Below are 114572 nucleotides of genomic sequence, written 5' to 3'. Positions count from 1 at the left end.
CGTCACGGTCGTCGCGGGCAGCACGGTGTTCTGGGCGGTGCGCAGGCGGCGCACCGACGACGTCTCCCCCGCGAACACGGTCGTCTGACGTGGGTGCCGGACACGCGCACAAGCTCTACCGGCACGGGCACTCGCCCGTGCACGCCCTGCCGCCGCACACCAAGCTCGCCGCCACCTTCCTGTTCGTGGTGGTCGTGGTGTCGACCCCGCGCGAGGCGATGTGGGCGTTCGCCGGGTACGCCGTGCTGCTCGCCGCCGTCGCACACCACGCCCGCGTGCCCGCCCGTTTCCTGCTCGGACGGCTGCTGATCGAGGTGCCCTTCGTCGCGTTCGCGGTGCTCATGCCGTTCGTCGCGGAGGGCGAACGGGTGCACGTGCTGGGACTCTCGCTCAGCGTGAACGGACTGTGGGGCGCCTGGAACGTGCTCGCCAAGGGCACCCTCGGCGTCGCCGCCTCCGTGCTGCTCGCCGCCACCACCGAACTGCGCGAACTGCTGCTCGGGCTCCAGCGGCTGAGGCTGCCGCCGCTGCTCGTGCAGATCGCGTCCTTCATGATCCGCTACGGCGACGTCATCACCGACGAGATGCGCCGGATGCGGATCGCCCGTGAGTCGCGCGGCTTCGAGGCGAGGGGCGTGCGGCACTGGGGCGTGCTCGCCAAGTCCGCCGGCGCGCTGTTCATCCGCTCCTACGAGCGCGGGGAGCGCGTCCACCTGGCCATGGTGAGCCGGGGATACGCCGGCGCGATGCCGGTCATCGACGAGGTGACCGCGTCCCGCGCACAGTGGCGGCACGCCCTCACCCTCCCCTGCGCCGCCCTCGTCGTCTGTCTGCTGGGATGGGTACTGTGACTGCTTCTCTGGAGGTCTCCGGCCTCGCCTTCGCCTACCCGGACGGGCACCAGGCCCTGTTCGGCGTGGACTTCGCCCTCGCCCGCGGTGAACGGGTCGCGCTCCTCGGCCCGAACGGCGCCGGCAAGACCACGCTGGTGCTGCACCTCAACGGCATCCTCGGCGGCGGCACCGGCACGGTGACCGTGGCCGGGCTGCCCGTCGGCAAGCGGCACATGGCCGCGATCCGGCAGAAGGTCGGCATCGTCTTCCAGGACCCCGACGACCAGCTCTTCATGCCGACCGTGCGGGAGGACGTGGCGTTCGGGCCGGCCGCCGCCGGGGTGAAGGGGGCCGCGCTGGAGGAGCGGGTGCGCGCCGCGCTGGAACAGGTCGGCATGCAGGACTTCGCCGGCCGGCCCCCGCACCACCTGTCCTTCGGCCAGCGCCGCCGTGTCGCGGTGGCCACCGTGCTCGCCATGGAACCGGAGATCCTGGTCCTGGACGAGCCGTCCTCCAACCTCGACCCGGCCTCCCGCCGCGAACTCGCCGACATCCTGCGCGCCCTCGACGTCACGGTGCTGATGGTCACCCACGACCTGCCGTACGCGCTGGAGCTGTGCCCGCGCTCCCTGATCCTCAGCGACGGCGTGATCGTGGCGGACGGCCCGACCGGCGAGCTGCTCTCCGACGACACGCTGATGCGGGCGCACCGGCTTGAACTGCCGTTCGGTTTCGACCCGAGGTCCGTGACGACGGGCGCGTGACACCGGGCTGAGAGACACCTCACGCTCCAGCCCTGGGTCACCGAGGAATCGCAGGTCCGCAGCCGGTGTTGCACCCGCTGTCGCAGGCGATCGAAGGGACGGCGGGCGTGGACGTGCACGGCACTGTGGCCGAGGGCTTCGAGCCGGTCAGGGAGGCGTTCGCGGCGAACTTCGCGCAGCTCGGCGAGCGCGGCGCGGCCGTCACCGTCTACCGCGACGGACACCGGGCCGTCCACCTGTGGGCCGGCACCAGGGACATCGACGTGCCGGACGCCCCGGCCGGTGCGGCGCCGTGGGAGTCCGGGACCGCGCAGATCGTCCGCTCCGCCACCAAAGGCGTCGCCGCCGCCGCGCTGCTGCTCCTGCACCAGCGCGGCGAACTGGACCTGGACGCCCCGGTCGGCACGTACTGGCCGGAGTACAAGGCGGCCGGCAAGGAACACACGCGCGTCCGGCACCTGCTCGCGCACCGCGCGGGCGTGCCCGTGCTGGACCGCCCGCTGACCCCCGCCGAAGCCGCCGACCCCGGCGTCGGCGCCGCGGCCGTCGCCGCCCAGGCCCCGGTGTGGGAGCCGGGCACGGACCACGGCTACCACGCCCAGACCTATAGCTGGCTCGCCGGCGAACTGCTGCGCCGGGTCACCGGCCGCCCCGTGGGCGAGTGGATCGCCGACGAGATCGCCGGGCCCGTCGGCGCGGAGCTGTGGCTCGGCCTGCCGGAATCGGAGCACGCGCGCGTGGGCCGCGTCGGCCCGCTGGACGCGCCCGCGACCGCCGGCGGCCTCAGGACGCGTCCCAAGCGGGCGGTGGCCGAGGCCTACGCCGACCCCGGCTCCCTGACCCGCCGCGCGTTCGCCGCGATCACCCCGCTGCCCGACGAGAACGATCCCGCCTACCGCGCCGCCGCCCTGCCGGCCTCCAACGGCATCGCCACCGCCGACGGGCTGGCCCGGTTCTACGCCTCGCTGATCGGCGAGGTGGACGGCGGCACCCGCCTGTTCACGCCCGGGACGACGGAACTGGCCCGCACCGAGCAGTCGGCCGGAGCGGACCGGGTCCTGGTGGTGAACACCCGCTTCGGCCTCGGCTACATGCTGCACGGCGCCGCGTCCCCGCTGCTCTCCCCCGGCTCCTTCGGCCACCCGGGCCGGGGCGGCGCCCTCGCGTTCGCCGACCCGGACACCGGCATCGCCTTCGGCTACGTCACCAACGGCTTCCGCAAGAGCGTGACGGCGGACCCGAGGGCGCAGGCGCTGGTGAGGGCCGTACGCACGGCGCTGACCTGGTCCGCGGGGCCTGTCACACGTTGATCGGGTGCGAGATCCGCCCGGAGTCCTCGTCGATCTCCCCGTGCGCCTTGGCCAGCAACCGCATGGCCAGTTCGTTGAGCGCCCGGGCCCCGGCGACCTCCTCGCCGACCCGGGGCTGGTTGGCGTCCACGCGGTGCCGGCTGGCGCGGCCGTGCCCCCGTACCTCGCTGCCGTCGGGCAGGCGCACCATGGCCGCCGCGCGTGTGTGCTGATCGTCCTCCAGGAACTCCAGCTCGACGTGCCATCCCACAACGGTGTGCATCATGACGACCACCTCCGAGAACCACTCCTCCCAGGGTGCGCCACAGCACCCCGCCCCGTCATGTCGGCAGCGTCGTCAGGAAGCGCGCCCATGCGGAGGGCGTGATCTTCAACTGGGCGGTGCGGGGGGTCTTGGAGTCGCGGATGTGGACGGCGGTGGGGGTGGTGGCCACTTCGACGCAGTCGCCGGGTTCGTTGCTGCTGCTGTAGCTGCTCTTGAACCATTGGAGTTCCGGCGTGCTCATAGTCTCCCCAGCGCTTGCTCGATGAAGGCTTGCGACTCCCGCGGCGGAAGAGCCTGCGCCCGGATCATCCCATAGCGCGATTCGAGGATCCGTAGATCCCTGGGGCTCTCGACCGGACGTCCGTTGAAGGCGCCTTCGGATCGGCCGATCGCGGTGCCGTCGGAGAACTTCAGTACCTCGACGAGCCCGTGCATACCGGCATGCTCTTCCCTTTCGGTAGGCATGATCTGGAGCGATACCCTGCGCAACCGGCTGACCGCCAGCAGGTGTTCGAGCTGTCGGCGCAGCACCGCCTTCCCACCGATCGGCCGCTCCAGCGTGACCTGCTCCTGGATGAAGCTGAGCGAAGGGGCCGGTTCCCGGTCGAAGACGGACTGGCGTCCCACACGTCCGGCGATCTCCCGCTCGATGACGTCCTCGGACAGCGGTGGATGCCGTACCTCGTACAGCGCTCTCATGTACTCCGGCGTCTGCAGGAGACCGTGGATGTTGTGGGTGCTGTACAGCAGCATCTCCACCGCGCGGCCTTCCATGTGGGCCAGTTCCCGCACCTTCTTGGGATACCGCGCCTTGCGCATGTCCTCCGCGAACGCCCGCAGGTGTCCCTGCGCCCGCAGCACCTGGTCCGCCCGGTCCAGGAACTCCGGCCGGGGGATCCGCGTGCCGTTCTCCATCTTGCGGATCATGTCCTCGCCGTACCCCGTGACCTCGCCCAGGTCCGCGACCCGCATCCCCGCCGACTCCCGGCACACCTTCAGCAGGCGCCCCACCGCCTGCACCACGGGTTCGATCTCGTCCCCCGGTTCGACGTCCCAACCGGCTTCGTCCACATCCTCGTTCACGTCCCACGCACCTCCAGTCGCAGCCGTACCCGTACAACGCGAGGGGCAGCCGGGACAGCACGGGACAGAGGCGGGACAAGAGAGAGCCGGTGAGGGTGCGGCCCCGTCCCCACGGGCACCCTCACCGGCCGTTGGGCCGCGGTACGTCAGGCGCGTACCAGCTCCTTCTCCGCGTCGGGGTCGGCGGCGGTGCGCAGCCCCTCGCCCTCGACGTCGACGTTGGGCAGGGCGCGGTCCAGCCACTTCGGCAGCCACCAGGCCCGCCGGCCGAGGAGGGCCAGGACCGCCGGGACGATGGCCATGCGGACGATGAACGCGTCGAAGAAGACGGCGATCGCGAGTCCGAAGCCGATCATCTTGATCATCGACTCACTGGAGCCGATGAAGCCGGAGAAGACGGCGATCATGATGACGGCGGCGGCGGTCACGACGCGCGCGCCGTGCCGGAAGCCCGTCACCACGGCCTGGCCGGGGTTCTCGCCGTGGACGTAGGCCTCCCGCATGCGGGTCACGAGGAACACCTCGTAGTCCATCGCGAGGCCGAAGACGACACCCACCATGAAGATCGGCATCATCGACATGACCGGGCCGGTCTGCTCGACGTTCATCAGGCCGGACAGCCAGCCCCACTGGAAGACGGCGACGACGGCGCCGAGGGCGGCGAGCACCGACAGCAGGAAGCCGAGGGCCGCCTTAAGCGGGACCAGGACCGAGCGGAACACCACGATCAGCAGCAGGAAGGCCAGGCCGACGACCAGGGCGAGGTACGGCAGCAGGGCGTCGTTCAGCTTCTGGGAGACGTCGATGTTCATCGCGGTCGAACCGGTGACGAGGACCGTGGAGTCGGTGTCCCGCGCGATGTCCGTGCCCTTGTCCCGGATGGCGTGCACCAGGTCCTCGGTCGTCGCGGAGGACGGCTCGGACTTGGGTACGACCGTGATGGTCGCGGTGTCGCCCGCTTTGTTGGGCGCCGCCGGCGTGACCGTGACGACGTCCTTCAGGCCCTTGATCTCGTCGCCGACCTCGGTGAAGGCGGCCTTGGGGTCGGCGCTGCCCTTGGCGTCGACGACGACCATCAGGGGGCCGTTGAAGCCGGGGCCGAAGCCTTCGGAGAGCAGGTCGTAGGCGCGGCGCTGGGTGGTGGAGGTGGGCTGGGAGCCGTCGTCGGGCAGGCCCAGCTCCAGGGAGGCGGCGGGGAGCGCCGCCGCGCCGAGGCCGACCACGCCGAGCAGGAGGACGGCGACCGGCCGGCGGACGACGAAGCGGGCCCAGCGGGTGCCCATGTTGGGGCGGCCGGGGTTCTTCGGGGCCCTGCCGCCGCCGAGCAGCCTGCTCTTCTCACCGGTCGGCTTCACCCTGCGGCCGGCGTAGCCGAGCAGCGCGGGGATCAGCGTGAGGGCGATCAGGACGGCGATGGCGACGGTGCCCGCCGCGGCGACGCCCATCTTCGTCAGCATCGGGATGTTGACGACGGACAGGCCGACCAGGGCGATGAGGACGGTCAGGCCGGCGAAGACCACCGCGGAGCCCGCGGTGCCGACGGCGCGGCCGACGGCCTCCTCGCGTTCGCGGCCCTCGGCGAGTTCGGCACGGTAGCGGGAGACGATGAACAGGGCGTAGTCGATGCCGACGGCGAGGCCGATCATCGAGGCCAGGGTGGAGGTGGTGGAGCCCAGGTCCAGGGCGGAGGCGAGCGCGGTGATCGTGGAGACGCCGATGCCGACGCCGATGACCGCGGTCAGCAGGGGCAGTCCGGCGGCGAGCAGGGAGCCGAAGGTGATGACGAGGACGACGGCGGCGATCGCGATGCCGATGACCTCGCTGGAGCCGGTCTCGGGCGTCGCGTTCAGCGCGTCGCCGCCGACCTCGACGGTCAGCCCGGCGTCCCGCGCGTGCTGGGCGGCGGGCCTTCAGGGCGTCCCGGGAGGAGTCCTCAAGTTCCATGCCGGAGACCTTGTACTTCACCGAGGCGTAGGCGACGGTGCCGTCCTTGCTGACGGCGTGGCCGCGCGGTAGGGGTCGGCGACGGAGGCGACCTCGGAGCCGCTTCCCAGCTCCTTGACGGTCTTCTCGACGGCCGCCTTGTTGCCGGCGTCCGTCATCTTCCCGCCGTGGTCGGCCTTGAAGACGACCCGGGCGGTGGCACCGTCGGCACTCATGCCGGGGAAGCGCTGTTCCAGCAGGTCGAAGGCCTTCTGGGCCTCGGTGCCGGGGATGGAGAAGGATGTGTTGCCGGCCGCCGGCGCGGAGGCGGCGCCCACCCCCGCGAGGGTGAGCAGGGCGACCCATATGAGGGCGACGAAGTGGCGTCGCCGGAAGGCGAGCCGGCCGAGTTTGTAGAGGAACGTGGCCACGGAGGCGTACTCCCGGTCAGGTCGTGGATTGAGCTGGGCAGGGGTGATCAGCCCGACGACGTGAGCGGTGACGTCAGGTGGAGGCTGGTCTCAGGCTGGTTCGAGGGGAGTGTCAGTCGGTCTGCACGCCGAGGGCGGGGAGGACCACGGCGTCGATGTACGAGGTGAGGAAGGCCCGGGTGGGCGGCTGGTCGTCCAGCAGGGCCCGGGTGGCGAAGCCGCCGACCATCATGTGCAGCAGGAACTCGATCGCCGGGCAGTCCGGGCGGACCTCGCCCCGGTCGACCGCGCGTTGCAGCACCTGCCGGAACCCGCCCATCTCGGGGTCGACCATCTGGTCGCGGAAGGCCACGCGCAGATCGTCGTTGTGGTGCATCGCCATGGCGACGCCCCGCATCAGCGCGGAGTTCCGCTCCATGGTGCAGTCGTCCTCCAGCGACACGATGGCGTGCAGGTCACCGCGGAGGGAACCGGTGTCGATGTCCTCCGTGCGGACCCGCTTGCTGTGCCGCAGCGCCTTGACGACCAGTTGGGCCTTGCCGCCCCACTGGCGGTAGAGCGTGGCCTTGCTGGAGCGGGTGCGGGCGGCGACGGCGTCCATGGTGAGGGCGTCGTAGCCGACCTCCCGGAGCAGGTCGAGCACGGCCTCGTACAGCTCGGCCTCGCGCTCGGGGGTGATCCGGCTGCGACGCGCCGTCGAGACGGCTTCGGTCATGCCTGTCACCTTCCCCGCTCCCGGAACTTTCCTCGTCGTACTTCCAAGAAGATACCCCGGGCATCTGCGAAACGAAACGGTTTCGTACGTGTGCTGGGTCACGAAGGTGAAGACCCCGTAAGCGCCCGGACGCGCCGGCTCACGAGTTGCTGGTGCCCCGGGACCGGAAAAGCATGGGGAGGTGAGCTATCTGCGCTGCCCCCACCTCAGCGGCGACCTGCTGTGTTTCGTGGCCGAGGACGACCTCTGGCTGGCCCCCCTCGACGCCCCGGGCCGCGCCTGGCGGCTCACCGTGGACCGCACCAAGACCGGGCCCCCGCGCTTCTCACCCGACGGCCGGCACATCGCGTACACGTCCTGGCGCAGCCTCGCCCCCGAGATCCACCTCGTCGCCGTCGACGGCGGCCCCGCGCGGCAGCTCACGCACTGGGGCAGCGCCGACACCCAGGTCCGCGGCTGGACGCCCCCCGACCCGGACGGCACCACCGGCATTCTGGCCGTCGCCTCCCACGGCCAGCCCTTCTCGCACTTCACCTGGGCCTACAAGGTCCCCGCCGACGGCGACCCGGGCGGACGGCTGCCCTGGGGACCGGTCGCCGACATCCAGGCCGCCGACCTCGCCGGCGAGCACAGGACCCTGCTGCTCACCGGCACCCCGCCGCACGAACCGGCCTCGTGGAAGCGTTACCGCGGCGGCGCCACGGGCCGGCTGTGGCTGCACGGGCAGCGGCTCCTGCCGGACCTCGGCGGCCATCTGTCCTCCCCCGTGTTCGTCGCCGGCCGGATCGCCTTCCTCTCCGACCACGAGGGCGTCGGCAACCTCTACTCCTGCGCCCACGACGGCACCGACCTGCGCCGCCACACCGACCACGACACCTTCTACGCCCGGCACGCCGCCGGTGACGGCGACCGCGTGGTCTACCAGTGCGCGGGCGACCTGTGGCTGGTGGACGACTTCTCCCGCGACGGCGTGCCGCGCCGGCTCGACGTCCGGCTCGCCGGACCGCGCACCGGCCGCCGCCGCCACCAGGTACCGGCCGCGCAGGAGGTCGACGGCATCTCCGTGGACGAGACCGGCCGGGCCAGTGCCGTCGTCGTCCGCGGCAGCCTGTACTGGCTCACCCACCGCGACGGCCCCGCCCGCACCATCACCGACACGCCCGGCGTCCGGGTACGGCTCCCGGAGATGCTGGGCGCCACCGGGCAGGTCGCCTACGTCACCGACGCCGAGGGCGAGGACGCCGTCGAGATCGCCCACCTGCCCCGCGCCACCGGCGACCGCCCGCCCCGCCGGCTCGCCTCCGGCGCACTGGGCCGCGTCCGCGAACTGGTCTGCGACCCGCAGGGCGAACGGCTGGCCGTCGCCTCGCACGACGGACGGCTGCTGCTGATCGACGTGCCGGAGGAGGAAGCGGGAGAGGAAGAGGGCGGTTCGCCGGCCGGGCGGGTGACCGAGCTGGTGCGGTCCGGGAACGGGCCCGTCCGTGACCTCGCCTTCTCCCCCGACGGCTCCTGGCTCACCTGGTCCCACCCCGGCATCGGCCGCACCCTGCGCCAGATCAAACTGGCCCGGATCAAGGACCGGCTCATCGTGGACGTGACCAACGGCCGCTTCGAGGACGAGAACCCGGTGTTCACCCGCGACGGCCGCTACCTCGCCTTCCTCTCCTGGCGCGGCTTCGACCCGGTGTACGACGTCCACACCGGCGACCTGTCCTTCCCGCTCGGCTGCCGCCCGTACCTCGTCCCGCTCTCCTCGGCGACCCCCTCCCCCTTCGCCCTGAACCCCGAGGGCCGCCCCGCCGCCGGCGGACTCGACCCGCTGGTGGACGGCGAGGACACCGGCGAGGCCGGCACGGTGACGGTCGAGGTGGAGGGGCTGGAGAACAGGGTCACGCCGTTCCCGGTCATCGCATCCAAGTACTCCGCGCTGTACCCGGTCGCCGGCGGCGGCCTGGTCTGGCTGCGCTGGCCGATCTCCGGCGCGCTCGGCGAGACCTTCGCCAGCCCCGACGACACCACGGGCCGGCCGACCCTCGAACACTTCGGCATCGGCAAGGCCAAGAAGTCCGAACTCGTCGGCCACCTCGACTGGTTCGCCGTCAGCGGCGACGGCACCCGGCTGGTCGTCGTCGACGAGGGCGACCTGCGGGCCGTACCGTCGACCGAGACCGGCGACAACGACACGACCGTCTGGATCGACTCGCGCCGCATCCTGCACGAGGCCGACCCGGCCGCCGAGTGGCGCCAGGCCTACGAAGAGGCGGGACGCCTGATCCGCGCCTACTTCTGGGACCCGGGCATGTGCGGCATCGACTGGGAGGCGGTGCTCGACCAGTACCGTCCCCTGGTCGAACGGGTCGCCTCCCCCGACGAGTTCGCGGACCTGCTCCGCGAGGTCCTCGGCGAACTCGGCACCTCCCACGCCTACGTCACCGCCGCCCGCCGCAACGAGGGCCCGCCCCACTACCAGCGCCGGCAGGGCCTCCTCGGTGCCGACCTCGTCCGCCGCGACGGCCGCTGGCTGGTCGGACGCGTCCTGCCCGGCGACTCCTCCGATTCCAAGGCCCGCTCACCGCTGGCCGGCACGGGCATCCGCGAGGGCGCCGTCCTCACCCACGTCGACGGCCGCCCGGTCGACCCGGTCACCGGCCCCTACCCCCTGCTCGCCGGCTCCGGCGGTACGACCGTGGAGCTGACGTTCACCCCCGCCGCGGGCGAACCCGGCCGGGCCCGGCGGGTCGCCGTCGTCCCGCTCGTCGACGAACGCCCGCTGCGCTACCAGGACTGGGTGGCCAAACGCCGCCAGGTCGTCCGGGAGCTGAGCGACGGCAAGTGCGGCTACCTGCACATCCCCGACATGGGCGGCTCCGGCTGGGCCCAGTTCAACCGCGACCTGCGCATGGAGGTCTCCCGGCCCGCACTGATCGTGGACGTCCGCGGCAACGCGGGCGGGCACATCAGCGAACTCGTCATCGAGAAACTGACCCGTACGATCCTCGGCTGGGACCTGACCCGGGACGCGCAACCGGTGTCGTACACCTCCAACGCCCCCCGGGGCCCGGTGGTGGCCCTCGCCGACGAGGCGACCTCCTCCGACGGCGACATGATCACGGCGGCCTTCAAACTGCTCGGGCTCGGCCCGGTGGTCGGCCAGCGCACCTGGGGCGGAGTCGTCGGCATGACCGGCCGGCACCGGCTGGGCGACGGCACCGTCATCACCGTCCCGATGAACGCGGCCTGGTTCGACGCCTACGGCTGGTCCGTGGAGAACCACGGCGTCGCCCCGGACCTCGACATCACGCGCACCCCGCTGGACTGGGCGGAGGGCCGCCACGCCCAACTGGCCGACGCCGTCCGGCTGGCCCTGGACCTCCTGGCGGCCACCCCCGCGGCGACGCCACCGGGACACCGCGACGTCCCGGACCGGTCCCGGCCGAAACTGCCGCCGCGGAACGTCTCCTGACGGACCGTCCCCCGCACGCCGGCGCGGGGCACCCCTCACGAAGAAGGGCACCCCACGCCGGACCGGCCGGAGCCGAGCGCGTCGACTAGGCGTCGTAGTCCTGGTCGAAGCGGTCCTCCGCGTGCTTCTCCGTGTCCTCGACGTCACGGTGGCCCGGACGGCCCCGCTCGGGCTGCCGGCCCTGAGGCTGCCGGCCCTGGCGCTCCTGCTGGCCGCGCTGGCCGGCCCTCTCGCGGGCCTGGCCGGGCTTCTCCTCGGCCTGCTCGTGCTGCCGGCCCGACTTCTCCTGGAACTGGTCCTTCATACCCATGTGGGTTCACTCCCGTAAGTGGGTGGGGAATCGGCCCCTCGGTGGGGCCTCGACCAGATTCACACGGGCGAACACGGAGTGCATGTCGATCAGTTACGGTGCGTGGCCCTCGCCGTCTCGTCGGCCGCCCCACCTGCGCCGACCAGCCCGGAGCGCATGCCCTGGAGCCGGGGCGCGAACCGCTTCATCTCGCGCTGACCGACCGTCCCGATGAGCGCCGGGAGATACCCGCGCACGCCCTGCATGCCGCGCAGCCACCACTGCCCGTACACATGCGCCGAGCGCCGCTCGATCCCGGCGACCAGCCGGTCCACGGCCGGGCCCAGCGGGTACGTCTTGTTCGACGGCCACGGCAGCCGCTGCCGCAGCTCCCGCATGACGTCGTCCTGGTCGGCGCCGCGCACCATGTCGGTGTCGGTCCAGGACAGATAGGCGACCCCGACGCGCACGCCCCGGTAACCGACCTCGGCGCGCAGACTGTGCGCGTACGCCTCCACACCCGACTTGGACGCGCAGTACGCCGACATCATCGGCGCCGGCGTGATCGCGGCGAGCGAGGCGATCTGGAGCAGATAGCCGCGGCTCTCGGCCAGCACCGGCAGGAACGCCCGCGCGGTCACCGCCGAACCGATCAGGTTCACCTCGATCACCCGCCGCCATGCCTGCGGATCGGAGTCGGCGAAGGGACCGCCGGTCGCCACACCGGCGTTGGCGACCACGATGTCGACCTTCCCGAAGCGTTCCTTCACCTCCCGCGCGACCCGGCTCATCGCCTCGTGGTCGGTGACGTCGGCGTACCAGTGGGCGCTCTCGCTGTGCAGCCGCCCGGAGACCTCCTTGAGGACCTCCTCCTCCAGACCGACCAGCGCGACCTTCGCCCCGCGCGCGGACAGCTTGCGCGCCAGCAGCTCACCGACGCCGCGCGCCGCTCCCGTGACGACCGCGACCTGTCCTTCGAGGCTGACCCTGCTCATGCGCCCTCCTTGATCTGCTGCACGGGTACGACAGGGGAACCTGCCGGAGACTTCGGGGAGTCGACCCCGGTGACGTACGTGCCGACCAGTTCCCGGATGCGGCCGCTCACCGGCCCGGGCGCCTCGATCGGGGTCATGTGGCCTATGCCGGGCAGCTCGGTGAGCCCGACGCAGCACGGCAGCGCGGCGACCAGCGCACGGGCGTGCCGCGGGGGTGTGAGCCGGTCGGACGCGCCGTGCAGGACGGCGGTGGGCACGTGCAACTCCCGCACGCCGTGGTCGAGGTCGAGCGTGCCCAGCACCCCGGCCCAGGCGTGGCGCACGGAGCGCGGGCAGCCGTGCACGATGCGCGCGCACGCCTCCACCATGTGCCGGGCCGAACCGGCGCCCATCGTCCCGTACTTGAGGACGCGCAGGGCGACGGGCGTGACCGGTCCCAGGGGGGCGCGCGAGCCGAGGACGCGCCCGGTGATCCAGGTGCGCACACGTCCGGCGCGCATCGGCACCAGCCGCGACTCGGCGATCAGCCGCGAACTCCCCGTGCTGCACAGCAGGACGGCGGCGGCGTGTTCGCGCAGGCGGGGGCGCCCGGCGGCGGCCATGACCGTCATACCGCCCATGGAGTGGCCGACGACCAGCGCCTTCTCCCCGCGGGCGAGTGTCTGCGCGAGCACCGCTTCGAGGTCGTCCGCCAGCGCGTCGGTGGTGCAGGCGGGGCTCGCCGGACTGCGTCCGTGGCCCCTCTGGTCGTAGGCGATCACCCGGTGATCGGCCGCCAGATCCCGTATCTGGGCCGCCCAGAACGCCGTCGAGCAGGTCCAGCCGTGGGAGAGGACGACCGGGGGCGCGTCCCGCGGGCCGTGCACCTCGACGTGCAGCCGCGCGCCGTCGGCGGACGTGACGGTGAGGGTGCGGGAGGGGACGGGCGGGGCGTACGGACCGGAGGCCATGGAGGCGACCGGGGCGCGCCGGCTCATGCGGCGGCCCCGCTGCGCCGGGTCCCGTCGCCCTGCGCCGGCGCGGTGCGCCCGGCGGCGCGCACGACCTCGTACTCCGCGAGATCCACCCGCCGGGTCGCGCGCCGGAACTCGGTCGTCGTACCGGGCCAGATGGTCGTGTTGCGGCCACTCGCGTCCAGGTACCAGCTAGTGCAGCCGCCGGTGTTCCACACGGTCCGCTCCATGCGCTCCTGCACCCGGTGGTTCCAGGTCTCGACGGCGGCGGGCCGGGCGTCCAGGGCGGTGCCGTCGCCCAGGACGTCGAGCTGGCGCAGGTAGTCGGCCAGGTAGTTCAACTGGGACTCGATCATGAGGATCATGGAGGAGTTCCCGAGGCCGGTGTTGGGCCCGATGACCGTCATGAAGTTCGGGAACCCGGCCGCCGTGGCGCCGCGCAGCGCTCGCATGCCGTTCTTCCAGGACTCGGCGAGCGTCATGCCGTCGGCGCCGACCACCCGCTCGGCGATGGGCATGTCCGTGACGTGGAAGCCCGTACCGAAGATGATCGCGTCGACCTCGGCCTCGGTGCCGTCGGCCGCGACGACCGTCGATCCGCGGACCTCGCTGAGCCCGCTGGCGACGACATCCACATTGGGCCGGGCGAGCGCCGGGTAGTACGTGCTGGAGAGCAGGATGCGCTTGCAGCCGATGCGGTAGTCGGGGGTCAGCCTGGCGCGCAGGGCCGGGTCCTTGACGGCGCGGGCCATGTTGCGCTTGGCGAGCTGTTCGACGAGGCCGAGTTCGTCGGGGCGCTTGGTGAACGCCTGGACCTGCAGCTCGCGGATGCCCCACAACAGCCCGCGCCGGACCTGGGCGGTGACGGGCAGCCGCCGGTGCAGCCAGCGTTCGGCGCCGCTGATGGCCCGGTCGACGCGGGGCATCACCCACGGCGGGGTGCGCTGGAAGAGGGTGAGCCGGCCGGCCTGCGGCTGGATGGCGGGCACGATCTGGATGGCGGAGGCGCCGGTGCCGACCATGGCGACGTGCTTGCCGCGCAGGTCGTAGTCGTGGTCCCAGCGGGCGGAGTGGAACACCTTGCCGGGGAAGGACTCCAGGCCCGGGATCCGGGGGATCTTCGGGTCGGACAGGGGCCCGGTGGCGGAGACGACGACGTCGGCGGTCAGCGTGCCGCGCGTGGTCTCGACGGTCCACCGCAGCTTCTCGGTGTCCCAGGTCATCAGCTCGACCTCGGAGCCCAGGCGCAGGTGCGGGCGCAGTCCGAACAGATCGGTGACGTGCTCCAGGTAGGCGCGGATGTGCTGCTGCCCGGAGAAGGTGCGCGGCCAGTCGGGGTGCGGCGCGAAGGAGAAGGAGTACAGGTGGGAGGGCACGTCGCAGGCGCACCCGGGGTAACTGTTGTCCCGCCAGGTGCCACCGACGCTGTCGGCCCGCTCCAGGACGACGAAGTCGGTGATCCCTTCGCGGCGCAGCCGCACGGCGGCCCCGAGACCGCCGAAGCCGGACCCGATCACCACCACCCGTACATGCTCGTGCTCGGCCATCCCGAAGCCTCCACGCATCACCTAGGAACTCTGCCAGTGACCACTGGCGCAATGGGACTGTAGAGCAGCTCCGTACCGAGCGGTAGGGGGCGGGGGAAGGAAGTTACCGGCGGTACACCATAGGCTGCGGTCGTGGCACAGGACGCAGAGCACTTCGAGGCCCACCCCGGGGCGGCGCACCCGCCGGCGCCGCGCGAGTACCGCACGGAGGAACTGGCCCGGCTGGCCGGCATCACCGTGCGCACCCTGCGCTTCTACCGCGAGCGCAAACTGCTGCCGCCACCCCGCCGCGAGGGCCGCATCGCCTGGTACGACGACCACCACCTGGCCCGGCTGCGCACCGTCGCGGCCCTCCTGGAGCGCGGCCACACCCTGACCGGCATCGCCGAGCTGGCCGAGGCCTTCGACCACGGACGCGACGTCGCCGACCTGCTCGGCGTCGGCACCCCCAGCGAGGAGGAACCGGTCCGCCTCACCCCCGAGGAACTCGCCGCCCGCTTCGAGGGCGAGGTCACCCCCGACAACCTCGCCGCCGCCATGGAACTGGGCTACCTCGGCACCGACGGCGACGAGATCGTCCACATCAGCCGGCGCCTGCTCGACGTCTCCTCCGCCCTGGTCCGCGAGGGCATACCGCTCGCCGAGGTCCTGGCGGCCGGCGCCCGCGTCCGCGAACACGCCGACACCCTGGCCGCCCTCTTCACCGACCTGATCCTGCGCCACGCCCCCGAGGAAGACCTCCACCGCCTACGCCCCCTGGCCCGCAGCGTCGTGGAGGCGGAACTCTCCCTGGCCCTGGACCGCCGCATGGCCGAGCGCGGCCAGGAGCGCCCGTAGGCCCGCTACAGGTCGTACACGACGGTGACCGGAGCATGGTCGGACCACCGCTCGGCATGCGTGGCCGCGCGCTCGACGAGACCCTTGACCGCCCGGCCGGCGAGCCCGGGCGTGGCGACGTGGTAGTCGATCCTCCAGCCTGAATCGTTGTCGAAAGCCCGGCCCCGGTAGGACCACCACGTGTACGGGCCCTCGGTGTCCGGGTGGAGGGTGCGGACGACGTCGACGTAGCCGCCGTCCGCCGGGTCGAGGACCCGGCTCAGCCAGGCGCGCTCCTCGGGCAGGAAGCCGGAGTTCTTCGTGTTGCCGCGCCAGTTCTTCAGGTCGGCCTGCTGGTGGGCGATGTTCCAGTCGCCGCAGACCAGCACCTCGCGCCCGTCGGCGGCGGCCCGCTCGCGCAGGTCCTTCAGGTGGGCGAGGAACTCGTCCATGAAGCGGACCTTCTCGTCCTGCCGTTCGGTGCCGGCCTCGCCGGAGGGGAGGTAGAGGGAGGCGACGGTGACGCCGGGCAGGTCGGCCTCGACGTAGCGCCCGCTGCCGTCGAACTCGGCCGAGCCGAAGCCGACCCGGACCCGGTCGGGTTCACGGCGCGTGCAGAGGGAGACTCCCGCGCGGCCCTTCGCGGCGGCCGGGGCGTGGGTGACGTACCAGCCGTCGGGCCGGCGGACCTCCTCGGGCAACTGGTGCGGCTCGGCGCGGACCTCCTGGAGGCAGACGACGTCCGCCTCGGTCCCGGCGAGCCACTCCACGAAGCCCTTCTTCGCGGCGGCTCGCAGCCCGTTCACGTTCACGGAGGTCACATTCAGCACCCGGGCACCCTACCGGCACACTGGTCGGGGTCCGCACCCCCCGGACCCCTGCCGCCGACTGCACAGAATCCCGATACTCAGTATGAATATACGTCGCGTTCGGTTCGATCACCCCGACGCCACCAAGCTCAACGACGAGGTCCAGGCCGAGTACCACCTGCGCTACGGCGACGGAGGCGACGCCACGGCCCTCGACCCCGCCGACTTCCACCCGCCCCGGGGCCTGTACCTGATCGCGTACGACGAGCACGACCGCCCCGTGGCCACCGGCGGCTGGCGCAGCCAGGACCGCAACGAGGAGGGCAACGAGGACGGCGACGCCGAACTCAAGCGCATGTACGTCGTCGAGGAGATGCGCGGCCGGGGCCTGGCCCGCCGCATCCTCGCGGAGCTGGAGGAGGACGCCCGCGCGGCCGGCCGGCTCCGCATGGTCCTGGAGACGGGCACCAAGCAGCCCGAGGCGATCGCCCTGTACACCTCCAGCGGCTACGCGCCGTGCGTGAAGTTCGGCTACTACCGCCACTACGAGGACAGCCGCTGCTACGCCAAGCGGCTCTGAACCGCGCACGCCCCGGGCCCCGCACCGCTCCCCCGGCGGCGTGGGCCCGGCCTCGTGCCAGGCCCGGAAACGACGAAGATCCCGACCGATCGTGATGATCGGCGGGATCTTCGTCCACCGTCCCGAGCTGACTCGAGGACAGTTGTGCGTGGACCTGAGGGGATTCGAACCCCTGGCCCCCTCGATGCGAACGAGGTGCGCTACCGGACTGCGCCACAGGCCCTTGCAACGAGTGAAACTCTAGCATCCCGATCGCGGTGCCCGGAAATCCGCTCCCTGACTGGTCAGGGCGGGCCGGGCGGGGTGCGGGCGGCCCGGCTCACTCGTTGGCGGCGCGCGGGCGTCCGTCCTCGTCGCACTGGTCGAAGAGCGGGGTACGGCCGCGTTCACGTGCCCGGCGGGCGGAGGCCGCGCGGCGTGCGTCGCTGCGGCCGGCCGCCGGCTTCTCCCCGGACGCGGCGGCCGCCTCGTCCGCTTCGTCCTGCGGCGCGTGGCCCGCCTCGCGCTCCGGCGCGACCGAGCTGGACCGCGCCGAACTCCAGGTGTCGGGCGCCCCCAGATCCACGTCGGAGGTGGCGCGCGGAGCGACCGGCGCGGTGACGTACGTCGGCAGGGGCACCGGTACGGGGTCCCAGCTCTCCCCGTGCCCGGGCCTGCGCTGCCGCTCCCGCTGCTGGTCGACCCATTCGGCGTGGTCGGTCTGCTCGACGAGGGCACGGCGGTCCGCGGCGAGCGCGGAGAGGCCGGTGTCGGTCCCGCCGTCCGAACCCTGTTCCAACTGGTCAGCGCCGGGGCCCGCGTCGTGCGGGGCCCGGCGGCGCGGCTGGCGCTCCCGCAGGCGCTGGGCGGCGATCTCGGCACGCCGGCGGTCCATCTGGTAGGCGAACCGGCGGCGCTCCTGCGTGCGCAGGTAGGCGATGTAGCCGCTGAGCGTCGCGGCCGGCACGGCGGGCACCCACAGGAAGGCGAGCCCGCCGACGGCGGCGACGATCGCGCCGAGCGTGAAGGCGAGGAAGAGCATCACGGTGGTGCGCCGTCGGCGCGCGAGCACCTTGGAGCGCCGGGCGCGTGCCTCGGCCGCCTCCGTCGAGGGCTCGCGCCGCGCGGCCGGCTCCCGCTGGGCCGGGACCGTGACCCCGGGCGGGTGGCCGGATCCCGGCCCGGCCGCCGGCTCGGCGGCCCGGTCGCGTGCCGGTCCGGTGCCGCCGGGTGTCTCGGGCTCGGCGTCCGGGGTGGTCTGACGGCGGGTCGGAGGCATGGCGAAGGCCCGGACGTCCACCGAATCGGTGACCGCGTCCGGATCGCCGGCGTCCGGCTCCCCCTCCTGGGTGGAGCGCGCCAGCAGGTCCCTGGCGTACCGGCGCTCCATCCCCGCCCGTCCGGACAGCAGCCGGATGGCGGTGCTGAAGCGTTCCGTCGGACGGGCCTCGTTCAGCTCGTCCTGCCTACGGAGCCACATCGGCACCAAGTAGGCGGCCCAGGCCCCGACAATGACTGCGTAGATGAGGCCGCTGCTGCTCACGCCTCACACGGTAGAGGGGTTTGCGTGAGGCCATCCGCCAATTGGGCCGGTGTGTCGCACGATCCGGCTGATATTTCCAGCATTTTTTGGGACCGATGCGATCAGCGGACCGTCGCAGGCGCGAATTATGCGCCTCCGGAACGGTCGCCATCCGATCAATTTCGAACACATATTCAATTTCCCGGGCGTTCGGCCGGATTCCCCGGGGCGCCTGCCGGCCCCCCGGCGCGCCGGGCCTCGCGGGAGCGCGCCCGGTGCCAGCGCGCGAGCAGCCCGTCGGGCACCTCTTCCGCGGTGAGCGCGAAGACGAGGTGGTCGCGCCAGGCCCCGTCGATGTGCAGATAACGCGGCCGGATCCCCTCCTCGCGGAATCCGAGTTTTTCCACGACCCGGCGGCTCGGCCGGTTCTCGGGGCGAATGCAGACCTCGACGCGGTGCAGCCCGACGGTGCGGAAACAGTGGTCCACCACGAGCGCGACGGCCGTCGGCATCACCCCGCGTCCGGCCACGCCCGCGTCCACCCAGTAACCGACGTGTCCGGAACACATCGATCCCCAGGTGATCCCGGCGACCGTGAGCTGTCCGACCAGCCGCCCCTGGTACTCGATGACGAACGGCAGCATCCGGCCCGCGCCGGCCTCGGCCCGCAGATGCCGGACCATCTGGCGGTAGGTCGGCCGGTGCGCGACCGGCCCGCTCGGCGTGGGCGGCGGGATGGTCGCCTCCCAGGGGCGCAGCCAGTCACGGTTGCGCCGGTTCACCTCGCGCCAGACCCGCTGGTCGCGCAGCTTTATCGGCCGGAGGACGACCTCGCCGTCCGCCAGCACGACGGGCCAGGAGAGGCTGTTCAGCTCGCACCCCCACCGCTGCCGGGTCTGGGGTGGTCACCGCCGCGGAGCTGGTCGACGGCGTGGACGAGGAGGGGCTCCAGGACGGCGAGGCCGTCCCGCACCCCTCCGGTGGACCCGGGCAGGTTGACGATCAGCGTTCCGCCGGCCACGCCCGCCAGCCCCCGGGACAGCGCGGCGGTCGGCACCTTGTCCCGCCCGTACGCGCGGATGGCCTCGGCGATGCCCGGCACCTCGTGGTCGATGACCGCGCGGGTCGCCTCGGGGGTGCGGTCGGTGGGCGAGACGCCCGTGCCGCCGGTGGTGACGACCACGTCGTACGCGGCCTCCACGGCCTCCCGCAGCACCGCCTCGACCGGATCGCCGTCGGGCACCACCCGCGGCCCGTCCACGGCGAAGCCGAAGCCCTCGAGGCCGCGCACGACCAGCGGGCCGCCCCTGTCCTCGTAGACCCCGGCGGCGGCCCGGTTGGACGCGGTGACGACCAGCGCGGCGTACGGCGCCGACAGCGCACCGCCGGTCACGCCGTCACCCGTCATGCCACCGGCGGTCACGCCGCCGGTCATGCCCGGCTCCAGTCGCCCGACGCGCCGCCCGTCTTCTCCTCCACCCGTACGTCCGTGATGACCGCTCCCTTGTCGACCGCCTTGACCATGTCGATCACGGTGAGCGCGGCGACCGTCACCGCGGTGAGGGCCTCCATCTCGACGCCCGTCCGGTCCGTCGTCCTGACGGCGGCCCGGATCTCCACGGCGTCGTCCGCGACCGACAGATCCAGTCTCACACCGGACACCGACAACGGGTGGCACAGCGGGATGAGATCCGGGGTGCGCTTGGCACCCATGATCCCCGCGATGCGGGCGGTGGCGAGGGCGTCCCCCTTGGGCATCCCCTCACCGCGCAGCAGCTCGACCACGCGCGGTGAGACGAGGACCCGGCCGCTGGCGCGGGCGGTGCGCGCGGTCACGTCCTTCCCGGACACGTCGACCATGCGGGCCGCGCCCGCCTCGTCGATGTGCGTCAGTCGGTCCTGCACAGGGCGTCCGGGGGTCTCCCCCCGGGAAGGCACAGTCATGGTGTGGCGCTCCCGGTCCGGGCCCGGCGCGGTGCGGTGCGCGGGCCTGCTGTGCGCGACACGCTACCGCCAAGCCGGGGCGCGCAGCGGACGAGGATCGTCCTGTGGACGGGCACGCGCGCACGTCAGCCGAGGAGGACGACCTCCACCTCGGTGCCGGGCTCCACCGACTCCACGTCCTCGGGGACGACGATCAGCGCGTTGGCCCGCGCGAGCGCCGCGACGAGGTGGGAGCCCGCGCCGCCCACGGGGGTGACCTTCCCGTCGGCGTGGACGCCGCGCAGGAACTGGCGGCGCCCCCGGGGCGAGCGCAGCGCCTCGTCCGCCGTGAGCGCGGCCCGCGCGCGGGGCCGGTGGACGTCCGTCAGGCCCGACAGGGTGCGGATGGCGGGTCGGACGAACAGCTCGAAGGAGACGTACGACGACACCGGGTTGCCGGGCAGGGCCAGCAGCGGGATGTGGTCGGGGCCGATGGAGCCGAAGCCCTGGGGCTTGCCTGGCTGCATGGCGAGCCTGCGGAACTCGACGCCGCTGCCCGCCTCGTCCGCGTCACCGGCGTACGACAGCGCCTCCTTGACGACGTCGTACGCCCCGACGCTCACGCCGCCCGTGGTCACCAGCAGGTCCGCGCGGATGAGCTGATCCTCGATGGTGGAGCGGAGCGTCTCGGCGTCGTCGGCGACGGCACCGACCCGGTAGGCGATGGCGCCCGCGTCCCGCGCGGCGGCGGTGAGCGCGAAGCTGTTGGAGTCGTGGATCTGACCCGGGCCCAGTTCCTCACCGGGCTGCACGAGTTCGCTGCCGGTGGACAGGACGACCACGCGCGGGCGCGGACGCACCCGGACCGTGCCGCGGCCGATCGCGGCGAGCAGCGCGAGCTGCGGCGGGCCGAGGACCGTGCCGGCCTCCAGGGCCAGGTCGCCGGCCTTCACGTCGCTGCCCCTGGCGCGCACGTGCGCGCGTGCCGCGGCGGACCGGTACACGTGCACGTGCCCCTCGGCGCCCTGGGGAGCGAGGCTGCGCGACCGCATGCCGCTCACCGGGCCCTCGCCGAGCCCTCCGTCGGTCCACTCGACGGGGACGACGGTCTCGGCGCCGGGCGGCAGCGGCGCGCCGGTCATGATGCGCGCGGCCTGCCCGGGACCGACCCGGACCGGGTCGGCCGCGCCCGCCGCGACGTCCCCGACGACCTCCAGGACGGCCGGGAACTCCTCGCCGGCGCCCGCGATGTCCGCGACCCGCACCGCGTACCCGTCCATGGAGCTGTTGTCGAACGGCGGCAGGGACACCGGCACCATGACGTCCTCGACCAGGACGCAGCCCTGGGCGTCGAGCAGTTGCAGCTCGATGGGTTCCAGGGGGCGGACGGCCGAGAGGATGTCCTCCAGGTGCTCGTCCACCGACCACAGGTCGTCCGGGGCGGCGGGGCGGGTCGCGGCGCTGCTCAAGGCTGCTGCATCTCCTCGGCTACGTAACTGCGGAGCCAGGTCCGGAAGTCCGGGCCCAGGTCCTCACGTTCGCATGCGAGTCTGACAATGGCACGGAGGTAGTCGCCGCGGTCGCCGGTGTCATAGCGGCGGCCCTTGAAGACGACGCCGTGCACGGGGCCGCCGGCCTTCTCGTCCTGGGCGAGCTGCTGGAGGGCGTCGGTGAGCTGGATCTCGCCGCCGCGGCCCGGCTCGGTGGTGCGCAGTATGCCGAAGATGCGCGGGTCGAGGACGTAGCGGCCGATGACCGCGTAGTTCGAGGGGGCGTCCGCCGGGTCCGGCTTCTCGACCAGTCCGGTCACCTTGACCACGTCGCCGTCGGCGGTGGCCTCCACGGCCGCGCAGCCGTAGAGGTGCATCTGCTCGGGCGCGACCTCCATGAGGGCGATCACGCTGCCGCCGTGCCGCTCCTGGACCTCGATCATGCGCTGGAGCAGGGGGTCCCGCGGGTCGATGAGGTCGTCACCGAGGAGGACGGCGAACGGTTCGTGACCGACGTGCGGGGCGGCGCACAGCACGGCGTGACCGAGTCCCCGGGGGTCGCCCTGGCGCACGTAGTGCATGGTGGCCAGGTCGCTGGACTCCTGCACCTTCGCGAGCCGTTCGGCGTCGCCCTTCTTGCCGAGCGCCGACTCCAGCTCGTAGTTGCGGTCGAAGTGGTCCTCCAGGGGGCGCTTGTTGCGCCCGGTGACCATGAGGACGTCGTCGAGTCCCGCCGCCACGGCCTCCTCGACCACATACTGGATCGCCGGCTTGTCCACAACCGGCAGCATCTCCTTGGGAGTGGCTTTGGTCGCCGGCAGGAACCGGGTGCCGAGACCTGCCGCGGGGATGACAGCCTTGCTGATCCTGGGGTGGGACTGAGTCATGCCCGCAACCATATCCGGTGTCTTTGTGGGAGATCTGTGGCTCCGGTTGGTTGAGCCTTATATCGCCTGCATTAAGAGAAGGGTGCGAGAACGACCAGTGGAACTCGGCGGACGTACGGGCGAGCCTGACAAGGGCGGGTTGCGGCGGGAGATCCTCGCGGTGAGGAACGGGTTGACGGCGGATGACGTCCGGGAGGCGGGCCGCGCGCTGGCGGAACGCGCGCTGGAGCTGCCCGAGCTGGCCGACGCGCGCACGGTGGCGGCGTACGTCTCCGTGGGCGGCGAACCGGGCACGCTCGCGCTGGTGGACGCGCTGCGCGCCCGCGGGGTGCGGGTGCTGCTCCCCGTGCTGCTGCCCGACAACGATCTGGACTGGGGCGAGTACACCGGCCGGGACTCCCTCGCGCGGGTCCGGCACGGCGGGAGGATGACGCTGTCCGAGCCGTCCGGCGCGCGTCTCGGCCCGGACGCCGTGACGGGCGCGGACGTCGTCCTGCTGCCGGGGCTCGCGGTGGACGGGCGCGGGATGCGCCTGGGGCGCGGCGGAGGCTCGTACGACCGGGTGCTGGCCCGTCTCGAGCGGGCCGGCGCACGCCCCCGGCTGGTGGTGCTGCTGTACGACACGGAGGTCGTCGGGCGGGTCCCGGCCGAGGCGCACGACAAGCCGGTGCACGCGGCGGTGACGCCCCGCGGCGTGCACCGTTTCGCGCCCGGCTGACGGACCGGGCGTCCGCACGGCCGGTGTCCCTCGCGGTCCCCCGGGCTCCGCGGACGTCCCGCGGGTCCCCGGGCTTCGCGGACGGGAAAGGCCCTCCACGCGCGTGGAGGGCCTTTCCCGTGCTGTGCCGTCAGCGGCTCACGGCTTGAGGACGAGGGTGTCGCTCGTGCTCCTGCCGACCGCCTTGTCCGAGAACGACCAGGGCAGCAGCTCGCCCTTGGCCCACAGGCCCGTCTGGTCCGTGTAGTGCGCGCTGAAGGCGTGCCCGGAGGCACCCGCCAGGTTGATCCACTTGGACTTGTCGAGGTCGGCGAGGTTGACCACCATCCGCATGGACGGTACCCACACGACGTTGTAGCCGCCGGCGGCGTTCCAGCCGGACGCGTTCACCGCCGCCTCGCCGCCGCTGAGCTTCCAGGGGCCGCGGTTGAGGAGGTACTGCACGGCCTTGGGGCCCTCGGTGCCGAGCGTCTGGTTCTTCAGGAACAGGCGGTGCAGCCGGCCCCAGCTCCAGGTGTCGATGTCCTTGCCGAGCTTGGCGGTCAGCTCCCAGCGGGCGTCGATCATCGCGCGGGCGAAGAGCTGGTCGCGGTTGGCCGCACCGGGGCGGGTGCCCGACCTGGGCGTCTTCCACCAGTCGCTGTCCGGCTTGTCCATCAGGGTGCGCACGACCTCGAACCAGCGGTCGCCGCCGTCCGGCTGCGCCTGGTCGGCGTCGCGCTGGCCGCACTCGCGGACCTTGGTGTCGTCGTCGACCGGGCCGGTGCTGTCTATCTTGTCGACCCACAGGCACTGCCCCTTGACGCGCAGCTCCTTGGGGAGCTTGTTGCCGAAGGCGAGCTTGAGGATGTTGCGCCACACCGAGTTGAAGTAGGCGGCCGCGGCGGAGTCGGCGTCCTGGGTGTAGTCCCAGCCCTCCAGCAGCTTCTGCGCCTCGCGGACGTCCGGGTCGTCCAGGTCGAGCTTCAGCAGCTTGGGCACCAGGAGCTTGGCGATCTCGCTGCTGTTGTCCAACTGCATCTGCCGCATGTCCTCGGTGGAGATCTTGCCGCCGTCCTTGATCTTGGACTCGATCAGGTCGGTGATGCGCTGGCTGCGGGTGCCGTAACCCCAGTCGGCGGTGAGCGTGTACGGGTACGCGTCCTTGCCGACGGCGGCCTGGTTGGCGGTGACGATGTAGCCGCGCGCGGGGTCGTACTCGTAGGGCAGCTCGTCCTGCTTGATGAAGCCGGTCCAGCGGTACTTCGACTCCCAGCCGGGCGCCGGGATGGAGCCGTCGTCCGCGGCGGAGCGCGTGGGGATCTTGCCGGGCAGCGTGTAGCCGATGTGGTCGTCCGTGTCGGCGTAGACCAGGTTCTGCGAGGGCACGTCGAACAGGGCCGCCGCCGAGCGGAACTCGCTCCAGTCCGCCGCCCTGTCGAGGGCGAACACCGCGTCCATGGTGGTGCCCGCGTCGAGGGCGGTCCACCTCAGGGCGATGCCGTAACCGTCGCCGCGGTCGGGTGCGGCCGTGTTGACGGCGGCCTTCCTGCCGACCTGGACGAGTTCGTCGTCACGGTCGGACAGCAGCGGCATGCCGTCCTGGGTCTGCCGGACGACGATCGTCTTGGACTTGCCGCCGGCGACCTCGATGGTCTCGTCGCGGGTCTTGAAGGGCCGGACCTTGCCGTCGTACAGGTAACCGTTCGCGGTCACCTTCTCCAGGTACAGGTCGGTGACGTCGACGCCGGAGTTGGTCAGGCCCCAGGCGATCTTCGCGTTGTGACCGATGATCACACCGGGCATGCCGGCAAAGGTGTAGCCGGCGACGTCGTACTGGCACTTGCCCGACACGGTCCGGCAGTGCAGGCCCATCTGGTACCAGACGGACGGCAGGGACGCCGACAGGTGCGGGTCGTTGGCGAGGAGGGGCTTCTTGCTGACGGTGTACTTCCCGGCGACGACCCAGGAGTTCGAACCGATGCCCTGACCGTTCACGCCGACGGCCGCGGGGACGTCGTCCAGGACGTTGTAGAGGCCCCCTAGCTGGCTCGTGAGGCCCGAACCGCTCGCCCCCGTGATGGTGGAGCCGGTCGTGCCCGCCGTGCCCTGGGAGCCGCCCGCCGAGCCACCTGTGGTGCCGGCGGTGCCCGAGGTGCCTGCCGTACCGGTCGTGCCGGTGGTGCCCGTGGCGCCGCTCGTACCCGTGGTGCCGGTGGTACCGGTCGTCCCCGTCGTGCCGGGCGTCTGCGAGGTGCCCGTGGCGCCGCCCGGCTGGAAGCTCTTGTTCAGCTCGTCGTACTGGCCCTCCTGCACGATCGGCTTGTGGCGGCCGTAGGGGTACTGCGGGTACAGGTCCTGGATCTGCTGCGGGCCGAGACGGCTGGTCATCAGGGCGCGGTCGATCTCGTCCTGCATGTTGCCGCGCAGGTCCCAGGCCATCGCCTTCAGCCAGGCGACGGAGTCGACCGGGGTCCACTTCTCCGGCTTGTAGTCGTTGGTGAGACCCAGGGCCGCGTACTCCAGGGAGAGGTCCGCGCCGTCCTTGCCCTCGAGGTACGCGTTGACCCCCTCGGCGTACGCCCGGAGGTACTTCTTCGCGGCGGGCGACAGCTTGGTGTCGTACTCCCGCTGGGCGATCCGGTGCCAGCCGAGGGTGCGCAGGAACTCGTCGTTCTTGACCTGGCCCTTGCCGAACATCTCCGACAGGCGGCCGGAGGTCATGTGCCGGCGCACGTCCATCTCGTAGAACCGGTCCTGCGCCTGGACATAGCCCTGCGCCATGAACAGGTCCTCGTCGGAGGAGGCGTAGACCTGCGGGATGCCGTTGCCGTCCCGCCTGACGTCGACCGGGCCGGACAGGCCGTCGAGCTTGATCGAACCCGTGGTCTGCGGGAAGGAGGCGCGGACGGTGCTGATCGACCAGTACGCCCCGTAGGCGATGCCCCCGATGAGGGCCAGAACCAGCACGAGCACGACGAGTCGGGCTTTGCGCCCCTTCTTCCTGCCGGACTTGGCGGGCTTGTCACCCGTTGTGGCGGTGGTCTTGGGGGGCATCGCTGTCCTTGCTGTCCTAACGCGAGCGGCAGGTCGGGCTGTGACTTTGAATGAGCGCTGGAGCAACCATAGGCGCAGGGCCCTGCGCCGCTTGACGCGGAGTCGGGAACCGGCGCGCACGAGCGTTCGATCTTGCCCTGCGGAACGTCAAGAAAGCGTCAAGAGTTAGGTAAGGTAACGAAGTAACCGGCCATCTCGGAGGAGGAACGCCCGCTGACTGTCCACCACCTCAACCAGCTCCTGCTCGTCTGCTCCGTCGTCCTGCTGGTCGCCGTCGCGGCTGTCCGGATCTCTTCGCGCAGCGGGCTCCCCAGCCTGCTCGTCTACCTGGGCATCGGCGTCCTCATGGGCCAGGACGGCATCGGCGACATCCACTTCAACAGCGCCGAGGTGACCCAGGTCATGGGGTACGCGGCCCTGGTCGTGATCCTCGCCGAGGGTGGCCTCGGCACGAAGTGGAAGGAGGTCCGGCCGGTCCTGCCCTCCGCCTCCGTCCTGGCGACGGCCGGAGTCGCGGTCAGTGTGGGGGTCACCGCGGCGGGCGCGCACTACCTGATCGGGCTGGAGTGGCGGCAGGCGCTCATCATCGGAGCGGTGGTCTCGTCGACGGACGCGGCGGCGGTCTTCTCCGTACTGCGGCGCATCCCGCTCCCCGCGCGCGTGATGGGCACGCTGGAGGCGGAGTCCGGCTTCAACGACGCCCCGGTGGTCATCCTGGTCGTCGCCTTCTCCACCGCCGGCCCGGTCGACCACTGGTACGTGCTGCTGGGCGAGATAGCCCTGGAGCTGGCCATCGGCGCGGCCCTGGGGCTCGCGGTGGGCTGGTTCGGCTCCTGGGGGCTCAAGCACGTGGCCCTGCCCGCCTCCGGCCTCTACCCGATCGCCGTGCTGGCGATCGCCGTCACGGCGTACGCCGCCGGCGCCCTGGCACACGGCAGCGGCTTCCTCGCCGTCTACCTGGCCTCCATGGTGCTCGGCAACGCCAAACTCCCCCACTGGCCCGCCACGCGCGGCTTCGCCGAGGGGCTCGGCTGGATCGCCCAGATCGGCATGTTCGTCATGCTCGGCCTGCTGGTCACCCCGCACGAGCTGGGCGACGACGTCTGGCCCGCGCTGGTCATCGGGCTGATCCTGACCATGGTGGCCCGGCCGCTGAGCGTGGTGTCCAGCCTCGCCCCGTTCCGGGTGCCGTGGCAGGAGCAGGTCCTGATGTCGTGGGCCGGACTGCGGGGCGCCGTGCCCGTCATCCTGGCGACCATCCCCATGGTCAACGGCGTCACCGACAGCCACCGCATCTTCAACATCGTCTTCGTGCTGGTCGTCGTCTACACCCTCGTCCAGGGGCCGACCCTGCCGTGGCTGGCGCGCACCCTGCGTCTGGGCGAGCAGGGCGAGGCCTCCGACCTCGGCATCGAGTCGGCGCCCCTGGAGCGGCTGCGCGGGCACCTGCTGTCGGTCTCGATCCCCGAGGGCTCACGGATGCACGGCGTGGAGGTCAACGAGCTGCGGCTGCCGGCCGGTGCCGCCGTCACCCTCGTCGTGCGCGCGGACAAGTCGTTCGTGCCGCTGCCCACGACCGTGCTCAGACGGGGCGACGAGCTGCTGGTCGTCGCCACCGACCCGGTCCGCGACGCGGCGGAACGCCGGCTGCGCGCGGTCGCCCGCGGCGGCAAACTGGCGAGCTGGCTGGGCACCGGCGAGGCGGACGGCCGACGGTGAGCGTGCGGCCGGGCGGGAGGGGGCTTCTCGGGTGAGCACCGGGCGCGCGGGCGGGGGCACCCGTCGGTCGGGAAGCGTCACGACCGCGTTTCGTACGATTCACACCCGCGCCGATCACAGGCGGACACGCCCGACGGTGCTCATCTTCACAGGGGCGCAAAGCCTTGATCCCTGTACGATAAAGGCGCACTGATCGAACCAACTCTGCCTGATGCAGAGCTGGCGCGACCGTATGGCGGCCGGAAACGCCCTTTCGCAGAGGCCCCGGTATCTACCGCAGTTCCGCGCAAGAGGACAGCTCTCGGCGCCCCCGCACGGGCGCGCTACCAGGCGGAAGAAAGGCACGGGCCGTGGCGTCCACGGTCACCACCGAGCCGGCGGAGAACCCGCAGGCGTCGTCCCGCCCTGGATACGGACAGCTACTGCGCACCCGCGGCGCCTGGACGTTCCTGGTCCCCGGCTTCGCGGCGCGTCAGCCGTTCGCGATGCTCACCATCTCCATCGTGCTGCTGGTGCAGCACACCACCGGCTCGTACGGCGCCGCGGGTGCCGTCGCGGCCGCCACCGGTGTCTCCATGGCGCTGTTCGCGCCTTACAGCGGCCGTCTGGCGGACCGTTACGGACAGCGCGCCGTGCTGGTCCCCGGCGTCCTGGTGCACACGCTCGCCGGCCTGACACTGACGGCCCTCGCCCTCGGGCACGCGCCCCTGTGGGCCCTGTTCCTCGCGGCCGTCCCGACGGGCGCCTCGGTGCCGCAGGTCGGCCCGATGGTGCGGGCCCGCTGGGGCGTGAAGCTCCAGGGCTCGCCCCTGATGACCACCGCGGCGGCGTTCGAGTCGGTCACGGACGAGCTGACCTTCGTCTTCGGCCCCCTGCTGGCCACCGCCCTGTGCACGGCCGTGGCGCCGACGGCGGGCCTGGTCACGGAGGCCGCGCTGACCCTCGTCGGCGGCCTGCTGTTCGCCGCGCAGAAGAGCACGCAGCCCTCGGTGACCGGCGACGACGGGCACGCGCGCGTGCAGCACGTCTCCGCCCTGCGCATCCCCGGCGTGCGTGTGCTGGTCGTGACCTTCCTGGGGATCGGCTCGGTCTTCGGCGGCATGCAGGTGTCCCTGGCGGCGTTCACCGAGTCGATCGGCGAGCCCGGCCTGAACGGCGTCCTCTACGGCACCTTCGCCGCCGGGAACATGCTGTCCGGCATCGTCTGCGGCGCGATCGCCTGGAAGGTGGCGCCCCACAAGCGCCTGGTCGTCGGCTACGCGGCACTCGCGCTGGCCGCGTCCGCCCTGTGGACGGCGCACTCGGTGCTGCTGCTCGCCGCGCTCGGCCTGCTGGTCGGCATGTGCATCGCGCCCTCGCTGATCACGGGCTACACACTGGTGGAGGGCCTGGTCCCGGCCGGTGCCCGCACGGAGGCCTTCACCTGGCTGACCGGCGCCGTCGCGCTCGGCCAGGCCGCCGCCGTGACGGTCGCCGGACAGCTCGAGGACCGGCTGTGGGACGGCGCGGGATTCCTGGTGCCGATGGCCGGCACCGTGCTAGCGCTGATCACCCTGCTGGCGCTGCGCTCCCGGCTGGTCCCGCCGCCCCGCAACCGCACGGTCGCACGTGGCGTCGGTCACCGCGTGCCGGTCACGGTGGACTGATCCCCGGGAATACGTCACTATGGACCGTCGTTAGCACTCATTGAGTGAGAGTGCCAGGAGGAAGACAGTGCCGACCTACCAGTACCAGTGCACCGAGTGCGGCGAGGGCCTCGAGGCGGTGCAGAAGTTCACCGATGACGCCCTGACCGAGTGCCCCAACTGCCACGGCCGCCTGAAGAAGGTCTTCTCCGCGGTCGGCATCGTCTTCAAGGGCTCCGGCTTCTACCGCAACGACTCGCGGGGCTCCACGTCGAGCAGCGCGCCGGCGTCGAAGTCGTCGTCGGGCTCGTCGTCGTCCGACTCGAAGGCGGCCTCGTCGGCGACCCCGTCCTCGGGTTCGTCCTCCGCGGGTTCGTCCTCGACGGGCTCCGGCTCCTCCAGCAGCAGCTCCGCCGCCTGAGACCTCTCCCCGAAGACCCCGCCGTCCTACGACGGCGGGGTCTTCCGCGCTCTCCGGGACCTGCTCCCCCACGGATCCGCCGCCAGCTAGTGTGCTGGTCATGGCGAACGCAGAGATCGGTGTAATCGGCGGCTCGGGCTTCTACTCGTTCCTGGAGGACGTGACCGAGGTCCAGGTCGACACCCCCTACGGGGCGCCCAGCGACTCCCTCTTCCTCGGCGAGATCGCCGGCCGGCGGGTCGCCTTCCTGCCCCGGCACGGCCGGGGTCACCATCTGCCGCCGCACCGCATCAACTACCGCGCCAACCTGTGGGCCCTGCGCTCGGTGGGCGTCCGACAGGTTCTCGCCCCCTGCGCCGTGGGCGGCCTGCGTCCCGAGTACGGCCCCGGCACCCTGCTCGTCCCGGACCAGTTCGTGGACCGTACGAAGTCCAGGGCGCAGACGTACTTCGACGGGCTGCCGCTGCCCGACGGCACCGTGCCGAACGTCGTGCACGTGTCCATGGCCGACCCGTACTGCCCCACCGGGCGGGCGGCAGCGCTGAAGGCGGCGCGCGGACGGGACTGGGAACCGGTGGACGGCGGCACGCTGGTCGTGGTCGAGGGGCCGCGCTTCTCCACGCGTGCAGAATCGTTGTGGCACCAGGCACAGGGCTGGTCGGTGGTGGGTATGACGGGCCACCCCGAGGCGGCGCTCGCCCGGGAACTGGAGCTGTGCTACGCGTCGCTGACCCTGGTCACCGACCTCGACGCGGGCGCCGAGACCGGCGAGGGCGTCTCCCACGAGGAGGTGCTGCGGGTGTTCGCGGCCAACGTCGACCGGCTGCGCGGCGTCCTGTTCGACGCGGTGGCGGCGCTGCCGGACACCGGGGCGCGGGACTGCCTGTGCGGGAACGCGCTCGGCGGGATGGACCCGGGGTTCGAGCTGCCGTGACGCGCGGCGGGGGGCGTGGCGGCACTGGGCGGAGCGCGGGGGCGGCACTGGGCGGAGCGGTGGGGTGGCATCGGGTGGAGCGGTGGGGGCACCGTGCGGAACTGCCCGTTCGGGTGAGCGAGTTGTCCACAATCGGTCGGTGATCCACCGTGTCCGACGGGATCCGGTGTGAGGCCCCATGGTGGCAGGGCAAGCCGAATTCCTCGTCGCAGGCGGTGATCCCCATGCCTTCGCCCTCGTCCTCCCCCAGCCCGTACCCGCCCGTCCCGTACTCGCCCGTCCCGTCCTCGCGCTCCTCGCCTTCCCGCCCACCCGCTCGTGCCGCGCTGCCGGTTCCGCTGCGGCCCCCGCGCCCGCTGGGCACGGATGCTCCGGCGACCCACGAGGTGCCCGCGTTCGATCCGGTGCGCGTACGCGGCGGGCGCTATCAGTTGCAACGGCTCGTACGGCACCGCAGGCGGGCCGTCGTGGCCGGCCTCGCGGTGACCGCGGCGGCACTCGTGGCCGCCGGACCCCGGACGGGTCCGGAAGCGCACGGCGCCGACCCCGCCCGCGGGCACCGGCCGGCGGAGCCCGTACGACGGCACGCGACGGTGGACATGGTGACGGCACCGGTGCGGATCGCCGACGCCGCCACGGTGCGGCTCCTGCGGCCCGGTGACCGGGTCGACGTCATCGCCGCGGAGGACCCGGCGGCCGGGGGCGGCGCACGGGTGCTCGCGCGCGGTGTGCGGGTGACGAAGGTGCCGGAGCCGCTGGACGGTACGGCCGGGAGCGGGGCCCTGGTCGTGCTGGCGGCGCCGCGGGCCACGGCGGCACGGCTGGTAGGCGCGAGTGCGACGGCCCGCCTGGCGGTGACACTGTGCTGACCTCACTCGCCCGCGTGCTCGGCGGCCTCCTGTCGAGGGCATTGATCGGGCTGCGGAACTGGACACCATGGCCACACCGTGACGTAGGTTGCGGAGGGTTTTGTTCCACACCCTGTGCATGCGAGGAGAGTCCCCCAGGTGAGCGCGAAGAAGGAACCGAGCGTCTGGCACGGCTTCAAGGCCTTCCTGATGCGCGGCAACGTCGTCGATCTGGCCGTGGCGGTGGTGATCGGCGCGGCCTTCACGAACATCGTCAACGCGGTGGTGAAGGGAATCATCAACCCGCTGGTCGGAGCGATCGGCACCCAGAATCTCGACAACTACAGCTCGTGCCTGAAGGCCCCGTGCCAGGTGAGCGCGAACGGCACGGTCAAGAGCGGCGTACCGATCCTGTGGGGCTCCGTCCTCGGGGCCACGCTCACCTTCGTGACCACCGCCGCGGTGGTGTACTTCCTGATGGTGCTGCCCATGTCGAAGTACCTCGCGCGGCAGGCGGCCCGCAAGGAGGCACGGGAGGGCACGAAGGAGGTCGTGCAGGTGACCGAGGTGGAGGTGCTCAAGGAGATCCGCGACGCGCTGGTGGCGCAGCGCGGCCCCGACTACGAGCGCTAGAGGTCCTCCCGCGGACGGCTCAGAGGTGGTGGGGCGGCTTCTCGTCGAGGAAGCGCTTCAGGTCGGCGGCGCTGTCACGGTCCGTGCGCTCGCCCCACCCGCGGTCGGTGTCGTCCGACGACTGCTGCTCCAGCGGGTCGTCGAAGACCAGCGCGGGCTTCGGGTCACGCGGCACGGGTTCGGGGGCGGTGCTCATGCCACCAGGGTACGGCGCCCGCCGGAACGGCCTGGCGCACTGCTCCGGCCGTCACTCCCCGGCGGGGTGGGGCTGGGCCAGACTGGCGTGCATGACAGCTGACGCACTGACCGACGTCGCCGGACTGCGGGTGGGGCACGCGACCCGGAGCGGGGACGGCTGGCTCACCGGCACCACCGTCGTCCTCGCCCCCGTAGGCGGCGCCGTCGCCGCCGTGGACGTCCGCGGCGGCGGCCCCGGCACCAAGGAGACCGACGCGCTGGACCCGCGCAACGTGGTGCGGAAGGTCGACGCCCTCGTGCTGACCGGAGGCAGCGCCTACGGGCTCGACGCCGCCTCCGGGGTGATGGCCTGGCTGGAGGAACAGCGGCGCGGGGTGCCGGTGGGGACGGATCCGGCGCACGTCGTACCGGTGGTGCCCGCCGCGTGCGTCTTCGACCTGGGCCGCGGCGGGGACTTCCGGGCGCGTCCGGACGCGGCGACGGGGCGCGCCGCGGTGGAGGACGCCGCGGCCCGTCCCTCCGGCGCCCGGGTGCCGCAAGGGTGCGTGGGCGCGGGTACGGGCGCCGTCGCGGGGCGGCTCAAGGGCGGGGTGGGCACCGCGAGCACGGTGCTCGGCTCGGGCATCACCGTGGCGGCGCTGGTGGTCGCGAACGCGGCCGGATCGGTCGCGGACCCCGACACGGGCGCGCTGTACGGGGAGTTCTTCCAGGGACGGGTGACATATCCGGAGCGGCGCGTGCACGAGGCCGCGCGCCGGCGTCTCGACGAGGTCGCCGACCGGAACGCGCCGGCACCGCTCAACACGACGCTGGCGGTGGTCGCGACGGACGCGGACCTCTCCAAGGCGCAGGCGCAGAAGCTGGCGGGCACGGCGCACGACGGGATCGCGCGCGCGGTGCGGCCGGTGCACCTCCTGCACGACGGGGACACGGTGTTCGCGCTGGCGACCGGCGCCCGCGCGCTCGGGACGCATCCGCTGGCGCTCAACGACATCCTGGCCGCCGGCGCCGACCTGGTGACGCGCGCGATCGTGCGGGCGGTGCGCGCCGCCGGGTCGGTCGACGGGCCGGGAGGGGTGTGGCCGTCGTACGGGGAGCTGTACGGGCACAGGCAGGAGTAGGACTCGGGCGGTCACTGCGCGCTGTTCGCGGGACGCCCGTGCCGGGGCTGGCTGCTGGGCTGGGTTGGGCTGGTGGGACGGGGTGCGCCGCTCACGGCGTCGCTTTGTCGCGGTTCTGTCACGTGATGGCGTCAACGGGGGCCGGAGGGAACCCCGACCGGCGTCGGCTCCCTCTTTCTCCACGCACTGGAACGGACCACGCACATCACATGAACTGGAGCAGCCCGTGACAACGCCGGACATTGCAGCGCGGCGCGTACTCGGGGCCTGTGCCGCCCTGATGGTCGGCGCCCTCACCCTGACCGCCTGCGGTGGCGGCGCCGCCGACGGCAAGGACGACGGCAAGGGCGGCCAGGGCTCCCCCAAGACGTCGACGGCGGAGATAGCGATATCGGCCAAGGACGGTTCGACCGGCGCGTCCATCAACGCCACCGGGGTGAAGGTCAGCGGCGGCCGGCTGACCGACGTGAAGATGACCGTGGCCGGGTCGGCGCAGACCGTGCCGGGGGCGATATCGGCGGACGGCGGGAGGTGGAAGCCGAAGGAGCACCTGGAGCGCGGGACGAAGTACCGGATAGCCGCGACCGCGAAGGACGCCCAGGGGCGGACGGCGGCTGCCAACTCCATCTTCACCACGGTCACCTCGTCGAACAGCTTCATCGGCACCTACACGCCGGACAGCGGCACGACGGTCGGCGTGGGCATGCCGGTGTCGTTCACCTTCGACAAGGCGATCACCGACAAGAAGGCCGTGCAGTCGCACATCGCGGTGAACTCCAGCAGCGGCCAGCAGGTGGTCGGGCACTGGTTCGGGGACCGGCGCCTGGACTTCCGGCCGCAGGAGTACTGGAAGGCCGGGTCCAAGGTCACGATGAAGGTCGACCTGGACGGGGTCGAGGGCGCCAAGGGCGTCTACGGCGTGCAGAAGAAGAACGTCTCCTTCTCGGTCGGGCGGTCGCAGGTCTCCACCGTCGACGCCGGAACACAGACGATGACGGTGGTGCGGGACGGCAAGACCTTCCGGTCGGTGCCGATATCGGCGGGCAGCGCGCAGCACACGACGTACAACGGGCAGATGGTGGTCTCCGAGAAGTTCGTGCAGACCCGCATGAACGGCTCGACGGTCGGGTTCGGCGGGGAGTACGACATCGCGGACGTCCCGCACGCGATGCGGCTGACGTCGTCGGGGACGTTCATCCACGGCAACTACTGGTACGACAAGGGCAACCCGCCCTTCGGCCGGGAGGGCACCAGTCACGGCTGTGTCGGGCTCGCGGACGTGCAGGGGGCGCAGGGCGCCACGTCCGCCAAGTGGTTCTACGACAACACGCTCGTCGGGGATGTCGTGATCGTCAAGAACTCCCCCGATGCGACGGTCGCCCCCGACAACGGACTCAACGGCTGGAACATGTCCTGGAGCGCCTGGACCGCCGGAAGCGCCGTCTGACCGGCGGGTTTTGACGGTACGACGGGCCGTGCGGGAACATTTCGCGCGGCCCGCGCGTTTTCCCGGCGTACGTTTTCCCGGTTCCCGGGCATGATGTCCGACCGAGGGGCTACGGTATGCACCCACAAGGTGACATGCAGCAACGCCGGGAGATGCCTTGAGCGTTCCGTACGAGACCGCAGCGTACGAACCAGCCGAGTCGCCCGAGTCTCCTGAGGAGCATCTCGCGCGACTCCTCGGCCGTGCCCTGAACTCCTTCGAACTGCCTGACGAGGTGTTACGGCGACTGGACTGCGCGCTGGCGCACGACAGTTCGCTGCACTCCGCGTACCACAGCGCGGGGCTGCACCGGGAGACGTACCGGCACACCTGGCTGCTCGCCGACGGTGCGGCGGTGACGCTGTGGGAGCTGGTGCACAACCCCATGCCCGGCAGCGCCCCGGAGCACGAGGTGTACGCCGACGAGGAGGAGCTGCAGGCCGCCACGGCACGGCTCGGGATGCCGCCGGACACACGGGAGTTCGAGCTGCCCGCGCTGATGCGGCTGTGGGCGGTTCCCGAGCCCCGGCACACGTTCGCCTCCGGTGACTCGGCGGACCACGCGCGCCGGCTCCTGCGCCGCGCGGAGAACGCCGACCGGCCCGGCGCGGAGACGGCGGCGCTGCTGGCGACGGCGACCGCGCACGAGATCACCCAGGCTTTCGGACGGCCCGGCCGGGCCGGACGGGCGGGGCTGAACTACACGCTGTACGAGCACGCCTTCCTGCTGCCGGACGGCACCGAGATCTCCCTGTGGGAGGTCGAGCACACGGCGACCCCCGACGGGCGGCACATGTGCGAGGTGTACTTGTCGCAGGACGCGGCCCGCGAGGCCATGGAGAGGCGCGCGACGCGGCAGGGCTGACGGTGCCGGGAGGGGTGACGTTGCGGCAGGGGTGACGGGGACAGCTCCGGGGTCAGCCGTCGGCGAGCTGCCGTACGAGGCCGGCGAACGCGTCCTGTTCCGCGGGTGTCAGCTCGACGGACTCCAGCGGGGGGCCGACCCGGGTCTGGCGCGGCAGCGCCGGGAGCCTCGTGGCGCGGCGCCGGGCGGTGGCCCGGGGGCGGCGCAGCAGGCGGAGCAGACGCACCAGGACGACGGCCCAGGCGACGGCCGCCACCGCGAGGACGGCCTCGCCGATCAACTGGAGGGTCGGGGCGTGCTCAGGCATGCACCCCAGTACACACCACGGTCCGGGACTTCGGGCCCGGACCGTGACGTATCTCGCAGGTGCCGTGAACAACTCACAGCGAACTAAAGGGACAAGGCGCCGCACGGACCGGCGCGGCGGTCAGGCCGCTATCGGCTGCCTGGTTCCCTCCGGTGCGGTGGCCGGGTCCGGGGCGGGGTCGTCGGCCGGGGACCCGGGAGCCTGCTTGCGCATGCCCTTGAGGACGACCACCAAGGCGGTGGAGACGCAGACGCCGGCCGCGACGGCCACCAGGTACAGGAACGGGTTGCCGATCAGCGGGACCACGAAGATGCCGCCGTGCGGGGCGCGCAGAGTCGCGCCGAAGGCCATCGACAGGGCGCCGGTGAGCGCACCGCCCACCATGGCGGACGGGATGACCCGCAGCGGGTCGGCCGCCGCGAACGGGATCGCGCCCTCGGAGATGAACGACGCGCCCAGGACCCAGGCGGCCTTGCCGTTCTCGCGCTCGGTCCGGGTGAACAGCCTGCCGCGCACGGTGGTGGCCAGGGCCATCGCCAGCGGCGGGACCATGCCGGCCGCCATCACCGCGGCCATGATCTGCATGGCGGAGTCGCTGGGGTTGGCGACGGCGATACCGGCGGTGGCGAAGGTGTAGGCGACCTTGTTGACCGGGCCGCCCAGGTCGAAGCACATCATCAGGCCGAGCAGGGCGCCGAGCAGGACGGCGTTGGTGCCGGTGAGGCCGCTCAGCCAGTCGGTCAGACCCTTCTGGGCCGTCGCGATGGGCTTGCCGATCACGACGAACATCAGGAAGCCGACGATCGCCGTGGAGATCAGCGGGATCACCACCACCGGCATGATGCCGCGCATCGCCGCCGGTACGTCGAACCTCTGGATCGCCATCACCACGCCGCCGGCGAGGAGACCGGCCGCCAGGCCGCCCAGGAAACCGGCGTTGATGGTCGAGGCGATCATGCCGCCGACGAAGCCGGGGACCAATCCGGGGCGGTCCGCCATGCCGTAGGCGATGTAGCCGGCCAGGACGGGGACCAGGAAGCCGAAGGCCACGCCGCCGATCTGGAACAGCAGCGCGCCCCAGCTTTCCGCCTGGCTCCACAGGAAGTGGTCCATGACCGAGGGCGCGTTCTTGACGCCGTAGCCGCCGATCGCGAAGCCCAGCGCGATGAGGAGACCGCCCGCGGCGACGAACGGGACCATGTAGCTGACGCCGGACATCAGCCACTTGCGTAGCTTGGTGCCGTACCCCTCGGTGGAGTCGCCCGCGCGCTCGACCGGCGTGCCGGCCGACGCGTGCGCCGGGGCACTCGCCTCACCGCGCGCCGCCTTCTGGCGGGCCTCCGCGATGAGTTCGGCGGGACGGGTGATGCCCGCCTTCACACCCACGTCGACGGTCGGCTTGCCCGCGAAGCGGTCCTTGTCGCGCACGGGGACGTCGTGCGCGAAGATCACGCCGTCGGCCGCCGCGATCACCGCCGGGTCCAGCCGGGTGAAGCCGGCCGAGCCCTGCGTCTCGACCACCAGTTCCACACCGGCCGCACGGCCCGCGTTCTCCAGGGACTCGGCCGCCATGTAGGTGTGGGCGATGCCGGTGGGGCAGGAGGTGACGGCGACGATACGGAAGCGACGCTCGCCGGAGGCGGAGGCGGTTCCGGCTCCGGAGCCGGAACCGGTGGCGGCGGCTGTGGGCGGGTTGGCCGCCGTGCCGCTGCCCGCTGCGGCGCCGGCGGAGGCCGCCGCCGGCGCCGCAGCGGTGTCCATGAAGGTGCCTCCGGTGCCCTGAGCGGCGCCTTCCGCGCCCTCAGCGCCCGTCTCACCCTCGGGGGCCGCGTCACCGGGGGCTTCGTCACCGGCGCTCGCGGCGGCACCCTGCGCGCCCGGCTCCGCCGACGGCGCCTCGTCCCCGCGGATCAGCGCCGCGGCCGTCTCCGCGTCGTCCGCCGTCCGCAGGGCGGCGGTGAACTCGGCGTTCATGAGCTGGCGGGCGAGGGAGGAGAGGATCGTCAGGTGGGCGTCGTCGGCCCCGGCGGGTGCCGCGATCAGGAAGATCAGGTCGGCCGGGCCGTCCGCGGCACCGAAGTCGACGCCGGTGGCGCTGCGGCCGAAGGCGAGGGACGGCTCGGTGACGTGGGTGCTGCGGCAGTGCGGGATGCCGATGCCGCCGTCGAGGCCGGTCGGCATCTGGGCCTCGCGGGCGGCGACGTCGGCGAGGAAGCCCTCCAGGTCGGTCACCCGGCCCTGGGCCACCATGCGCTCGGCGAGGGCACGGGCCGCCGCTTCCTTGGTGTCGGCGGACAGGTCGAGATCGACCAGGTCCGCGGTGATCATGTCGCTCATCGCGGGCTCCTCTGCACGCGTACCGCCCGGAGGAACGGGTGGGCGGTGGTGGGGACGGGGGTGGTGTGGGGGGAGCGGGGCGGGGTGGTGCCGGGGAGGGGGGTCATGGCGCCGGCTCCGTCAGTTCACGGTCGAGGGGGATGTCGGCCGTGACCGTCACCGCCGTCGGGTCCAGGTCGGCGGGGCCCGGCATCACACTGCCGGGGAGCTGGACGGCGGCGGCGCCGTGGGCGACGGCGGAGGCCAGGGCGCCGGGGCCGGTGCCGCCGGCGATGAGGAAGCCGGCGAGGGAGGCGTCACCGGCGCCGACGTTGCTGCGGACGGCGGACACACGCGCGCTGCCGAACCAGGCGCCGGCGTCGGACACCAGGAGCTGGCCGTCGGCGCCCAGGCTCGCGAGCACGGCGCCTGCGCCCATGGCACGCACCTCCTCGGCCGCCTTGAGGGCGTCGCCGACGGTCGCGAGGGGGCGGGCGACCGCTTCGGCGAGTTCCTCGGCGTTCGGCTTCACCACGTCGGGCCGCGCGCGCAGCGCCTCCAGCAGCGCACGCCCGGAGGTGTCCAGGGCGATGCGCGCGCCGCCGGCGTGCGCCCGCGTGACGACGTCGGCGTACCAGGAGGGGGTGAGCCCCCGGGGCAGGCTGCCGCAGCACGCGATCCAGTCGGCGTCGCGCGACTGGGCACGGACCGTGTCCAGGAGCAGTTCCTGTTCCGCCGCCGTCAGGTTGGGGCCCGGCGCGTTGATCTTCGTGAGCACACCGTTGTCCTCGGCGAGCGCGATGTTGGAGCGGGTGGCGCCGGCGACCGGGACCGGCGCGACCTCGATGCCCTGCGCGTCGAGCAGCTCGGCGACGAGCGCCCCCGGCGCACCCCCCAGGGGCAGGACCGCGACGGTGCGCCGGCCGGCGGAGGCGACGGCGCGCGAGACGTTCACGCCCTTGCCGCCGGGGTCCATGCGCTCGCCGGTGGCGCGGATGACCTCGCCGCGCTCCAGGGTGGGCACCTCGTAGGTGCGGTCGAGGGACGGGTTGGGGGTGACGGTGAGGATCATGCGCGCACTACTTCCGTGCCGCCGCGCTCGATGACGGCGGTGTCCTCGGGGCTCAGCCCGCTGTCGGTGATCAGCAGATCCACGTCGCCCAGGCCCCCGAAGCGGGCGAAGTGCTCCTGGCCGTGCTTGGCGGAGTCGGCCAGCAGCACCACGCGCCGGGCGGCGGCGATCGCCGCGCGCTTGACCGCGGCCTCGGCGAGGTCGGGGGTGGTCAGACCATGCTCGGCGGAGAAGCCGTTGGCGGCGACGAACGCGACGTCGGCGCGGATCTCGCCGTAGGCGCGGAGCGCCCAGGCGTCCACGGCGGCGCGCGTACGGTGCCGTACCCGCCCCCCGATGAGGTGGAGCTGCAGGCCGGGATGGTCCGCGAGGCGGGCCGCGATGGGCAGGGAGTGGGTGACGACGGTGAGGCCGGCCTCCAGCGGGAGGGCGGCGGCCAGGCGGGCGACCGTCGTCCCCGCGTCGAGGATCATCGTGCCCTCGGCCGGCAGTTCGGCGAGGGCGGCCTTGGCGATGCGGTCCTTCTCGTCGGCGGCGGTGGTCTCGCGTTCGGCGAGGTCCGGCTCGAAGTCGAGACGGCCGGCGGGGATGGCGCCGCCGTGCACCCGGCGGACGAGGCCGGCGCGGTCGAGGGCCTTCAGATCGCGGCGGATCGTCTCCGCGGTGACCTGGAACTCCTCGGCGAGCGACAGCACGTCGACCCGGCCGCCGTCACGGGCGAGCCGGAGGATCTCCTGCTGCCGCTCCGGTGCGTACATGTCCGTCTGCCTCCGCCTCGATGTCCGGCCACTTCCGATGTCATGCCCGAACGTGTGGTTTAAGGGCGAGACTACGCCTGGCTTTCCAGGAAGTAAACAGAATCGGGCACAGAGCGGGCGTGAGCGGGCATGCCCCGAGTGGGGACTGACAGGAACAGGCGGAACGGACGGGAACCGATGGGAGCCAGGGGGAACCGGCGGGAACGGACGGCGAGACAGGCGTACGGGCAACACGAGGCCCGGCACCTGTCGGCGCCGGGCCTCGTGGTCGTACGGGCGTGTACCGCGCCGGCCTCACCGGTCTCGTACGAGCGTCCGCCCCACCGGTGCGGGTCCGTGGCGGGGAGCCACGGCGTGCGTGGTCACGACACCGGTTCGGGCTCCCCCGCCACCGGCGCCTCCTGGCCCGCACCGCCCTCCACATCCTCGGCGCCCTCCAGGTGCTGCGCCGGGCGCTTGGGGAGGGCGGACATCAGCAGGAAGATCGCGGCCATGATCCCGGCGACCCACCACAGGGCGTGCTGGAAGGCGTGCACGAAGGCCGGGCCGACCCGGTCCAGGGTCAGCCGGTCGCCGATCTCCCCGAAGAACACGACCGACACGAGGCCCAGTCCGAGCGCGTTGCCCATCTGCTGCACGGTGTTGATCAGCCCGGAGGCGGAACCGGCGTGCTCACGCGGCACCTCGGAGAGCACCGCGTCGGTCAGCGGGGCGACGATCAGCCCCATCCCGGCGCCCATCACGACCAGCGGCGGGGCCATCTGCCAGGAGGCGATGGCGAGACCGTAGTGGCGGGCCTCCCACAGGTAGAGCAGCACGCCCGCGCCCATCAGCAGCGCGCCCGCCTGGAGCACCTTGCGGCCGAACCGCGGGACGAGCTGCTGCACCGACAGCCCGGCCGCCGTCGACACGGCGAGCGAGAACGGCACCCCGGTCAGGCCGGCCCGCAGCGGGCTCCAGCCGAGGCCGATCTGCATGTAGAGCGTCCAGACCAGGAAGAAGATGCCGAGCGCGACGCCGAAGACGGTCTGTACGGCGATGCCGGCGGCGAAGCTCTTCACGCGGAACAGCGACAGCTCGATCAGCGGGGAGCCGTCCCGGGCCGCCTTGCGCCGCTCGTAGACCACCAGTCCGGCGAAGACGACGAGCGCGCCGGCCATGCACACGTACCCCCACAGCGGCCAGCCCAGCTCGCGCCCGCGGGTGAGCGGGTAGAGCAGCATCAGCAGGCCCAGCGTGACCAGGGCGACGCCGACGAGGTCCAGTTTCAGGGCCTTCGGCGCGCGCGACTCGGTGATGAACCGGCGGCCGAGGAGGAAGGAGACGACGCCGACCGGCAGGTTGATGAGGAAGATGGGCCGCCACTCCAGGCCGAACAGGTTCCACTCGGTCAGCAGCGCGCCCAGCAGCGGGCCGGAGACCGCGCCGAGACCGACGATCGCGCCGAACAGGCCGAAGACCTTGCCGCGTTCGTGGGCCGGGAAGGTGGCGTGCACGATCGACAGCACCTGCGGCACCATCAGCGCCGCCATGCCGCCCTGGAGGATGCGGGAGGCGACCAGCATCTCCGGGTTCACGGCGAAGCCGCACAGGGCGGAGGCCAGGGTGAAGCCGCCGACGCCGACGAGGAACAGCCGCTTGCGGCCGTGGATGTCGCCGAGCCGGCCGCCGGTGATCAGACCGGCGGCGAACGCGAGGGCGTAGCCCGCGGTTATCCACTGGATCTGGCTGACCGAGGCGTGCGCGGTGCGCTGGATGGACGGGATGGCGATGTTGACGATCGTCACGTCGACCAGGTCCATGAAGGCCGCGGTCATGACGATGGCCAGGGCCAGCCAGCGGGTTCTGTCGCCGGACGCCGCGGGCGTGCGTGGGAGTGGGCCGGTACCGGTGCCGGTGCCGCGGGTCTTCTCGGCGTTGCGGTCGATCGAGGTCATACGAGCACGCTAGACCGGAAGTAGGTCAGATCGTGTCCTATATCCACGGCATCCTGGTCCTCATGACGACCGACACCCCGGCACGCCTGCTCCAGCTCCTCTCCCTCCTCCAGACCCCCCGCGAGTGGCCCGGCGGGGAGCTGGCCGAGCGGCTCGGGGTGTCCCGGCGTACCGTGCGGCGGGACGTCGACCGGCTGCGCGAACTGGGGTATCCGGTGCAGGCCACGAAGGGCGCGGACGGCGGGTACCGGCTGGTCGCGGGCAAGGCCATGCCGCCGCTGGTGCTGGACGACGAGGAGGCGGTCGCGATCGCCGTGGGACTGCGCGCCGGTGCCGGGCACGCCGTGGAAGGCGTGGACGAGGCGTCCGTACGGGCCATGGCCAAGCTCGAACAGGTGCTGCCGGCCCGGCTGCGCCACCGGGTGTCCACATTGCAGGCCGCGACGACGCTGCTGACCAGCGGAGACGGGCCGAGCATCGCACCGGAGACGCTCACCGTGATGGCGTCGACCGTGGCGGGGCGGGAACGCCTCAGGTTCGCCTACCGCGACAAGGACGGCAGCGCGTCCCGGCGGCTGACCGAGCCGCACCGGCTGGTGTCCACCGGGCGCCGCTGGTACCTGGTCGCCTACGACCTCGACCGGGCCGACTGGCGGACGTTCCGGGTGGACCGGGTCAGCCGGCCGTTCTCGACCGGGGTCCGGTTCGCGCCGAGGGAACTGCCGACGGGGAGCGCCGCCGAGTATCTGCGGCAGTCCATCCACCGGCGGCAGGAGACGTACACGTTCGACGTGCGGTTCGCCGCGCCGGCGGAGCAGGTCTCCGCGCGGATGCCGACGTGGGCCGGGACACCCGAGGACGACGGCACGGGCGGCTGCGTCCTGCGCGGCACAACCGGCGGTCCCGTCGAGTGGCTGGCGGTGCGGCTGGCCATGGTCGGATGCGAGTTCACCGTGCGCGGCCCGGCGGAACTCGTGACCCGCGTACGAGAACTGGGCGAACGCCTCTCCAGAGCCACCAGCACGACGCCGTAGGGCCCCTGAGCCGAGGGAGGGGGCGCTCACGGGGTGCGGGGCACTACCGCGCCTGCCGCTTCTCCCCTCCCCAGCCGAAGTCCCGCACCGCTGCGAGGTGGCGCAGGGCCAGGGCCGCCGGACCCTGCGGGCCGCTGGGCGGGGCCCCGGTGGCGGCCCAGCACTCCACGGCCACGCGGACGGCGGAACCGGCCACGGCCGCGGCGAACCGGGTGTCCGGGGTGACCACCACCGGGCTCGCCCCGAGCGCCGCCGGATGCACGGCCGACGGCGCCGGCCCGGCCGCCGGTACCGGGCCTGCGGCTGCCGCCGCCGGGGCCGGCGCCGGGGCCGGGGCCGGGGTCGCGGGGGCCGGGGTCGCGGCCGGCGCCGCCGGATGCACGGCCGCCGGTGCGGGTGTGGGGCTCGCCGGTGCCGGTGCCGGGGCCGCCGGTGCCGGTGCCGGTGTTCGCCACGTCATGATCTCCGCCAGCGCCCGCTCCGACGTCTGGCAGACCTCGGCCCAGACCTTGTGCAGGGCCGGGCTCGTGTCGGCCAGGCGGATGAGGGTGCGGACCCACTCCCAGGACGCGGCCGAGACGCCTACGCCGGGGGCGAGGGTGTGCCGGACGGCGTGTTCCAGGGCGTCCGGGAGATCCAGGTCGGCCGGGGCCGTGCGGACCGCCTCGGTCCAGCGCTGGGCGCCGGCCGCGTAGAGAGGGGCCACCGCCTCCTCCTTGGTGGCGAAGTAGCGGTAGAACGTGCGCGGTGCGACGCCGGCGGCCTGTGCGATGTCCTCCGCGCGGGTCGCGCGCAGACCCTGCTGGACGAAGAGGGCCGCCGCCGCCCTGGCGATCTCCATCCGGGTCTCGGCCTTGCGGCGTTCGGTGAGCGACACCGGCGCGGAGGCGGAAAACGGCTGGTGGGCAGGGGTAGGGGTGGTGCTCATCCGGGCAATCTATGCCCGTGTGACAGAATCTGCCATCCCGGCGGTCCACCCCGGGGTTCAGGTACGGGGTGGGCCGCCGTTCCAGTGCCCGGACACCCGGAACAGCCGTGACGAACAGCCGGCAGGCGTGACCACCGCCCCGCCACAGCCCCCTGGATCCGGCCCCGGGAACAAGAAGAAGCCGGGCTCCGGACGCCCGGGGGGGGGAGGGCGCCGGAGCCCGGCGGGGAAGTCCCGGCGCCGGGGGGGGATTGCGTCGGGACGTGGCTCACATGGGGTCGGCTGGGGTCAGCCGGGTGGTGCGGTGGGGGTGGGGAGTGCGGTTGCGAGGCCCGCTACAGGGCCCGCATGGGTTGTTCCCTCGGGCTCCACGGTTGAAGCGACCGGACCACGCCATGTTTGCGCCGTCTTTCGCCACGGGCGTGCGCGCCGCGCGGAGGCCGTACATCCGGTACGCCGTTTTCGCCGTGTCGGCGTACGGCCCGCACACGACCGTGCACGGCCGGCACCACACCGGGTGCGGTCGGCACCCCGCCGCGTACGGCCGCCGGCACCCCACCGCGCCGTACGCGGCCAGGCTCCCCGACGCTCTTGCCCCACGCCCTCCCCGTCTCCCACTGCGTTCCGCTACGCCGCCGCGTCGAATCCCGTGTCACGGGCAAGCTTCTTCAGTTCGAGGAGGGCGTGCTTCTCGATCTGGCGGATGCGCTCGCGGGTCAGACCGTGCTCCTTGCCGACCTCGGTCAGGGTGCGCTCACGACCGTCCTCGATGCCGTACCGCATCTTGATGATGGAGGCCGTGCGCTGGTCGAGGCGGCCGATCAGGTCGTCGAGTTCCTCGCTGCGCAGCAGGGTCAGGACGGACTGCTCGGGGGAGACCGCGGAGGTGTCCTCCAGCAGGTCGCCGAACTGGGTCTCGCCCTGGTCGTCCACCGACATGTTCAGCGAGACCGGGTCGCGGGCCCAGTCGAGGACGTCGATGACGCGCTCCGGTGTCGAGCCCAGCTCCGCGGCGATCTCGGCCGGCTCCGGTTCGCGGCCGTTCTCCCGGTTGAACTCGCGCTGGACGCGGCGGATGCGGCCCAGCTCCTCCACGAGATGGACGGGGAGCCGGATCGTGCGGGACTGGTCGGCTATCGAGCGGGTGATCGCCTGGCGGATCCACCAGGTGGCGTACGTCGAGAACTTGAAGCCCTTGCGGTAGTCGAACTTCTCGACGGCGCGCACCAGGCCGGCGTTGCCCTCCTGGATGAGGTCGAGCAGGGGCAGGCCGCTTCGCGGGTAGCGCCGGGCGACGGCGACGACGAGGCGGAGGTTGGAGCGGATGAAGACGTCCTTGGCCCGCTCCCCCTCGGCGACCAGCGTCTCCAGCTCCTCGCGGGTGGCGGGCGTCTTCGTCTCCTCGTAGCCGTCGAGGACCTGCCTCGCGAACACACCCGCCTCGATGGTCTGGGAGAGATCGACTTCCTTTGCGGCGTCCAGCAGCGGCGTGCGCGCGATCTCGTCGAGGTACATGCCGACAAGGTCGCGATCTGCGATCTCGCCGCCATGAGCGCGAACACTTGCCGAGTCGGCCGTCTCGCCGGTGGCGGACTTACGACGGGCGACGGCACGGGTTGCCATGCGAGCTCCCTTGCGGTGGTGGGCTGGCGGGTGGTCCTGGTGAACGCTCAGCACTCCGGGGACTGTCTCTGGAACTCTCTTCGAGTGCCCTGCATCCGTGGGAAACAACGACTGGAATCCGGACAGAATTCCCAACCCGCCCCCCGATTTTTCTGATCATGCAGTACCCTGTCCCACCACGCGAGGAGGCGAGATGCCGTCAGGGACCGCCGAGATGCAGGTCAGGGCGGGGATCGAGGCGGATCTCGAGAACCTCACGACGATCTACAACCACTACGTACGTGAGACGGCCGTCACATTCGACACCGTGGTCCTCACGCCGCAGGAGCGCCGCCCCTGGCTGCTCTCCCACCCGGAAGACGGCCCGCACCGGCTGATGGTTGCCACGGCCGCGGACTCACAGCGGATTCTGGGGTACGCCACATCCGGCCCGCACCGGCCGAGGCCGGCGTACGTGACGTCCGTGGAGACATCGGTGTACGTCGCGCCGGAGGCGGTCGGGCGCGGGATCGGCACGCTGCTCTACGGCGCCCTGTTCGAGGCCCTCGCCGGGGAGGACGTGCACCGCGCCTACGCGGGTATCGCCCAGCCCAACGAGGCGTCCGTCCGGCTCCACGAGCACTTCGGCTTCCGGCGCGTCGGCACCTTCCAGGAGGTCGGGCGCAAGTTCGGCCGCTACTGGGACGTGGCCTGGTACGAGAAGCCGCTGTAGCTCAGCCGAACTGCACCGACCGCTTCGCCATTCCCATCCAGAACCCGTCGATCACCGACTTCTGCGTGTCCAGCTCGCCGCCCGCCTCCGCCGCGCCCATGGTGACGAAGAGCGGGGCGAAGTGTTCGGTGCGCGGGTGGGCGTAGCGGCCGGCCGGGGCCTTGTCCAGGAAGTCGAGCAGGGCGTCCCAGTCGCGGGCCTCCAGGGCGCGCCGGCCCCAGTCGTCGAACTCGGAGGACCAGCTCGGCACGCCCGGGCCGGTGTGGCGCAGGGCGGCGAGGTTGTGGGTGAAGAACCCGGAACCGACGATCAGTACGCCCTCGTCGCGCAGCGGGGCGAGCCTGCGGCCGATGTCCATCAGGCGGACCGGGTCGAGGGTGGGCAGGGACATCTGGAGGACGGGGACGTCGGCGGCCGGGAACATCTCGACGAGGGGGACGTAGGCGCCGTGGTCGAGGCCGCGGTCGGGGATGTCCTGGACGGGGATGCCGGGGGCGCGCAGCAGCTTGCGGACGGAGTCGGCGAGCGCGGGGGCGCCGGGGGCGGCGTACCGCACCTGGTAGTAGTGCTCCGGGAAGCCCCAGAAGTCGTGGACGAGCGGGACGGTCTCGACCGCGCCGAGGGCGAGCGGGGCCTCCTCCCAGTGGGCGGAGACCATGAGGACGGCCCGGGGGCGGGGCAGGCCGGCGGACCAGGCGGCGAGCTGGCCGGGCCAGACGGGGTCGTCGGCGAGCGGCGGGGCGCCGTGGCTGAGGTACAGGGCGGGCATGCGCTCCTGGGTGGTGGCGGACATCTCGGCGGCTCCCAGTGGTCCAGAGACTGCGGGTCTCGAGCCAGATACTTTAACTCTCAAGCTCGCAGTTCAGACCTTACGCCCGACTTGTTCAAGTTTCAAGCAGCCGGCTCGTACAGTGGACCCATGAACACGGCACCGGACACCGCCACATCGCCCCGCTGGCTCACCGACGAGGAACAGCGCGTCTGGCGCGCGTACCTGCACGCCACCACGCTGCTGGAGGACCACCTCGACCGGCAGTTGCAGCGCGACGCGGGCATGCCGCACGTCTACTACGGGCTCCTGGTCGGCCTCGCCGAGGCACCGCGCCGCCGGCTGCGGATGACCGAGCTGGCCATTCAGGCCAAGATCACCCGTTCCCGGCTCTCGCACGCGATCGCCCGCCTGGAGAAGAACGGCTGGGTACGGCGCGAGGACTGCCCCTCCGACAAGCGCGGCCAGTTCGCCGTACTCACCGACGAGGGCCAGGAGGTGCTGCGGTGCACCGCACCGGGCCATGTGACCGCCGTACGGCAGGCGCTGTTCGAACGGCTGACCCCGGAACAGCAGAAGGCCCTCGGCGAGATCATGGAGATCGTCGCCGAGGGCCTCCAGCCCGACGAAGCGGGGGCGGACCTGCCCTGGCTCCGCTGACCCGCACACGGGTCAGCCGGGCGCCGCGGGCGCGGACCCGCCGCGGCTCCGCCGGCTCACGTACCGAAGCGGGAGCGGACGGCGGGCCGTCAGTGGGCGATCACCGGCACCGGCAGCTCGTCCTCGGCGTCCTCGCCGGTGGCCACCACGGTCGTACCGGGACGGCCCGCGTTGACGAACGTGAAGGCGATCAGGGAGGCGAGGCCCAGGATGCCGACGGCGAACCAGATCGCGGTGCTGTAGCCGTGCACCATGCCCTGGAGCTTCACCAGCTCCTGCTGCGGCTTGGCCGCGGCACCGGCGATGTGGTCCCTGACGTACGAGGTGGTCGCCGAGGCGGCGATCGTGTTCAGCAGGGCGGTGCCGATCGCGCCGCCGACCTGCTGCGAGGTGTTGACCATCGCGGAGGCCACACCGGCGTCCCGGGGCTGGACGCCCTGGGTGGCCAGGGACATCGCCGGCATGAACGCCGTACCCATGCCGAGACCGAGCAGCACGACCGCGGGCAGCAGCAGACCGGCGTACGAGGAGCCGATCTCAAGCTGGGTCAGCAGCAGCATGCCGAGACCGGCGACCAGGAAGCCCGGGCCCATCAGCATGCGGGCCGGGACGCGGGTCATCAGCCGGGTGCCGATCTGGGTGGACCCGGTGATCATGCCGGCGACCATCGGCAGGAACGCGAAGCCGGTCTTGACCGGCGAGTACCCCTTCACGATCTGGAGGTAGTAGGTCAGGAAGAGGAACAGGCCGAACATGCCGATGATCGCGAGACCGAGGGAGAGGTAGATGCCGCCGCGGTTGCGGTCGGTCACCACGCGCAGCGGCAGCAGCGGGGCCTTGACCCGGGCCTCGACGATCACGAACGCCACCAGCAGCACCACGGACGCGACGAACATGGCGACGGTCACGCTGTCGCCCCAGCCGTCGGAAGCGGCGCGGGTGAAGCCGTACACCAGGGCGACCAGGCCGAGCGTGGAGAGGATCACGCCGGGGATGTCGAGCGGTGAGCGGTTACGGCCGCCCTCCGGCTCCCGGATGACGAAGTAGGCGCCGGCCGCGGCCACGACGGCGAACGGGACGTTCACGAAGAAGGTCCAGCGCCAGTCCATGTACTCCGTGAGGAAACCGCCCAGGATCAGGCCGACGGCGCCGCCGCCGCCCGCGATGGCGCCGTAGATGCCGAACGCCTTGGCGCGCTCCTTGGCGTCGGTGAACATCACCGCCAGCAGGGACAGCGCGGCCGGGGCGAGCAGCGCACCGAAGGCACCCTGGAGGGCGCGGGCGCCGAACATCATCGCGCCGGTGGTGGCGGCACCGCCGAGCGCGGAGGCGGCGGCGAAACCGACGAGGCCCAGCACGAAGGCGCGCTTACGGCCCCACAGGTCGGCGATGCGGCCGCCGAAGAGCAGCAGGCCACCGAAGGCGAGGGCGTACGCCGTGACGACCCACTGCTTGTTGCCTTCGGATATGCCGAGGTCCTGCTGGGCGGAGGGCAGGGCGATGTTCACGATGGTGGCGTCCAGGACGACCATCAGTTGGGCGAGCGCGATGAAGACGAGCGCTTTCCAGCGGTTGGCGTCACCGCGCGGGGCGGCGAGGCCGGGAGCCTTGAGGGCTGTTTCTGACATGGGGATACCCACTTCGGTACTTCGTGACGGAAAAGATGGCGTGTAACGGAAAAATGACGAGAAAACGAAGACAAGGAGAAAAAAACAGGAGAACAGCGGATGCACGGCGACCGGACGGTGACAGGGCGGCTGCCTTGTACGTGGTGGGTGGACTGCGGCCGAGGACCGAACTGATCGGCCGGCCTGACCGGTCCTCCTGACCGGCCGGACCGATCGGCCCTACTGACTGGTCGTACTGATCACGTCAGCAGTCGCGCAGCTCCGCGATGCTCACGGCCGGGCCCGGCAGGGTGGAGTGGGCGGGGGCCCGCAGGCCGTCCAGGAACAGTTGCAGGTGACGGTGGACGAAGCGGTCGCCGCGGACGCAGTCCGTGCCGGCCGGGGGCCGGCTCAACTGGGCCACGACGATCAGCAGATCACCGACCCCCACATCGGGCCGGAGCTGTCCGGCCGCCGCCGCCCGGCCCATGACCTCCTCGACGAGCTGCTCGATGCGCCTGCGGGAAGCCTCCAGGTCGGGATGGTGCTGGTCGAAGGTGCTCGACACCATGGGGCACAGGGCACTGATCCGCTCGTCAGCGGCGGTGTGCACGAAGTGCTCCAGGGCGGCGAAGGCGTCCCCCGTCTCCGCGAGGGCCTGCTCGGCCGCCTCGGCCGTACGGTCCATCACGGTGCAGACGACCTCGCGGACGAGGGCGTCACGGTCGGGGAAGTTCCGGTACACCGTGGCGTTGCCGACACCGGCCCGGCGGGCGATCTCGTCGAGCGGCACATCCGGCCCGTGCTCGACGAACATCTCCTGGGCCGCGGTGACGATCCGCTCCCGGTTGCGCAGGGCGTCGGCGCGGGGCCGGGGCACCTTGCGCACGGAGGCGGTCGTGGCCGTCACGGTGTACTCCTTGGGGTCTCTGAGGCGCGGGGCCTGAGTTGATGGCTGCGTCGCCGCTCTCGTGTCGCGGCGCCGCCCTTGTGTCGCTGTGGCGCTGTTCTGTGTCGCTGTGGCGCCGTTCGTCGCGCCGCCGGTCGTGGCGCGCCGGGGCGAGGTGGTCGATCCGGGGAGCCGGTCCCCGTTTCATCCGGACACCTGGCTAAACGGGGAGAGCCTCCCCGGTTATTTCCCACCTTCCCCGAAATTCCTGTGACCTGGGCCACACTCACCCTCCCCCCGGGTTTCACCCCTCTGCGGACCGGCATTCCCACGATCGGCTCCTCCAGCGCGCGCCCCGCCTGCCACCGCCCCAGGGTGATCGCAAGGGTGCAGCCGGAGACCGGCGGCTGCCGTGGAGCGAAAGGTCCATGTATGCAGCCGCAGCCGCCCCGCCGCCGCATACGCCCGCGCCGTGTGACCGCCCTCACCGTGGTGACCGTGCTGACCTTCGCGGTCAGCACCTCGGCGGGGACCGGGCATCTGACGGCGCCCACCGCCGCCGGGCCGGCCGGCCTGGCCCGCTCCTCCGCGCTCGTACCGTGCATGGTCCACGGCGGCCCGGAGGTGCAGATGACCGAGGGCCTGCCCACCCCGCCGGGCTACTCCCGCTCCACCGGCACCGTCCACGCCCTGACCCTGATGGTCGACTTCCCCGACGCACCCGGCCAGGGCGGCGCCATGGACCGCTTCCACGAGTTCTTCCCGCAGACCCAGGAATGGTTCCGCACCGCGTCGTACGGCCGTCTCGACTACCGCCCCGAGACCCCCGTCACCGACTGGCTGCGGATGCCGAAGAACTTCCGCGCGTACGGCATAGAGCGCGGCGCCCCCCTTCGACCCCGGCTACCGGCGTCTGGTGCAGGACATCGTGGCCGCCGCCGATCCCACGGTCGACTTCCGCGACTACGACCTGCTGAACGTGCTCGTCACCCCGAACGCCGGCCCCTCCGCCCTGGACACCGTGCTGTCCGTGACCTTCGCCGGGAACACCGACGCCCCGGTCGCCGACGGCGTCCGCGTCGCCAACGCGTCCTTCGTCTACTCCCGCGCCAGGACGACGGCTCCGGCTCCTACGCCCACGCCGGCTTCCGGGTGCTGCCGCACGAGAACGGCCACACCTTCGGCCTGCCCGACCTGTACACCCAGGAGGGCGGGGGCGCGGTCGGGCACTGGGACATCATGAGCGAGGACTGGGGCGCCGACAACGACCTGCTCGGCTGGCACAAGTGGAAACTGGGCTGGCTGGACGACAACCAGGTCGGCTGCGCGGCGGCACGGGGCAGTCTCGAGTACACGCTGTCACCGCTGTACAAGGTGGACGGCGGCAAGCTGATCCTGGTGCCGGTCACCGCCCGCAGCACCTACGCGCTGGAGATACGCGCACAGGGCGGCAACGACGAGATGGTGTGCCGGCCGGGCCTGCTGATCTACAAGATCGACGCCACGGTCGACACCGGCCGGGGCCCGGTCACCGTCTACGACAGCCACCGCTCCAGCGGCGGCTGCACCCGCAGCCCCAACGTCCACACGGAACTCTCCGACGCCCCCTTCACCCCCGGCGAAAGCTTCAAGGACCCGCGCCACGGGATAACGGTGCAGGTGATGAGCAAGGACGAGGACGGGAACTACCGGATACGGATAACGCGGGCGTGAGAAGGGCCGGGGGGCGGGACAGGAACACCGGCCGGCCGAACCGGCGGCTCACCGCAACCCCGGTACCGGAGAGCCGAGGCCCACGAGAAACCGCCGGACCACCGGCCCCGCCACCGGGGCGGAGGAGTCGGACGCGCACCTGCGGAGGCAGTTGGACCCCTCGACGGGGTGGGCGGCGAGGGTCGGACGCGGCACCTGCGCAGACGGTCGGGCCCACCGGCAGGGTGGGGCGGCGGCGTAGCCACGCCGGACCTGACCACCCAGCCGACCCGCCGGACCTGACCACCCAGCCGACCCGCCGCACCGTCGACGACGGCGTCCAGGACCTCCCTTCCCGGCCCTGCGCTCAACAGCCGACCGCATCCAGGCAGACCTTCACAGCGCGTCCCGCTTCACCCACGTCCCACCCTCCTGATCAACCACCCCCACCCCGTCCCGCCCGATCCGGTACCCTGTGGACCGAGCGCCCACCAGGACGCCCACCCACGCCTTCGTAGCTCAGGGGATAGAGCACCGCTCTCCTAAAGCGGGTGTCGCAGGTTCGAATCCTGCCGGGGGCACAGAGAGAAGGGCCAGCTCAGGAGGGGTTTCCTCCCGGGCTGGCCCTTCGGCGTTCCAAGGGTCGTGCCACAGGCGTGCCACTACACCCGCACTTTCGCCTCGGGCGGTTCGCTACCTACGAACGAGAGACCACGCGGCGAATCGCCCCAACGCGCTCATGAAGCGTGCCGGATAGACTGCACGAACTCGCCGGATCCGTCATCGAGCAACCAGAACGACCAGCCGTTGCGGTTTGGGTTGACGTCGGGCTTGTAGTGCGTCACCACAGCCCGAGCCGCTCCGGTAGGCGTCTTGAAGCTTTGCCCCGCAAGCGGTCCCGACGTGATGTCGATCCTCTTCGTGTCCCGGTCATAGCTGCCACGGGTCCGATGACCTTCGTAGTCGGCATAGACGTCGACCTTGCGCTCCGCCTTCGCATCCTGCCCGTTGGCGGCGGCTGGCGCCGAGGACGGCACACTTGCGGTCCTCACAAGCCGAGCGACGACCTCACCTGCAGTTGTGTTCCCCATGCGCGCGGCGAACTCGATGTAGCGATAAGTCTGCGCATCAACCTCAATAGTTGGGCTCATGCCCTCCCCCTTGTCAGCCGGTTTCGACGAGCAGAGCGTAACACAGATCAAGGACGCAGGTCGCGTAAAAGGAGAATGAGGAGAAAAAGACGAACGAATCAAGATGGCGCAGGTAGATGAGCCAGACCGAAAGAGGAGCTCTCACGGGCTGGCCTCACACCCCCCCGTTGTGGCTATGTAGGTAGCTACCGCCGCCCGGGGATCTCGCTCGACAGATCCGAGGATGCTCTCCCGTCGCCTCGGATCATGGCGCCGAGCCGGTCAGCGATGGCCCGGTCGCGGTCGCTGGTCATGTGCTGATAGATCAGCGCGGCGCGCGAGCTGCTGTGGCCCATGCGGGTCATCAGCTCACGGGTGCTGGCCCCAGCTGTGGAGGCGAGCGTGTTGCCCGTGTGCCGCAGATCGTGGAAGTGCAGACCGGCCGTGACGCCCGCAGCCTTCCGAGCCTTGACCCAGTCGTCCCGGAAGTTGCTCCGCCGCAGTTGCCCACCCTGCGGCCCGATGAAGACGTGCCCCTCGCGGCCGGGAGCGGCGAAGTGCTCCAGGTGGTGCGTGACCGCGTCCAGCAGCTCGGCCGGGAAAGAAACGGAGCGCACCCCGGCCGCGGACTTCGGCGCCTTGTCGAAGAGCCGGCCGTCCTGCAACTCGGCCTGAGCGCGGCGCACGGTAACGGTCAGCTCTTCCAGGTCGATGTCCCGGCGCCGCAGGGCCGCCAGCTCCCCGAACCGCAGGGTGGTGAAGGCCGCCAGGAGCACGAGCAGCCGGTAACGCGGAGCGATGGAGTCGGCGACGGCGAAGACCTCCGCGACGGTGAGGACCGGTCGCTCGGGCACGTCATAACGGTCCGCGCCCTTGATACGGCACGGGTTGCGCCGGATCAGCTCGTCGTCCACGGCAGTGTTCATCAGGGCACGCAGCAACTGGTACGCCTTGACGACCGACGGCTCGCCGACGCCGGCCGCCAGGAGCTTGCCCCGCCAGCTCCGCACACGGGCAGTCGTCACGTCCGCCACCGTCCCGGCCCCGAGGGTGGGCAGGATGTGCAGCCGCATCACCGACTCGTTCCGCTCACGGGTGCGGTCGGCGAACTTCCGGTCTCGCAGCCATGCGGTGGCGTACTCGGCGAAGTTCACCGCCCCGGCGTCCGGGTCCGACCACTGCCCACGCGCGACGTCCGACTCGATGTGTGTGAGGGCTACTTGGGCATCGGTCTTGGTCGTGTACGTCTTCTCCGCTGGACGGAGCTGGCCCGTCTCCGGGTCCCGGTAGCGGACCTGCCAGCGGCCGGACGGAAGCTGTCGGACCGAACCGAACTCCCGACGCTTCCCCTTCTTGTTGGCCATCAGGCAGCCCTCCGCAGGGTGCTGCGCCGGTGGCCGATCGGCTGCACCGTGTTGGCGTCGATGAAGGCGTTCAGTGCGCTCTCCGGGATACGAATGTGCCGACCGACCTTGACGAATACGATGCGTCGCTCGGCGATCAGGCGGCGCGGGAAGCGTTCCGTGGTGCTGAGGAGTTCGGCCACCTGCGCCACGGTCAGGTAGCGGTCAGCCATGGGTGGGTTCTCCTTCCGTTCCGGGGGCGGGTTCGAGGGTTTCGGCGAGCCAGGCTTCGGCGTCGGTGAGGCCGGTTCCGGCGTAGACCCAGTGCGCGAGGACGAGGGTCGTGTCCTGCTCGGCCTCGCCGTCGAAAGCGGTCTGAGCCTGGACACGGCGCCATTCGGCACGTGCGTCGCGGAGGGCGCCGAGGGTGGTGGAGTAGCGGCGGGACTTGGTGGAGAAGTGGCCGCGGAAGCCGAGCATGTGGGCCCAGGCCCGTAGGCGGAGGTGTTCGAGGTCCTTGCGGGCGCCGAGGGTCCAGGCGGTGCGGACGAGCCGGCGGGCGTGGTCGCTGATGTCGAGCTGGGCGAGTTCGGCGAGGAACTTCAGCGGCCGGTCGAGAGCTCCCGTGGCGGTCTCGGCGCCCTTGGTGGCGTATTTGGCGATGTAGGCGGCGACGGCCCGCTCGGTCAGCTCCTGGCCGCCGTCGAAGTCGGCCGAGCGGATGGTGCGCACGTCGAGCTGACGGCCGAAGGTGAAGGCGTGCGCCCGGCCGTCGATGACCGGGCCGTCCACGCGGGTGGCGATGGCGGCGGCCCGGATGGCGTCGGTCAGCAGCTCGGCGGTGGCCCAGGCGGGAGGCGGGGTGTCGCCGCCGCCGGGGCCGTCGATTCGGACGACGGCGTGAAAGTGGACGGCTCCGCGCTTCTGGTACTCGGCCACCTTGGCGAAGGACACCCGGGCGTACTCGCGGAAGGCCCGCTGCGTGAGGCCGGCGCGCTTGGCGACCTCTCGGCGCAGGTAGGTCGAGAAGCGCCGCCACAGTGGACCGGCGTGCGCGTTCCAGAGCACGGCCGCTTCGTAGTCGTAGCGGTCGAGGTCGAGCGGAGTGCCCAGGGCCGGGTCGTCCTGGTCGTGGAGGGCGCCGCAGCGGCAGCGGCGGACCGACCCGGCCGGGGCGGTGGGCCGGTTGTGGACCGGGCCGAAGCTCGGCGCGGTGAAGGTGGCGAAGACGCGGGGGTGTGCGGCGACGCGTTCGGGGACGCCCTTGCCGCCGCGCAGGCCGGAGGTGATCAGGTGGAAGGTGTCGCGGCGGTAGACCTCGGCGCAGGCCGCGCACCGGGTGGTGCGGCGGTTGTTGCAGCGGACCAGGAGGTGACCGGCCGGGAGGTTGGAGGAGTCGAGGTGGTGGAGGACGTGGCCGATCTCGCCGGTGCGGGTGTTCACGTCGTACTCGGTGCGGTGGCCGTCGAGGCGGATCGGGTGCGTGCAGCCGCCGAGGCCGGCGAGCTGGCGCAGGAGGGCGGGCATGGTGCCGAGGGCGGCCAGTTCGCCGAGTTGTTGGAGAGGAGGCGGAGTGGCGCGGGTGATGATGGCTTCTCCTTCTGGTTCGGCTGGAGGGAGACAGCCCCCGGGGCGGCGGATGCTTGGCGGTATCGAGGCCGCCCCGGGGGTTCGGTGCGTCAGCGGCGGTGCTGGTCTCGCAGCAGGGAGCGCAGGACTACGGTGGCGACGGCCACGGAGGCGGCCGTGACGGCGACGGCGGCCAGGAGCGCGGTCAGCACGACACCGCCGACGAGGACGGCCGCGACCGCTCCGGTGCTGACGGAGATCTGAGGGACGGGACGCCGGGCGGGTGCCGGGTCGGCCACGGTGTGGGGGTACGCGGGCGGCGGTGTCGGGGCTGTCGGGGTACTTGGGCAGGAACACGGCGCAGCTCTCCTTGCCTACTCGTCTAGTCATGCGAGCCGTTGACGATGCCCACGCCGGAGCGCGTGCCGGACTCGATGGCCGGGGCCATGAACGTGTGCGAGAGCCAGAACCCGAAAAGGGCGATCAGGACGACGATCCACGTGCGGACGCCGAGGAACTTGACCGCTCCCCCAGGCGAAGAAGCCGAGGACGGCGACGAGCGGGAGGCTGACGGTCACGGTTTTCGGATCCTTTCAGCGGACGGGGCAGCGGTGAGTGCGGGCGGCCAGCTCGGCGGCGGCGCGGCTGTCGTAGTCGGCGGAGAAGCCGCAGCGCGGAGCCGTGCAGGCGGCGGTGTGCTTCTCCCGTCCGCGACCGTCGTAGGACGTGCCGACCTGGACGGGACCGATGCGGGTGACGGAGCGGAAGCGGCGGTTGGCGCTCACGTGGGGTGTCCTTTCAGAGCTGGGCGGCGATGGCGTCGGCCATGGGCGGCGGGACGCCGAGGCGGGCGCGCAGGGTCGGGGTGTCGATGGCTGTTCCGGTACGGGCGTGGTGCTCGGCGGCGACCTTGCGGGCGTGTTCGTCCAGAGCGGCCGGGACAGCGACGGGAACCGGGGCCGGTAGTGGCTCGAGTGCTGGTGCCACCGGGGGCTCCGGCGCGGGGCCGGGCGCGTCCTCCTCGCCCTGGATGTCCTCGACCTTCTCCTGGCCCACGTCGTCACTGGTCTCGTCATGCGTGGTCGGTGACGAGTGGGCGAGGAGGGTTCCGCCGAGGAAGGCGACCGCGGGCCAGCCCGCGACGAGGATGCGAAGCCAGGCCGGCACGTGGTCCAGGTCGAGCAGCCCGGCGGTGGCGACGTTCGCACCCAGGGACGCGGCGAGTGCGATCAGGAACCAGCACCACCCAGCCGCTTTTGCCTCACCCGACCGCAGTCGGCGCCAAGCGGCGACGAGCAGCAGGTCGACCGAGACGGGATAGGCCCACGCCTTCCACCCGTCCTGTCCGGCCGCCGAGGCGACGTCGTGCAGGTGGGCGAAGGACAGCGCGGCGGCGATGACCGCTTGGACGAGCACCGCGTCGACGCGGGCCAGGTGGGCGCGCATGCTGCGGCTCCTTCCGGGGTCGGGCATGGGAGGGGTAGGGACATGGCGTGAGGCGGTCACGCCGACCGAGGGCAAGGGCGGGTGCGGGTCAGTCGGTCACCGGTCGGGGCCGCACGACCGGGCTCGGTGTCTCGACGGGCCGCACGGGAACGTGAGGCCGGAAGCGGTTGAGCGCGGGCAGTTCGGGGACCAGGTGGGCCGATTCGCGACAGGTTTCGGCCGCGTCGCTGAGGGAGAGGTGCGGCGTGCGGATGCGGGACCAGCCGCCGGAGGTGTCACCGGCCACGGCGAGGCCGGGCCGTTCGGGTGCGATGGCACAGGCGGCGGAGACAGCCTCGGGGGCGATGTCGCCCAGCGCCATCTTGGCGGAGGCTTCGTCGTTGACGCGATGGCAGACGCGGCCGGTCAACTGGGCCCGCAGCATGGTCGCGCCCTTGCCCAGCTCGGCGCCGAAGCGCTGCCCGCAGACCTCCAGATAGATGCCGGCGGCCCGACCGAGCTGGGCAAGCCGGATAAGCTGGGTGACCATCTCGTCCCGCCGCTCTTCGTCCTTCTTCGTGGCCACGAGGAACAGTTCGGCGACCTCGTCAACGAACAACACGACGGGGACCGGCCGTTCGTGTTCGGGCAGGCCCCAGATGTCGGAGGTGATTTCCTCGTCCGGCGTGCTCGGCTCGATGCCCTGCCGGGACTTGATCAGGTCGTACCGGTCCTCCATTTCCTTGACGAGCACGGGCAGGAGTTCGGCGGCCTCGTCCGGGTCGGTGGCGAGCGCCGACAGCCGCGGAGCGAAAGGCGCCAGTTCCACGCCCCGTTTGCAGTCGATGCCCACCAGGGCGACGGGCTGACGGGCGAGCCCGGCGACCAGGTGCCGCAGGTACATGGACTTGCCGGACAACGTGGCGCCAAGCGTGAGCTGGTGCGGCACGGTGCGGTAGTCGCGTACGAAGGGAGTGGCGTCCTCCCGCAGTGCGACCGGCACCCGAAGAAGCCCCCAGGGCAGCTTTCGCGGCATGCGGACCCGCCGCAGCACGTCGAAGCCGACGAGCCGCAGGTCGACCACGCCCGGCTTGACCGTGGTCACGTAGACGGCATGGACGCCCCAGGCGTGCCGCAGCCGTTCGGCGGAGGCGGCCACGTCGGCGGGTTCCTGTCCCGGGGCGAGCCGCAGACGGACCCGCAGCCCCGTCGCGGTCGGCCTGATGACTCCCCGACGCGGCGGTACGGGCCGGACCTCGCGGCGAGTGGTGGCCTTGACCGCCAGGACCCGCAGCCGGGAGGGGGCCACAGTGAGGCCGCACGCCTCCATCACGGAGCCGTAGGAGCTGAGCAGCCGGACCGTGGACACCGGTAAGCCGACCGTGGACCAGTAGACGCCGGGGTGTCGCGCCCGGGCGTAGGCGGCCCCACCACCGAGTGCGGCGACGGGACCACCCACCTCCAGGAGCGTTGCCAGTTCGGTCATCAGGCCGTGGCTCCCACAGCGGCCGGGAAGGCGGTCGGAGTGACGGCGGCGGCCCGGAAGGCGATGCCGTGGCGCTGCTGCCCGTTGAACACGCTCTCCCACGGCCGGGCGACCAGGCCCGGCAGCGAGACCGGGGCACCGAGGGCGAGCCCTTCCGACACCCCGCTCTCCGGAACGGTGACCTTGATCAGGGACGACTCCCCCTCCTCGATGTACACGACGCCGATCGTCATCAGCGCCTCACCGCTGACGGCGTCCTTGGCGATCTCGCCCGACTGCCGGTCGCGGACCTTGGGCTCGGGCGCCTCGGTCAGCAGGATCGTCGCGGCCGAGGTCTCCACACGGATGGTGCGCAAGGCTTCTTCCTATCTACTCGTCTAGACAAGATGCATCCTTCGAACCCGACTTCGCCGGGAACATGAACCACCTTGCCACACGACTTGCTCACTCGTCTATACGAGTATGCGTGTCGGTGTGTACGAGCCCGAAGAAGTGGCCTCGCGCACCGCCGGTCAGGTCGCCGGAAGTTGGTAGGAGAGGACGTACGCGTCCGCCGCCATCACCGTGTCGCAGACCTCCACGGCCCGCCCTGCGGTGTCGAAGGCGGTACGGATCAGGTGGATCACCGGCACACCGGAAGCCAGTTGCAGCGTCTTCACCTCGGGCGGCGAGGGCATCCGGGCCCGGATCTCCTCCTCGAAGTGGTCGAGCTGGTGGCCCAGCTCCTCCAGGCGGGCGTAGATGCCGCCGGGGCCAGGATTGGGCTCGGCGATCTGCGTACCGCGGGCGATGTCGAGCGGAAGGTAGGAGGTGGCGAACTCGACCGGCCGGCCGTCGAGCAGGTACCGGCGACGCCGGGCGAGTACGCGCCGCACGGAACCGAGCCGGGTAGAGATGTCCTGGCTGGCCTTCTCCTCCTTGACCTCCAGGCTGTCGACCTTCGGGTGACCGCCGGCGGCGTCGGCCTCCACGATGAACGCGGACTTCCCCTGCTCACGGTGGCGCCGGGCGAACCGGTCGGAGGCGAGCCGACGGACCGGAGGCCGGGGACGGACGAAGACGCCCTTGCCGTGCTCGGCGTGCACCAGGCCCTCACCCTGGAGGATCGAGAAGGAGTTCCGGACCGTCATGCGGGAAACCCCGTAGTGCTCGACCAGCTCAGCCTCGGAGGGCAGCTTCTCCCCCTCCTTGAATCGCCCACGGTCGATGGCTTCGCGCAGTTGGTCGGCGATCTGCCGGAAGACCGCACGATCACTGGTCGGGTCGAGGCCGCCGAGAATGCTCGGTAGGGACGCCATGCGTACTCCTTTAGGTATCTAGACGAGTGGGCGAGTCTTGTTGCTACGGTGGAGAGCCTAGTCAGCCGAGAGGGCCGAGGAACGTGAGCACAGAACGCCCGCACTCCGTGAGCGTCGCCGGGGTCATCGTCGATGACCAAGGCCGGGCCCTTCTGATCAAGCGCCGCGACAACGGTAAGTGGGAGCCCCCGGGCGGAGTCCTCGAACGCGAGGAAACCATCCCCGAAGCCCTTCAGCGCGAGGTCCTCGAAGAAACCGGCATCAAGATCGCACTTCCCGCGACCCTGACCGGGATCTACAAGAACATGACAGGCCTGATCGTCTCCCTCGTCTTCCGCTGCCAGGCGGCCGACGGCACTCCGACCACCGGGGATGAGACCCGCGCGCTGCATTGGGCCACCCGCGAAGAAGTCATCGAACTCGCCGACGAGGCGTACGCGGTCCGCGTCCTTGACGCACTCGACGCGGCGTCCCCGCCGGCCATTCGCGCCCATGACGGCGTGAAACTCGTCTAGCCCGAACCCGCTGCACATGGCGGCCTACCAGCACGAAGGAACTTGTATGCACGAGTATACGAGTACAGCCCGGGTCTGGGGACTGTCTTGCCCAGGTTTCCCGGAAGAGGTCAGCCGGGCCCGCCGCTGGACGCGCGACATCCTGCGCGGCTCTCCTCTGGCCGACGACGCCGAGCTGATCGTGAGCGAGCTGAGCACCAACGCGATCCTTCACACGGCCAGTGGCATGCGGTCGGGCAGCTTTCATCTGGCACTCGCGGTCTCGTCGCAGGTGGTCGCCCTGTCGGTCATGGACGAGGGGAGCACCGGTACGGCGCCGAAGGTCGGGCACCAGGACGAGCGGGCCGAGCACGGCCGGGGCCTGAGCATGGTCAGCGCAATCGCTCACCGAGTCGTTGTCCACGACAGTCCCGGCGGGTACACCGTCACCGCGGAACTCTTCCCCCAGGCCGGGCCGGCGGGAGGGCACCCGTGCTGATGCCCGCTCTTCCCGTACCGCCGAGGACGGACAGAAGCCCCCTCCTCTGCCAGTGCCGAGCCGCCGCCTACCCGCTGGACGAGGTCCGTTCCATCCCGTTGGGATCACACGACGCCACGAGCCCACGCCTGGCGCTGCGCTGGTTACGAGAGCGCGCGCGGGACATCACTGACCAGCTCGACGCCCCGTACGCACAGCCGGGCCTGCACTGGCTGACGGACGAAGCCGAACACGAACGCGCCCTGGCCTACATGACCGGCGGCACGGGCTACCAACTCACCCTCTATGACGAGAGCACCCGTTACGTGTTGCTGGCCTACCCGGTGGGAGTGAAGTCATGAACGGGCCCACCCGCGGCTTCTGGTGCGAATGCTGGACCGAGGATGCCGCCAGCACAGAAGGGCCGACGCGCTTGGCGTCGTTCGATGCCTACTCGGCGGTCGAGGCGAACAACTGGGTGGCGACGATCCTGCGCACCATCTCACCAGCACTCGACACGGCCGCTTCCCAGGAAGCATGGACGCGACTCCACGACGACCGCATCGACACAAGGCGCGCCCTGTTGCGTCGGGAGCCCTGGACGGTATCCATCACGCACGTCAGCACGCGCATCACATGGACAGTCCGACCAGCAATCTTCCTGCCCCTCGCACACCGTCAGGGCCTGGAACTCCCAGCCTGCGCACACGGCTTCAAGCCCCGCATGTCCGACTGAGTTACAACTTTCTCTACTGGTTCAAGGCGGGTCGCTCCGCTCCCCGCGCGCGGCCCGGCCCCCGGCCGGGCCTGCGCTCATGTCTCCGCCCCGCTCCAGCCCGGCCGGCGCCCGTGCCGCGCTCTTGGCGATCAGCCACCTGGCGTCAGAGAAGGGGTACGTCGTGGCTGGGGCGGTCGGCTCCACGGCTTTAGGCAGCCACTTTGGCGCGAGCCTCGAAGATCATGGCCCCAACGTCGTGCTTTACCGGGCAGGTCCACAGACTGCCCGACGCGCCGAAAGCTTACGGGGCCATGATCACTCGCGCCAAAGCAGCTCCAGCCCAAAGCCGCTCCGCCGACCTCACGTTGGACGCCCTTCCACCCATGGGACCCCTCCCTACTTCTTTTATGACCTAGTTGGCCTCGCTCGCGTTTCGCGGTGCACCGCCATCGAAGGGCATGCCGAAATTTGCCAATAGATATCCATGAACCTCCTCGGCGAGGCCATTTTGCACAATGACTCTAATTAGACGTTTCGTGAAGGTGGTCTGGTCACGAGAGTCGTCGAGAGAGTACACATAAATCTTAGCAATGTGCAACGGATCGTAGACGCTAAAAATGTCCTGAAGCACCAGTTCGAACATTAGCGGATTCGAAAAATCAGACATCTTCTTCATCTGGCGCGCCAGCCGGTATAGGTCGCCATGTTTCACCGACTTAATTCGCTTGAGCCATCGGCTCGCGAATACTCTAATATCGGCTTCCCGATTTGACTCCGCGATTATCTGTCCAAACTTCGTCACCGACCCCGTGTATCCAACCTGCTCCTCAATCAGCTTGACCGAAGCTTGCCTTTGTCCCTGCGCATCCAAGAAGTCGACTATGTCGAAGAACCGGTTACTGCGATCCGGATAATGACTCCATCGCCTGAGCCAACGGGAAGCGACGCCGGCCAGAAAGGCGTCTACCCTCGTAGCCGCCCCCTCCGAGCTAAAAGTAAGGTACCCTTCCAAGAATCCGAACAAATCCTCAATCGGCCTGCGGCTTACTGATTTCTCTACACAGCCCAACAGCAGTGTCCGAGCTCTACTCGAGTGGTCCGCGCTGGATACTTCCTCGACTTCCCTTACCAAGTCGACTGAAGCTGAAATTGGATGCTGCCTACAGTAATCCGTCACGAGCTGGCTGGCATGGTCGCCCATGTCGCACCCCTCAAGCCAGATAGCCAATTTAGCAACGTCGGCACTGGCTCGACTCAAGGAAAATTCAGCCAATTCGCGATGCATTTCGACATCACCAGCGTCTCTCAATCTCGCTTGAACAAATTCCACCGGCAAGCCAATGTCATCAATGTTATCCCTCTCCCTCTTTTCGGCGACTTCAATTTCTACTACAATTGCCCGCTTCTCTAGCTGAGCGCAGCGTTCCTCGGCCATCTCCTTCTGCCTGATCGTGTCCTTCAACTCTTGACGGAGTCGCGAGATCTCATCCAAGAGATCCGCCCGCTCATCTCGATTCCGTTGGTTTTCTCCCTGTAAAATAAGCATTTCAGCCTCGATGTGGATCCGGTCCGCAATCCAATCCGATTGGGACTGGGTGAGCTCCATGCGCATTTCATTGACTTCAGCTTGCCGTCGCTCAAGAAGCCCTTCGAGGGCCTCCTGATGCAACAACAGACGCTTTACCTCCCGCTCGGATTTTTGAGCTTCACCGCGAATTCTTTCAAGCTCATACAGATCGGGGTCGTAGACTCGCAACGCTTCGGCACGCATGCCGTGTAGACGGGCGCGAGTTTGCGCAGTGACAGGCACCTTCCTGTGGCATTCCACCTCCTTTAGCAGGCGATCGATGAAATCTGGTGTGGCCACTCGCCGACCGTTCAGAAAGCGCGAAACATAACTTTTGTCATAGTTGGACCGAATTGCGAAGTGTTGACGACTCATCTCCAGGCTGTTGAAGATCAAGGTCAACTCGGTTGCAAGCGCTGCAACCTCGGGCAGGTTGCTCAGCTCAATCTCCGATGGTCGACTCGCTGACCTGCGGTTATCCCCCATGGCCCCCTCCGTCCTCCGAGCCCTCATTGTTGCACCGGAGAGTCAACAGATGCGGCTTCTTGCAACTACTGACAGGAGGCAAGGTGGCAAACACCTAGTTCAGTGCTGAGAGGAGACATCGTTGATTGGTCCCAATTTCCTGCCGCGGCTAGCATCAGCATCGCGTGCGCTACAGCGCGTCCTACTGGTCGCTTTGTGTCTAATCCCAGTGATTCTCGTGACGATCGCAAGCATTCCTGCGTTGGTGGTGTTGCCGTTCACGGAAGGTGGGGCCGGCCGGTCGAGCAAGGTGACTCGCCAGCTTGCTGAGTGGACCCAGCGGACACTCGCTGCAAGCCGCCCCTGAGCAGCCCCCCTTCACAGACCCGGTCCACCGTCGCCACAGCTCACTGCGGCCTGATCGGTTGGCGAATGGCTGGTAGGTGGCGCCCCGCTCCTGTTGGGCTCGCTACCGCCTCAGCATCCGTTCTATCCAGCAGACGCCCGACATCCACGCCTGACATCAACGACGCCGGACGGAGGCGTACACCCGCGATTCTGGCCAGCCGTCGCCCCAGTCGCCGACACCAGTTGGAGCGGGAGCGGATCGAACTCCTAAAGCGGGTGTCGCAGGTTCGAATCCTGCCGGGGGCACAGCGCATAACCGCTCTGACCTGGGGTTTCTCCCCCAGGGAGGGCTCCTACTCGGCCTCGGACTCCTTGTCCGGGGCCGTTTGCGTGAGCGGTGCGTGAGCGGACGGAGAGTTGATCTCCGGAATTTCTCCCGACGGATCAGCATCATCCGGCACGGACTCCGGGCCGGGATGCTCCGCGTCGTCGGGCTCGGCCTCCGCCTCAGGGGCGGTGTTCTCGGAGGTGGCGCGGGCGCGCGGGACGAGCCGGGCTGCGGCCTCGGCGATCGCCAGGTCCGCTTCGGGGAGCAGGCTCGTGTACGTGTCGGCCGTGATGGTGATCGAGGAGTGGCCGAGCATCTCCTGGATGTCCTTCAGGTCGGCCCCGGCCGCGTGGGCGAGGGTCGCGGCACCGTGGCGGAGGTCGTGGAGCCGGACCGGCGGGAGGTCGATCTCCTCGTACAGCTCGATGAACCGTCGCGTGACGTTGGCGGGGTGGAGCAACTCACCGTTCTCCTTGGTGAAGAGGCGTCCGGTCTCCACCCAGGCGCTCTCCCACTCCTCGCGGTCCTTGTCCTGCTGGGCGCGGTGCCGCTTGAGGGCCTGGACCGTGTCGGAGTCCAGCGCGATGGTGCGCGCGCCGACGTCTGTCTTGGGGTCGTCCTCGTACACCTCCCAGCCGTCCACGACGAGTTGCTTGGCGACGGTGATGAGACCGGCATCCAGGTTGGTGTCCGTCCACTTCTGCCCGCACGCCTCGCCCCGCCGCAGCCCGCGGAACGCGATCAGGTGGAACAGCGCGTACAGGCGGTCCTCCGCAACGTGGTCGAGGAAGAGGCCGGTGTGCTCCGGCGTCCAGACCATCACTGCCGACGGCTTCTCTCCGCTGCGCTTCCAGTGGAGGATGCGCTCCTCGGTCCATACGAGGGCCTTGGGGCGCTTGCCCGCCTCCAACTCGACGTGGGCGGCCGGGTTGAAGGTGATGAGCTGCTGGGCGATCGCAGCGTTGAGTGCGGCCCGCAGGGTGGAGCGGACGCGCTGGCGTGTGGCCGGACCGACGATGCGGCGGTAGGGCTCCATCTCGGCGATGGCTGCCTTCATCGCCTTGCGGCGGGCGCGGGGCTCGCGGCCTTTCCAGGGGATCTGGGCGAGGTCCTCGAACGCCTTGCGGCGGGCCGCGTTGCCTTCCGCGATCTCGACGTTGGCCTCGGCAATGGCCTCGAACATCTCCGACAGGTGGGCGACCCGGAGGCGGTCGAGCCGGTAATGCCCGATCCGTGGTTTGAGGTGGACGCGGATGTTGCTCTCGTCCCGGCTGATGCCGCTCTGCCGCCCCTTCTTGCCCGCCAGCCACATGTCCAGCCACTCGCCAACCGTGAGCCTGCTCGTCAGGTCCAGGCCGTGACTGAGGCGCCTGCGGGTGGCCTCGATGTTCGGCAGCGGGGCCTTCTCCTCGGCCACCTTCTCCAGCAGCTCGGCTATCTGGGCCAGGCCCTCGGCGTCATCGGCGTCGGCGAGGCCGACGAGAGCGCGTACGTGGTCGAGGTCGACCTGGGCGGCCTTGAGGGAGTCGTAGCCGGCGCGGCTGAAGGAGCGGCGGGTGCCGTCTTCGCGGGGCGGGAGCTCCTGGCGTATGGAGTACGAGCCGTGCTTGCGGCTGGAGAGCTTGGGGCACTTCTTGCCGAGCGGCTTGCCGGTGTGGGGGTCGCGGCAGTAGCAGCGGCGGTGGGTGGAACCCTTCAAAGATCGTTCTCCTCGGTGGTGTTGGGGGCGGTTTCGGGTGGGTCGACATCGGCGAGTTCCGGCGGCAGGTGCGGTGGTGTGCCGCCGTCTTCGCGGATGAAGGCGCGGGCGCTGCGAAGCCGGTACTTGGCTTCCAACACCCTTTCCGCGTAGTCGGCTTGGGCGAGGAGGGCTTCCTCGCGTTCGGCTTTGTTGGGTGCTGTCTCCGCTTTCCAGCGCTCGTGCTTCTCGCCTTTCAGGGCGGCCAGAGCGGCGCGCTGGTGGCGGATGTGGGCGCGGAAGGACCGGAGCATGGCGTCTTCCCTGCCGAGCTCCTCCCTGTCGCCGGTGAACCAGCGCATGGCATCCCAGGTCCGTTCGGAGTGCTGCAGGGGGAGGCGCTGGACTCGGTCGACGTAGCCGACGGGGTAGAGCAGGCAGATCGGGTAGGTGTCCAGGGCTTCGGCGAGGACGATGACGTCGACCAGGGGCAGGTTGGCGCGGCGGCCGGACTCCATGTTGGCGATCACGTTGCGCGGGATCGGGTGGCCGATCTCCTCGCAGCGGTCGGCCAGGTCCTGGGCGCTCATGTGCAACTCCTTCCTTCGTCTGCGGACCTCGGCGGCCACGGTGGCCATCACTTGGTCCACCCACTCCGGGACGTCGTCCTCGTCCCTTCCAGCATCGAAACCGTGTTGTGTCATGAAGACACATTAACTTCCCTACCGTTGATTCCATGGCCTGGAGACGAGCGTGATCGTCGTGTTCGCCGAGGGCTCAGTCATGGATGGAGCGCGTATGCGCGAGAACGGACTCGCCGGCCGGGTGAAGGGCATGAGCCGCGAGGAGCTGCTGGAGCTTCCCGCCGCCGTTGACCTGGAGACAGGCAACCGGGCGCTGGGGCTCGGGCGAAGCAAGGGGTACGAGCTGGCGAAGCGCGGCCAGTACCCGTGCAAGGTGCTGCGGCTGGGCAACGCCTACCGGGTGGTGACCGCAGACCTGTTGGCCCTGCTGGGCCTGGCCGCGTGAGAGCGGGGAACCGTAGCAGACCGTTCTGCGCTGAGCTGACACAGAAACGCTGGACTGTGGCCAGGCGTGGACGTACGGTCCGTGTTCCCTCGCGATCACCGAACGCTCGCGAGAAGAGGGTGGGCCCCCGGCGGAGCAACCCCGAACGGCCCTGGAAGAACCAACCCGGCGGCAAGGGCGTGCGAGCCCGCCACCGCCAGACGAGGAGCTGCCGAGTGCAACCCGAGAACCCCGAACCCTATTCCGCCCCCGCGCAGGCCATCTGGCCCGCGGCGGCCATCCCCGGCCGACCCGGCGCCCACCTGCACGCCACGCAGGCCGACGACGCCGATCCGAGCCCCGGCAGTGATGCAGATGCCCGCAGCACCGACGAGGCGAAGACGCCGAGCGGGCCGGAGGAAATATCCGATGCGGAGCCGACGTACGGCTCCGAGTTGCTGGACGAACTGCGCGGGCAGATCGCCCAGTTCGTGATCCCGCCCTCTCAGGAGGCCCTCGACGCGATCACCTTGTGGGTGGCAGCGACGCACCTGCAGCCCGCATGGCAGCACGCCCCGCGCCTGGCGGTGGTGGGCCCGGCGAAGAGGTGCGGCAAGTCGCGGCTGCTGGACGTGCTGACCGAGACGGTCCACGAACCGATGCTCACCATCAACACCACCCCGGCGGCCATCTTCCGGTCGATCTCCGAGGACAACCCGCCAACCCTCCTGGTGGACGAGGCGGACACCATCTTCGGCCCGAAGGTCGCGGAGAAGAACGAGGAGACGCGCGGCCTGCTCAACGCCGGCCACCAGCGAGGGCGGTACGTGACCCGGGTCGTGGGCAACGACCACACCCCGCACCGCTTCGCGACCTTCGCCATGGCGGCCATCGCGGGAATCGGCGAGCTGCCCGACACGGTCATGGACCGGTCGGTCGTGATCCGCATGCGGCGCCGGGCCGAGGGCGAGAAGGTCAAGCCCTTCCGCTCCCGCCGCGACATCCCGGCCCTGCATGACCTGCGCGACCGTATCGCCGCGTGGGCCCGGCCGCTGCTGGACGAGGCGGCGAACCTGGAGCCGGACATGCCGGTCGAGGACCGTGCCGCGGACACCTGGGAGCCCCTGGTTATCGTCGCCGACCTCGCCGGCGGGCGCTGGCCACGCCTGGCGCGCCTCGCGTGCGCGCGGATGGTCGCCGCCGAAGTGGCGGCCGAGGAAGAGCACCCGAGCGGAGCGCGGATCCTCGCCGACATCCGCCGGGTCTTCCACGCCCAGCGTGAGGTGGACAGTCTGTCTACCGAGGAACTCCTCCATCACCTGCGCCAGGACGCGGAGGCGCCGTGGGCGGAGTGGGGGCGGGGCGGGCTGACCGCCCGTGAACTGGGCAGGATGCTGCGCGAGTTCGAGATCAGGCCCGGCAACGTGCGCATGGCCGACCGGACCCAGCGCAAGGGCTACATGCGCAACAAGTTCCTGGATGCCTGGAGCCGGTACTGCCCCACCGTCCACTCAGTGGACCCCCAGGCGGCCCGCCCGGTGAACCACCCGCCGTTCACTGAGTGAACGCCCTGCCCGGCGAACTCGACGCGGGCCGAACCCCGCCCCCTTGTTGCCGTCCCTGCCGTCCCTGCCGTGATCTCGCAGGTCAAACGGCATACCGGCAAGACGGCAACCGGGGCCAAGACGGCAACGCGATCCGCCATGGCAGCCCTACCGCCAAGACGCCGCCCGCATCCGTCTTGCGCCGTCCCCCGCCGTCCTGCCGTATCAGCGCAGGTCAAAGCACCGAGCACCAGGACGGAAGGCACAAGGCCACCGTCCCGGCCCGGGGCACTGCCGCACCGGAACCAGGCCCGCTAGGACGCGTCGACGTCTTGTTCCGACTCGGAACAAGACGTCGGCGGCACACGCCAGGACGGAAGGCCGAGGCGGTTGCCGTACACGCTGTGACCTGCGCTTGCAACGGCCAAGACGGCAAAGACGCACCACACCACCAGCCCAGGAGCACCCCCCGCTTGAAGGTCCCTCTCATGTCCCGCCGCCGAGACCGCCCGCCGCGCGGCGACCAGCCCGGTGAGAAGCAACCAGCGAAGGCGAAGCTCTCCGCGGAGCAGTACGTGCTCCGCGCGGCCGGCATCGTCATCGTGGCCCTTACCGCCGGTGCGTTCTGGCTCTCCTACGCCCACCTGGCCGAGGTCGCCGCCCAGCACGGACTCCGCGACTCTCCGATCCGCCGATGGGCGTGGCCCGCGACGCTGGACGCGTTCATCGTCGCGGGCGAACTCCTCATGCTCCGCGCGGGCCTGCGCCGCGTCACCGACCCGTGGGCCATCGGCGTCACCGCCATCGGATCATTCGGCTCCATCGGGCTCAACGTGGCCGGGGTGACCGGCACGCGCGACGTCGGCAGCGTCTCATTGCTCGACTACGTGGTCGCCGCGGTTCCCCCGGCCGCCGCGATGGTGGCCTTCGGCGTGCTGATGCGGCAGATCCACGAACTCGTCGCACAGCCTGATGTCGACCAATCGGGCCCCGATTCGGTGCAGGTGCCGGAACCGTCGGTCACCACATCCGTCCACCTCGCCGAGGCGCCGGCCATCGCGGTCGGCCGGTCCGGCGAGGTTCCGGCCGGGCGCTTCGGGCCTGCCGAGCTATTGACTGAGCCCGTCCAGGCCGCTGGGCTGTCGGCCGCTGTATCCGTCCAGTCTCCGAAACCGCCCGCCTCCGCCGCGGCGGGCAAGGTGCGCGGTGGCCGTCCGCCCGGGGCTCCCCTTGAGGAACTCGTGGAGATCGGCCGGGCCGCTGCCGCTGAGCAGGGCAAGCTCACCCGGGCCGTAGTCCGGACGGCGGTCGAGGACAAAGGGCTGACGGTCGGCAGCAAGCGGCTGACCGAGGTGATGAACCTCCTCCGGGCCGAACCCGATGCCGCAGCCGAGACCCATCGGTCCAGCGGCTGACCGCAACCGCTGCCGGGTGACCGGAACCCTTCCGGTCACCCGGCCCGCCATACCGCCTCCCAAGAATCGCGCGATCGCCCCCACCTGTGGATGAGGCGGCAGCCGTCCGAACTCCGCCTGATCTCCGCCGTGCCCCGCACGCCCTCCCGACCCCGCTCTGGAGAACCGTCCATGACTCACAACCCGCTCGCCCCCGAAAACGCCCCCGACGAGCCGCTGCCGCTGACGAAGTCGCCTACGCTGATGGACCGTTGGCGGCGCGCGTTCGGACGAGCTGCCCCAGGCGGAGCCAGTAGTACCCCGAGTCCGACTCAAGGCCGGTCTTCGGTGGTCTCCGCCCCGGGGGTGGCGGAGACGGCCCAGCACCAGGGGGCGCCAGGCCAGGGCGTCGGGGCCGAGGGCGGCTCCGACGAGGACATGCTCCACACCCTCCAGTGCGAGACTCTGCGCCGCGTACGTGCCGTCGACATCGCCGAGAGCGTCGGCGGTGAGCCTGTCGTGAAGAGCGTGCAGCCCACGATCCGCCGTTTCACCGGCACCAAGCGCGTCGTTCGCGTCGGCCCGCTGCGCTTCACCGGCGACGAGCACACCCGCCTCCAGGAGACTGCCGCCGAGCACGGCTACAGGGGTGACTCGGGCTTCGCCGCCGACATCGTCCTCGCCTTCATCACCGGCCACTTCACCGCCAACCTGCCCCTGTCCGAGGACCGCCGCCGCACCCACGTCTTCCGCGCCCAGGTCCTGCGCCAGCTCAACCGGATCGGCGTCAACGTCAACCAGATCGCCCGCGCCCTCAACAGCGACCACACCCCACCCGACATCCGCCAGCGCCTGACCGAACTCCACCAGTTGCTGGAGCTGATCGCCGAAGCCCTGCGCCAGCCCGCCGACCCGGAGACGGAGGCAGCCGCGTGATCGCCGCCATCAAACCGGCCGGGTCCAACACCCGCGGCCTCCTCGCCTACCTCTACGGCCCCGGCGACCACGACGAACACCTCGACCCGCACATCGTGGCCGGGTTCGCGATGCTCGGCTTGCCCGACCTCGGCCGCGACGAGAACGCCACCCTCACCGAACTCGCCCGCTACCTCGACGAGCCCGTGCGGCTGCGCAACGGCGAGTTCGGCAAACAGGTCACCGACCACGTGTGGCACTGCCCGGTCCGTGCCGCCCCCGAGGACCGTTACCTCTCCGACGCCGAGTGGGGCGAGATCGCCCAGCGCATCGTTGAAGCGGCCGGTATCGCGCCGACCGGTGATGATCTGGGCTGCCGCTGGATCGCCGTACGGCACGCGGATGACCACATTCACATCCTCGCCACCACCGTCCGCGAAGACGGCCGCCGTCCCAAACTCCACGGCAGCGGCGTGCGCGTCGGTGACGAGTGCCGCGAGATCGAGAAGGACTACGGGCTACGGCAGTTGAAGAAGGGGGACGGAACCGGAAGCCGTCGCCCGACTCAGGCCGAGATGCACAAGGCCGAACGCCTCGGCTGGGACCAGCCCAGCGCCGAGTGGCTCCAGGACCGCATCCGTGCCGCCATCCCCCATGTGACCAGCGCCGAGGAATTCATCGCCTACCTGCAAGCCAGCGGCGTCGAGGTCCAGGTCAGGCGCGGCCCGTCAGGCGACCTCCTCGGATATGCCGCCGGCCGACCCGGCGACGTCAACGAGGCTGGCGAGCAGATCTACCACCCCGGAAGCAAGATCGCCCCCGACCTCTCTCTGCCCAAAATCAAGGCCCGCCTCGAATCCAGCCGGCCCGAAGAACACCCCACCGCCCGCCGCAAACACCCCAGCACCCCCTGGCACCAAGCCGCCGACGCCCTCGACATGCTCCACACCGATCTGGCCGACGACACCCACGCCCAGGCCCACATCACCGCCCTTGGCGAACTCCTGGAAGCTACCGCCCAGAAGGTACCTGCCCCTCTGCGCGCCGAACTCCAGGCCGCTTCCAAGGCGTTCGCCCGGGCCCAGCGTTCCCAGGTCCGGGCCGAGGACCGTGCCGCCCTCGCCCTGCGCGGCGCGGCGCGCGACATCGTCCACACCGCCACCGGCCCGGACGGCAGCGCCCTGGCCGCTCTGGTCGCAGCCCTCGTCTGGGCCACCATCGTCGCCGCGCGCTGGCACGAAGCGAAGCACCACGCCCACCAGGCCGACGCCGCCCGCCAGGCCGTCCAGCACCTCCAGACAGCCGCCGACCTGGCCCTCGCCCCGACGCTCGCCGAACTCACCGCCCGACCGCCCAGGGATGAAGCCAGCCGCATTCTGGCTGGCGACGTACGGGCAGCCGTCCCCGACCACGCTGAGCGCATCCTCACCGACCCGGCCTGGCCCGCGCTCGCCACCGTCCTCGCCGACGCGGAAGCCCGCGGCCACCAACCCCACCAACTCCTTCGGGAAGCCGCGGCTCAGCGCGAGTTGACCACCGCCCTCCAACCCGCCCGCGTGCTCATCACCCGCATCCAGCACACCGGCCGCAACCCGGCACCCAATCGGCGAGCCGAAGCCGCCCGTCGCCGCTCCACCCTCGCAGCCTCGGTCCGCGTCCGGCAGAGCCACGACGGTCAGTTTCCGTCGGCTGCTACGACGCCTACCGAACAGCAGCGCCGACAGCGCCGATAGGCACTGTCAGGCCCGCAGGGGTTGCGTTCGTCCGGGATCGGAGGAACGTGTGAGGCTTTCCCGGATCACGCTGTCGCTGGCGCGCAGAGCCGACGTCAGTTCTCCTCGCAGTTCGTCCGGGAGGACCCCTGTGCCGAGGGCGCAGGCGCTCGCCAGCGCGCGACAGTCCTGCACTTGCCGGTCCGTGGCGATCTCGGTGAACCGAGGGTGAGCCAAGTTCTCGCGGGCCGCGTAGCCGTCCTCGGCGTCCGTCGTCCTGCGGTGGAGGTCCTCGACGATGCAGTGCGCGGCGAGCGCCTCGGCGGAACCGATCGCGTCGAGGACGGTAAGTCCGAGGCGGGTGTCGAAGACGGTCATCCCGGGTTCGGCCTTCCGTCCGGAGTAGGTCGTGAGCAGGTCGGCCAGGTGGCTGTCGATCGGCTGCCCGGCGTCGCTGCGGCACAGGACGGTCAGGCATGCCGTGACGGCTTGCTCCCACGGGTCGCCGGGCATCGTGTCGGCGAGGAGACCAGCCGCCCCTGCCGTGTCGTTCGCAACGAGGGCGGTGAGTACGGCGACCTGCCGACCGTCGAGCATCCGCTGTCCGATGCCATGGTGGGCTTCGATGTGCGCCAGGGCCTCGGCCCATCGCCCCTCGGTGGTGAGGGTGCGCGTGCCGTCGGCGAGGAGGACGCGCCACAGCCACGCGCGAACTTCCTGGCGGTCTTCGCCGGTCGCTGTGAGGTCCGCAGGGACGTTGACGCCCTCGAACCGTGCCGCTGTGCCCGTCTCGACGGCCTTGTACAGGTCGAGGAGTCGCTGGCGCCCCTCATCGGCGTGGCCAGCGCGGATCTGGAGGCGGGCGAGGTTGACGACCGGTTCCAGTCCTCGGATCGCGCTCATGCCGGGCAGGGGGCAGGCGTGGAGGTAGGCGGCGGCGTGCTGGTGGCACATCTCGCGGGCGAGGTCGGGGAGGTCGAGGTCGGAGGCGATGAGCGCGGCCTGGTTGTAGACGGCCGATGCGAGCCCCTGGTCGGCCTTCTTCACTGCGGTGTCGGCCAGGTCGACGAGTGCGCGTACGCGTTCAGGCAGGGGCAGGCAGGCGGGGCGGAATCGGGCGACGAGCGGGAAGCGCTGGGCTGTGAGGCCGTGCGGGTCCATGGATCCCCCGGGTCGAGAGTGAGGACTGCTGAGGCGGCGGTGCCCGCCAGTCGTGTGCCGACGGGCACCGTCCGCTAGGGGTGGGGCGTCATCGCCAGTCGACGACGATGCGGTTCAGCGGGGTATCGAGGGCGAAGAGACCGGGGCGCTGCTCGATCTCGGGGGCGTCAAGGGGCTGGATCTCGAACGTGGCCTCACGGTCGCGGTAGTCGCGATCCCAGGTGCGGATGGCGTCGGCGACCCTCGCGACCAGTTCGTCACTGCCGGGGCCGTGGCCGATGACGCCGAACTCCCAGAGCCTGTCGCCGTCGTGAGTCTTCTCCTTCGACAGGCGCCGGGCAAGGTAGGTGACGGCACCCTTGTCGACGACCGCGGTCGACGAGGGGTAGGGGTCCTCGGTGAGCAGAGTGCCCTTGGCGCTCTGGGGAAACAGCATCCGGATCAGACCAGAGGGCAGGGAGCAGGTGACGAACAGTTCCATCCACTCCGGTGACTCCATGGCACGGACCGTCATACCGGTCCACTCCTCGGTGTGCGGCTGGTCAAGTACACCTGCGAGGGCGTCGGCGTCGATGTTGAGCCCGGCGGGGGCCTGGAGTCGTACGGCGCCGTCCGTGCTGAGAGGGATCACTCGGCGGTCGTCGTCGGCGATGCCCCGCCGAAGCGGCATGAAGGTGTTCATCTCGCTGCCGAGGGACACCCACCGGCCGTCGCGCTGCTCGTAGGCGATGGAGCGGGAGACTGTGCCCTTGAGGCGCTGGGGGACGAGGAGCCGACCGCCGGGTGCGAGCTGCTGCAGCCAGGCGTGCGCTACGCCGTGCGCGCCGACAGTGGCGATGATCCGGTCGTACGGCGCTGCTTCGGCGTAGCCGAGTGCCCCGTCGCGGGTCACGGCCTCGACGTTGGTGATCCCGGCGGCGGCAAGGTGCACGCGGGCACCCTCCACGAGGTCGTCGTCGACGTCGAGGGTGGTCACGTGTCCGCTCTCGCCGACCAGGTGGGCGAGGAGACCGGCGTTGTAGCCGGTGCCGGCGCCGAGTTCGAGGATGCGCTCGCCGGGCTGAGCTTCGAGCTGGTCCAGCATGAGGGCGACGACGCCTGGCTGGGAGGCGCAGGAGATGGAGGTGCCGTCGGTGTCGTACTTGATGTGCACGGGTGCGTTGGCGTAGGCGTCTTCGAGTGACGCGTCGGGCACGAACACATGTCGGGGCACGGTCCGCAACGCGGTCTCGACGGCGGGCGTGCGGGCGTGTCCGTCCGTACGGAGCTGGTCGACCAGGGCGTTGCGGAGACGCTCAGCGTCCGCCGTGGGGGTGGTGGTCGTGTCGGTGTTCACCGCGCTGACGCTATCGATGTCGGCCGTTGCCTCGGTGGGCGACTCGGTGTGGTCACTCGTTCCCATGACTACCTCTCGTGCGATGTGGGACAGGGCGCTCTGGTCGTGCCGGAGGAGACCGGCGCGGTTGGCGTGGAAGATCACGTGGTGGGCGATGACGGCGCGCAGGCCGCGGGTGAGGGCGCCGCGGGCTGCGAGGTCGGCGAGCGTGGCTCCGGCCCGTACGAAGGCGGTGACCCACTCGTCATACCTGTGCAGTGGACCGTTCCGGCGGCAGAGGCTGAGGGCATCCGCGGTCATCAACTTCTGCATGGGCGAGATCAGTTCGGCGGCTCGTTCAAGGTGTGGTGGATTGGTGACCGGTCGAAGAGCTGCGACCTTCGCCCATACGTCGCCCTGTTCGAACCAGTCGAGTCCGGCGCCGCGCATCATGGCGCTCGCGAGCAGGACCGCAGTCTCCCGGCGTCCCAAGTGCATCGGGCTCGGCTGGTAGGTGAGCAGGTGGCGGGAGTCGCTGTGGAAGAGTTCGTGGGCCGCCTCCATGGCCTCGGGCCCACCGAATGCGTCGGTCTCGGGCTCGTAGACGCAGGGCAGGCACAACGTGGCCACGCCGTCGCCGATGAGATCGCTCAGGAGCGACTCGATGGCTGATGAGGGCTTGTCGGCAAGGTAACGCAGCGGCCAGGGCTGCTTGTTCATGAACCACCAGCCGGTGAGCTGCCCGTCGGCCTCGGCCTCGATCAGGGCGGGACCGAGGCGTTCGGCGATGGTGCGCCGTGCCATCTCGCGGTCGACGAAGGTGATGTTGTGCTGCTGCCAGCGGTCGGGAGGCATAAGGGTCCTTCGGTCGGTGGATCAAGCGATGAGGAGGCATGCGTCCCAGGCGGACCGGGGTGGTGCGGCGGTGCTGGGCGCAAGGAGGGCCAGGGCTATGCCGGCGGCGCCGTCGAGGAGGCCGGGGCCGCCTTCCTGGTCCTGGATGAGCGCTGTGGCCGTGAGTTCGGGGTCGGTGTCCGGTGGGGTGACTGCAGCCAGGAGGGCCGGGATCGCGGCGCGGAGTTTCCCCGCGGTCGAGGGGTGGGCGTCGTCTGCCGTACGTGCGGCGGCGTGGGCGAGGCCGGCGAACCCGTGGCAGAGGCCGTTGTCCGTCGTGGCCTTCACCTGCTCGGGGTCGGTGAGGGCGGCCACGAGCGCGTTCTCCGAGTCGATCTGGCGGCTGGTATCGCCGAGGGCGAGCGCGGCAAGTTGCTGGGCGCGGGCGAGGCCGGCGGTGCCGTAGCACCAGGACGGTCGCCGGGGCGCTGACGGGGCGAGACGCCCTCTGCGCAGCTCGTCCTGAGTGGCCCAGTACGGCCAGACCGGTCCGCCGTCAGCTCTCTGCTTCCAGCGGTCCAGCCAGGTCAGGATGGTGTGCAGTGCCGCGTGGTGCCCGTCGGTCACGGAGCCGTTCCGAGCGGCGAGGGCCAAGAGCGCGAGCACACCGCCGATGCCGTGCGCCATGCCGGTGTTGGCGTGTCCGCCGGGGAATCGGTCGTCCGGGCTGCCGGAGGGCCCGGTCTCCGTCCACCAGCCCGGCAGGGTCTCGCCATGGTGGGTGATCGGTTCGGTGAGGCGCACGCAGTAGTCGAGAACGGCGCGCATCGTGGAGCTGCCGGGGTTTCGGCGCAGTAGGTAGGCGCCGTATCCGGTGAGGCCCCGGATGGCGTCGAACTCGGCGAGCTGCGGCAGGCGTCCGGCGTCGATGCGGCGGTGCGCGGCATCGAGACGGCGCCCGACGTTGACGGCGATCTGTCCGTCCATCGCATTGAGGGCGCGCTGGTAGGAGCCGGGAAGGTGGTCGGCGGCACAGGTCAGGGCGTGGGCGAAGGCGGGCGCCCCGTAGAACGGGTGGCTGTCCGGGCCGCTGGTGAGCGGCTGCCGACAGGCGGCGGCGAGCCAGGCGTGGGCGCGGTGCCACGGGCCGAGGCCGCTCGCGGCCCGCTCGATGTGAAGGAGCGCGATTCCGGGCGGGCCGTAAGCAAGGTGCTGCCGGTCCGAGGACAGCGTCCTGGAGCCGAGGGGCACGGTGTCGGGATCGGCGAGCCGGTCGGCGATGGCGTCGACCAGGCCGAGCGCGGGGCGGGCGGTCACGAAGCCCTCCCCCTGGTGCGGGCGGTCCAAGCCAGGGCGGCGGCACGCGCCAGGTAGAGGCACACCTCCTCCTCCGGAAAGTTCACGGCGACGTGGCGCACGAAATGGACGTGCAGCAGGGAGGTCAGGACGTCGTCGACGGCGATGCCCTGGGTGTCCGGGCCGGGCAGGTGCGGCCGGTACGCGGCGAGCGTCGTATCCCGGTCAGCCCATGCCGACACGATGGCGTCCCCGCCCGGGACAGAGCGCAGCGTCACCCAGTCGTCGCTCGGGTCGGCGAGCCGTGCGGCGTCGGTGAATTGCGGGCGTGGAACGGGAGCGGGGGCTGTCGGAGGGATGTGGTCGATCAGCCACCGCATCCCGGCTGCGGTGCTGCCGAGGAACGCGGAGGTAATGGCGACCGTGTGGGCCGCTACCAGCGTGCGCTGTCCGGGACGTTGTGGCTGCGTGAGTTGGGCCAGGATGCTGCGCGAGTCGGCCCGGAAGACCTCCTCGGCCGCCTCCCATGCGGTGCCGGAGCCCCAGCGGCCCATCTCGCGGTAAGAGGTGGGGTAGCGGAGATCGGCCAGTAAGCCGACGCACCGCAGCTCATCGGCCCAGGCACTCACCGTTCGGGCCGTGTCGGCGAAGGCTTCCGGGTCGGGGAGGGCGATGCGTACACGGAGGTGCTGGTCCGGGTCGCGGAAGCGGATGAACCACCACGGCGGGTTGCCGAGTTGTTCGAGGAGGCCGGGCAAGTGCTGTGAGAGCAGCATGTCTTGGCGGCGGGGGTCGCCGTACAGGGCGGCCAGAAGAACTGAGGAAGAGGCAGGTGTCTGTATCTGGTCCGCTGACAGGGCACGGGCCCGGCTGGGGGCGGACAGTGGCGGCCACGTCGGCGGTCGGGTTGCCTTGAGCGGAACTACGACCTCGTGGGCTCGCCCGCCGCACCAGCCGTACGCCTCTGGTTCCGGGGCCTCGACTAGCACGGCCAGGCGCGAATGGTCGAGGTGTCTGCGCAGGAGAGCACGGTGGCCGGCCTCGTCGAGGTCAAGGAAGAGACGTCGATCGTCCTCAACGAGATGGACGCGGCGCGGCAGCCTCCGCCGGGCACGCCAGTCGCCGAGCACGGCGTCCCACTCGGTCCGAGGGCGGGCATGGCCGGGCAGTTCGGACGCTTCCAGCCTCCAGCGTGCCGGTGCCAGTACTGTCCGCCCGTACCGCAGACGTGGAAGAAACGGCATCGCCGCGGCGGCGCCCCAGTCGAAGACGGTGACCTGCGCGCACTGGGCGCGGGACAGTTCGGTGAGGAACCGCACCAGCGGCGGGGTGTGGGTGCGCAGGTTCAGCGCGTGCATTCCAACGACCTCCACGCGCTGGCCTCGCTCAGGGACGGCGAGGTACATGCGGCGGCCGTCGCACCCCACAGCCAAGTCCTCCGGGGTGAGGACGGTGTCCTGCGGGACGCGGTGCTCCTGAAGGCTGATCACAGTGGGCAGGACCTGTGGGGCGCGAGTGACGTGGGCGCTCTCGGGGAGCAGAGGCGGGAAAGAGAGCTGCGCGGGCACGGTGTTGCCATCTGCGGCCGGGAGGTCGGCAAGCTCTGCGACCGGGGCATCCCGGTCGGCGGGGGCCAGCACGCTGAGGAACCGGCCCGTGGAGACACCGGCGCCACGGGACACGCTCACGGCCTCCAGCCGGAACCGCCCACGCTGCAACTCCTCCAGGTTGACCGCGTGCACCCGCACCCCGATCTCCAAGTGCGGGGGCAGCCGAGGCTCGTCGGGACCCACGTCCAGCGCCTCAATCTGTTCGTCCGTGAGGATCACTTCGTCACGGCCGTCGAGCGCGGCGGCCTGAGCCAGTCGTACGAGGGCGTCATCCCGAGCGGAGACGCGGGGTCTGCGTGCGTCGGCCGGAGCGCCTGGGTAGCCGTCGGGATAGCCGGTGCCGCTGTCCGCGACGACCTCTGCGAGCGGCACCATCGTGCCGATGCCGTAGCGCTCGTAGAACCGCTGGTGGTAGTCGTTCCACGCGGCGGTCCCGTACGGGCGGATGCTCAATCGGGTCAGGACGAGAGCGGCGCGCTCGATCTCTCGGGCGACCGCTTCCGGCAGAACGATCCGCGCATCCAGGCGGAGGTCGAGCGCGACGGGGTGGCGACGCAGGCCAGGGATGAGGTCTCGCATCCGCGCCGCGACGCTGTCCCGGCCGCCGTACGTGGCGCACTCCTCCAGGCCCGCCCGGATGGCGTGGAGTTCGCGTACGGTCTCGGCGACCGGGGCGAGGCTGCCGGCGTCGATCGCGTCGAGTTGGCCCACCAGATACCCGAGGGCATCGGTCTCGGTGCTCGGAGCGTGCAGGCCCGTGATCAGTACCCGCCGCCGGATCAGCTCCGCCAGCAGTTGACGCGCCTTCTCGGGACCGGCCTCGGGGAACTCCGCCTGGAGCTTGTCCGCGAGGGTGCCGAACCGAATCGGCGCCCGGGTCGCGGCCAGGACTGCGCGCACCGGTCCAGTCAGGGCCAAAGACGCTTCGACCGCGCGAGTCCGGTCGTCCTTAACGTCGGGCTGGAACGGCACGATGAGCCGGTCTCCCCGGTACGTCACGGTGTTGTTGATGACGACGGGCAGCCGTTCGAGGAGGTCCGGGCATGACTCCAGCCGTGCGACCAGGGCCGCCAACCACTCCGCCCCTGCCCGGCCGACGGCCACGTGCTCCTCGCCCCAGTCGGCCCGCGCCTGCGGGCCGAACGCCGCGGTGGCCACGCCGGCGAACAGGCCGAAGGGTGTCGCCCGGTGCTGGGCCCGCAGCAGGTAGCGGGCCACGGACAGCGCCGCGCGCTGCACATCCCGGAGGGCTGGGTGCTCGGCCGTGCACAGGGCCCGTACCTGCGCGGCCAGGACCGGGCTGGAGTGCTGAAGGGCCTCGGTGATGTCCTTGTCCGCCCAGACCGCGCGTAGCCACGACACACGGGCAGACGAACCACTGGGCGAGCGGTCATCGAGGTCAGGGCATGGAGGAATCGGCAGCGAGGGCCGGGCCACGGCGCGCACGAGAACAGTGGAACCGGTGCGGAACGCTGCAGGCGGAGCAACCACCAAGTACCTCCGTAGGTGAGGGGGCGGGCGGCTGGTGCCGCCGCGCGGAGACGCGGCGGCACCAGCTCTGGGTGATCTGGAGTCCGGGTCAGGCGACGTTGGTGGTGCAGGCGCCGCAGGTGGACCCGCAGTTGTCGTCGGTCAGGTTGACCAGGCCAGCCGGATCGGCGATCTCGACGAGGGAGACGTCCAGGTCGAAGCCGTCCGACGCCCCCGGGATCTGCGGGCGTACTTCGGTGCGGCTGGGAACTACGGTGCTGCGCGTCATGCTGCAACTCCTCGTAATCGTTGTGGTGTTACTGGGCTGGAGCGCCCACCAGGTGCCGCCACGGGAGCGCTGCCAGACGGCTGCTCCCCCCGACGGCTCCTGGCCGCCCGGCGCGAGGGGACGTGCTCCGCGTAGGAAGTCCTCGCGGGCTGCCTCTCTCACGCCGGGAAGTCGTGTGCCGGGAGACTGATCAAGCGGATGCCGGTCGCCGCTCCATGAAGTAGGCGAGCGCCTGTGCCTTGAGGCGATCGAGGCACGGCTCGCACGCATAGAAAGGGGCGTGCTGCCCGTCCCACTGCACCGGGCCGAGCCAGATCACCAGGACTCCCGTACGCCCGCAGCCGAGCCAGCAATCACCGGTGATCCACGGCCACTCCATGGAAGGAGGTCCCCTTTCTCAGCTGGTCGGGATAGTCGATCTGGTGGCCTGGCAGTTGGGAGCGCAGGCCCAGAGCTGGAACGGCAGGCCCCGGTGGCGTAGATCGCCCAGTCGTCGACCGCTCGCTCCCAGCGGCCGGGCGCAGAGGGCGCAGTCCATGGCCATCTGCTGGCGGGGCCGGAGTCGGGCGAGGTCCGGAAGGGGCGAGGGTGCCGTGGCGGGGATGCTCACTTGCCGCCCTCGGTACGGAGTTCCGCCCAGACCTCTTTGCCCCAAGAGCGTCTGCCCGAGCCGTGCAGGTCGTAGCCCCACCGGTCGGCGACGGCATCGACGAGGAGCAGCCCGCGCCCCGACTCGTCGTCGTCAGCCGCCTGGCTGAGTATGGGCAGACGCGATGGTTCCCGGTCCACGACCCCGACACGCAGTCGTGTCGCGCTCGGCCGCCCAACCGTGAGGCGGATCTCGGGACACGGAGTGTGCCTGGAGGCGTTCGCGATCAGCTCCGTAATGATCAGCGCGGCACGGTCGGCGAGGCCGTCGAGGTGCCACACGCCGAGGACGCCTCGGACGAGTCGACGGCCGAGCTCAGCCGTGGACGGCTCGCACGGGAAGGTCTGGCTGTACGTGGGGTGACCGACGGAGAGGACCCTCAACTGTTTTTCTCAGACTCGTCATTGGGGTGGAGCCTTCGTGTCGTCTCGGCGCCCGGCCCGCCCCCGCGGGGGAACCTCAGGGGCAGGCCGGGCCGTCAACAGCCGCCCGCACGGTGGGGCGCGACGGGCGACCAGCACCCAGACAACTCCCTTTCCCAACAGGTTGGTTAGGACGTTCAGGCACTCAGCCGACGGACTCGCCTAGGACGTTTTGACCTCTCCTTTACCTGGCGAGCGGGGATTGCGCGGGCTACCGTGCCCGCATGGACACCACCCGCAACACCGTTCTTGAGGCGTGGATGACCGAACACGGCTACAGCTCCAACAGCCTCGCCGAGGCAGTGAACAGGGCCATTGAACGGTTGACCGGGCGCCCTGGAGGACTCGACGGCTCATCGGTCCGGGCATGGAAAGCGGGCCGGGTCACGTGGCCAAAGTCAGCCGCCCGCAAGGCACTTGAGGACGTCACCGGACTACCCGCCGTCGCTTTAGGGTTCGTGCCACGGAGCCGGCCTTCGTCCACCCCGGCCCCACCGCAGCAGGAGGACCCCGACATGAAGCGCCGCACCCTCGTCGGCAGCATCGCAGCGGCGGCCGCAGCAGCAGCCGCTCCCGGCACCGCATCGCCGCGCCGTATCGGCATGAGCGACGTCAACCGCCTCAACAAGCGCTTCGCCGAGATCATCGCCAGCGACCACCGCCACGGCGGACAACTCGGCATCGAGCAGCGGGCCGCCGCCCTCGCCGACGAGGCGCTCAACCTCCAGAACGCCGGCAGCGCCACCCAGCGCGTACGCAGCAACCTCTACGCCTCCGCAGCCGCCTTCCGCTCCTCCGCGATGTGGGCCGCCATCGACGGCCGACGCTACGACGTCGCCAAGGCGCACATGCGCGAGGCCCAAGCCCTCGCCGAGATGTCCGGCGACCAGGCGATCAAGTTCCGCATCTGGAGCCACGCGGGCACCATGTACCGCCACATGGGCCGCCCCGCCGACGCGCTTGCCGCCAATGACGTCGCCCGCAACCTGCACCTCACCCGCCGAGACCCCCTGTTCGCCTCCCTCGGCCTGGCCCGCCAGGGCGCCATCCACGGCACAGCGCAGGACCGCACCGGCATCCGCCGGGCCTTCGAGCAGGCGCAGGACGCCATGCTGCGCGCCGATCCCGCCGACTACCGGCCGGTGTGGATGCTCGCCTTCTACGACCAGGCCGAACTGGACTCCCTGGCCCTCTCCGCGAACTTGGCGCTCGGAGACTACTCGGCCGCCGAGTACCACGCCCACCGCTGCCTGTCCGCCCTCCGGCCCCACATGATCCGGTCCCGCGCCATCGCCACCACCCGGCTCGCACACGCCCAGCTCGCCCAGGGCGCCCCTGACGCTGCCACGGCCACCGCGATGAAGGTTTCCGCCGAGGCCGCCACCCAGCACGCTCGGGTCACGCGCATGCTGCAGGAGTTCGGGGCCGCACTACGCGCCACCGCGCCGGGCAGCTCCACCGTGCAGACCTGGACCGAGCACACCGCCACCTGGAGGATGGCCGCATGACCACGGCGCCCGCCATCGAACTGCGCACCTTCACGACCCTAGACACCGCCCGCGGCGACCTCCTCGACGTATACGCCGAAGTGCGCGCCCCGCTCCTCCACCTGCCGAACTACGCGGTCACCGCGTTCGGCGAACGCCTTGACCGGCACAGCACCGAGCCGGGATTCACGGCCGTCCTCGCGTACGCGGATGGGCATCCGGTCGGCTACGCGTACGGCAACACCATCGAGCACGGTGACCGCTACTGGCAGCGCACCAGCCCGACGCCGGCGGATATCTACACCGAGCGTCCGGCCTTGGCCCTCAAGGAGATCGGCGTCCGGCCGACCTGGCGGAAAACAGGCACCGCCCGCCGCATCCACGACACCCTCCTCGCCACCCGCGACGAACCGTACGTCACGCTCATGGTCAACCCGGCCGCTGGGGACGGAAAGGTCCATGCGCTCTACGAGTCGTGGGGGTACGAGGACATCGGGCAAAGCCAACCGTCACCGGCCTCACCAGTCCTCACCGTGATGATCCGCGCCAGCCGATGACAGGCGCCATATGGCACGCATTGAGGTAGCGCGCCTGCGTACTCGATGACGTCTCGGTCGAGCGCCTGACCGCCATCACTGGCACTCTCCAGGATCGTCGCGATCGATGCCCCCCACCCTCGCGGCCGACAGCCCGGCGACAATCACCGCCGAGATCCCAACTGTGGGAACGGGCCTGCCACTTGTACTCCAACAACGTCTATCCAATGACTCGGTCGTGTGACGGCCCGTCCGTTACGGTGACGGCATAGCTTCTGCGGATAGGAGTCTTGTGGAACCGCTGGTCTTGGCCGTGGGTACGGCGTTGGTGAGCGCGATGGCGACCGATGCCTGGCAGCAGGCGCGTGCTTCGGCAGTCACCTTGTGGCAGCGAGTGCACCCGGAGCGGATCCCAGTGATCGAGGGAGAACTGGCTGAGGTCCGGGACGAGGTTTTGGCTGCCAGAGAATCGGGAGACGCGGAGGCAGAGAGCGAACTTGCTGCGGACTGGCAACGTCGGCTGCGAAGGCTTTTGCAGAACGATCCCACCCTGGGAGACGAGCTACGCCGAGTACTGGATGAGGAACTCACGCCGCTGCTGACCGCTGCGGTACGTGACAGCCTAAAGAAAGTCGAGATGCACGCACGGGCTTCCGGTCGGGCCCGAATCTTCCAGGCTGCGGGCAACCAAACCATCAACGAATCGTGATCAGCGACCGCGGGCGGCAGTCCGTGCAGCAAGACGCCCACGCGACGGACAATGCTCGGATTTATCAAGCCGGTGGGGACATCATCATTCATGAAGGTGATGCTCTCCAGCGCCGTAGACTTGCTGCTCAAGCAACCGGACAGCCGATCAGCGAGGTTACCAACCCATACACATTGAGCGTGAAACAGGCCATCACTGCCTCACCATCCACGGGCGGCGAGAACCTGCCCGAACTACCCCTCTACATCGAGCGGGATCATGACCAACGTCTACGCGACGTTACGCAGCATGCCGCTGCAGGAGCGAGCGGAATTGCAATCCTGGTGGGGGGATCTTCGACCGGAAAGACCCGCGCCTGTTGGGAGGCCATACAAAGCCTCCCAAATCACTGGCGACTGTGGCATCCCGTTGATCCCAGCGGACTTCAGGAAATCCTGTCCGTCGCAGACGCGATCCAGCCACACACCGTGGTGTGGCTGGACGAGATCCAGCACTACCTCCTAACGACGACAAGTTCCCTGGGCGAGCAGGTAGCCTCGAAGCTGCGCACACTGCTCCGAGACCCCAAGCGTGCCCCTGTATTGGTTCTCGGCACAATCTGGAACGAGTATTGGATTACCCTCACTACCTCTCCTACCTCCGGAAAAGCAGATCCCCACGCGCAAGCTCGTGCCCTCATGATGGGAAAAGATGTACCCGTTCCAGAGGTGTTTAGCGAGAGAGCGCTAGATACCCTCCGCGCCACCGTTAAAACCGACCCGCGGCTGAAACTCGCTGCCGAGAATGCGGAACAAGGTCACATCACGCAGTACTTGGCAGCAGCACCAGCCCTTATGGAGCGTTACCGCAATGCGCCGCCTGCCGCTAAGGCAGTGATCGATGCTGCCATGGATGCTCGGCGCCTCGGCCACAGTTTAGCCCTACCGCTTACGTTTCTTGAGGCGGCTGCACCGGGCTACCTGACCGACCTGCAATGGGATCAATCGGCGGATGATTGGCTGCAACAGGCACTGAACTACGCAGCAATCCCTCTCAACGGCGCACGTGGACCACTGTCTCGAATGCGTCCCCGCCCCGGCAAGGCGAGGTTTAATGAGCCTCATTACCGTCTTGCCGACTTTCTCGAACAGGACGCCCGGACAGCTCGAAAATTCAAGGCGCCTCCCAGTACCTTCTGGGACGCGGCAGCCCTGCACGTCAGCAACCCTGATGACCTTACATCCCTCGCTTCTGAGGCCCAGAAGCGATTGCGCCTCCAGCATTCGGTCCGCCTATATCTAAAAGCTGCCGACATGGGAGACCTAAACGCGCTCATACAATTGTCCGGATTCTTGGAAAAGGCTGGCAATCGAGAGGGATCGGAAGAGATCCTCCTGCATGTCGCAGCATCAGGAAATACGGACCCACTAGTCAATCTAGCTCGGGCCGCAGAAGGAGAAGAATCGATCCGACTCTACCAGCTGGCGATAGAGCTAGGAGACCCTCAAGCCCTTGTAGAACTATGCCTGATGCGGGAAGAATCTGGAGATCACGACGGGGCCGAACAACTTATCTCGCAAGCCGTAAATACCGGAAATACAGACGCTCTAATAGCATTGGCCGAACAGCGAGACTTTAGCGGCGACGACCAGGCAGGAGCGAAGCGTCTATACGAATACGCTATCGCCGCGGGGGACATCGACGCCATGGTTGCACTAGCCGAAATGCTAGATGAGATCGGAGATTTCGAAAGCGCCGAACGCGCCTTCCAGCAAGCAGCGGACTTGGGGAGCACCTATGCCGTGCGCTGTCTGGCCCTCGCAGCGAAGGAAGCCGGAGACTTGGCGGAGGCTGAACGCCTCTACCAGAACGCTGTAAACGCAGGGGACATCGATGCTTTCGACGGCTTGGCCCGGATACGAGAAGAATCCGGCCAATATGAGGCGGCCGAAAATCTAGCCCACCGGGCCGCTGAAGCCGGTAATCCTTATGTTCTTGGGAACTTGGCTGACATGCGAGAAGAATCGGGACAGCACAAAGAGGCAGAGCTCCTCGCCTTGCGTGCCATTCGATATGGAAACACGAATGCCTTGAGAGACCTAGTCGACAACCGAGATGACGATGGAAAATACGAAGAGGCCGAACGTCTCGCTTGGCTGGGTGTCAAAGCCGGCAGCACTGATGCCCTGTTCCACCTGGCGAACTCGCGGGGAGAGGATGACGACTGGGAGAGCGTCGAGCGTATCTCCGTACGCGCTGCCGAAGCGGGAATAACTGGCGCCTTCAACTTGCGGTCCCTGGCTTTGATGCGGGAACATGCTGGTGACCTTGAATCCGCCGAACGCATAGCTCTTGCAGCCGCCAAGGCTGGCGATACGAGCCATTTGACAGAAATTGCGCTTCTGCGAGATCGCGAGGAGTCTAGGCGCCTCTTTCAACTGGCTGTCGACGCTGGTGACGTCGGCGCCCTGTTCAACTTGGCTTGGATGTGTGTCGATGATGGGGACTTCGCGGAGGCCGAACGGCTTGCCTTCCAAGCCGCTGACGCCGGCGACCCTTTCGCATTGCAGCACTTGGCCGGAGAACGCTCCTACGAACCGCGATGGCAAAAATTGCTCAAACACGGTCTAGAGGCCGATGGGCGCGTATGCGAACCATGGGTCCCACCTTCACCGACTGTTACGCAGCCAGAGCAGTGAAACGTCCACGGCAGCACGGTGCATTTCAGGTGGCCCGCCTGTCTCCCGAGTGGCTATGCAGCATCGGTGCGATCGTCGGCAAGCAGTTGACCCGGGCCATCCGAGCAGGCTCGGTACCGGCTGGCGTCACCCGGCAGGCGACTCAGCGTTGTTGACAGCGACGATCAAGTGCGGGTCGACCCGGAGCCAGAAGGCACTGCCGTCCCTTTGGATCGCTCCCTCGAACTCCATGGCTCGCAGGCGCTCCCATGCCGCTTGGACGTCGGAGATGGCAACACGGAGTTGGGCCGCCGGAAATCCTGTGGCCCGTTCCCCTGCGGGGGCTTGTCTGATGACCAGGTTCTCGTAGGAGACCCAGTCGTTCCCGCGGCGTGGTGCGGTCAACCCCAGAGCAGTCAGGGCCTCGGTAACGCGGCTGATGTCGGCCACCGGCAGATAGGCGCCTTGGAGTCGGGCTTGGGTCGCCGGCCGGAACGGCCGGTGCTCGGCGGCCTGTGCCACCTCAGTACGCGGGGCCTCCTGTACGCGTTTCGCTTCCACCCGCTGGACCCCGCGGATGATGAAGAGGTTCTGACCGTCCGCAGTGAGCAACTGAGTGCGTTGCGCAGTCCAGTTGCCAGACGTCAGGGTGGTTCCGGCGACGACGCGGGCCTGACGGCGGTCCGGCAGCAGGAGACCGGCTCGAGAGTCGGCTCCGTCGAGTTCATGAAGGAATCGTGACCGAGCTTCGCCAACCTCATCGTGCGAGGGCGGGGGCAGTGTCTCGGAGACGGGACGGAGTAGCTTCTCGGCCAGCGTGATGAGTAGGGCACCGTCCTGAACGGTCCGGCCGAACGAGCCGAGCCATTCCTGACCCAGACCTGCGCCGAGCAAACTGGCGGTCATGGACGCCAAGGTATCCGTGTCTGCGCCTTCCTGACGGGCCGGGACGGCCATGCCGCGCTCGGGGCCGGCAGCGGACCGCGCCGCGAGGTAGATGGCGGCCACTGCGCACAGGGTCCCCGAACCACGGGTTCTCGTCCTGGTCAGGCCGTGCTCCTCAAGAAAGGCCGAGGGTGCACTGAGCGCACCGCTGTCCAACGAGGACCGCGCACTGCTGAGGAGGTCCTCCACCTCCTGCACTGTGTCGTCCCAGGCCCGCTCGTAGTCACTCGGGAACGCCTTGGCGGCAGCATCGCGCCAATGTTGGTCCAAGCCCTGCCACACCGGTTCTCGCCAGTCCTTCAGCCCATCCAGCGTGGCTTCGACGAGCCAGCCGTAGGCCAGCGGCGCGGGTTGTCGCAAACTGATCCACAGAGCGTACGCGTGCACCAGGGCGCCTAGGAGAGCACGCGGGTGCCCGTGGGTCGTGGCCGCGTCGCGGACCACGTCTGCAGCTAGGTCGCCGAAAGGTCTCTCGTGGTGAACGATGACGTGCGGCGCGATGCGCATGGCCGCACCGTTGGCCCCGGCGCTGAAGTACTTCTCCTGGTCGTCGGTCCTGTGGCCCCAAGCCGCTTCGTGCTTCTCCCAGGCACGGCAGGCTCGTTTGACGCTGGCACCGGCGCCGCGTTCGTAGTCGGGGAAGAAAGGCCACTCGACTCGTTGCAGCCAGGTGAGCCAGTCGTCGCCCGCGCTGAGGCGAGCGCGGGCCACAGCGATGAGCATCTGGGTGTCGTCGCTGTACTCGCCGGGTCCGATCTCCTCAAGAATTGGACGGAATCGGCTGCCAGCCATCCGCTGCCAGGCGAAGAATCGACCCGATACCTGGCTAAGCGGCGGAAGTGAGCGGGTTCGATCCCGCCTCTCGTAAGGCCAGCCCATGGCGTCCCCGACAGCTGCCCCGAGGAGCATGCCGCGGGCCCTGTCGGTCCATGGGTGAAGCTCAGCGTTCACGTGTTCACTCTGCCAGAGTTGTTCCGGGGATGTACGGGGTCTCCAGTGGTCGTTTACCGGAGCGCACCGATCTGCTCAGGGCGTACTTGTCGAAGAGCACGGGAGCGACGACCAGGGGTGGCAGCAGAGCCGCCATGCCGAACCGGCCATGCCTGAAGTGCTCCAGCTCCGCCTGCTTCTCGTCCCGGACGATGACAGTGCGTACGGCGGACAGCGGGATGGTGCCGGGTATCTGTATCTCTGCCTGATCGTCCGTGGGCCACCAGGACGGATGCCCGCGTTCTCGTCGCAGAGTCACCTTGCCGGTCACCGTAGGCGCAAACATAGCGTTGAAGCCGTCCGCTCCGGTCCGGGCGCCGGCGCTCCTGTCCCGTGCAGAGTTGTAGGGGGAGAACCGGGCGCCGGGGGCAGCGAGCAAGTCGACGTCCAGCGTGAGGACCACCCAGTCCTGGAAATAGCGGTCCCGGCTCGCGGCCTGCGCCAGGTACCAGGTATTCGGGTACTCCACGCTCAGGAAGGTGAACTCCGGTGCGCCGTCCAAGCGCTGAGTGTCGGCAGGCCGGTAGGCGTCGGCAGCCGTCTGGAGGACAGCCACGGGACGTATCTGCCGGGTGTCAAGGATGTGGGACAGGTTGGCTGACTTGGTGAGGTGGCATAGGCGGGTGATCCCTCGGGCACGGCCCTGCTCAAGGATGTCGTTCACAAGCCCACCCGCACATACAGATCGGACATCTCGTGCGGCAGCAGATCGGTGAGCTTACTCGAGTGCAACACGATGAGGTCCGTACGAGCCCGGGTGATAGCCACGTACAACTGCCGGGCCTCGCGGGCCTTGGCCTCCTCCAAGCCATGGGCCTCCACCTCACTCGGCTTCGGCAACTCGTCCGCATCGCAGAATGGGAGGATGACCGAGTCGAACTCGAAGCCTTTCGCCGCGGAATAAGTCCCGTAGAACACCCCAGGTTCGTCTGTCCAGCACGCAAGATCACGGTGCAGGCGGCGAACGGAGACACGGCCTCGGTCAAGGAGAGATCTGAGTTTGCCCTCATGGTCTCTCGTGCGCATGAGGATAGCGACCTGACGGTCCGCGCCCAGCGCCAGAGCGTTGCGTGCTGCCTGAACGAGCTGCTCGTCCGTGCTTGCTGTCTCCAGAATGGTGGGTTTCGGACCATCGGCCGCCGATCCGGTCGGCTGAACCAGATCAACGTCGTCCTTGAAGTGCGGCATATCCGATATGCCCTGGGCGAGTTGGGCGACCTGACGGCTGTTGCGATAGTTGTGGGCAAACTCCACGACATTTGACACGTGAAGACCCAACGAGCGCCAGGACATCCGACTTCCGTAGATCTGCTGCGCGTAGTCCCCGAAGAACGTCAGCGAACCGTCGTCAGGAATGGCAGCCGCCAGACTTCGGATCATCTCAGGTGTGAAGTCCTGACCCTCATCGACGACTACATGCCGGTAGAGCCGCTTGGTCGGGTCAACCTCAAGGGCAGCCAGGACAGTCGACGCCATGTTGTCGAAGTCGTACGCGTACCCGGCTTCGGCACGCAACTGCACATAGCGTTGGTAGACCTCGAAGACGACTTCACGGTCAGGTTGCTGAAGCGGCCTACCCCGGCCAACTCGACGTGTGCGGCTTTCCACATACGTCTGCTGGTCGACAATGCCGTGCCCAACCATCCAGTGCAATTCGTCCAGGAAGAAATCGAGTGGGCGGTGGATCACTGCCCGGGAGTGGTGACGCTGGCGGGCCTCTACCAATGCCCGCTCGACCATCTGTTTCTTGGACTTGCATATGCGCACCGGCGCTTTTGTCCGGTGCGCGAGGTAGCCGCGCGCGAATGTATGGTAGGTCTCAATCTGCAAGTTCGGGGGCGCGGTGCCCATACCCCGGAGGTAGGTAACGAGAGCCTTGTTGAAGGTGACCAACAGGGTGCGGCCTCCGATACCCGGGACCGTGGCTAGATAGTGAGCCCGATGAACCGCCATCGTCGTCTTGCCGCTGCCCGCCGTGCCCAGAACGACGCAGTGGCCGCGTTCGTTCAGGAAGACGACGTCCCGCTGGTGACCCCTCGGTTCAGGTAACGAAAGCCCCATCACTCCATTATGACGCGTCCATGGTCACTTGGTACAGGCGACCACGGACTCGCTTCCTTCGGGGGCGGTGGTTTCGGAGGTGACGCGGGCGCGCGGGACGAGCCGGGCTACGGCCTCCGCGATCGCAAGGTCCGCCTCGGGGAGCAAGCTCGTGTACGTGTCGGCCGTGATGGTGATCGAGGAGTGGCCGAGCATCTCCTCGATGCCCTTCAGGTCGGCCCCAGCCGCGTGGGCGAGGGTCGTAGCACCGTGACGGAGGTCATGGAGCCGGACCGGCAGGAGACCGATCTCCTCGTACAGCTCGATGAACCGCCGCGTGACGTTGGCGGGGTGAAGCATCTCGCCGTTCTCCTTGGCGGAGACCCGCCCCCGTGGCCGCAACAATGATTTCTCGCGGCAGCGGAACACGGAGCATCGCTCTTCAGAGCAGGTCAGCGCAGTCTACGCAGCTAAAACGCCCCTCCTTTGTCCGCAAACTCGAAATAATTGGCGCCTGCCGACAAACCCTAGGGGGGAACGTGGCTCAGCTCGAACTCGAAGTGCTCACGGACGATGCGCCCGAGGCAGCCGCCTTCGAGGCGTACTGGCGACTCAACGAGGACGGTGAGACGTGGGCGCAGACCGTCACTGCCATCCGCGCGGAGTACGGGCTGAAGCCGCAGCAGATGACCCGCATCGCCCAGCAGGCGGGCACGGCCTACCTGACCGACTTGTTGTGCGAGTCCTGCGAGGACCCCTACCCCGTGTCCAGCCGCAGTGATCTCACTCAAGCCCTCCGTTTCGAAAGCTGGAAGTGCCCGAGCTGCCACGAACGCGAAGTGGAAGAGCAGGCCGCACGGGCCAAGGAACAGAAGGCGCGGCGTCGTGCCGAGGTCTACGAGCAGTACCCCGTCCTGAACCGTCCCGACTTGGAGCCCGCCGACCTCACTCTTTTCGAGGCCATCGCGCTGCATACCCTCTTTAGCGACCCGGCAGTCGAAGACGCCGGGCTGACGTCTCCCACCGACATCTGGCCGAAGGAGCGCCGCTGGGCTCCCGAGCAGCTTCGGTATGACTTCGAGCGTGGGCTCCTGAAGGCTGTGCCGCGCCTGATCAAAGTGCACCCGGACTCGCACCTCGACGCCTTCGCCCTGGACGACGACGGGGAACTCAGCGATTCCTTCTACCTCGGCCGCGTCAGCTACTACCTCATGGGCCAGGCCGACGAGCTCACTGATCGGCACCCCCGCCTCCTCCAAGCTCTGAACCGCACCTTCCGGGAAGGCCCGTGGCCGACCTCCTGGGCGGGCCAGTGGCGCGAGCTATGGGACGAGCTGGTGCTGGCGGACGCACAGGACTACCTCGCGATGAAGCTCGGCGAGCACCACCTTGAGATGAACCAGGGCGAGGGGACCCGCACCGCCCTCCAAGACGCCCTGAGCACCTTCAGCCTCGGCCAGGTCTTCAACTTCATCTACCGGGCGGCCAAGGACTCCGCCGCCTACTACCAGCGTGGCGGAGTGAACAAGCGGCAAGCCGCCAACAGCACCATCGGGCGGATCAGCGCCAGCGCCGACAGGGCCCGCGCCAACGGCTGGGACGTCAAGCCCTTCGGTCGGCCCTGGAATCTCCCTCTCTCGGCCATCGGGGAGACGTTCTTCAGCAAGGTGATGTGGCAGCCAGACATGATGCAGGTGGCATCCCGCGACGCGCAGGTCCCCTTGCACGCCTGGCCCGCTGAAAACGCCGCCGAGGGCACAGGGGACGAGGGCTCCGAGGAAGTACCGCACCCGGTGCCTGGCATTGATGAGGAAGGCACCTGGATCGGCCTCGGCAAGACTCCTGGTGCCACTCCGTGGCCGGACGTCAACGACCTCCTGAAGCTGGAGCCTGGGACGGTCACCGCGATCGTGTCCGTGCCAACTGCCGGCCGCTCGACAATGGCGCTGAACATCGCGCTGCACAATGCCACAGCCGAACGACTCACGGTCTTCAGCACCTGCGAGATCAACTCCGACACGATCGAGCGGAAGCTCGTCAGCGCCACCTGCGGAGCAGATCTGCGATACCCCGCCGACACGGTGGACTTCGACTCCGTGCGTCGCCGCGCATCAGAGTCCTCAGTCAGGGTGCCAGGCTGGCACACCCCGACCATCGGGCTCCCGCTTGAACAGGTCTTCCGGGAAGCCGCAACTACGGTCATCCCACCGCAGCGTGGTCGCCTTGCCCTGTGGGTGGTCGACACGATCCAGAGCTACAGCGAGCTGGACGAGGAGGGCCTGGCATTGAGCATGGACGTGGCACGCCGCATTGCGGAGGAACACAACCTCGCGGTTCTGATCACAGCTCGCGCGTTGAGCGAAGGGCCTGACGAGCCGCTCGAACTGCGACATGTCCCGACGCCTATCGCACGCGGCGCCAACACCATCGTTGAACTACATCGCGACGGGGTCTACTGGACCAACCTGCCCGACGCCGACTCAGCCACCGTGCGGGCTTTGAAGGTCGGAGGTAAGCAGTGCAAGGAATCCGTCTCCCTGAAATTCGAGGCGCCCTTCTGCCGTTTCGTCCGAACTGACAGGTGACCAAGCCCCCAGGAGACCTTCAGCGGTGCTGGCCCACGGCACACCGGGGCGCCCCAGCCGGGTGAATCAGCGTGGCCGTGCGCGAACCACAGGGCAGTCCATGGGCGCCCCAACTCGGAGCGCCCATGGACTGCAGCACTGTCGTCACCGACTACTGATCGATGGGGGGGGGCAACCTCGGGCTCTATGAGCAGTGTCCTGGCGCTGCACCAGCAGACACCTGGTCGCTGCCGCCGATCACGCGCCTGGCCGAAATTCCCCCTGAGCGCAGGGGGGAGTGCTCGCTGCCAGGGCCTATGCATAGTCGCCCGGTGGCAGCCCGCAGGACCTGCTCGCTGAACCGCGGCAAGCACAGCCGGCCTACTCATCCAAGTGCTGTAGTGGGATGGACGCATCGAAGACGTCGACGACGAACTCCGAGGATCCGTTGCCCTCGAAGTCGACATCGCGGTCGCTGTGAAGCAACGTATGGATCCTTACCCAACGCCCCTCGGCACTCGCGTCCTCCGCCACATTTAGGGCGCTACGAACGGGGCCGATGCCGCCAGTCAGCCGCTTACTCGTCCAGGTTTGCAGGAGCTTCGCTTCTACGGGAAGTGCCCATGTACGCGGCTCGGCGCTGGCTGGCACGGAGACCTCGTCGCTGAGCAATTGCACAACCCAGTCGACGTCTCCATCGCTGCCGCGCTCGTTCGACATGCGAATGCCGAGCCCGATCATGTACGCGCCCTCAAGGTACTCCTCGAGTTCGTCATCGATATCGCTGAAATAGACAGCGGGGCGAACCACGTCAATCGGCCCGAAGCCAGTGAAGGCTCCAAGCATCGGTGCGCACTTGTTCTTGAGATATTGCTGCGCGGCCATGCGCACCGGCTTCGGGACTCGATCCAGCACCACTCCGAGAGAAGCCTCGTCTCGGTCGGCCAGGAAGCAGTTGAGTGCATCGACCAGTTCCCCGGTCAGATGGAGATCGCCCGCTCCCAGCGTAGTGACCGCCTCCAACTCGTCGCGAGGGCCTTTGGCAAGGGCGAATACTCTGCTCCGCCCCGGACTCGTGTGTGCGATGAACGAATGAATCATTTCCTGTCTCACATCACGTCTCAGAGGCGGCGCGGGCACGAACACGCGCGGACACCGCCACAAGTAAGGGGAAACCCTGCCGATCAACGTGTCGTCTGAGCTACATGCTCGTTCGCATGGCCAAAAGCGGGTTGCTGTCAGACCCGGCACCTCAGCCCGGGTCCGCATGGCTAGCGGCAGGCTACCCGGGCGCAGGCGTGGTGACAATGGCGCACAAAGTCGTGAAGTAGGCGCAGACGGTGCCAGGGCGTCTTCAACGGTCGACGGATCAAGTAGCGCAAACCGCCAGGGCCACGCAGGTATGCGGCAGCGCCAATGAGCCACTGTCACGCACGCTCCTCCTCGCTGCGTGATCGCAGTTCAGAAAGCCCCTTCGTCGAGTTCCGCCTCATGCCAGGATCACCTGAGGCCCTGGTACTTGGCGGCCAGTCGGTCTAACACCACCAGCCCGAAGGAGCAGCATGGAACCCCGCAGCGCAGCTGCTGTCGGCAGGGACTTCCCGTACACCGCGAAGACGCTGTGCTATATCGAAGTAGCCGAGGACGGAACGGTGTCCCACGGCGTTGATGCCGGCGCTTACGAGCGGGCTCGCAGTGGGGAGTCCCGACTGTTCGCCGTATGGCCGGGTTCCTGGCGAAGCGACCTGTTCGTCATCGACGACCTCGACGAGTATGCCCGCGCACACGGACTCCTTCACGATCAACAGCGCACCGGGCTCGCTGACCACGAGCACGCCGTCCGCTGGACGCTGGACCCCAGCGAGAAGAAGCCGATGGGCAGCTACATCACTGTCCGCGTCCATCTGGACTGCGGATGCGCCATCAATGACCTCGACGCGTTCGCCAAGCAGATGCGCGCCCAGCAAGGATGGGACATCGCCACGACTGGCGGGTGGGGCGGGAGTACCACATCAGGAACCTACATGCGCGTGCGTCGCAAGAGTCTGGACTCCTGACCGGCCTTGCGTGCGTGCGCGATGCGTGAGCGGACGGTCCAGCACAGGGCGTCACGAGCCGGATGGGGTACGACGCCGTAGGGCGCTGATCAGGCAGAACAGCGCCCTACGGCAGGGTGGAGCACCCCCCGGCAAGGATCCAATCCCACTCCTAAAGCGGGTGTCGCAGGTTCGAATCCTGCCGGGGGCACAGACCTAAACAGCAGGTCAAAGTAGGTATAGGCCCCTCGTTCCATTCGAACGGGGGGCCTGTTCCATGACCGGATGCCACATCCTCGCGCGATCTTGCCGGAACCTACCGGCAAGTGGGCCTGGACTCCGATGGCGTCCCAGTCATGGCGTCCAACGGCCGAAAGGGGCGGAGACGCGGACGCCCGGCAGGCGGCCATTCGATCCGCTGCCCGCATGGATACTCACCCGCCGCCGGGGAATCGGGGCACGTATCCACGCCGCCGTTTTCAGTGATGACGCCACGAAGTAGAACCCCGGCCAACCTCACGGCCGGCCGGGGCTGGGAAACGGTCAGGCTTTGGCCGGGGGGACGATGAACGCCCGCACCGGCTTGGGCTCCGGGTCGCGCGACTCCGGCTCCTGGGACAGGCCGAGTTCGATCCGACGGTCGTAGACCGCCTGCCCGAGATCGCCGGCCAGCCGCGCGTCGACGTACTCCTGGTCGTACTCCACCGCCTCACCCGCAAGCTGCCGGACCCGGCGCGTCCTCCACGTGCTGTGATTCATCGACTCTCCTTGCGCCGATCGTAGGTGTGCTCGGCCCGGCTGTGCTCGGCCTCGCAGATCTTCTGGGCCTGATGCGCACGCTCGACTTCCGCCGCCTCACGCATCCTCGTCTTACGGAACACCGTCAACAGAACGATCCGCTGCCCCGGGGCAAGCCAGTACGGGATGCGCACGGCCTCGCCGTCCAGCTCGAAGCGCAGCTCACGCGGCTTGCCACCCAGGTGACGCGAGTACGGCTCGCCAAGCGTCGTCGGCTCGTCCAAGAGACGGTCCGTCTTGTCCTCCACGCGCCGGTAGAGGCGGGACGGAAGTCTCTCCAGCCAATCCCGCACCTCGGGTTCGATCTCGCTTTCCCATCGCTCCGCTATGCAATCAACGGTATATACCTCCAATTGCATAGCGCGAGGCAAGCCGGGGCATCCCCAACCTGCGCCTCCTCCCGGCCACGCCGCGCGCGCCCGCGACCTATGGCCTCTACTCGGCCTCGGCTCCATGACCGGGGCCGTTTGCGTGAGCGGATGGGGAGTTGATCTCCCTGACGTCCACCAACGAATCAGCATTGCTCGGCACGGCTTCCGTTTCGGGTTTCTCCGCGCTGGCGGGCTCGGGATCCGCTTCCGGAGCGATGATCTCGGCAGTGGGGCGAGTGGGCGGTCTGTACTGGGCTAGTACTGCAGCCGCAGTTGCTGTGACGGTTGGTCTGGCTGCTCGTTGAGCTGGGCATGGGTGGGGACGTCACGGTTGATGAGGTGCACCGCTGGGCGACCGGTCTGGACGCACTGCATGCTCGGATCGGTGGGTATTTCCGCAGGTCCGAGCCACGTCGGCGGGCAAGGGAGTATCTGCGCGGACTGCTTGCACCCTTGGAACGCAAGAACGGCTGGACGCTGGCCGAGCAGGCCGGTGAGCTGTGCCCGGACGGCATGCAGCGGCTGCTGAACCAGGCCGACTGGTCCGCCGACGCGGTCCGTGACGAGGTTCGCGGCTTCGTGCTGGAACATCTGGGCGCCGAGGACGGCGTGTTGGCCGTGGACGAGACCGGCTTCATCAAGAAGGGCTCCCGGTCGGCCGGCGTGCAGCGGCAGTACACCGGCACCTCCGGGAAGATCGACAACTGTCAGCTAAGAGTGTTCTTGGCCTACGCCTCCACGAAGGGGCGGGCGTTGATCGACCGAGAGCTGTACCTGCCCACCTCCTGGATCGAGGATCCGGCCCGCCGGGCGGATGCGAGGATCGGCGCCGAGGTCGTCTTCCGCACCAAGCCCGCGCTGGCCCGCGCGATGCTGGAGCGGGCGGTTGCCGCGAGGGTGCCGTTTCGCTGGGTGCCCGGCGACGAGGTCTACGGCCAGGACCCCGTCCTGCGCCGCTGGCTGGCCGGGCAGCGCCTGAGCTACGTCCTGGCGATCTCCGGCAAGCACCGGTGCGGGCCGCGCGGGCAGAACGCCCGCACCGTCTCGGCGATCCTGCCGGAACATGCCTGGGAGATCCGTTCCGCCGGTGACGGTGCGCACGGCCTGCGTGAATACGCCTGGGCCCTGGTCCCGCTGCCCGGCGAGGGCGACGACGGCTTCGAAGACGCACTGCTGATCCGACGGTCCCTCGCCGACGACGAACGGGCCTACTACCTGGTGCACGCGCCCGCGAACACTGCGCCGGCCGAGATCGTCCACGCTGCCGGGGCCCGCTGGGCGATCGAGGAGTGCTTCCAGGCCGCGAAGAACGAGGCGGGTCTGGATCACTACCAAGTCCGTCAGTACGCGGCCTGGTACCGGCACATCACCCTGGCCATGGCGGCCGCCGCTCACCTGGCTGCGGTCCGGGCCACCGCTCACGAAAAGGGGGACACGGCAGCGACCTGATCCGACTGAGCGTGAACGAGATCCGCCGCCTGCTGAGCAGATTCACCCACGCCGTCCGGCACGAAGCCGGTCATATCCTGCACTGGTCATACTGGCGACGCCGTCATCAACACCGCGCCCGCCTCAGCCACTACCGCCGACGAGGCCACCGACCCCCGTAACTGCGGCTGCAGTACTAGGCGCTCGTGTCGTGCAACTCACCGCGTCTGCCGGTCCACTTCACCGATGAGTGATTCAGCGCACTGGATCCCGTGGCCCGGCGGCCCTGGCCGAAGAGTTCCACGGAGACGAGGCCATGCCGCGCTCTCATGGACACCGCCGTCGCAGAGCTGCGGGACGCGTGGCCGTCAGGCGTCGGCAACTCGGCGAGCCCGCGCAGGTCGAGGCCGGCGGGGCCGGGGGTGCCGTGTCCCGGCTTCGAGATGCGGTCATCAGCGCCTGCTGGATACGCTCGCTGGGTGGCCGGGTGATGTCGGCCCCGAGTTCGGGTGCAGCAGCCGCCCCCGCCGCCGTCAGCGGAGACGAAGACTTCCGCAGTCCACCGCAGTCCCAGCCTTCGCAGTGTTCACGCCCCGGAGGGAGTTGCGATGAGGTTCACCCGCATGCGTACAGCAAAGGCCGCCGCGGCGGCTGTGGTCGCCATCCCGCTCGCGCTCGGAGTTCCGGCGTCGCAGAGCCACGCGCGGGATGCGTCTCCGAGCCCGTCGGGGACGTTCGGTTCCGGCTGTTCGGCGCTCTCCCAGAAGGCCGACACGGCCAAGGACAAGGTCGTGGAGGCCGCGGCCGCCTATCCACAGCTCAGCCAGCTCGTCTCAGCCCTGGTCAGAGCGCGGCTCAGCGACACCCTCGACGGAAAACCGCACATCACCGTCTTCGCTCCCAACCAACAGGCGTTCCAGAAGGTGACCGCGTCGCAGCTTGCCTCGCTGCTCGGCAATCAGGGGCAGCTTAAGAAGGTGCTCACCTACCACGTGGTGGATAAGCAGATCACCCCGGACGAACTCTCCAAGGGTTCCTTCACGACGGTCGAAGGCGGCAAACTGACCACATCCGGCTCGGGCACCGACTTCAAGGTGAACGGCAAGGCGAACATCGTCTGCGGGAACATCCAGGCCGCGAACGCCACCATCTACGTCATTGACGCGGTTCTCCAGCCCCCGTCCTGACTCCCAACCCGTTTCGTGCGGCATACGCCACTCGGCGTCCACGAACCCGGCGGCAGTCACGAGGCCGGCCAGCCGGTCCTGGCCGAGCGCCCAGTAGACGGTACTCGTCGTAGAAATGTGCCACCGAGGGTTCGGGCATGGCCTGAGGCTACTGTGCGTGACGTCCAGCACAACGGGTGCAAAGGGCCAGGGAGCGAACACGTTCGAGGGGTCCGACCATGGCGTGGTCGGACCCCTCGGGCTCGTCCGGCTCACTTTCCGCTCACCGCCGGTCGGCGTCTGACGGCCGCGCCCCACACATCCGCGCCACCGTTCCGGCGTTCACCGTGGCGTACGACCCCGGACGCCGATCACCCCAGGACGCGTCCGAGTAGGCGGTGGGTCTCTCCGTGCTCCGCCGTCAGCGGTTGCTCGTAGTGCTGATGTCGGCGATGTGGTCGTACCGCTCCAACAGCACGAAGAGCTTGGTCTTCTGCGTCGTCTCCCCGCTGCCGTAGGTCAGGGTGACGATGACCTCGTGGCCGTTGCCCACGGCGCCGTTGTCGGTCACCGTCCAGTGCGCCGGGACGTTCTGGGCCCGCAGGACGCCGTCCGCCTCGTTCTTCTCCTCCCAGGCCGTCAGCCGCTTGGCGAAGTCGGGCGTCAGGTAGTGCTTGCGGAGCGCCGTGGCCAGCGTGCTGTCGGGGTCCGTGTAGTCGCCCTTCGCGTCGATGTACGCGCCGTAGAAGTCAGCGACCCGGGTCACCGCCTGGCCGGACGTGCCGTTGACCGACTGCGGTGCGGCGGTGGACACCTTCGCGGGGGCATGGACGGACGCCTGGGCCGGCACCTGTGCCGACACACCGAGTCCGACAGCCAGGGCGAGGCCGACGGCGACGGCCGCGCGGCGGCCCGGACGACGGTGTGCGAGGGGCTTCTTGTTCATGTGTGTCTTCCTTCGTCTCTCTGATTCGTATGTGGTTGCTCGCGGCCGGTTCCGGATCTGGTGCCGGAGGCGTCCGCCGGTCTGTCGCCACCCCGTCCGCGTCCGACCGGTTCGAGGACTGGACGGCCCGACTGCCCGATCGGACAGGAGTCGGCCCGGTGTCTTCGCCCCCCGGGGCCGTCGTGTGGCGACGGGCGCCGCGGGGTGCCGAACGCCGCGCCTCGGGTACGCGGGCACAGAGCTGTCCCGGTACTCAGGCGCAGGGTGGGTGTCGTTGCCGCGCTGCTTCCCGGGGCGGTCGTTCTGCCTCGGCCGGTGCGACACCCAGAGCTTCGAGGACGCCGGGGAGCCACACAAGAGCTGCCGCCACACCTGCGACGGTGGAACCATCCCACCCCATCTGACCTGCGGAAACATGGATACCTGGGATGCCCTCCTGGGACGCGATGCCCTCCCGGGACGCTGGGACGACGCGCGCCGGGTCGGCCGACCGGGTGGCGGCCCGGACCGCGGCGGTCCGCCCCTGACGACGGGGACGAGGGGGACGACGGAGACGTGAGTGGGCGTCTCGGTCACGTCGGACCCGGCACCGGCATGGCCCCGCGGCTCCGGCTCGGCCCCGGGGTTCCGCTGCGGGGCGTCGGCGGTGCAGAGCGTGGCCTTCTGGCCGTTGGGTCCCGGCCGGGCTGGGGCTATCGTCGGAATCACATGGGGCCAGGACGAGGAGGACAGCCGGTGATGCCGCAGGACGAGGCCGTGATCGGCTGCACAGGGAAGGTACTCATCGGAACTCGCGGATCCGCGGGCCCCGGCGAGATCCTGGTACGGGTCAGAGGCGGCTCCGAGACCTTCCTCGCCTGGTCGGAGAACCCCCTGTCCGCGGGCGCGACGGTGCTCGTGATCGAATCGCGTGGATGCCGTGAGGTCGGTGTCATCGAGTGGGTGGATCCATTGGACGCGCTCGGCGAGGACACCGCCGACGCCGACTGAGGAGTACAGGCATGTTCGGATACCGCGTTCCCGCCCCCGACGAGGCGATGTTGATCTCGGGAGGCAGGCGGGGCCTGGGGGGCGCGCCGTTTCGAGTGGTCACCGGGCACGGCAAGTTCGTGCTCCCGGTCTTCCGCAAGGTCCGTTTCCTCACCCTGTCCATGTGTGAGTCCGAGGTCACCGAGACGTGTGTGACCAGGCAGGGCATCGCGTTGCACGTCCGCGCGGTCATCGCCTTCAAGGTCGGCAACGATCACGAGAGCATCATCAACGCGGGCCAGCGGTTCCTCTCCGACCAGGAGCAGATGTCGGTGCTCACCGGCCGGATCTTCGCCGGTCACCTGCGGGCCATCATCGGTTCGATGACGGTCGAGGAGATCGTCACCGAGCGGCAGAAGCTCGCCGCGGAGGTCCTGGACACCTCCAAGACCGAGATGGCGAAGATCGGTCTGACCGTCGACTCCCTTCAGATCCAGTCGATCGACGACGGCGACACCGGCTACATCGACGCGATGTCCGCGCCGCACAAGGCGGCCATCCAGCGGCAGGCCCAGATCGCCCAGGCGCAGGCCACCCAGGCCGCGGCCCAGGCGGAACAGGCGGCGGCCCGTGAGCAGGCCGAGTACGCCCGGCAGACCGCCATCGTCAGGGCCGAGTACTCGGCCGAGGTGGACCGCGCCCAGGCCAAGGCCGCGCAGGCCGGACCGCTGGCGCAGGCGGACGCCCAGCAGGAGGTGCTCGCCGCACAGACGGAGCTGGCCCAGCGACAGGCCAAGCTGCGTCAGCAGCAGTTGGTGGCCGAGATCGTGAAGCCCGCCGAGGCTGAGGCCGAGCGGGTCAGGATTCTCGCGGCCGCCGAGGCGCAGCGGATGAAGATCCAGGCAGAGGCGGCGGCCTCCTACGACCGGGTCGCGCTCGACCGGATGCTGATCGACCAGCTCCCGCAGATCGTCAAGGAGGCCGCCGGTGGCCTCGCCGGCGCCAACGTCAACGTCCTCAACGGCGCGGACGGCCTCGGCGAGATCGCCGCCGGTCTGGTGTCCCAGGGGCTGACGATCCTCGACTCCGTCCGGCAGAACCTGAACGGTCAGGACTCCGACGGTCGCCGGCCCGAGAGGAGCGAGGACAGCGGCCTGCTCCGACTGGCCGCCGGCAAGGAGCAGAAGCCGAAGGACGGTCCGGTGGACCTCGACTGAGGGAGTTCCCGGGGACGACCCGTCGGGGCCGCCTGGACAGGCGGCCCCGGTTCCGGCCCGCGGCGAGCCGGGTGCTCGCGGGGCGTTTACGCCTGGGGGTGGAGTACGACCTTGGTGTAGCCCTCCACCCGCTTGTCGAACTTCTCGTACGCCGTCGGTGCCTCATCGAGGGGCAGTTCGTGCGACACGACGAAACTGGGCTGTGCGCGGTCCTCGATGATCAGGTCACGCAGTTGACGGTTGTAGCGCTTGACGTTGCACTGGCCGGTGCCCGCACGCAGTCCCTTTTCGAACAAGCGCCCGATGGCGACCATCAGCATGCCCTGCTTGGCCTGCTCGTCCGGTCCACCCGGGTCGCGCGGAACATACAGGCCCGGCACACCCAGAGCACCCGTCGGCCGGACCGTCTCCACCAGCGAGTTGAGCACGGTCGCCGGTTCCTCGCGGCCCTCGCCGCCCGCCTGGGCCTGGTAGCCGACGGCGTCGATGCCCTTGTCCGTACCTTCACCCGCGGTCTGCTCCCGGATCTGCTCGACCGGGTTGCCCTCGGTGAAGTTGACCGGTACGGCGCCGATGTCCTCGGCCTTCTGCAGCCGCTCGGCCACCCGGTCGACCACGAAGACCTTGCTCGCCCCCCGAAGGATCGCCGAGTACGCGGCCATCAGCCCGACCGGGCCGCCACCGTAGACGGCGACGCTCTCACCGGGGCGCACGTCGGCCAGTTCGTTGCCGTGGTAGCCGGTGGGGAAGATGTCGGCCAGCAGGACGAAGTCGGTCTCCTTCTCGGTGCCCTCGGGTAGCTTCAGACAGTTGAAGTCGGCGTAGGGCACCCGTACGTGCTCCGCCTGTCCTCCCACGTAGGGGCCCATCGCCACGTAGCCGTAGGCACCGCCGGCGAAGCCCGGGTTCACGGTCAGGCAGAAGCCGGTGAGGCCCGCCGTGCAGTTCTTGCAGAAACCGCACGCGACGTTGAACGGCATGACGACCCGGTCCCCACGGCTGAGCGCCGTCACCCCCTCGCCGACCTCCTCGATGACCCCCAGGTTCTCGTGGCCGAAGACGATCCCCGCCTCGGCGGCGGTGCGGCCCTCGTACATGTGCAGGTCGGAGCCGCAGATGGCGGTCGACGTGACGCCCACGATCACATCGTTCGGGTGCTGGATCCGGGGATCTTCCACTTGCTCGACCGCTACCTCGAACGGTCCCTTGTACACGACAGCCCTCATTGTCGAGCACCTCCACCTAGTGTGTTTGCTCGATCACGTACGGGAACGGCAGCCGGAGAGACCCCGCTGTCCATCGAGGAAACGGGCCTTGATCCACGCAGCTCGACCGGCCTTCTGTGCGTTTCCTCATATTCCAGACTGGCGCATGATGAGACGATTTGCATCTAAGGGCTGCGAAGTCCTATTTCCGTACAGTTCAGAGAGGATCGAGAACCTTGACACGACGTCTCGGCAAGTTGCTCGTCCCGGTGTCAGGGCTGTCCGGCACCAGTTATCCGGAAGGGACCCCGGTGACCATACGGGGCACCGGAGGGTCCGTCGACGGCTTCGTCGACGGAGACTGGCTGCCGCTGGCCTGGTGGGAGTTCGCGGACACCCAGCCGGACGACACACCCCCCACCTGACCCGGCGTGTCCAGGCCGGCGTTCTTTACGTTTCCCTGACGCCGGGGCCGGATCCGCCGGCCCCCGTCGCGGTGTCCTCCCCGTTGTCCGGATCGCGTCGGAGAGGGGAGTGCCGTGGAAGGCACCGTCGTGGCAGTGGTGGTCGTGGTCGGGGTTCTGCTGCTCGTGTTGAAGGCCGGGATGCGGGTCGTCAACCAGGTGGAGCGCGGGGTCGTGTTCCGCTGGGGGAAGGCGCTGCCGAGCCACCGGCAGCCGGGCATCACCTTCCTGATCCCGTTCGCCGACCGGATGCGCAAGGTGAACGTGCAGATCGTGACCATGCCCGTGCCGACACAGGAGGGCATCACCCGGGACAACGTGTCGGTGAAGGTCGACGCCGTCGTCTACTTCCGGGTCACCGACCCGGTGCGCGCGGCCATCGAGGTGCAGGACTACGTCTTCGCGGTCGGGCAGGTCGCCCAGTCCTCCCTGCGGTCCATCATCGGCAAGAGCGACCTGGACGACCTGCTCAGTGACCGGGAGCGGCTGCACGAAGGGCTCGCGCTGATGATCGACAGCCCGGCCGCCGGGTGGGGTGTCCACATCGACCGGGTCGAGATCAAGGACGTACAGCTACCGGAGTCACTCAAGCGGTCCATGTCGCGGCAGGCCGAGGCCGAGCGGGAACGGCGGGCCAGGGTCATCACCGCGGACGGCGAGTTCCAGGCCGCGCAGCAGCTCGCCAACGCGTCCCGGATCATGTCGGACACCCCCGAGGCGATGCAGCTCCGGCTGTTGCAGACCGTCGTCGAGGTGGCCGCCGAGAAGAACTCCACGCTCGTGATGCCGTTCCCGGTGGAACTGCTGCGGTACTTCGACCGGGCCGCGAAGAAGCTCGACGGCGACCACGGGGTGCCCCGGCAGGCCGAGGACCGGCGTCCTTCCGCTCCCGCTCCGGCGCAGGAGGGTGAGGGCCGGCCGTAGCGCAGGGGCTAGCATCCGCCCATGACGACTACTGACCACAACGGCTCCGTGCTGGATGTCCAGATCGGCGCCCTCCAGGGTGGCTCCGCCGATCTGCGGCGGTTCGCGGGCAAGGCCGTGCTCATCGTGAACGTGGCCTCGAAGTGCGGGCTGACCCCGCAGTACACCGGGCTGGAGAAGCTCCAGGAGCGGTACGCCGAGCAGGGGTTCACCGTGCTGGGAGTGCCCTGCAACCAGTTCCTCGGGCAGGAGCCCGGCAGCGCCGAGGAGATCGCGGAGTTCTGCTCGGCGACGTACGGCGTGACCTTTCCGCTGACCGAGAAGGTGGAGGTGAACGGCGCGGGCCGGCACCCGCTGTACGAGCGGCTGGTCGGCTTCGCCGACGCCGAGGGGCACAGCGGGGACATCCGCTGGAACTTCGAGAAGTTCCTGATCGGGCGGGACGGCCAGGTCGTCGCGCGGTTCTCGCCGCAGACCGAGCCGGAGTCGGACGCGGTCATCGCCGCGATCGAGGGGCAGCTCGGCTGAACACGGCTTGACCTTGCCCCAGGGGCAAGGACGAGCGTCCTGCGTGCCGGGCGGAACGGACCGCCCGGTGACGGAGGAGTGAGGGAGCCGTAGCGGCCCGTCGGTGACGGGGGTGCGAGTGCGCGGCGGCCGGAAGGCCCGAGCGTGTTCGGGCCCCCCGGCACCGGCTCGGGCGTCCTGCCGGCGAGCCGGTGACCGAGGGGGTCCGCGCCGTGGACGAGGAACTGCTCAGCATCGGCGCGTTCGCCGCGCGGGCCCGGCTGTCGGCCAAGGCGCTGCGGTTGTACGACCGGCTGGGCCTGCTGGCCCCGGCCCATGTCGACGAGGTCAGCGGCTACCGCTACTACCGCGCCGGCCAGGTGGAGCACGCGCGGCTGGTGGCCCTGCTACGGCGGCTGGACATGCCGCTCGCCCGGATCGCCGAGGTGGCCGGGGCCGAGGGCGCCCGGGCCGCCGAGCTGCTCGACGCCTACTGGGCGGACGTGGAGGCCCGGCTGGCCGGGCAGCGGACCCTCGCCGAGTACCTCCGTGGACGGCTGTCGGGGAGGAACTCCGAGATGTACGACAAGTTCGTGATCGAGACCGTGGACGTGCCGGAGCAGGTGCTGGTCACCGAGTCGCGGCACACGCTGGCGGACGAGCTGCCGGCCTGGATCGGGGCGTCGCTGGGGCGGCTGGAGGGTGCTGCGCGGGAGTGCGGGGGCGTCACCGGAGCGCCGTTCGTGGTCTACCACTCCGAGGTGTCGATGGAGAGCGACGGACCGGCCGAGTGCTGTGTGCCGGTGGCGGACGAAGCGGCGGCCCGGGCGTGGGCCGTGCGGCACGGGCGGGCCTGGGAGGCGGGGGTACGGGTGCAGCCGGCGATCCGGCTGGCCTACACCCGGATCACCAAGGCGCAGGTGGCACATCCGCAGATCCTGGCCGCGTTCGAGGCGGTGGAGCAGTGGCTGGCCGGGCAGGGGCTTCGGGCGGCGGGGCCCTGCCGCGAGGTGTACTTCGCGGACTGGGAGGCGGCGGGGGCCGACGATCCGGTGTGTGACGTCGCCTTCCCAGTGACCTGCTCAGTGGGGAGATGAGCTTCCACACCGGCCGCTGCGCCCCGTAGGGGGCGTGGGGCGGGCCTGAGCCCTCTCGGCTAGGACGGCGACTGGACGAGAGGGCTCTTCCGGTGATGCTTGTGCTGCTCGTTGTACTTGTGGTGCTCGTGCTGCTTGTCGTGCCTGTGGAGCTGTCGTGCTCTCGATGCGTGTGGTGCTGTGGAGTTGTCGGGCCAGGGTCAGGGAGAGCCCCTCACGCCTTGACGGAGGCCACGAAGGCGTTCCAGGCGGTCGCGGGGAAGGCCAGGACCGGGCCCTGGAGGTCCTTGGAGTCACGGACGGCGAGTTCGGCGGCGGTGGGCGACTTGACCTCGACGCAGGCGCCGTTGCCCGCGGAATAGGAAGACTTCATCCACGTCTCCGAAGCGCCCTGAATCAGTGCCATGTCCACTCCTGTTGCGAGTTTCGGTAGTGCGGTTCACGCCAACCATGTCGGCTGCTTGGCGTGATCGACGCTACCGGGCAACTGCCGCCGCCGGAGGAGCCGTTCACTCGACCGGATGGCATATTCCGGATGTGTCTTCCACTGGAGTGGACCGGCGGTGTACGATCCGGCGCCCTCACCGGGAACGGCTCAGTCGGCGTACCCTTTCGCCACATTCGCGATGTACTGCCGGGATGCTTCCACATTGAGCGACTGTGCCCGCAGATGTTCGTACATCACGGCGTACTTCTGCGCGTCCTGCGCCTTCTCCAGGTACAGGTCGCTGGTGACGCCCTCCAGGTACACCACGCTGGAGTCGGCCGCGTCGGCGAACTCCAGGATCGCGTACTGGCCGTTGAGCCCCGGATGCGCGCCCACCTCGAAGGGCAGCACCTGCACGGTGACGTGCGGTAGCTGAGACATCTCCATCAGGTGCTCCAACTGTTCCCGCATCACCAGCTTGCTGCCCACGACCCGGCGCAGGGCGGCCTCGTCCAGCACCACCCACAGCCGCAGCGGGTTGTTCTCGGCGGTGATACGTTCCTGTCGCCGCATCCGGACCTCGACGCGCTTCTCGATCTCCGCCGTCGACGTCTCCGGCAACGCCCCCTGCACCAGCGCCCCGGCATAGGCCCGGGTCTGCAAAAGGCCGGTCACCAACTGGGGTTCGTACACCCGCAGTGACTCCGCGTCGGTCTCCAGGCCGATGTACACGCTGTACGGGATGTCCCCGAAGGTGTGCCACCACCCCTGCTGCCGCGAGTCCCTGGCCATCTCCATCAGCGAGTCGACGATCCGCTGATCCTCGACCTCGTACACCCCGCACAGATCGCGCACGTCGCGCTGACTGATGCTCCGGCGGCCGTTCTCCAGCCGGCTGATCTTCGACTGCGACACGAGCAGCCGCTCCGCCACCTCTTCGGCCGTCATGCCCTTGAGCTCACGGAGCCTGCGCAGCTCCTGGCCCAGCCGGCGCCGCCTGACGGTGGGATTGACATTGGACGCCACGGGACGCGCACCTCCGGCTGCCTGCCTGTTACCTGACTTTCCGTATCTGCTGTTGAGCAGATTGCCACCAAGGTGCTTTCCGCCGCTGGAAAACAGTGGATGTGCGGCACACCGGGTGTCGTCGCGGCAACCCGGACGCAGCCGAGCGGGGCGGCGGACCACAAGGGTCTCGCCGCCCCGCTCGGACCAGCGGCTCCCGAACCGGGTCTGTGGGAACCGGGGTTACGGCTCAGTGGGCCACTGCGCGAACCATGGACCCGTGGCGCGGCTGCATCGGAACCCCGCGTGCGGGTTCCGGTGCGGACCGGACGCCGGACGCCGACGCGGCCTGCCGGCCGACCGGGGCCTGGCCCCGGCGCGGCTGTGCGCCCGCACCGTTCTGCACGTCCATCACCGCGTGCGCGACCAGTCCGCCCATGGGGTCGTGGCGGATCAGGTCCCGCAGCCGGGACCGGGACGAGCGCCCCTCGTTCCCCGGATACAGGTGCTTGCCGAGCCCGACGGCGTGCGCCAGCGCGGCGAGCGCCGCGGTCCGCGGGTCCGGCGGTACGCCGGTGCGGATCGCGGAATCCAGCCGGGCTCGGATCTCCCGGCTGATCTCGTTGTCGGTCGCCTGATAACGCGTCGTCGGCAGTACCCCGCACATCTGGCCGGCCACGGCATGCACCATGCCGCACCTCTCCAGATGCGAGAGGTAGGTCTGGCGGAGCCCCAGGCGCGGCCCGCCGATCCAGTGGACGGCACGTACCGGAGCGCCACGCCTTCGCAGCAACTCCAACGCGCAGTCCAGAGTCGGATCTCCTGTCGGCCGTGGCACCACCACGGCGATACGATCCCCGTCTGGGGCTATCCGTCCGGCCAGCGCCAGCTCCACTAGCTGTGCACCGGCCAGACCGAGGTCGAGCGACTGCGGCTGCGCAGTGGTACCCGTGGCCGGGTCCAGTGCGAGCAACAGAAGCTCCTCCGGAAGTGTTCTGCGGCTCCTGCCCATCCATGCCTCCCCGCGTGGATGAATGACAGGGTGACCCCTCTCACATTGGCTTGTCGAGGGCACGTGACCGGTTCATGAGGGAACCGGCAGGTATGTCGTTCTCGTCTACCGCAGGGGCCAAGTCCTCACACAGGACACTGGTACATGGTTCGGACAGGGCGCGCTCGTGGGCGTGCGGCGCATGAAGGAGGCATCGGTGGCGGGCGAGTCCCCCGACAGGTCGAAGCAGCGCGAGTCGTCGGCGGAACCGACGTCGGGGAGCGCGGGTTCGGTTCCCGAGGCGCGCGATCCGCGCCGCGCGGTCTCCCGCGAGAAGGATTCCTCGGGCGGCGGCCGGGTGGATACGGCGACGACGGTCCTGTCGGTACGGGGCGCACGGCCGGCCGCGGTCACCGAGCCGACGGAACCCGGAGACGAGCCCTCGACGGTCCCGGACGAGGATGCCGACCTTCGCACCGCGGTGTCGGCGTGGGTACGCGGAGCCGAGACCCCGAAGCCCGACCCCGGCACCTCCGCGCAGCGCCCGACCCCGGCCGAGCCGAACCCCACCGGCACGGGGAGCCCGACGGCGAGCGCCGAAGGACGGGACACGGCCCCCGGGACCCCCTCGGCCGAGCCGGCGAGCACCGCGGCGGCGAAGACTGCCCCGGCCGCGGGCACGAAGGCTGACGCGGACGTCGGGGCGAGCGCCGAGAGCGAACCGACCGCCAAGGCCGACGTGGCAGCCAAGGGCACCTCGAAGCGCAGGACCGGTACGAGGACCGCTTCGAAGGCCGACGCCGGCACGAAGTCCGAGCCCGGCACGAAGTCCGCCTCGAAGGCCGGCGCCGACGCGGAGACCGGCACGGACACCGGAGTCGTCGGGGCCGCCCCCAAGACCCCCACGAAGGGCAGGGCCGGCACGAAGGCCCGGCCCGGCGCCAAGGCCCGGGGCGGCGCGGCCGGGGGCGCCGTCGCCGGAGGCGCACAGGCCCGCACCACCAAGGACGTGCCCGAGGCCCGCAAGACCCGCACCGAGCCGAAGACCGCCGACGCCAGGCCGGAAGCCGCCGACGCCGAGGACAGGCCGGAGGCCGCCGACGGCCGGAAGGAACCGGAAGCCGCCGCCAAGACCGGGCCCAAGGTTGCCGCCAAGGCCGTCCCCGCGACCGCCGCCGCCAAGACCGGGCCCAAGGTTGCCGCCAAGGCCGTCCCCGCGACCGCCTCCGGTGAGGCCGCGGCCGAGGCCGAGGTTGCCGGTGGAGCCGAGCCTGAGGGCGCCGTCGACGCCGAGGTCGAGCCGGAAGCCGCCGACGGCGGGGGCGACCCGCAGGGGCCACCCGCGGGTGACGACGAGAGCCGCACGGGTGGTGCGGGTGGGAAATCGAAGGCGGCCGATGGCGGAGCCGAGGCGCTCGATCAGGCGACCGCCGTCTTCAAGGCCGTACGGCCGAAGAAGCCCGAGGTCGATCAGCCGACGACCATGCTGAAGCTCGGCGGCGGCAAGCCCAAGCCCCCGGAGTCCGAGTCCGAGCGCACCAGCAAGTTCGTCGCGCTGAGGGACGACATGCGGCCGGGCGGCAAGACACCCGCACCCACGTCCACCCCCGCCCCCGCCACGACCTCCAAGCCCAAGCCCAAGCCCGCCCCCGCTTCCGTCCCCGACGCCACCACCCCCGTCCCCCAGGTCGGTCCCGAGCGGACCACGCAGCAGCCGCTTCCGCCCAAGCCGCCGCTGGATCTGCTGGCGGAGCTGACGAACACGCCGCCGCCCCCGGAGACCCCGGTCCGTACCCTGGTGCGCCGGGTCAAGATCTGGACGCCCCTGGTGCTGCTCCTGGTGGTCGTCCTGGCGGTCGTGCAGGCGTTCCGCCCACTGCCGCCCCCCGCGCTCGCGCTGACCGCCGAGGGCACCTACACGTTCGACGGTGACCCGCTGCGGCTGCCCTGGCCCGGCGAGGGCCAGGGCTGGGTGGACGTGGACGGCGTCGGCACGATGGGCCACTTCGGCAAGCAGACGCCCGTGGCCATCGGGTCGGTCGCCAAGACCATGACCGCCTACATCGTGCTGAAGGACCACCCGCTGAAGCGGGGCCAGGAGGGTCCGAAGATCGAGGTCGACGCGAAGGCGGAGAAGGAGGGCGGCTACGACAAGGACGGCGAGTCGACGCTGAACACCGTCAAGGCCGGCGACCACCTCACCGAGAAGCAGGCCCTGTCGGCCGTCATGATCCCCTCCGCCAACAACATCGCGCGGCTGCTGGCGCGCTGGGACGCGGGCTCGGAGGCGGCGTTCGTGAAGAAGATGAACGCCACCGCCAGGGAGCTGGGGATGAAGGGTACGAGGTACACCGATCCCTCGGGCCTGAAGGAGACCACCGTCTCGACGGCCCAGGACCAGGTGAAGCTGGGCCGGGCGGTCGTGAAGGTGCCGGCGCTGGTCGACATCACCAGCGCGGCAAGCTGGACGGACCCCTCCGGCCGTAACTGGCCCAACTACAACGAGCTGCCGTACCGGATCGGCGCGCTCGGCATCAAGACCGGCACCACCACCGCGGCCGGCGGCAACCTGCTCTTCGCCTCCCGCAAGCAGGTCGGCGGACAGGCGGTCACCGTCGTCGGCGCGATCCTGGACCAGCAGAAGCCGCCGATCCTCACCACGGCGAACGAGGTCAGCAAGACCGCGCTGCTCGCCGCCCAGAAGGCGCTGACCCCGTCGAAGATCCTGAAGAAGGGCGACGTGGTCGGTTACGTGGACGACCGGCTCGGCGGCCGTACCCCCGTGGTGGTCACCAAGGACGTCTCCGCTGTCGGCTGGTCCGGTCTGAAGGTGAGCCTGTCCTTCACCTCCGGTACGGTGCCGCACACCGCGAAGGCCGGCACCCAGGTGGGTTCGCTCACCGTGGGTGACGGTTCGGCCGGTGGGGTGCGGGTCCCGGTGGCCCTGGAGAAGGATCTGGCCGAGCCCGGGCTCGGCGCGAAGCTGACCCGTATCGGCTGACCCGTTGCCGGCCGACCGGCCCGGCCCGCACCCCGTCGACGGAACCCCACCGGGGAGCCCCGCGGCGGGGTGCGTGCTAGCGTCACGAATCGGGGCAGGTCGCCGGTCGCGGGACGCGGCGGCGCACTGGACGGGAAGCGGCCGGGACCACCGAGGAATGCGGCCGAGAACAGAAGACGGGACACGGGGAGTGCCTTCAGGTGGCCACAGTGGAGCCGACACGCGCCGACGACACCGATCCGGACCCGGGACCCGGGCCGCGAATACGCCGGCCGGCGACTGACGCGGGGACGACCGGCGCGGGTGGACCCGCCGCCGGGGTGCGGGCGGGCAGGACCGCGTCCGGCGCCTTCGAGGCTCTCCGGCAGCGGCTGCTGCGGCATCCCGTGCTGTCGCTCACCGCGCTGTCGGGTGTGCTGCACATCATCTGGTTCTTCACGTTCGCGAACAGCGGCGGCGACCTCGCGGCGCAGGACGCCTGGGCGGAGTTCGTCGGCCGTCACCCCGACTCGGCCTACAACCTCGCCTGGTACGGCGGCATGCACCCGGTCTCGTACAGCGTGGTGTCGCCGTATCTGATGTCGGTCCTCGGCGTCCGTACGACGATGATGATCGCCGGGACGGTGTCGGCGGGCCTGCTGACGCTGGTGCTGATCCGCAGCCGGGGGGTGCGGAACCCGCTGTGGGCCTCGCTCGCCGGGGTCGTCGCGTTCCTGTGCAACGCGATCTCCGGGCGGGTCACCTTCGGGCTCGGCATGATGTTCGCGCTCGGCGCGGTCGCGGCCGTGTTCTGCTGGCCGCACCGGTGGCGGTACAAACGCTGGGCGAAGGCGCTGGTCGCCGCCCCGCTGGCCGCGCTCGCCACGATGGCGTCGCCGGTCGCGGGGCTGTTCGTGGGTCTGGTCGCGGCGGCGCTGTTCCTCCAGAAGCGGCGGCCGGGCGCGTGGGCGCTGGGTCTCGCGCCGACGGCGGTGGTCGCGGTGTCGGCCTGGTTGTTCCCGTTCTCCGGAACTCAGCCGATGGCCATCGGCTCGGTGATCCTGCCGCTGCTGTACGGCCTGCTGTGCCTGTTCCTGGTGCCGAAGGAGTGGGTGACCGTCCGGCTGACGGCCGCGGTGTACAGCCTCGGTGTCGTCCTGGTGTGGCTGATCAACTCGCAGATCGGGTCGAACATATCCCGGCTGCCGATGCTGTTCGCGGGCGCGACGCTGATCGCCGTGCTGCCGTACACGGTGCGGAAGTCGCGCCCGTGGTACCTGACCGTGCTGGCGCTGCTCGGCTTCTCCGGCTGGCTCGGTTTCAAGACGGTGGACGACATCATCCACACGACGCCGGCCGCGTCCTGGGCGCGGGAGCTGGCGCCGCTGGTCCACGAGTTGCAGAAGGCCGGTGCCGAGAAGGGCCGCGTCGAGGTGGTCCCGGCCCGCTCCCACCGCGAGGCCTCGGCCCTCGCCCCGTACGTGAACCTGGCCCGCGGCTGGAACCGGCAGGCCGACATGGAGCGCAACCCGCTCTTCTACGACGACACGCTCAACTCGGCGAACTACCACGAGTGGCTCCAGCGGTGGGCCGTGCACTTCGTGGTGCTGCCCCGGGACAACCCGGACGGGGACGGCGGTGAGCGCGAGCGGGAGCTGCTGCGGCGCGGGATGCCGTAT

Annotated in this window: 101 protein-coding genes, 2 tRNA genes and 6 pseudogenes (2 of these 109 cut by a window edge); 47 read left to right on the top strand and 62 right to left on the bottom strand. The window is 70.1% G+C overall.

The window, feature by feature from the left end:
- From D9753_RS20695 to D9753_RS20680, 4 genes are all read left to right on the top strand, one after another.
- On the top strand, positions 1 to 88 hold the 3' end of the coding sequence (locus tag D9753_RS20695; protein WP_121788340.1) for an energy-coupling factor ABC transporter permease. The gene continues 956 nt to the left of window position 1, outside the view; 88 of the gene's 1044 nt are visible here — the last part of the coding sequence; the start codon falls outside the window, past its left edge; it ends in the stop codon at positions 86 to 88.
- Between the two features lies 1 nt (position 89).
- On the top strand, positions 90 to 851 hold the full coding sequence (cbiQ, locus tag D9753_RS20690) for a cobalt ECF transporter T component CbiQ (RefSeq protein ID WP_121788339.1): 762 nt from the start codon (positions 90 to 92) through the stop codon (positions 849 to 851).
- Entirely contained in the window at positions 839 to 1597 is a 759-nt protein-coding gene (locus D9753_RS20685; RefSeq protein WP_121788338.1) for an energy-coupling factor ABC transporter ATP-binding protein, read from the top strand. Before cbiQ ends, D9753_RS20685 begins: the two co-directional genes overlap by 13 nt.
- A 107-nt stretch (positions 1598 to 1704) precedes the next feature.
- Positions 1705 to 2907 carry a serine hydrolase domain-containing protein gene (locus tag D9753_RS20680; protein ID WP_121791199.1) on the top strand — a complete coding sequence of 401 codons (1203 nt, stop codon included), beginning with the start codon at positions 1705 to 1707 and terminating at the stop codon, positions 2905 to 2907.
- Here D9753_RS20680 and D9753_RS20675 read toward each other — a convergent pair.
- The 5 genes and pseudogenes from D9753_RS20675 to D9753_RS20655 all read right to left on the bottom strand — a co-directional run bounded on the left by D9753_RS20675 (position 2897) and on the right by D9753_RS20655 (position 7324).
- The gene (locus D9753_RS20675) at positions 2897 to 3172 is read right to left on the bottom strand and encodes a DUF1876 domain-containing protein (RefSeq protein WP_121791198.1); all 276 of its coding nucleotides are present in this window, start codon (positions 3170 to 3172) and stop codon (positions 2897 to 2899) included. The genes D9753_RS20680 and D9753_RS20675 overlap by 11 nt on opposite strands.
- A 55-nt stretch (positions 3173 to 3227) precedes the next feature.
- Complete coding sequence (locus tag D9753_RS20670; RefSeq protein ID WP_121788337.1) at positions 3228 to 3413, bottom strand: DUF397 domain-containing protein; 186 nt, start codon at positions 3411 to 3413, stop codon at positions 3228 to 3230.
- Positions 3410 to 4255, bottom strand: coding sequence for a helix-turn-helix domain-containing protein (locus tag D9753_RS20665; RefSeq protein WP_163010746.1), 846 nt, complete (start codon positions 4253 to 4255; stop codon positions 3410 to 3412). The genes D9753_RS20670 and D9753_RS20665 overlap by 4 nt, the downstream gene beginning before the upstream one ends.
- Before the next feature lie 146 nt (positions 4256 to 4401).
- Positions 4402 to 6516: pseudogene (locus D9753_RS39055) on the bottom strand (MMPL family transporter).
- A 205-nt stretch (positions 6517 to 6721) separates the two neighbouring features.
- On the bottom strand, positions 6722 to 7324 hold the full coding sequence (locus tag D9753_RS20655) for a TetR/AcrR family transcriptional regulator (RefSeq protein ID WP_121788336.1): 603 nt from the start codon (positions 7322 to 7324) through the stop codon (positions 6722 to 6724).
- A 181-nt stretch (positions 7325 to 7505) separates the two neighbouring features.
- Here D9753_RS20655 and D9753_RS20650 point away from each other — a divergent pair, with 181 nt between their 5' ends.
- Entirely contained in the window at positions 7506 to 10790 is a 3285-nt protein-coding gene (locus D9753_RS20650) for a S41 family peptidase (protein ID WP_121788335.1), read from the top strand.
- A gap of 85 nt (positions 10791 to 10875) precedes the next feature.
- On the opposite strand, the gene D9753_RS20645 is transcribed toward D9753_RS20650, so the two are convergent.
- From D9753_RS20645 to D9753_RS20630, 4 genes are all read right to left on the bottom strand, one after another.
- Positions 10876 to 11100, bottom strand: a complete 225-nt coding sequence (locus tag D9753_RS20645; RefSeq protein WP_121788334.1) for a hypothetical protein — start codon at positions 11098 to 11100, stop codon at positions 10876 to 10878.
- Between the two features lie 89 nt (positions 11101 to 11189).
- Positions 11190 to 12074, bottom strand: a complete 885-nt coding sequence (locus D9753_RS20640) for an SDR family oxidoreductase (RefSeq protein ID WP_121788333.1) — start codon at positions 12072 to 12074, stop codon at positions 11190 to 11192.
- Positions 12071 to 13051 carry an alpha/beta fold hydrolase gene (locus D9753_RS20635; RefSeq protein ID WP_121788332.1) on the bottom strand — a complete coding sequence of 327 codons (981 nt, stop codon included), beginning with the start codon at positions 13049 to 13051 and terminating at the stop codon, positions 12071 to 12073. Before D9753_RS20635 ends, D9753_RS20640 begins: the two co-directional genes overlap by 4 nt.
- Positions 13048 to 14574, bottom strand: coding sequence for a flavin-containing monooxygenase (locus D9753_RS20630; protein WP_121788331.1), 1527 nt, complete (start codon positions 14572 to 14574; stop codon positions 13048 to 13050). The genes D9753_RS20635 and D9753_RS20630 overlap by 4 nt, the downstream gene beginning before the upstream one ends.
- A 132-nt stretch (positions 14575 to 14706) precedes the next feature.
- Between D9753_RS20630 and D9753_RS20625 the strand changes: the two genes are divergently transcribed.
- Positions 14707 to 15411: a MerR family transcriptional regulator gene (locus D9753_RS20625; RefSeq protein ID WP_205614215.1), complete on the top strand. Its 705-nt coding sequence runs from the start codon at positions 14707 to 14709 to the stop codon at positions 15409 to 15411.
- A 5-nt stretch (positions 15412 to 15416) separates the two neighbouring features.
- Here the strand turns inward: D9753_RS20625 and D9753_RS20620 are convergent, their stop codons facing one another.
- Positions 15417 to 16220, bottom strand: coding sequence for an exodeoxyribonuclease III (locus D9753_RS20620; RefSeq protein WP_121788330.1), 804 nt, complete (start codon positions 16218 to 16220; stop codon positions 15417 to 15419).
- A gap of 82 nt (positions 16221 to 16302) precedes the next feature.
- Here D9753_RS20620 and D9753_RS20615 point away from each other — a divergent pair, with 82 nt between their 5' ends.
- Positions 16303 to 16779 carry a GNAT family N-acetyltransferase gene (locus tag D9753_RS20615; protein ID WP_121788329.1) on the top strand — a complete coding sequence of 159 codons (477 nt, stop codon included), beginning with the start codon at positions 16303 to 16305 and terminating at the stop codon, positions 16777 to 16779.
- 149 nt (positions 16780 to 16928) lie between these two features.
- Here the strand turns inward: D9753_RS20615 and D9753_RS20610 are convergent.
- The 7 genes from D9753_RS20610 to galU all read right to left on the bottom strand — a co-directional run bounded on the left by D9753_RS20610 (position 16929) and on the right by galU (position 22580).
- Positions 16929 to 17002, bottom strand: a tRNA-Ala gene (locus D9753_RS20610).
- Positions 17003 to 17098: 96 nt separating this feature from the next.
- On the bottom strand, positions 17099 to 18301 hold the full coding sequence (gene sepX, locus D9753_RS20605) for a divisome protein SepX/GlpR (protein WP_205614214.1): 1203 nt from the start codon (positions 18299 to 18301) through the stop codon (positions 17099 to 17101).
- Between the two features lie 173 nt (positions 18302 to 18474).
- Positions 18475 to 19128 (bottom strand): GNAT family N-acetyltransferase, encoded by a 654-nt coding sequence (locus D9753_RS20600; protein WP_205614213.1) that lies wholly within the window; start codon positions 19126 to 19128, stop codon positions 18475 to 18477.
- A 20-nt stretch (positions 19129 to 19148) separates the two neighbouring features.
- Positions 19149 to 19688 carry a MogA/MoaB family molybdenum cofactor biosynthesis protein gene (locus D9753_RS20595; protein WP_121791194.1) on the bottom strand — a complete coding sequence of 180 codons (540 nt, stop codon included), beginning with the start codon at positions 19686 to 19688 and terminating at the stop codon, positions 19149 to 19151.
- Between the two features lie 23 nt (positions 19689 to 19711).
- Positions 19712 to 20224 carry a cyclic pyranopterin monophosphate synthase MoaC gene (moaC, locus tag D9753_RS20590; protein ID WP_121788327.1) on the bottom strand — a complete coding sequence of 171 codons (513 nt, stop codon included), beginning with the start codon at positions 20222 to 20224 and terminating at the stop codon, positions 19712 to 19714.
- Between the two features lie 125 nt (positions 20225 to 20349).
- The gene (gene glp, locus D9753_RS20585; protein ID WP_121788326.1) at positions 20350 to 21672 is read right to left on the bottom strand and encodes a molybdotransferase-like divisome protein Glp; all 1323 of its coding nucleotides are present in this window, start codon (positions 21670 to 21672) and stop codon (positions 20350 to 20352) included.
- Positions 21669 to 22580: a UTP--glucose-1-phosphate uridylyltransferase GalU gene (gene galU / locus D9753_RS20580; RefSeq protein ID WP_121788325.1), complete on the bottom strand. Its 912-nt coding sequence runs from the start codon at positions 22578 to 22580 to the stop codon at positions 21669 to 21671. The genes glp and galU overlap by 4 nt, the downstream gene beginning before the upstream one ends.
- Before the next feature lie 82 nt (positions 22581 to 22662).
- On the opposite strand from galU, the gene D9753_RS20575 reads away from it, so the two are divergent.
- Positions 22663 to 23298: a 5-formyltetrahydrofolate cyclo-ligase gene (locus tag D9753_RS20575; RefSeq protein ID WP_240468232.1), complete on the top strand. Its 636-nt coding sequence runs from the start codon at positions 22663 to 22665 to the stop codon at positions 23296 to 23298.
- Positions 23299 to 23436: 138 nt separating this feature from the next.
- On the opposite strand, the gene D9753_RS20570 is transcribed toward D9753_RS20575, so the two are convergent.
- Positions 23437 to 26334: a penicillin acylase family protein gene (locus D9753_RS20570; RefSeq protein WP_121788323.1), complete on the bottom strand. Its 2898-nt coding sequence runs from the start codon at positions 26332 to 26334 to the stop codon at positions 23437 to 23439.
- A gap of 192 nt (positions 26335 to 26526) precedes the next feature.
- Here D9753_RS20570 and D9753_RS20565 point away from each other — a divergent pair, with 192 nt between their 5' ends.
- The 6 genes from D9753_RS20565 (at position 26527) to mscL (ending at position 32514) form a co-directional block, all read left to right on the top strand.
- Positions 26527 to 28053, top strand: a complete 1527-nt coding sequence (locus D9753_RS20565; protein WP_121788322.1) for a potassium/proton antiporter — start codon at positions 26527 to 26529, stop codon at positions 28051 to 28053.
- A gap of 350 nt (positions 28054 to 28403) precedes the next feature.
- The gene (locus D9753_RS20560; RefSeq protein WP_121788321.1) at positions 28404 to 29699 is read left to right on the top strand and encodes an MFS transporter; all 1296 of its coding nucleotides are present in this window, start codon (positions 28404 to 28406) and stop codon (positions 29697 to 29699) included.
- Positions 29700 to 29766: 67 nt separating this feature from the next.
- Complete coding sequence (locus D9753_RS20555; protein WP_121788320.1) at positions 29767 to 30099, top strand: FmdB family zinc ribbon protein; 333 nt, start codon at positions 29767 to 29769, stop codon at positions 30097 to 30099.
- 100 nt (positions 30100 to 30199) lie between these two features.
- On the top strand, positions 30200 to 31033 hold the full coding sequence (locus D9753_RS20550) for an S-methyl-5'-thioadenosine phosphorylase (RefSeq protein ID WP_121791193.1): 834 nt from the start codon (positions 30200 to 30202) through the stop codon (positions 31031 to 31033).
- 224 nt (positions 31034 to 31257) lie between these two features.
- The gene (locus tag D9753_RS20545) at positions 31258 to 31902 is read left to right on the top strand and encodes a hypothetical protein (protein WP_240468231.1); all 645 of its coding nucleotides are present in this window, start codon (positions 31258 to 31260) and stop codon (positions 31900 to 31902) included.
- 138 nt (positions 31903 to 32040) lie between these two features.
- Positions 32041 to 32514 (top strand): large conductance mechanosensitive channel protein MscL, encoded by a 474-nt coding sequence (mscL, locus tag D9753_RS20540; protein WP_121788319.1) that lies wholly within the window; start codon positions 32041 to 32043, stop codon positions 32512 to 32514.
- Between the two features lie 19 nt (positions 32515 to 32533).
- On the opposite strand, the gene D9753_RS20535 is transcribed toward mscL, so the two are convergent.
- Entirely contained in the window at positions 32534 to 32710 is a 177-nt protein-coding gene (locus D9753_RS20535) for a hypothetical protein (protein WP_121788318.1), read from the bottom strand.
- Positions 32711 to 32801: 91 nt separating this feature from the next.
- Here D9753_RS20535 and D9753_RS20530 point away from each other — a divergent pair, with 91 nt between their 5' ends.
- The 3 genes from D9753_RS20530 to D9753_RS20520 all read left to right on the top strand — a co-directional run bounded on the left by D9753_RS20530 (position 32802) and on the right by D9753_RS20520 (position 36184).
- On the top strand, positions 32802 to 33833 hold the full coding sequence (locus D9753_RS20530) for a P1 family peptidase (RefSeq protein WP_205614212.1): 1032 nt from the start codon (positions 32802 to 32804) through the stop codon (positions 33831 to 33833).
- A gap of 226 nt (positions 33834 to 34059) precedes the next feature.
- Positions 34060 to 35280 (top strand): L,D-transpeptidase, encoded by a 1221-nt coding sequence (locus D9753_RS20525; RefSeq protein WP_121788317.1) that lies wholly within the window; start codon positions 34060 to 34062, stop codon positions 35278 to 35280.
- 157 nt (positions 35281 to 35437) lie between these two features.
- Positions 35438 to 36184, top strand: a complete 747-nt coding sequence (locus D9753_RS20520) for a DUF6227 family protein (RefSeq protein ID WP_121788316.1) — start codon at positions 35438 to 35440, stop codon at positions 36182 to 36184.
- Positions 36185 to 36236: 52 nt separating this feature from the next.
- Here D9753_RS20520 and D9753_RS20515 read toward each other — a convergent pair whose 3' ends face one another.
- The 5 genes from D9753_RS20515 to D9753_RS20495 all read right to left on the bottom strand — a co-directional run bounded on the left by D9753_RS20515 (position 36237) and on the right by D9753_RS20495 (position 42574).
- Positions 36237 to 36491, bottom strand: coding sequence for a hypothetical protein (locus D9753_RS20515; protein WP_121788315.1), 255 nt, complete (start codon positions 36489 to 36491; stop codon positions 36237 to 36239).
- 120 nt (positions 36492 to 36611) lie between these two features.
- Positions 36612 to 38828 (bottom strand): PTS fructose transporter subunit IIABC, encoded by a 2217-nt coding sequence (locus tag D9753_RS20510; RefSeq protein WP_121788314.1) that lies wholly within the window; start codon positions 38826 to 38828, stop codon positions 36612 to 36614.
- A gap of 103 nt (positions 38829 to 38931) precedes the next feature.
- Positions 38932 to 39879: a 1-phosphofructokinase gene (gene pfkB, locus D9753_RS20505; protein ID WP_121788313.1), complete on the bottom strand. Its 948-nt coding sequence runs from the start codon at positions 39877 to 39879 to the stop codon at positions 38932 to 38934.
- Positions 39876 to 40637: a DeoR/GlpR family DNA-binding transcription regulator gene (locus D9753_RS20500; protein ID WP_121788312.1), complete on the bottom strand. Its 762-nt coding sequence runs from the start codon at positions 40635 to 40637 to the stop codon at positions 39876 to 39878. Before D9753_RS20500 ends, pfkB begins: the two co-directional genes overlap by 4 nt.
- A 362-nt stretch (positions 40638 to 40999) precedes the next feature.
- Positions 41000 to 42574 carry an MFS transporter gene (locus D9753_RS20495; protein WP_394346736.1) on the bottom strand — a complete coding sequence of 525 codons (1575 nt, stop codon included), beginning with the start codon at positions 42572 to 42574 and terminating at the stop codon, positions 41000 to 41002.
- Positions 42575 to 42636: 62 nt separating this feature from the next.
- Here D9753_RS20495 and D9753_RS20490 point away from each other — a divergent pair, with 62 nt between their 5' ends.
- Positions 42637 to 43608 (top strand): helix-turn-helix transcriptional regulator, encoded by a 972-nt coding sequence (locus D9753_RS20490; protein ID WP_205614211.1) that lies wholly within the window; start codon positions 42637 to 42639, stop codon positions 43606 to 43608.
- A gap of 43 nt (positions 43609 to 43651) precedes the next feature.
- On the opposite strand, the gene D9753_RS20485 is transcribed toward D9753_RS20490, so the two are convergent.
- Positions 43652 to 44536 carry a TetR/AcrR family transcriptional regulator gene (locus tag D9753_RS20485; RefSeq protein WP_449455292.1) on the bottom strand — a complete coding sequence of 295 codons (885 nt, stop codon included), beginning with the start codon at positions 44534 to 44536 and terminating at the stop codon, positions 43652 to 43654.
- Between the two features lie 627 nt (positions 44537 to 45163).
- Positions 45164 to 46159 carry a sigma-70 family RNA polymerase sigma factor gene (locus tag D9753_RS20480; RefSeq protein ID WP_121788311.1) on the bottom strand — a complete coding sequence of 332 codons (996 nt, stop codon included), beginning with the start codon at positions 46157 to 46159 and terminating at the stop codon, positions 45164 to 45166.
- A 193-nt stretch (positions 46160 to 46352) separates the two neighbouring features.
- Here D9753_RS20480 and D9753_RS20475 point away from each other — a divergent pair, with 193 nt between their 5' ends.
- Positions 46353 to 46871 carry a GNAT family N-acetyltransferase gene (locus D9753_RS20475; RefSeq protein ID WP_121788310.1) on the top strand — a complete coding sequence of 173 codons (519 nt, stop codon included), beginning with the start codon at positions 46353 to 46355 and terminating at the stop codon, positions 46869 to 46871.
- Position 46872: 1 nt separating this feature from the next.
- On the opposite strand, the gene D9753_RS20470 is transcribed toward D9753_RS20475, so the two are convergent.
- Positions 46873 to 47664 (bottom strand): dioxygenase family protein, encoded by a 792-nt coding sequence (locus D9753_RS20470; RefSeq protein ID WP_121788309.1) that lies wholly within the window; start codon positions 47662 to 47664, stop codon positions 46873 to 46875.
- Between the two features lie 126 nt (positions 47665 to 47790).
- Between D9753_RS20470 and D9753_RS20465 the strand changes: the two genes are divergently transcribed.
- Complete coding sequence (locus D9753_RS20465) at positions 47791 to 48300, top strand: MarR family winged helix-turn-helix transcriptional regulator (RefSeq protein ID WP_121788308.1); 510 nt, start codon at positions 47791 to 47793, stop codon at positions 48298 to 48300.
- An 89-nt stretch (positions 48301 to 48389) separates the two neighbouring features.
- On the opposite strand, the gene D9753_RS20460 is transcribed toward D9753_RS20465, so the two are convergent.
- Positions 48390 to 49928 (bottom strand): MFS transporter, encoded by a 1539-nt coding sequence (locus D9753_RS20460; RefSeq protein ID WP_121788307.1) that lies wholly within the window; start codon positions 49926 to 49928, stop codon positions 48390 to 48392.
- A 244-nt stretch (positions 49929 to 50172) separates the two neighbouring features.
- Positions 50173 to 50817, bottom strand: a complete 645-nt coding sequence (locus tag D9753_RS20455) for a TetR/AcrR family transcriptional regulator (RefSeq protein ID WP_121788306.1) — start codon at positions 50815 to 50817, stop codon at positions 50173 to 50175.
- A gap of 411 nt (positions 50818 to 51228) precedes the next feature.
- Between D9753_RS20455 and D9753_RS20450 the strand changes: the two are divergent.
- Positions 51229 to 52509, top strand: a pseudogene (locus tag D9753_RS20450) (M6 family metalloprotease domain-containing protein).
- Positions 52510 to 52996: 487 nt separating this feature from the next.
- A tRNA-Arg gene (locus D9753_RS20445) sits at positions 52997 to 53069 on the top strand.
- Between the two features lie 156 nt (positions 53070 to 53225).
- Here D9753_RS20445 and D9753_RS20440 read toward each other — a convergent pair.
- The 11 genes and pseudogenes from D9753_RS20440 to D9753_RS20390 all read right to left on the bottom strand — a co-directional run bounded on the left by D9753_RS20440 (position 53226) and on the right by D9753_RS20390 (position 60739).
- On the bottom strand, positions 53226 to 53639 hold the full coding sequence (locus D9753_RS20440; protein WP_121788305.1) for a hypothetical protein: 414 nt from the start codon (positions 53637 to 53639) through the stop codon (positions 53226 to 53228).
- A 185-nt stretch (positions 53640 to 53824) separates the two neighbouring features.
- On the bottom strand, positions 53825 to 54982 hold the full coding sequence (locus D9753_RS20435; RefSeq protein ID WP_121788304.1) for a tyrosine-type recombinase/integrase: 1158 nt from the start codon (positions 54980 to 54982) through the stop codon (positions 53825 to 53827).
- Positions 54982 to 55194, bottom strand: a complete 213-nt coding sequence (locus D9753_RS20430) for an excisionase family DNA-binding protein (RefSeq protein ID WP_121788303.1) — start codon at positions 55192 to 55194, stop codon at positions 54982 to 54984. Before D9753_RS20430 ends, D9753_RS20435 begins: the two co-directional genes overlap by 1 nt.
- A complete protein-coding gene (locus D9753_RS20425) occupies positions 55187 to 56488 on the bottom strand; it encodes a replication initiator (RefSeq protein ID WP_121788302.1) in 1302 nt (433 codons plus the stop codon). The genes D9753_RS20430 and D9753_RS20425 overlap by 8 nt, the downstream gene beginning before the upstream one ends.
- A 152-nt stretch (positions 56489 to 56640) precedes the next feature.
- A pseudogene (locus D9753_RS20420) lies at positions 56641 to 56887 on the bottom strand (SpdD protein).
- Positions 56888 to 56912: 25 nt separating this feature from the next.
- Positions 56913 to 57108 (bottom strand): annotated as a pseudogene (locus D9753_RS38055) (hypothetical protein).
- A 15-nt stretch (positions 57109 to 57123) separates the two neighbouring features.
- A complete protein-coding gene (locus D9753_RS20410) occupies positions 57124 to 57315 on the bottom strand; it encodes a mobile element transfer protein (protein WP_004986816.1) in 192 nt (63 codons plus the stop codon).
- 13 nt (positions 57316 to 57328) lie between these two features.
- Complete coding sequence (locus D9753_RS20405) at positions 57329 to 57976, bottom strand: DUF2637 domain-containing protein (protein ID WP_121788301.1); 648 nt, start codon at positions 57974 to 57976, stop codon at positions 57329 to 57331.
- An 88-nt stretch (positions 57977 to 58064) separates the two neighbouring features.
- Positions 58065 to 59441 carry an FtsK/SpoIIIE domain-containing protein gene (locus tag D9753_RS20400; protein WP_121788300.1) on the bottom strand — a complete coding sequence of 459 codons (1377 nt, stop codon included), beginning with the start codon at positions 59439 to 59441 and terminating at the stop codon, positions 58065 to 58067.
- Positions 59441 to 59797, bottom strand: coding sequence for an SCO3933 family regulatory protein (locus tag D9753_RS20395; protein ID WP_121788299.1), 357 nt, complete (start codon positions 59795 to 59797; stop codon positions 59441 to 59443). The genes D9753_RS20400 and D9753_RS20395 overlap by 1 nt, the downstream gene beginning before the upstream one ends.
- A 156-nt stretch (positions 59798 to 59953) precedes the next feature.
- Entirely contained in the window at positions 59954 to 60739 is a 786-nt protein-coding gene (locus D9753_RS20390; protein ID WP_121788298.1) for a GntR family transcriptional regulator, read from the bottom strand.
- A 107-nt stretch (positions 60740 to 60846) separates the two neighbouring features.
- Here D9753_RS20390 and D9753_RS20385 point away from each other — a divergent pair, with 107 nt between their 5' ends.
- Genes D9753_RS20385 through D9753_RS20370 form a run of 4 tightly spaced genes read left to right on the top strand, consistent with a single transcriptional unit; the run spans position 60847 to position 62447 of the window.
- Complete coding sequence (locus D9753_RS20385; protein WP_121788297.1) at positions 60847 to 61254, top strand: NUDIX hydrolase; 408 nt, start codon at positions 60847 to 60849, stop codon at positions 61252 to 61254.
- Positions 61255 to 61300: 46 nt separating this feature from the next.
- A complete protein-coding gene (locus D9753_RS20380; RefSeq protein WP_121788296.1) occupies positions 61301 to 61732 on the top strand; it encodes an ATP-binding protein in 432 nt (143 codons plus the stop codon).
- On the top strand, positions 61732 to 62073 hold the full coding sequence (locus D9753_RS20375) for a hypothetical protein (RefSeq protein ID WP_121791187.1): 342 nt from the start codon (positions 61732 to 61734) through the stop codon (positions 62071 to 62073). Before D9753_RS20380 ends, D9753_RS20375 begins: the two co-directional genes overlap by 1 nt.
- Positions 62070 to 62447, top strand: a complete 378-nt coding sequence (locus D9753_RS20370; RefSeq protein WP_121788295.1) for a hypothetical protein — start codon at positions 62070 to 62072, stop codon at positions 62445 to 62447. Before D9753_RS20375 ends, D9753_RS20370 begins: the two co-directional genes overlap by 4 nt.
- 394 nt (positions 62448 to 62841) lie before the next feature.
- Here the strand turns inward: D9753_RS20370 and D9753_RS20365 are convergent, their stop codons facing one another.
- The 3 genes from D9753_RS20365 to D9753_RS20350 form a co-directional block, all read right to left on the bottom strand.
- Positions 62842 to 64482, bottom strand: a complete 1641-nt coding sequence (locus D9753_RS20365) for a hypothetical protein (RefSeq protein ID WP_163010745.1) — start codon at positions 64480 to 64482, stop codon at positions 62842 to 62844.
- Positions 64483 to 65162: 680 nt separating this feature from the next.
- Positions 65163 to 66836 (bottom strand): site-specific integrase, encoded by a 1674-nt coding sequence (locus tag D9753_RS20355; protein ID WP_121788292.1) that lies wholly within the window; start codon positions 66834 to 66836, stop codon positions 65163 to 65165.
- The gene (locus D9753_RS20350) at positions 66833 to 67519 is read right to left on the bottom strand and encodes a helix-turn-helix domain-containing protein (protein ID WP_121788291.1); all 687 of its coding nucleotides are present in this window, start codon (positions 67517 to 67519) and stop codon (positions 66833 to 66835) included. The genes D9753_RS20355 and D9753_RS20350 overlap by 4 nt, the downstream gene beginning before the upstream one ends.
- A 94-nt stretch (positions 67520 to 67613) precedes the next feature.
- On the opposite strand from D9753_RS20350, the gene D9753_RS20345 reads away from it, so the two are divergent.
- The 5 genes from D9753_RS20345 (at position 67614) to D9753_RS20325 (ending at position 73409) form a co-directional block, all read left to right on the top strand.
- Entirely contained in the window at positions 67614 to 67844 is a 231-nt protein-coding gene (locus tag D9753_RS20345; protein ID WP_121788290.1) for a hypothetical protein, read from the top strand.
- Positions 67845 to 68059: 215 nt separating this feature from the next.
- Positions 68060 to 69388 (top strand): DUF3631 domain-containing protein, encoded by a 1329-nt coding sequence (locus tag D9753_RS20340; RefSeq protein WP_121788289.1) that lies wholly within the window; start codon positions 68060 to 68062, stop codon positions 69386 to 69388.
- A 467-nt stretch (positions 69389 to 69855) separates the two neighbouring features.
- Positions 69856 to 70782: a DUF2637 domain-containing protein gene (locus D9753_RS20335; protein ID WP_121788288.1), complete on the top strand. Its 927-nt coding sequence runs from the start codon at positions 69856 to 69858 to the stop codon at positions 70780 to 70782.
- Positions 70783 to 71127: 345 nt separating this feature from the next.
- On the top strand, positions 71128 to 71697 hold the full coding sequence (locus D9753_RS20330; protein WP_121791186.1) for a MobC family plasmid mobilization relaxosome protein: 570 nt from the start codon (positions 71128 to 71130) through the stop codon (positions 71695 to 71697).
- Complete coding sequence (locus tag D9753_RS20325) at positions 71694 to 73409, top strand: relaxase/mobilization nuclease domain-containing protein (RefSeq protein ID WP_121788287.1); 1716 nt, start codon at positions 71694 to 71696, stop codon at positions 73407 to 73409. The genes D9753_RS20330 and D9753_RS20325 overlap by 4 nt, the downstream gene beginning before the upstream one ends.
- A gap of 6 nt (positions 73410 to 73415) precedes the next feature.
- Here D9753_RS20325 and D9753_RS20320 read toward each other — a convergent pair whose 3' ends face one another.
- From D9753_RS20320 to D9753_RS20290, 7 genes and pseudogenes are all read right to left on the bottom strand, one after another.
- The gene (locus D9753_RS20320) at positions 73416 to 74549 is read right to left on the bottom strand and encodes a hypothetical protein (RefSeq protein ID WP_121788286.1); all 1134 of its coding nucleotides are present in this window, start codon (positions 74547 to 74549) and stop codon (positions 73416 to 73418) included.
- A gap of 88 nt (positions 74550 to 74637) precedes the next feature.
- Positions 74638 to 76719, bottom strand: a complete 2082-nt coding sequence (gene fxlM, locus D9753_RS20315; RefSeq protein WP_121788285.1) for a methyltransferase, FxLD system — start codon at positions 76717 to 76719, stop codon at positions 74638 to 74640.
- Between the two features lie 21 nt (positions 76720 to 76740).
- Positions 76741 to 78015: a lanthionine synthetase C family protein gene (locus D9753_RS20310; RefSeq protein WP_121791185.1), complete on the bottom strand. Its 1275-nt coding sequence runs from the start codon at positions 78013 to 78015 to the stop codon at positions 76741 to 76743.
- Complete coding sequence (locus D9753_RS20305) at positions 78012 to 80966, bottom strand: lantibiotic dehydratase (protein WP_121788284.1); 2955 nt, start codon at positions 80964 to 80966, stop codon at positions 78012 to 78014. Before D9753_RS20305 ends, D9753_RS20310 begins: the two co-directional genes overlap by 4 nt.
- A gap of 217 nt (positions 80967 to 81183) precedes the next feature.
- Positions 81184 to 81363 (bottom strand): FxLD family lanthipeptide, encoded by a 180-nt coding sequence (locus D9753_RS20300; RefSeq protein WP_016825826.1) that lies wholly within the window; start codon positions 81361 to 81363, stop codon positions 81184 to 81186.
- A gap of 190 nt (positions 81364 to 81553) precedes the next feature.
- A complete protein-coding gene (locus tag D9753_RS20295; protein ID WP_019759144.1) occupies positions 81554 to 81742 on the bottom strand; it encodes a hypothetical protein in 189 nt (62 codons plus the stop codon).
- A gap of 227 nt (positions 81743 to 81969) precedes the next feature.
- Positions 81970 to 82417 (bottom strand): annotated as a pseudogene (locus D9753_RS20290) (ATP-binding protein).
- Positions 82418 to 82658: 241 nt separating this feature from the next.
- Between D9753_RS20290 and D9753_RS20285 the strand changes: the two are divergent.
- From D9753_RS20285 to D9753_RS36615, 4 genes are all read left to right on the top strand, one after another.
- On the top strand, positions 82659 to 83942 hold the full coding sequence (locus tag D9753_RS20285) for an XRE family transcriptional regulator (protein ID WP_121788282.1): 1284 nt from the start codon (positions 82659 to 82661) through the stop codon (positions 83940 to 83942).
- Positions 83939 to 84478, top strand: coding sequence for a GNAT family N-acetyltransferase (locus D9753_RS20280; RefSeq protein ID WP_121788281.1), 540 nt, complete (start codon positions 83939 to 83941; stop codon positions 84476 to 84478). The genes D9753_RS20285 and D9753_RS20280 overlap by 4 nt, the downstream gene beginning before the upstream one ends.
- 271 nt (positions 84479 to 84749) lie before the next feature.
- Positions 84750 to 85166 (top strand): hypothetical protein, encoded by a 417-nt coding sequence (locus tag D9753_RS20275; protein WP_121788280.1) that lies wholly within the window; start codon positions 84750 to 84752, stop codon positions 85164 to 85166.
- Positions 85163 to 87844, top strand: coding sequence for a tetratricopeptide repeat protein (locus D9753_RS36615; RefSeq protein WP_163010744.1), 2682 nt, complete (start codon positions 85163 to 85165; stop codon positions 87842 to 87844). Before D9753_RS20275 ends, D9753_RS36615 begins: the two co-directional genes overlap by 4 nt.
- Before the next feature lie 126 nt (positions 87845 to 87970).
- Here the strand turns inward: D9753_RS36615 and D9753_RS20265 are convergent, their stop codons facing one another.
- Genes D9753_RS20265 through D9753_RS20250 form a run of 4 tightly spaced genes read right to left on the bottom strand, consistent with a single transcriptional unit; the run spans position 87971 to position 92158 of the window.
- Positions 87971 to 89677 (bottom strand): ADP-ribosylglycohydrolase family protein, encoded by a 1707-nt coding sequence (locus D9753_RS20265; RefSeq protein ID WP_121788278.1) that lies wholly within the window; start codon positions 89675 to 89677, stop codon positions 87971 to 87973.
- 46 nt (positions 89678 to 89723) lie between these two features.
- Complete coding sequence (locus D9753_RS20260; protein WP_121788277.1) at positions 89724 to 90422, bottom strand: DarT ssDNA thymidine ADP-ribosyltransferase family protein; 699 nt, start codon at positions 90420 to 90422, stop codon at positions 89724 to 89726.
- Positions 90419 to 91819, bottom strand: a complete 1401-nt coding sequence (locus D9753_RS20255) for a UvrD-helicase domain-containing protein (RefSeq protein ID WP_121788276.1) — start codon at positions 91817 to 91819, stop codon at positions 90419 to 90421. Before D9753_RS20255 ends, D9753_RS20260 begins: the two co-directional genes overlap by 4 nt.
- Before the next feature lie 24 nt (positions 91820 to 91843).
- Positions 91844 to 92158: a tyrosine-type recombinase/integrase gene (locus tag D9753_RS20250; protein WP_121788275.1), complete on the bottom strand. Its 315-nt coding sequence runs from the start codon at positions 92156 to 92158 to the stop codon at positions 91844 to 91846.
- A gap of 179 nt (positions 92159 to 92337) precedes the next feature.
- Between D9753_RS20250 and D9753_RS20245 the strand changes: the two genes are divergently transcribed.
- Complete coding sequence (locus D9753_RS20245) at positions 92338 to 94383, top strand: AAA family ATPase (protein WP_121788274.1); 2046 nt, start codon at positions 92338 to 92340, stop codon at positions 94381 to 94383.
- Positions 94384 to 94743: 360 nt separating this feature from the next.
- On the opposite strand, the gene D9753_RS20240 is transcribed toward D9753_RS20245, so the two are convergent.
- Positions 94744 to 95463: a hypothetical protein gene (locus tag D9753_RS20240; protein ID WP_121788273.1), complete on the bottom strand. Its 720-nt coding sequence runs from the start codon at positions 95461 to 95463 to the stop codon at positions 94744 to 94746.
- Between the two features lie 461 nt (positions 95464 to 95924).
- Here D9753_RS20240 and D9753_RS20235 point away from each other — a divergent pair, with 461 nt between their 5' ends.
- The gene (locus tag D9753_RS20235) at positions 95925 to 96419 is read left to right on the top strand and encodes a hypothetical protein (RefSeq protein ID WP_030049694.1); all 495 of its coding nucleotides are present in this window, start codon (positions 95925 to 95927) and stop codon (positions 96417 to 96419) included.
- A gap of 591 nt (positions 96420 to 97010) precedes the next feature.
- On the opposite strand, the pseudogene D9753_RS20230 reads toward D9753_RS20235, so the two are convergent.
- Positions 97011 to 97157, bottom strand: a pseudogene (locus tag D9753_RS20230) (transcriptional regulator); the annotation flags it as partial.
- The gene (locus tag D9753_RS20225; protein WP_121791184.1) at positions 97154 to 97525 is read right to left on the bottom strand and encodes a type II toxin-antitoxin system RelE/ParE family toxin; all 372 of its coding nucleotides are present in this window, start codon (positions 97523 to 97525) and stop codon (positions 97154 to 97156) included. The gene D9753_RS20225 and the pseudogene D9753_RS20230, both read right to left, overlap by 4 nt.
- Positions 97526 to 97879: 354 nt before the next feature.
- Between D9753_RS20225 and D9753_RS20220 the strand changes: the two genes are divergently transcribed.
- Together D9753_RS20220 and D9753_RS20215 are read left to right on the top strand one after the other, a co-directional pair.
- Positions 97880 to 99016, top strand: a complete 1137-nt coding sequence (locus D9753_RS20220) for an IS701 family transposase (RefSeq protein ID WP_121788272.1) — start codon at positions 97880 to 97882, stop codon at positions 99014 to 99016.
- Positions 99017 to 99603: 587 nt separating this feature from the next.
- On the top strand, positions 99604 to 100182 hold the full coding sequence (locus D9753_RS20215) for a fasciclin domain-containing protein (RefSeq protein WP_121788271.1): 579 nt from the start codon (positions 99604 to 99606) through the stop codon (positions 100180 to 100182).
- Between the two features lie 400 nt (positions 100183 to 100582).
- Here the strand turns inward: D9753_RS20215 and D9753_RS20205 are convergent, their stop codons facing one another.
- Positions 100583 to 101107, bottom strand: a complete 525-nt coding sequence (locus D9753_RS20205) for a hypothetical protein (protein WP_121788270.1) — start codon at positions 101105 to 101107, stop codon at positions 100583 to 100585.
- Positions 101108 to 101845: 738 nt separating this feature from the next.
- On the opposite strand from D9753_RS20205, the gene D9753_RS20195 reads away from it, so the two are divergent.
- Both D9753_RS20195 and D9753_RS20190 read left to right on the top strand, forming a co-directional pair.
- Positions 101846 to 102097 carry a hypothetical protein gene (locus D9753_RS20195; RefSeq protein ID WP_121788268.1) on the top strand — a complete coding sequence of 84 codons (252 nt, stop codon included), beginning with the start codon at positions 101846 to 101848 and terminating at the stop codon, positions 102095 to 102097.
- A gap of 11 nt (positions 102098 to 102108) precedes the next feature.
- Positions 102109 to 103293, top strand: a complete 1185-nt coding sequence (locus D9753_RS20190; RefSeq protein ID WP_121788267.1) for a flotillin family protein — start codon at positions 102109 to 102111, stop codon at positions 103291 to 103293.
- 86 nt (positions 103294 to 103379) lie between these two features.
- Here the strand turns inward: D9753_RS20190 and D9753_RS20185 are convergent, their stop codons facing one another.
- The gene (locus D9753_RS20185) at positions 103380 to 104519 is read right to left on the bottom strand and encodes a glutathione-independent formaldehyde dehydrogenase (RefSeq protein WP_121788266.1); all 1140 of its coding nucleotides are present in this window, start codon (positions 104517 to 104519) and stop codon (positions 103380 to 103382) included.
- Between the two features lie 215 nt (positions 104520 to 104734).
- Between D9753_RS20185 and D9753_RS20180 the strand changes: the two genes are divergently transcribed.
- From D9753_RS20180 to D9753_RS20165, 4 genes are all read left to right on the top strand, one after another.
- Positions 104735 to 104923 carry a hypothetical protein gene (locus D9753_RS20180; protein WP_121788265.1) on the top strand — a complete coding sequence of 63 codons (189 nt, stop codon included), beginning with the start codon at positions 104735 to 104737 and terminating at the stop codon, positions 104921 to 104923.
- A gap of 114 nt (positions 104924 to 105037) precedes the next feature.
- Positions 105038 to 105886 (top strand): slipin family protein, encoded by an 849-nt coding sequence (locus tag D9753_RS20175; protein WP_121788264.1) that lies wholly within the window; start codon positions 105038 to 105040, stop codon positions 105884 to 105886.
- Positions 105887 to 105907: 21 nt separating this feature from the next.
- A complete protein-coding gene (locus D9753_RS20170; protein ID WP_121788263.1) occupies positions 105908 to 106414 on the top strand; it encodes a glutathione peroxidase in 507 nt (168 codons plus the stop codon).
- A 191-nt stretch (positions 106415 to 106605) separates the two neighbouring features.
- A complete protein-coding gene (locus D9753_RS20165; RefSeq protein WP_121788262.1) occupies positions 106606 to 107490 on the top strand; it encodes a MerR family transcriptional regulator in 885 nt (294 codons plus the stop codon).
- Between the two features lie 214 nt (positions 107491 to 107704).
- Here the strand turns inward: D9753_RS20165 and D9753_RS20160 are convergent, their stop codons facing one another.
- The 3 genes from D9753_RS20160 to D9753_RS20150 form a co-directional block, all read right to left on the bottom strand.
- Positions 107705 to 107896, bottom strand: a complete 192-nt coding sequence (locus tag D9753_RS20160; protein ID WP_121788261.1) for a DUF397 domain-containing protein — start codon at positions 107894 to 107896, stop codon at positions 107705 to 107707.
- 189 nt (positions 107897 to 108085) lie between these two features.
- Positions 108086 to 108943 carry a helix-turn-helix domain-containing protein gene (locus D9753_RS20155; protein WP_121788260.1) on the bottom strand — a complete coding sequence of 286 codons (858 nt, stop codon included), beginning with the start codon at positions 108941 to 108943 and terminating at the stop codon, positions 108086 to 108088.
- A 229-nt stretch (positions 108944 to 109172) separates the two neighbouring features.
- Positions 109173 to 109934 (bottom strand): GOLPH3/VPS74 family protein, encoded by a 762-nt coding sequence (locus D9753_RS20150; RefSeq protein WP_121788259.1) that lies wholly within the window; start codon positions 109932 to 109934, stop codon positions 109173 to 109175.
- 196 nt (positions 109935 to 110130) lie between these two features.
- Between D9753_RS20150 and D9753_RS20145 the strand changes: the two genes are divergently transcribed.
- Positions 110131 to 112914, top strand: coding sequence for a D-alanyl-D-alanine carboxypeptidase (locus D9753_RS20145; RefSeq protein WP_240468229.1), 2784 nt, complete (start codon positions 110131 to 110133; stop codon positions 112912 to 112914).
- 200 nt (positions 112915 to 113114) lie between these two features.
- A protein-coding gene (locus tag D9753_RS20140; protein WP_205614210.1) for an MFS transporter crosses the window boundary here: on the top strand, positions 113115 to 114572 show its 5' portion. Its footprint extends 393 nt past the window's final position; 1458 of the gene's 1851 nt are visible here — the first part of the coding sequence; its start codon is at positions 113115 to 113117; its stop codon lies off the right edge, out of view.

Origin of the sequence: Streptomyces dangxiongensis (assembly GCF_003675325.1) — a bacterium.
Taxonomy (GTDB): domain Bacteria; phylum Actinomycetota; class Actinomycetes; order Streptomycetales; family Streptomycetaceae; genus Streptomyces; species Streptomyces dangxiongensis.
The sequence above is the reverse complement of the archived record's forward strand: the minus strand, read 5'-3'. Positions and strand labels throughout refer to the sequence as shown.

Excerpts from the sequence above, each read along its gene's own strand:
- D9753_RS20500 (WP_121788312.1), bottom strand. The coding sequence starts at position 40,637 with ATGTACGCACCGGAGCGGCAGCAGGAGATCCTCCGGCTCGCCCGTGAC.
- D9753_RS20390 (WP_121788298.1), bottom strand. The coding sequence starts at position 60,739 with ATGGCGTCCCTACCGAGCATTCTCGGCGGCCTCGACCCGACCAGTGAT.
- D9753_RS20375 (WP_121791187.1), top strand. The coding sequence starts at position 61,732 with ATGCCCGCTCTTCCCGTACCGCCGAGGACGGACAGAAGCCCCCTCCTC.
- D9753_RS20515 (WP_121788315.1), bottom strand. The coding sequence starts at position 36,491 with ATGCCTGAGCACGCCCCGACCCTCCAGTTGATCGGCGAGGCCGTCCTC.
- D9753_RS20490 (WP_205614211.1), top strand. The coding sequence starts at position 42,637 with ATGACGACCGACACCCCGGCACGCCTGCTCCAGCTCCTCTCCCTCCTC.
- D9753_RS20235 (WP_030049694.1), top strand. The coding sequence starts at position 95,925 with ATGGAACCCCGCAGCGCAGCTGCTGTCGGCAGGGACTTCCCGTACACC.
- D9753_RS20475 (WP_121788310.1), top strand. The coding sequence starts at position 46,353 with ATGCCGTCAGGGACCGCCGAGATGCAGGTCAGGGCGGGGATCGAGGCG.
- D9753_RS20295 (WP_019759144.1), bottom strand. The coding sequence starts at position 81,742 with ATGGAGTGGCCGTGGATCACCGGTGATTGCTGGCTCGGCTGCGGGCGT.
- D9753_RS20150 (WP_121788259.1), bottom strand. The coding sequence starts at position 109,934 with ATGGGCAGGAGCCGCAGAACACTTCCGGAGGAGCTTCTGTTGCTCGCA.
- D9753_RS20670 (WP_121788337.1), bottom strand. The coding sequence starts at position 3,413 with ATGAGCACGCCGGAACTCCAATGGTTCAAGAGCAGCTACAGCAGCAGC.
- D9753_RS20425 (WP_121788302.1), bottom strand. The coding sequence starts at position 56,488 with ATGCCCGCCCTCCTGCGCCAGCTCGCCGGCCTCGGCGGCTGCACGCAC.
- D9753_RS20345 (WP_121788290.1), top strand. The coding sequence starts at position 67,614 with ATGCGCGAGAACGGACTCGCCGGCCGGGTGAAGGGCATGAGCCGCGAG.
- D9753_RS20470 (WP_121788309.1), bottom strand. The coding sequence starts at position 47,664 with ATGTCCGCCACCACCCAGGAGCGCATGCCCGCCCTGTACCTCAGCCAC.
- D9753_RS20495 (WP_394346736.1), bottom strand. The coding sequence starts at position 42,574 with ATGACCTCGATCGACCGCAACGCCGAGAAGACCCGCGGCACCGGCACC.
- D9753_RS20300 (WP_016825826.1), bottom strand. The coding sequence starts at position 81,363 with ATGACGCGCAGCACCGTAGTTCCCAGCCGCACCGAAGTACGCCCGCAG.
- D9753_RS20640 (WP_121788333.1), bottom strand. The coding sequence starts at position 12,074 with ATGAGCAGGGTCAGCCTCGAAGGACAGGTCGCGGTCGTCACGGGAGCG.
- fxlM (WP_121788285.1), bottom strand. The coding sequence starts at position 76,719 with ATGCCTCCCGACCGCTGGCAGCAGCACAACATCACCTTCGTCGACCGC.
- D9753_RS20255 (WP_121788276.1), bottom strand. The coding sequence starts at position 91,819 with ATGGGGCTTTCGTTACCTGAACCGAGGGGTCACCAGCGGGACGTCGTC.
- D9753_RS20675 (WP_121791198.1), bottom strand. The coding sequence starts at position 3,172 with ATGATGCACACCGTTGTGGGATGGCACGTCGAGCTGGAGTTCCTGGAG.
- D9753_RS20645 (WP_121788334.1), bottom strand. The coding sequence starts at position 11,100 with ATGGGTATGAAGGACCAGTTCCAGGAGAAGTCGGGCCGGCAGCACGAG.
- D9753_RS20630 (WP_121788331.1), bottom strand. The coding sequence starts at position 14,574 with ATGGCCGAGCACGAGCATGTACGGGTGGTGGTGATCGGGTCCGGCTTC.
- D9753_RS20250 (WP_121788275.1), bottom strand. The coding sequence starts at position 92,158 with ATGCTTCACCCCGCCAACGTCACGCGGCGGTTCATCGAGCTGTACGAG.
- D9753_RS20550 (WP_121791193.1), top strand. The coding sequence starts at position 30,200 with ATGGCGAACGCAGAGATCGGTGTAATCGGCGGCTCGGGCTTCTACTCG.
- moaC (WP_121788327.1), bottom strand. The coding sequence starts at position 20,224 with ATGACTGTGCCTTCCCGGGGGGAGACCCCCGGACGCCCTGTGCAGGAC.
- D9753_RS20195 (WP_121788268.1), top strand. The coding sequence starts at position 101,846 with ATGCCGCAGGACGAGGCCGTGATCGGCTGCACAGGGAAGGTACTCATC.
- D9753_RS20335 (WP_121788288.1), top strand. The coding sequence starts at position 69,856 with ATGTCCCGCCGCCGAGACCGCCCGCCGCGCGGCGACCAGCCCGGTGAG.
- D9753_RS20205 (WP_121788270.1), bottom strand. The coding sequence starts at position 101,107 with ATGAACAAGAAGCCCCTCGCACACCGTCGTCCGGGCCGCCGCGCGGCC.
- D9753_RS20685 (WP_121788338.1), top strand. The coding sequence starts at position 839 with ATGGGTACTGTGACTGCTTCTCTGGAGGTCTCCGGCCTCGCCTTCGCC.
- D9753_RS20655 (WP_121788336.1), bottom strand. The coding sequence starts at position 7,324 with ATGACCGAAGCCGTCTCGACGGCGCGTCGCAGCCGGATCACCCCCGAG.
- D9753_RS20460 (WP_121788307.1), bottom strand. The coding sequence starts at position 49,928 with ATGTCAGAAACAGCCCTCAAGGCTCCCGGCCTCGCCGCCCCGCGCGGT.
- D9753_RS20215 (WP_121788271.1), top strand. The coding sequence starts at position 99,604 with ATGAGGTTCACCCGCATGCGTACAGCAAAGGCCGCCGCGGCGGCTGTG.
- D9753_RS20440 (WP_121788305.1), bottom strand. The coding sequence starts at position 53,639 with ATGAGCCCAACTATTGAGGTTGATGCGCAGACTTATCGCTACATCGAG.
- D9753_RS20320 (WP_121788286.1), bottom strand. The coding sequence starts at position 74,549 with ATGGACCCGCACGGCCTCACAGCCCAGCGCTTCCCGCTCGTCGCCCGA.
- D9753_RS20535 (WP_121788318.1), bottom strand. The coding sequence starts at position 32,710 with ATGAGCACCGCCCCCGAACCCGTGCCGCGTGACCCGAAGCCCGCGCTG.
- D9753_RS20510 (WP_121788314.1), bottom strand. The coding sequence starts at position 38,828 with ATGAGCGACATGATCACCGCGGACCTGGTCGATCTCGACCTGTCCGCC.
- galU (WP_121788325.1), bottom strand. The coding sequence starts at position 22,580 with ATGACTCAGTCCCACCCCAGGATCAGCAAGGCTGTCATCCCCGCGGCA.
- D9753_RS20615 (WP_121788329.1), top strand. The coding sequence starts at position 16,303 with ATGAATATACGTCGCGTTCGGTTCGATCACCCCGACGCCACCAAGCTC.
- D9753_RS20530 (WP_205614212.1), top strand. The coding sequence starts at position 32,802 with ATGACAGCTGACGCACTGACCGACGTCGCCGGACTGCGGGTGGGGCAC.
- D9753_RS20160 (WP_121788261.1), bottom strand. The coding sequence starts at position 107,896 with ATGGCACTGATTCAGGGCGCTTCGGAGACGTGGATGAAGTCTTCCTAT.
- D9753_RS20405 (WP_121788301.1), bottom strand. The coding sequence starts at position 57,976 with ATGCGCGCCCACCTGGCCCGCGTCGACGCGGTGCTCGTCCAAGCGGTC.
- pfkB (WP_121788313.1), bottom strand. The coding sequence starts at position 39,879 with ATGATCCTCACCGTCACCCCCAACCCGTCCCTCGACCGCACCTACGAG.
- D9753_RS20185 (WP_121788266.1), bottom strand. The coding sequence starts at position 104,519 with ATGAGGGCTGTCGTGTACAAGGGACCGTTCGAGGTAGCGGTCGAGCAA.
- D9753_RS20240 (WP_121788273.1), bottom strand. The coding sequence starts at position 95,463 with ATGATTCATTCGTTCATCGCACACACGAGTCCGGGGCGGAGCAGAGTA.
- D9753_RS20480 (WP_121788311.1), bottom strand. The coding sequence starts at position 46,159 with ATGGCAACCCGTGCCGTCGCCCGTCGTAAGTCCGCCACCGGCGAGACG.
- D9753_RS20435 (WP_121788304.1), bottom strand. The coding sequence starts at position 54,982 with ATGGCCAACAAGAAGGGGAAGCGTCGGGAGTTCGGTTCGGTCCGACAG.
- D9753_RS20485 (WP_449455292.1), bottom strand. The coding sequence starts at position 44,536 with ATGAGCACCACCCCTACCCCTGCCCACCAGCCGTTTTCCGCCTCCGCG.
- D9753_RS20595 (WP_121791194.1), bottom strand. The coding sequence starts at position 19,688 with ATGACGGGTGACGGCGTGACCGGCGGTGCGCTGTCGGCGCCGTACGCC.
- D9753_RS20635 (WP_121788332.1), bottom strand. The coding sequence starts at position 13,051 with ATGAGCCGGCGCGCCCCGGTCGCCTCCATGGCCTCCGGTCCGTACGCC.
- D9753_RS20380 (WP_121788296.1), top strand. The coding sequence starts at position 61,301 with ATGCACGAGTATACGAGTACAGCCCGGGTCTGGGGACTGTCTTGCCCA.
- D9753_RS20265 (WP_121788278.1), bottom strand. The coding sequence starts at position 89,677 with ATGCTCCTCGGGGCAGCTGTCGGGGACGCCATGGGCTGGCCTTACGAG.
- D9753_RS20545 (WP_240468231.1), top strand. The coding sequence starts at position 31,258 with ATGCCTTCGCCCTCGTCCTCCCCCAGCCCGTACCCGCCCGTCCCGTAC.
- D9753_RS20170 (WP_121788263.1), top strand. The coding sequence starts at position 105,908 with ATGACGACTACTGACCACAACGGCTCCGTGCTGGATGTCCAGATCGGC.
- D9753_RS20280 (WP_121788281.1), top strand. The coding sequence starts at position 83,939 with ATGACCACGGCGCCCGCCATCGAACTGCGCACCTTCACGACCCTAGAC.
- D9753_RS20465 (WP_121788308.1), top strand. The coding sequence starts at position 47,791 with ATGAACACGGCACCGGACACCGCCACATCGCCCCGCTGGCTCACCGAC.
- D9753_RS20285 (WP_121788282.1), top strand. The coding sequence starts at position 82,659 with ATGGACACCACCCGCAACACCGTTCTTGAGGCGTGGATGACCGAACAC.
- D9753_RS20220 (WP_121788272.1), top strand. The coding sequence starts at position 97,880 with ATGGGTGGGGACGTCACGGTTGATGAGGTGCACCGCTGGGCGACCGGT.
- D9753_RS20370 (WP_121788295.1), top strand. The coding sequence starts at position 62,070 with ATGAACGGGCCCACCCGCGGCTTCTGGTGCGAATGCTGGACCGAGGAT.
- D9753_RS20365 (WP_163010745.1), bottom strand. The coding sequence starts at position 64,482 with ATGGGGGATAACCGCAGGTCAGCGAGTCGACCATCGGAGATTGAGCTG.
- D9753_RS20430 (WP_121788303.1), bottom strand. The coding sequence starts at position 55,194 with ATGGCTGACCGCTACCTGACCGTGGCGCAGGTGGCCGAACTCCTCAGC.
- D9753_RS20190 (WP_121788267.1), top strand. The coding sequence starts at position 102,109 with ATGTTCGGATACCGCGTTCCCGCCCCCGACGAGGCGATGTTGATCTCG.
- D9753_RS20350 (WP_121788291.1), bottom strand. The coding sequence starts at position 67,519 with ATGACACAACACGGTTTCGATGCTGGAAGGGACGAGGACGACGTCCCG.
- D9753_RS20400 (WP_121788300.1), bottom strand. The coding sequence starts at position 59,441 with ATGACCGAACTGGCAACGCTCCTGGAGGTGGGTGGTCCCGTCGCCGCA.
- D9753_RS20570 (WP_121788323.1), bottom strand. The coding sequence starts at position 26,334 with ATGCCCCCCAAGACCACCGCCACAACGGGTGACAAGCCCGCCAAGTCC.